110 protein-coding genes, 3 tRNA genes, 1 other RNA gene, 1 pseudogene and 1 riboswitch (2 of these 116 only partly in view) are annotated in these 110,685 nt (G+C 75.1%); of the genes and pseudogenes, 68 read left to right on the top strand and 47 right to left on the bottom strand.

The genetic code is table 11. The annotated features are described in order from the left end of the window. The 3 genes in view from B9L22_RS06995 to B9L22_RS06985 are tightly spaced (each overlapping or abutting the next) and all read right to left on the bottom strand, a layout consistent with a single transcriptional unit that may run on beyond the window. A protein-coding gene (locus tag B9L22_RS06995; RefSeq protein WP_086150191.1) for a carbohydrate-binding domain-containing protein crosses the window boundary here: on the bottom strand, positions 1 to 1,332 show its 5' portion. 759 nt of this gene lie to the left of the window's left edge; only the first 1,332 of its 2,091 coding nucleotides appear in the window; the start codon lies at positions 1,330 to 1,332; its stop codon lies beyond the left edge, outside the window. Beyond that, a complete protein-coding gene (locus B9L22_RS06990) occupies positions 1,332 to 2,228 on the bottom strand; it encodes a polyphosphate polymerase domain-containing protein (RefSeq protein ID WP_086149814.1) in 897 nt (298 codons plus the stop codon). Before B9L22_RS06990 ends, B9L22_RS06995 begins: the two co-directional genes overlap by 1 nt. Further along, positions 2,225 to 2,908, bottom strand: a complete 684-nt coding sequence (locus tag B9L22_RS06985) for a DUF4956 domain-containing protein (RefSeq protein ID WP_198947244.1) — start codon at positions 2,906 to 2,908, stop codon at positions 2,225 to 2,227. Before B9L22_RS06985 ends, B9L22_RS06990 begins: the two co-directional genes overlap by 4 nt. Positions 2,909 to 3,131: 223 nt before the next feature. Here B9L22_RS06985 and B9L22_RS06980 point away from each other — a divergent pair, with 223 nt between their 5' ends. The 3 genes from B9L22_RS06980 to B9L22_RS06970 all read left to right on the top strand — a co-directional run bounded on the left by B9L22_RS06980 (position 3,132) and on the right by B9L22_RS06970 (position 5,293). After that, complete coding sequence (locus B9L22_RS06980; RefSeq protein ID WP_086149812.1) at positions 3,132 to 3,971, top strand: siderophore-interacting protein; 840 nt, start codon at positions 3,132 to 3,134, stop codon at positions 3,969 to 3,971. Between the two features lie 8 nt (positions 3,972 to 3,979). Further along, positions 3,980 to 5,002 (top strand): iron-siderophore ABC transporter substrate-binding protein, encoded by a 1,023-nt coding sequence (locus B9L22_RS06975; RefSeq protein ID WP_086149811.1) that lies wholly within the window; start codon positions 3,980 to 3,982, stop codon positions 5,000 to 5,002. 201 nt (positions 5,003 to 5,203) lie between these two features. Next, a tRNA-Ser gene (locus B9L22_RS06970) sits at positions 5,204 to 5,293 on the top strand. A 46-nt stretch (positions 5,294 to 5,339) separates the two neighbouring features. On the opposite strand, the gene B9L22_RS06965 is transcribed toward B9L22_RS06970, so the two are convergent. From B9L22_RS06965 to B9L22_RS06955, 3 genes are all read right to left on the bottom strand, one after another. Further along, positions 5,340 to 5,570 (bottom strand): hypothetical protein, encoded by a 231-nt coding sequence (locus B9L22_RS06965; RefSeq protein WP_086149810.1) that lies wholly within the window; start codon positions 5,568 to 5,570, stop codon positions 5,340 to 5,342. A 79-nt stretch (positions 5,571 to 5,649) separates the two neighbouring features. After that, positions 5,650 to 5,958 carry a DUF1778 domain-containing protein gene (locus tag B9L22_RS06960; RefSeq protein WP_086149809.1) on the bottom strand — a complete coding sequence of 103 codons (309 nt, stop codon included), beginning with the start codon at positions 5,956 to 5,958 and terminating at the stop codon, positions 5,650 to 5,652. 79 nt (positions 5,959 to 6,037) lie between these two features. Continuing rightward, positions 6,038 to 6,550, bottom strand: coding sequence for a GNAT family N-acetyltransferase (locus B9L22_RS06955; RefSeq protein ID WP_086149808.1), 513 nt, complete (start codon positions 6,548 to 6,550; stop codon positions 6,038 to 6,040). A 299-nt stretch (positions 6,551 to 6,849) separates the two neighbouring features. Between B9L22_RS06955 and B9L22_RS06950 the strand changes: the two genes are divergently transcribed. Continuing rightward, complete coding sequence (locus B9L22_RS06950; RefSeq protein WP_086149807.1) at positions 6,850 to 7,515, top strand: Type 1 glutamine amidotransferase-like domain-containing protein; 666 nt, start codon at positions 6,850 to 6,852, stop codon at positions 7,513 to 7,515. Between the two features lie 74 nt (positions 7,516 to 7,589). Here B9L22_RS06950 and B9L22_RS06945 read toward each other — a convergent pair whose 3' ends face one another. Together B9L22_RS06945 and B9L22_RS06940 are read right to left on the bottom strand one after the other, a co-directional pair. Then, positions 7,590 to 9,260, bottom strand: a complete 1,671-nt coding sequence (locus B9L22_RS06945; RefSeq protein ID WP_086149806.1) for a DHA2 family efflux MFS transporter permease subunit — start codon at positions 9,258 to 9,260, stop codon at positions 7,590 to 7,592. Between the two features lie 82 nt (positions 9,261 to 9,342). Further along, on the bottom strand, positions 9,343 to 9,933 hold the full coding sequence (locus tag B9L22_RS06940) for a TetR/AcrR family transcriptional regulator (protein WP_086149805.1): 591 nt from the start codon (positions 9,931 to 9,933) through the stop codon (positions 9,343 to 9,345). Between the two features lie 21 nt (positions 9,934 to 9,954). On the opposite strand from B9L22_RS06940, the gene B9L22_RS06935 reads away from it, so the two are divergent. Then, entirely contained in the window at positions 9,955 to 11,199 is a 1,245-nt protein-coding gene (locus B9L22_RS06935; protein ID WP_086149804.1) for an MFS transporter, read from the top strand. Between the two features lie 97 nt (positions 11,200 to 11,296). Here B9L22_RS06935 and B9L22_RS06925 read toward each other — a convergent pair whose 3' ends face one another. Continuing rightward, a complete protein-coding gene (locus B9L22_RS06925; RefSeq protein ID WP_158097163.1) occupies positions 11,297 to 12,775 on the bottom strand; it encodes a DNA polymerase IV in 1,479 nt (492 codons plus the stop codon). 216 nt (positions 12,776 to 12,991) lie between these two features. On the opposite strand from B9L22_RS06925, the gene B9L22_RS06920 reads away from it, so the two are divergent. Further along, positions 12,992 to 14,659, top strand: coding sequence for a glycosyl hydrolase family 18 protein (locus B9L22_RS06920; protein ID WP_158097162.1), 1,668 nt, complete (start codon positions 12,992 to 12,994; stop codon positions 14,657 to 14,659). A gap of 142 nt (positions 14,660 to 14,801) precedes the next feature. On the opposite strand, the gene B9L22_RS06915 is transcribed toward B9L22_RS06920, so the two are convergent. From B9L22_RS06915 to B9L22_RS06905, 3 genes are read right to left on the bottom strand one after another with little or no spacing between them, the layout of a single operon-like run. After that, positions 14,802 to 15,497 (bottom strand): phosphatase PAP2 family protein, encoded by a 696-nt coding sequence (locus B9L22_RS06915; protein ID WP_076404469.1) that lies wholly within the window; start codon positions 15,495 to 15,497, stop codon positions 14,802 to 14,804. Beyond that, positions 15,497 to 16,195, bottom strand: a complete 699-nt coding sequence (locus B9L22_RS06910; protein WP_086149801.1) for a phosphatase PAP2 family protein — start codon at positions 16,193 to 16,195, stop codon at positions 15,497 to 15,499. Before B9L22_RS06910 ends, B9L22_RS06915 begins: the two co-directional genes overlap by 1 nt. Positions 16,196 to 16,250: 55 nt before the next feature. Beyond that, complete coding sequence (locus B9L22_RS06905; protein WP_086149800.1) at positions 16,251 to 16,646, bottom strand: RidA family protein; 396 nt, start codon at positions 16,644 to 16,646, stop codon at positions 16,251 to 16,253. A 161-nt stretch (positions 16,647 to 16,807) separates the two neighbouring features. Between B9L22_RS06905 and B9L22_RS06900 the strand changes: the two genes are divergently transcribed. After that, positions 16,808 to 17,305: an NUDIX domain-containing protein gene (locus tag B9L22_RS06900; protein ID WP_086149799.1), complete on the top strand. Its 498-nt coding sequence runs from the start codon at positions 16,808 to 16,810 to the stop codon at positions 17,303 to 17,305. 44 nt (positions 17,306 to 17,349) lie between these two features. On the opposite strand, the gene B9L22_RS20620 is transcribed toward B9L22_RS06900, so the two are convergent. From B9L22_RS20620 to B9L22_RS06880, 5 genes are all read right to left on the bottom strand, one after another. Next, positions 17,350 to 17,478, bottom strand: a complete 129-nt coding sequence (locus B9L22_RS20620; protein ID WP_255179672.1) for a hypothetical protein — start codon at positions 17,476 to 17,478, stop codon at positions 17,350 to 17,352. 191 nt (positions 17,479 to 17,669) lie between these two features. Beyond that, entirely contained in the window at positions 17,670 to 18,902 is a 1,233-nt protein-coding gene (locus B9L22_RS06895; RefSeq protein WP_086149798.1) for an acetyl-CoA C-acyltransferase, read from the bottom strand. Positions 18,903 to 19,017: 115 nt separating this feature from the next. After that, positions 19,018 to 20,259 carry an acyl-CoA dehydrogenase family protein gene (locus B9L22_RS06890; protein ID WP_043652250.1) on the bottom strand — a complete coding sequence of 414 codons (1,242 nt, stop codon included), beginning with the start codon at positions 20,257 to 20,259 and terminating at the stop codon, positions 19,018 to 19,020. 164 nt (positions 20,260 to 20,423) lie between these two features. Then, a complete protein-coding gene (gene pnuC, locus B9L22_RS06885; protein WP_086149797.1) occupies positions 20,424 to 21,134 on the bottom strand; it encodes a nicotinamide riboside transporter PnuC in 711 nt (236 codons plus the stop codon). Positions 21,135 to 21,283: 149 nt separating this feature from the next. Continuing rightward, positions 21,284 to 21,409: riboswitch (FMN riboswitch) on the bottom strand. Between the two features lie 106 nt (positions 21,410 to 21,515). Beyond that, positions 21,516 to 22,274, bottom strand: coding sequence for a TetR/AcrR family transcriptional regulator (locus B9L22_RS06880; protein ID WP_086149796.1), 759 nt, complete (start codon positions 22,272 to 22,274; stop codon positions 21,516 to 21,518). Between the two features lie 84 nt (positions 22,275 to 22,358). Here B9L22_RS06880 and B9L22_RS06875 point away from each other — a divergent pair, with 84 nt between their 5' ends. From B9L22_RS06875 to B9L22_RS06865, 3 genes are all read left to right on the top strand, one after another. Continuing rightward, on the top strand, positions 22,359 to 22,820 hold the full coding sequence (locus tag B9L22_RS06875; protein ID WP_086149795.1) for an MOSC domain-containing protein: 462 nt from the start codon (positions 22,359 to 22,361) through the stop codon (positions 22,818 to 22,820). A 191-nt stretch (positions 22,821 to 23,011) separates the two neighbouring features. Next, positions 23,012 to 24,580: a 3' terminal RNA ribose 2'-O-methyltransferase Hen1 gene (locus B9L22_RS06870; protein WP_086150189.1), complete on the top strand. Its 1,569-nt coding sequence runs from the start codon at positions 23,012 to 23,014 to the stop codon at positions 24,578 to 24,580. Beyond that, positions 24,577 to 27,309, top strand: coding sequence for a polynucleotide kinase-phosphatase (locus B9L22_RS06865; RefSeq protein ID WP_086149794.1), 2,733 nt, complete (start codon positions 24,577 to 24,579; stop codon positions 27,307 to 27,309). Before B9L22_RS06870 ends, B9L22_RS06865 begins: the two co-directional genes overlap by 4 nt. Before the next feature lie 43 nt (positions 27,310 to 27,352). Here the strand turns inward: B9L22_RS06865 and B9L22_RS20200 are convergent, their stop codons facing one another. From B9L22_RS20200 to B9L22_RS06850, 3 genes are all read right to left on the bottom strand, one after another. Continuing rightward, a complete protein-coding gene (locus B9L22_RS20200; protein ID WP_086149793.1) occupies positions 27,353 to 27,613 on the bottom strand; it encodes a hypothetical protein in 261 nt (86 codons plus the stop codon). A gap of 237 nt (positions 27,614 to 27,850) precedes the next feature. After that, entirely contained in the window at positions 27,851 to 28,138 is a 288-nt protein-coding gene (locus tag B9L22_RS06855) for a hypothetical protein (protein ID WP_232322700.1), read from the bottom strand. After that, complete coding sequence (locus B9L22_RS06850; RefSeq protein ID WP_086149792.1) at positions 28,135 to 28,770, bottom strand: TetR/AcrR family transcriptional regulator; 636 nt, start codon at positions 28,768 to 28,770, stop codon at positions 28,135 to 28,137. The genes B9L22_RS06855 and B9L22_RS06850 overlap by 4 nt, the downstream gene beginning before the upstream one ends. A gap of 142 nt (positions 28,771 to 28,912) precedes the next feature. Between B9L22_RS06850 and B9L22_RS06845 the strand changes: the two genes are divergently transcribed. Further along, positions 28,913 to 30,760, top strand: a complete 1,848-nt coding sequence (locus B9L22_RS06845) for an ABC transporter ATP-binding protein (protein ID WP_233139834.1) — start codon at positions 28,913 to 28,915, stop codon at positions 30,758 to 30,760. 102 nt (positions 30,761 to 30,862) lie between these two features. Continuing rightward, positions 30,863 to 31,462 (top strand): dihydrofolate reductase family protein, encoded by a 600-nt coding sequence (locus B9L22_RS06840; protein WP_086149790.1) that lies wholly within the window; start codon positions 30,863 to 30,865, stop codon positions 31,460 to 31,462. 36 nt (positions 31,463 to 31,498) lie between these two features. Here B9L22_RS06840 and B9L22_RS19950 read toward each other — a convergent pair whose 3' ends face one another. Beyond that, a complete protein-coding gene (locus B9L22_RS19950) occupies positions 31,499 to 31,699 on the bottom strand; it encodes a DUF2510 domain-containing protein (RefSeq protein ID WP_021482786.1) in 201 nt (66 codons plus the stop codon). Between the two features lie 136 nt (positions 31,700 to 31,835). Here B9L22_RS19950 and B9L22_RS06830 point away from each other — a divergent pair, with 136 nt between their 5' ends. Further along, positions 31,836 to 32,132: a hypothetical protein gene (locus tag B9L22_RS06830; RefSeq protein ID WP_086149788.1), complete on the top strand. Its 297-nt coding sequence runs from the start codon at positions 31,836 to 31,838 to the stop codon at positions 32,130 to 32,132. 31 nt (positions 32,133 to 32,163) lie between these two features. Here the strand turns inward: B9L22_RS06830 and B9L22_RS06825 are convergent, their stop codons facing one another. Beyond that, entirely contained in the window at positions 32,164 to 33,057 is an 894-nt protein-coding gene (locus tag B9L22_RS06825) for an LLM class flavin-dependent oxidoreductase (RefSeq protein ID WP_086149787.1), read from the bottom strand. A 23-nt stretch (positions 33,058 to 33,080) separates the two neighbouring features. Between B9L22_RS06825 and B9L22_RS06820 the strand changes: the two genes are divergently transcribed. The 3 genes from B9L22_RS06820 to B9L22_RS06810 all read left to right on the top strand — a co-directional run bounded on the left by B9L22_RS06820 (position 33,081) and on the right by B9L22_RS06810 (position 35,894). Beyond that, the gene (locus tag B9L22_RS06820; protein WP_086149786.1) at positions 33,081 to 33,380 is read left to right on the top strand and encodes a Dabb family protein; all 300 of its coding nucleotides are present in this window, start codon (positions 33,081 to 33,083) and stop codon (positions 33,378 to 33,380) included. A 156-nt stretch (positions 33,381 to 33,536) separates the two neighbouring features. After that, complete coding sequence (locus B9L22_RS06815) at positions 33,537 to 34,460, top strand: LLM class F420-dependent oxidoreductase (protein ID WP_086150188.1); 924 nt, start codon at positions 33,537 to 33,539, stop codon at positions 34,458 to 34,460. Between the two features lie 99 nt (positions 34,461 to 34,559). Continuing rightward, the gene (locus B9L22_RS06810) at positions 34,560 to 35,894 is read left to right on the top strand and encodes a uracil-xanthine permease family protein (protein WP_043652277.1); all 1,335 of its coding nucleotides are present in this window, start codon (positions 34,560 to 34,562) and stop codon (positions 35,892 to 35,894) included. A 78-nt stretch (positions 35,895 to 35,972) separates the two neighbouring features. Here B9L22_RS06810 and B9L22_RS06805 read toward each other — a convergent pair whose 3' ends face one another. The 3 genes from B9L22_RS06805 to B9L22_RS06795 are packed head-to-tail and all read right to left on the bottom strand — an operon-like array spanning position 35,973 to position 37,604. Next, positions 35,973 to 36,581 carry an N-acetyltransferase gene (locus B9L22_RS06805; protein ID WP_061268979.1) on the bottom strand — a complete coding sequence of 203 codons (609 nt, stop codon included), beginning with the start codon at positions 36,579 to 36,581 and terminating at the stop codon, positions 35,973 to 35,975. Positions 36,582 to 36,631: 50 nt separating this feature from the next. Next, entirely contained in the window at positions 36,632 to 37,282 is a 651-nt protein-coding gene (locus B9L22_RS06800) for a LytR C-terminal domain-containing protein (RefSeq protein WP_043652283.1), read from the bottom strand. Between the two features lie 25 nt (positions 37,283 to 37,307). Further along, the gene (locus tag B9L22_RS06795) at positions 37,308 to 37,604 is read right to left on the bottom strand and encodes a type II toxin-antitoxin system VapB family antitoxin (RefSeq protein ID WP_021480409.1); all 297 of its coding nucleotides are present in this window, start codon (positions 37,602 to 37,604) and stop codon (positions 37,308 to 37,310) included. A gap of 229 nt (positions 37,605 to 37,833) precedes the next feature. Here B9L22_RS06795 and B9L22_RS20195 point away from each other — a divergent pair, with 229 nt between their 5' ends. The 8 genes from B9L22_RS20195 to B9L22_RS06760 all read left to right on the top strand — a co-directional run bounded on the left by B9L22_RS20195 (position 37,834) and on the right by B9L22_RS06760 (position 46,376). After that, the gene (locus B9L22_RS20195; RefSeq protein WP_194216094.1) at positions 37,834 to 37,971 is read left to right on the top strand and encodes a hypothetical protein; all 138 of its coding nucleotides are present in this window, start codon (positions 37,834 to 37,836) and stop codon (positions 37,969 to 37,971) included. Beyond that, positions 37,968 to 38,057 (top strand): potassium-transporting ATPase subunit F, encoded by a 90-nt coding sequence (locus B9L22_RS19620; RefSeq protein ID WP_021480408.1) that lies wholly within the window; start codon positions 37,968 to 37,970, stop codon positions 38,055 to 38,057. Before B9L22_RS20195 ends, B9L22_RS19620 begins: the two co-directional genes overlap by 4 nt. Next, positions 38,057 to 39,730 carry a potassium-transporting ATPase subunit KdpA gene (gene kdpA / locus B9L22_RS06785; RefSeq protein WP_086149784.1) on the top strand — a complete coding sequence of 558 codons (1,674 nt, stop codon included), beginning with the start codon at positions 38,057 to 38,059 and terminating at the stop codon, positions 39,728 to 39,730. Before B9L22_RS19620 ends, kdpA begins: the two co-directional genes overlap by 1 nt. Positions 39,731 to 39,733: 3 nt before the next feature. Continuing rightward, the gene (gene kdpB / locus B9L22_RS06780) at positions 39,734 to 41,887 is read left to right on the top strand and encodes a potassium-transporting ATPase subunit KdpB (protein WP_086149783.1); all 2,154 of its coding nucleotides are present in this window, start codon (positions 39,734 to 39,736) and stop codon (positions 41,885 to 41,887) included. A gap of 24 nt (positions 41,888 to 41,911) precedes the next feature. After that, positions 41,912 to 42,526 (top strand): potassium-transporting ATPase subunit KdpC, encoded by a 615-nt coding sequence (kdpC, locus tag B9L22_RS06775; protein ID WP_086149782.1) that lies wholly within the window; start codon positions 41,912 to 41,914, stop codon positions 42,524 to 42,526. A 2-nt stretch (positions 42,527 to 42,528) separates the two neighbouring features. Continuing rightward, entirely contained in the window at positions 42,529 to 45,042 is a 2,514-nt protein-coding gene (locus tag B9L22_RS06770; RefSeq protein ID WP_086149781.1) for an ATP-binding protein, read from the top strand. Further along, a complete protein-coding gene (locus B9L22_RS06765; protein WP_086149780.1) occupies positions 45,039 to 45,749 on the top strand; it encodes a response regulator in 711 nt (236 codons plus the stop codon). The genes B9L22_RS06770 and B9L22_RS06765 overlap by 4 nt, the downstream gene beginning before the upstream one ends. A gap of 132 nt (positions 45,750 to 45,881) precedes the next feature. Continuing rightward, positions 45,882 to 46,376: a hypothetical protein gene (locus B9L22_RS06760; protein WP_086149779.1), complete on the top strand. Its 495-nt coding sequence runs from the start codon at positions 45,882 to 45,884 to the stop codon at positions 46,374 to 46,376. A 27-nt stretch (positions 46,377 to 46,403) separates the two neighbouring features. Here B9L22_RS06760 and B9L22_RS06755 read toward each other — a convergent pair whose 3' ends face one another. The 5 genes from B9L22_RS06755 to B9L22_RS06735 form a co-directional block, all read right to left on the bottom strand. After that, complete coding sequence (locus B9L22_RS06755) at positions 46,404 to 47,231, bottom strand: hypothetical protein (RefSeq protein ID WP_086149778.1); 828 nt, start codon at positions 47,229 to 47,231, stop codon at positions 46,404 to 46,406. A 64-nt stretch (positions 47,232 to 47,295) separates the two neighbouring features. After that, positions 47,296 to 48,960: an ABC transporter permease gene (locus B9L22_RS06750; protein WP_143317139.1), complete on the bottom strand. Its 1,665-nt coding sequence runs from the start codon at positions 48,958 to 48,960 to the stop codon at positions 47,296 to 47,298. After that, a complete protein-coding gene (locus B9L22_RS06745) occupies positions 48,957 to 49,892 on the bottom strand; it encodes an ABC transporter ATP-binding protein (protein WP_086149777.1) in 936 nt (311 codons plus the stop codon). Before B9L22_RS06745 ends, B9L22_RS06750 begins: the two co-directional genes overlap by 4 nt. Further along, positions 49,889 to 50,587: a TetR/AcrR family transcriptional regulator gene (locus B9L22_RS06740; protein WP_086149776.1), complete on the bottom strand. Its 699-nt coding sequence runs from the start codon at positions 50,585 to 50,587 to the stop codon at positions 49,889 to 49,891. Before B9L22_RS06740 ends, B9L22_RS06745 begins: the two co-directional genes overlap by 4 nt. Positions 50,588 to 50,878: 291 nt before the next feature. Continuing rightward, a tRNA-Ser gene (locus B9L22_RS06735) sits at positions 50,879 to 50,964 on the bottom strand. Between the two features lie 166 nt (positions 50,965 to 51,130). Here B9L22_RS06735 and ffs point away from each other — a divergent pair. The 7 genes from ffs to B9L22_RS06700 all read left to right on the top strand — a co-directional run bounded on the left by ffs (position 51,131) and on the right by B9L22_RS06700 (position 59,171). After that, positions 51,131 to 51,227, top strand: an RNA gene (ffs, locus tag B9L22_RS06730) — signal recognition particle sRNA small type. 473 nt (positions 51,228 to 51,700) lie between these two features. After that, positions 51,701 to 52,603 (top strand): MetQ/NlpA family ABC transporter substrate-binding protein, encoded by a 903-nt coding sequence (locus B9L22_RS06725; RefSeq protein ID WP_086149775.1) that lies wholly within the window; start codon positions 51,701 to 51,703, stop codon positions 52,601 to 52,603. 172 nt (positions 52,604 to 52,775) lie between these two features. Further along, positions 52,776 to 53,984 (top strand): methionine ABC transporter ATP-binding protein, encoded by a 1,209-nt coding sequence (locus B9L22_RS06720; RefSeq protein ID WP_082774752.1) that lies wholly within the window; start codon positions 52,776 to 52,778, stop codon positions 53,982 to 53,984. After that, positions 53,984 to 54,646: a methionine ABC transporter permease gene (locus B9L22_RS06715; RefSeq protein WP_021483094.1), complete on the top strand. Its 663-nt coding sequence runs from the start codon at positions 53,984 to 53,986 to the stop codon at positions 54,644 to 54,646. The genes B9L22_RS06720 and B9L22_RS06715 overlap by 1 nt, the downstream gene beginning before the upstream one ends. 78 nt (positions 54,647 to 54,724) lie before the next feature. Beyond that, a complete protein-coding gene (locus B9L22_RS06710) occupies positions 54,725 to 57,868 on the top strand; it encodes a DNA polymerase III subunit gamma and tau (protein ID WP_086150185.1) in 3,144 nt (1,047 codons plus the stop codon). Between the two features lie 118 nt (positions 57,869 to 57,986). Further along, a complete protein-coding gene (gene recR, locus B9L22_RS06705; protein WP_021483478.1) occupies positions 57,987 to 58,586 on the top strand; it encodes a recombination mediator RecR in 600 nt (199 codons plus the stop codon). A gap of 15 nt (positions 58,587 to 58,601) precedes the next feature. Next, positions 58,602 to 59,171 (top strand): DUF5063 domain-containing protein, encoded by a 570-nt coding sequence (locus tag B9L22_RS06700; protein WP_043659926.1) that lies wholly within the window; start codon positions 58,602 to 58,604, stop codon positions 59,169 to 59,171. 33 nt (positions 59,172 to 59,204) lie between these two features. Here the strand turns inward: B9L22_RS06700 and B9L22_RS06695 are convergent, their stop codons facing one another. Then, a complete protein-coding gene (locus B9L22_RS06695) occupies positions 59,205 to 59,789 on the bottom strand; it encodes an SRPBCC family protein (RefSeq protein WP_086149774.1) in 585 nt (194 codons plus the stop codon). Between the two features lie 202 nt (positions 59,790 to 59,991). Here B9L22_RS06695 and B9L22_RS06690 point away from each other — a divergent pair, with 202 nt between their 5' ends. The 8 genes from B9L22_RS06690 (at position 59,992) to B9L22_RS06655 (ending at position 67,557) form a co-directional block, all read left to right on the top strand. Then, positions 59,992 to 60,807, top strand: a complete 816-nt coding sequence (locus tag B9L22_RS06690; protein ID WP_170982126.1) for a TSUP family transporter — start codon at positions 59,992 to 59,994, stop codon at positions 60,805 to 60,807. A gap of 94 nt (positions 60,808 to 60,901) precedes the next feature. Continuing rightward, entirely contained in the window at positions 60,902 to 61,432 is a 531-nt protein-coding gene (locus B9L22_RS06685) for a histidine kinase (protein ID WP_086149773.1), read from the top strand. Between the two features lie 73 nt (positions 61,433 to 61,505). After that, the gene (locus B9L22_RS06680) at positions 61,506 to 62,348 is read left to right on the top strand and encodes a DUF4097 family beta strand repeat-containing protein (RefSeq protein WP_086149772.1); all 843 of its coding nucleotides are present in this window, start codon (positions 61,506 to 61,508) and stop codon (positions 62,346 to 62,348) included. A 32-nt stretch (positions 62,349 to 62,380) separates the two neighbouring features. After that, positions 62,381 to 63,217 (top strand): ABC transporter ATP-binding protein, encoded by an 837-nt coding sequence (locus tag B9L22_RS06675; protein ID WP_086149771.1) that lies wholly within the window; start codon positions 62,381 to 62,383, stop codon positions 63,215 to 63,217. Beyond that, positions 63,214 to 63,978, top strand: a complete 765-nt coding sequence (locus tag B9L22_RS06670) for an ABC transporter permease (RefSeq protein WP_086149770.1) — start codon at positions 63,214 to 63,216, stop codon at positions 63,976 to 63,978. The genes B9L22_RS06675 and B9L22_RS06670 overlap by 4 nt, the downstream gene beginning before the upstream one ends. A 166-nt stretch (positions 63,979 to 64,144) precedes the next feature. Beyond that, a complete protein-coding gene (locus B9L22_RS06665) occupies positions 64,145 to 64,939 on the top strand; it encodes a formate/nitrite transporter family protein (RefSeq protein ID WP_086149769.1) in 795 nt (264 codons plus the stop codon). 138 nt (positions 64,940 to 65,077) lie between these two features. Then, on the top strand, positions 65,078 to 66,415 hold the full coding sequence (locus B9L22_RS06660) for an aspartate kinase (protein ID WP_086150183.1): 1,338 nt from the start codon (positions 65,078 to 65,080) through the stop codon (positions 66,413 to 66,415). Positions 66,416 to 66,438: 23 nt separating this feature from the next. Further along, a complete protein-coding gene (locus tag B9L22_RS06655; protein ID WP_086149768.1) occupies positions 66,439 to 67,557 on the top strand; it encodes an aspartate-semialdehyde dehydrogenase in 1,119 nt (372 codons plus the stop codon). A 98-nt stretch (positions 67,558 to 67,655) separates the two neighbouring features. On the opposite strand, the gene B9L22_RS06650 is transcribed toward B9L22_RS06655, so the two are convergent. Next, the gene (locus B9L22_RS06650) at positions 67,656 to 68,063 is read right to left on the bottom strand and encodes a VOC family protein (RefSeq protein ID WP_085387301.1); all 408 of its coding nucleotides are present in this window, start codon (positions 68,061 to 68,063) and stop codon (positions 67,656 to 67,658) included. Between the two features lie 125 nt (positions 68,064 to 68,188). Further along, entirely contained in the window at positions 68,189 to 68,881 is a 693-nt protein-coding gene (locus B9L22_RS06645) for a hypothetical protein (RefSeq protein WP_086149767.1), read from the bottom strand. A gap of 190 nt (positions 68,882 to 69,071) precedes the next feature. Between B9L22_RS06645 and B9L22_RS06640 the strand changes: the two genes are divergently transcribed. The 6 genes from B9L22_RS06640 (at position 69,072) to B9L22_RS06615 (ending at position 74,097) form a co-directional block, all read left to right on the top strand. Next, the gene (locus B9L22_RS06640) at positions 69,072 to 69,491 is read left to right on the top strand and encodes a GntR family transcriptional regulator (protein WP_086149766.1); all 420 of its coding nucleotides are present in this window, start codon (positions 69,072 to 69,074) and stop codon (positions 69,489 to 69,491) included. Positions 69,492 to 69,496: 5 nt separating this feature from the next. After that, positions 69,497 to 70,480: an ATP-binding cassette domain-containing protein gene (locus tag B9L22_RS06635; RefSeq protein ID WP_086149765.1), complete on the top strand. Its 984-nt coding sequence runs from the start codon at positions 69,497 to 69,499 to the stop codon at positions 70,478 to 70,480. Beyond that, positions 70,477 to 71,268: a hypothetical protein gene (locus B9L22_RS06630; RefSeq protein ID WP_043654391.1), complete on the top strand. Its 792-nt coding sequence runs from the start codon at positions 70,477 to 70,479 to the stop codon at positions 71,266 to 71,268. The genes B9L22_RS06635 and B9L22_RS06630 overlap by 4 nt, the downstream gene beginning before the upstream one ends. Positions 71,269 to 71,356: 88 nt before the next feature. Then, positions 71,357 to 72,439, top strand: a complete 1,083-nt coding sequence (locus tag B9L22_RS06625; RefSeq protein WP_086150182.1) for an ABC transporter ATP-binding protein — start codon at positions 71,357 to 71,359, stop codon at positions 72,437 to 72,439. Next, positions 72,436 to 73,245, top strand: a complete 810-nt coding sequence (locus tag B9L22_RS06620) for an ABC transporter permease (RefSeq protein WP_086149764.1) — start codon at positions 72,436 to 72,438, stop codon at positions 73,243 to 73,245. The genes B9L22_RS06625 and B9L22_RS06620 overlap by 4 nt, the downstream gene beginning before the upstream one ends. Before the next feature lie 117 nt (positions 73,246 to 73,362). Beyond that, entirely contained in the window at positions 73,363 to 74,097 is a 735-nt protein-coding gene (locus tag B9L22_RS06615; protein WP_086149763.1) for a glutamine amidotransferase, read from the top strand. An 88-nt stretch (positions 74,098 to 74,185) separates the two neighbouring features. On the opposite strand, the gene B9L22_RS06610 is transcribed toward B9L22_RS06615, so the two are convergent. Then, the gene (locus tag B9L22_RS06610; RefSeq protein WP_086149762.1) at positions 74,186 to 75,115 is read right to left on the bottom strand and encodes a sulfite exporter TauE/SafE family protein; all 930 of its coding nucleotides are present in this window, start codon (positions 75,113 to 75,115) and stop codon (positions 74,186 to 74,188) included. A gap of 120 nt (positions 75,116 to 75,235) precedes the next feature. Then, positions 75,236 to 75,694 (bottom strand): Rrf2 family transcriptional regulator, encoded by a 459-nt coding sequence (locus B9L22_RS06605; protein ID WP_034652034.1) that lies wholly within the window; start codon positions 75,692 to 75,694, stop codon positions 75,236 to 75,238. A gap of 79 nt (positions 75,695 to 75,773) precedes the next feature. Between B9L22_RS06605 and B9L22_RS06600 the strand changes: the two genes are divergently transcribed. Further along, on the top strand, positions 75,774 to 76,598 hold the full coding sequence (locus B9L22_RS06600) for an alpha/beta fold hydrolase (RefSeq protein ID WP_086149761.1): 825 nt from the start codon (positions 75,774 to 75,776) through the stop codon (positions 76,596 to 76,598). Further along, positions 76,598 to 78,166, top strand: coding sequence for a PP2C family protein-serine/threonine phosphatase (locus B9L22_RS06595; RefSeq protein ID WP_086149760.1), 1,569 nt, complete (start codon positions 76,598 to 76,600; stop codon positions 78,164 to 78,166). The genes B9L22_RS06600 and B9L22_RS06595 overlap by 1 nt, the downstream gene beginning before the upstream one ends. Here B9L22_RS06595 and B9L22_RS06590 read toward each other — a convergent pair. Further along, positions 78,140 to 78,637, bottom strand: coding sequence for an NUDIX domain-containing protein (locus B9L22_RS06590; RefSeq protein ID WP_086149759.1), 498 nt, complete (start codon positions 78,635 to 78,637; stop codon positions 78,140 to 78,142). The genes B9L22_RS06595 and B9L22_RS06590 overlap by 27 nt on opposite strands. Positions 78,638 to 79,023: 386 nt before the next feature. On the opposite strand from B9L22_RS06590, the gene B9L22_RS06585 reads away from it, so the two are divergent. The 6 genes from B9L22_RS06585 (at position 79,024) to B9L22_RS06560 (ending at position 86,765) form a co-directional block, all read left to right on the top strand. Further along, positions 79,024 to 80,106 carry a 3-deoxy-7-phosphoheptulonate synthase gene (locus B9L22_RS06585; protein WP_034652063.1) on the top strand — a complete coding sequence of 361 codons (1,083 nt, stop codon included), beginning with the start codon at positions 79,024 to 79,026 and terminating at the stop codon, positions 80,104 to 80,106. 163 nt (positions 80,107 to 80,269) lie between these two features. Then, positions 80,270 to 80,842: an ECF RNA polymerase sigma factor SigK gene (gene sigK, locus B9L22_RS06580; protein ID WP_085951324.1), complete on the top strand. Its 573-nt coding sequence runs from the start codon at positions 80,270 to 80,272 to the stop codon at positions 80,840 to 80,842. Continuing rightward, a complete protein-coding gene (locus tag B9L22_RS06575; protein WP_086149758.1) occupies positions 80,835 to 81,602 on the top strand; it encodes an anti-sigma factor domain-containing protein in 768 nt (255 codons plus the stop codon). The genes sigK and B9L22_RS06575 overlap by 8 nt, the downstream gene beginning before the upstream one ends. A 133-nt stretch (positions 81,603 to 81,735) precedes the next feature. Further along, positions 81,736 to 82,437 carry a fasciclin domain-containing protein gene (locus B9L22_RS06570; protein ID WP_086149757.1) on the top strand — a complete coding sequence of 234 codons (702 nt, stop codon included), beginning with the start codon at positions 81,736 to 81,738 and terminating at the stop codon, positions 82,435 to 82,437. A 155-nt stretch (positions 82,438 to 82,592) separates the two neighbouring features. Further along, the gene (locus tag B9L22_RS06565) at positions 82,593 to 84,596 is read left to right on the top strand and encodes a cytochrome c biogenesis protein DipZ (RefSeq protein WP_143317137.1); all 2,004 of its coding nucleotides are present in this window, start codon (positions 82,593 to 82,595) and stop codon (positions 84,594 to 84,596) included. A 183-nt stretch (positions 84,597 to 84,779) separates the two neighbouring features. After that, positions 84,780 to 86,765 (top strand): LamG-like jellyroll fold domain-containing protein, encoded by a 1,986-nt coding sequence (locus tag B9L22_RS06560; protein WP_086149756.1) that lies wholly within the window; start codon positions 84,780 to 84,782, stop codon positions 86,763 to 86,765. Positions 86,766 to 86,823: 58 nt separating this feature from the next. On the opposite strand, the gene B9L22_RS06555 is transcribed toward B9L22_RS06560, so the two are convergent. Beyond that, positions 86,824 to 88,308 (bottom strand): DUF4232 domain-containing protein, encoded by a 1,485-nt coding sequence (locus B9L22_RS06555; protein WP_143317135.1) that lies wholly within the window; start codon positions 88,306 to 88,308, stop codon positions 86,824 to 86,826. A gap of 214 nt (positions 88,309 to 88,522) precedes the next feature. On the opposite strand from B9L22_RS06555, the gene B9L22_RS06550 reads away from it, so the two are divergent. After that, entirely contained in the window at positions 88,523 to 89,263 is a 741-nt protein-coding gene (locus tag B9L22_RS06550; RefSeq protein WP_081600369.1) for a DUF2625 family protein, read from the top strand. Positions 89,264 to 89,281: 18 nt separating this feature from the next. Here B9L22_RS06550 and sigJ read toward each other — a convergent pair whose 3' ends face one another. After that, a complete protein-coding gene (gene sigJ, locus B9L22_RS06545; RefSeq protein ID WP_086149754.1) occupies positions 89,282 to 90,217 on the bottom strand; it encodes an RNA polymerase sigma factor SigJ in 936 nt (311 codons plus the stop codon). Continuing rightward, positions 90,214 to 90,969 (bottom strand): SDR family oxidoreductase, encoded by a 756-nt coding sequence (locus B9L22_RS06540; RefSeq protein WP_198947242.1) that lies wholly within the window; start codon positions 90,967 to 90,969, stop codon positions 90,214 to 90,216. Before B9L22_RS06540 ends, sigJ begins: the two co-directional genes overlap by 4 nt. 107 nt (positions 90,970 to 91,076) lie before the next feature. On the opposite strand from B9L22_RS06540, the gene B9L22_RS06535 reads away from it, so the two are divergent. The 4 genes and pseudogenes from B9L22_RS06535 to B9L22_RS06520 all read left to right on the top strand — a co-directional run bounded on the left by B9L22_RS06535 (position 91,077) and on the right by B9L22_RS06520 (position 95,578). Next, positions 91,077 to 91,805 carry a GntR family transcriptional regulator gene (locus tag B9L22_RS06535; protein ID WP_158097161.1) on the top strand — a complete coding sequence of 243 codons (729 nt, stop codon included), beginning with the start codon at positions 91,077 to 91,079 and terminating at the stop codon, positions 91,803 to 91,805. 29 nt (positions 91,806 to 91,834) lie between these two features. Continuing rightward, positions 91,835 to 93,349 (top strand): annotated as a pseudogene (locus tag B9L22_RS06530) (MmgE/PrpD family protein); the annotation flags it as partial. Positions 93,350 to 93,447: 98 nt separating this feature from the next. Then, positions 93,448 to 94,365, top strand: a complete 918-nt coding sequence (prpB, locus tag B9L22_RS06525) for a methylisocitrate lyase (protein WP_085387314.1) — start codon at positions 93,448 to 93,450, stop codon at positions 94,363 to 94,365. Between the two features lie 79 nt (positions 94,366 to 94,444). Continuing rightward, a complete protein-coding gene (locus B9L22_RS06520) occupies positions 94,445 to 95,578 on the top strand; it encodes a bifunctional 2-methylcitrate synthase/citrate synthase (RefSeq protein ID WP_086149750.1) in 1,134 nt (377 codons plus the stop codon). Positions 95,579 to 95,710: 132 nt separating this feature from the next. Here B9L22_RS06520 and B9L22_RS06515 read toward each other — a convergent pair whose 3' ends face one another. From B9L22_RS06515 to B9L22_RS06500, 4 genes are all read right to left on the bottom strand, one after another. After that, a complete protein-coding gene (locus tag B9L22_RS06515) occupies positions 95,711 to 96,946 on the bottom strand; it encodes an NAD(P)/FAD-dependent oxidoreductase (RefSeq protein WP_086149749.1) in 1,236 nt (411 codons plus the stop codon). 131 nt (positions 96,947 to 97,077) lie between these two features. After that, positions 97,078 to 97,154 (bottom strand) — tRNA-Pro (locus B9L22_RS06510). A 227-nt stretch (positions 97,155 to 97,381) separates the two neighbouring features. Continuing rightward, positions 97,382 to 98,329 (bottom strand): metallophosphoesterase, encoded by a 948-nt coding sequence (locus B9L22_RS06505; protein ID WP_086150180.1) that lies wholly within the window; start codon positions 98,327 to 98,329, stop codon positions 97,382 to 97,384. Continuing rightward, on the bottom strand, positions 98,326 to 100,683 hold the full coding sequence (locus B9L22_RS06500; protein WP_143317132.1) for a transglycosylase domain-containing protein: 2,358 nt from the start codon (positions 100,681 to 100,683) through the stop codon (positions 98,326 to 98,328). Before B9L22_RS06500 ends, B9L22_RS06505 begins: the two co-directional genes overlap by 4 nt. A 138-nt stretch (positions 100,684 to 100,821) precedes the next feature. On the opposite strand from B9L22_RS06500, the gene B9L22_RS20190 reads away from it, so the two are divergent. Beyond that, on the top strand, positions 100,822 to 100,986 hold the full coding sequence (locus B9L22_RS20190) for a hypothetical protein (protein WP_021481786.1): 165 nt from the start codon (positions 100,822 to 100,824) through the stop codon (positions 100,984 to 100,986). Next, entirely contained in the window at positions 100,986 to 101,474 is a 489-nt protein-coding gene (locus tag B9L22_RS06490) for a RidA family protein (protein ID WP_021481785.1), read from the top strand. Before B9L22_RS20190 ends, B9L22_RS06490 begins: the two co-directional genes overlap by 1 nt. Before the next feature lie 108 nt (positions 101,475 to 101,582). On the opposite strand, the gene B9L22_RS06485 is transcribed toward B9L22_RS06490, so the two are convergent. Then, on the bottom strand, positions 101,583 to 102,260 hold the full coding sequence (locus tag B9L22_RS06485; protein ID WP_021481784.1) for a Crp/Fnr family transcriptional regulator: 678 nt from the start codon (positions 102,258 to 102,260) through the stop codon (positions 101,583 to 101,585). Positions 102,261 to 102,358: 98 nt separating this feature from the next. Here B9L22_RS06485 and nth point away from each other — a divergent pair, with 98 nt between their 5' ends. Beyond that, the gene (gene nth / locus B9L22_RS06480) at positions 102,359 to 103,084 is read left to right on the top strand and encodes an endonuclease III (protein WP_043654712.1); all 726 of its coding nucleotides are present in this window, start codon (positions 102,359 to 102,361) and stop codon (positions 103,082 to 103,084) included. 33 nt (positions 103,085 to 103,117) lie between these two features. Here the strand turns inward: nth and B9L22_RS06475 are convergent, their stop codons facing one another. Together B9L22_RS06475 and B9L22_RS06470 are read right to left on the bottom strand one after the other, a co-directional pair. Beyond that, positions 103,118 to 104,062 (bottom strand): alpha/beta fold hydrolase, encoded by a 945-nt coding sequence (locus tag B9L22_RS06475; RefSeq protein WP_086149747.1) that lies wholly within the window; start codon positions 104,060 to 104,062, stop codon positions 103,118 to 103,120. Beyond that, the gene (locus tag B9L22_RS06470) at positions 104,059 to 104,841 is read right to left on the bottom strand and encodes a response regulator transcription factor (protein WP_021483710.1); all 783 of its coding nucleotides are present in this window, start codon (positions 104,839 to 104,841) and stop codon (positions 104,059 to 104,061) included. The genes B9L22_RS06475 and B9L22_RS06470 overlap by 4 nt, the downstream gene beginning before the upstream one ends. Before the next feature lie 358 nt (positions 104,842 to 105,199). On the opposite strand from B9L22_RS06470, the gene B9L22_RS06465 reads away from it, so the two are divergent. From B9L22_RS06465 to B9L22_RS06455, 3 genes are read left to right on the top strand one after another with little or no spacing between them, the layout of a single operon-like run. Continuing rightward, positions 105,200 to 105,934 (top strand): hypothetical protein, encoded by a 735-nt coding sequence (locus tag B9L22_RS06465; RefSeq protein ID WP_043654716.1) that lies wholly within the window; start codon positions 105,200 to 105,202, stop codon positions 105,932 to 105,934. Further along, positions 105,931 to 106,419 (top strand): thioredoxin family protein, encoded by a 489-nt coding sequence (locus tag B9L22_RS06460; protein ID WP_086149746.1) that lies wholly within the window; start codon positions 105,931 to 105,933, stop codon positions 106,417 to 106,419. Before B9L22_RS06465 ends, B9L22_RS06460 begins: the two co-directional genes overlap by 4 nt. Positions 106,420 to 106,455: 36 nt before the next feature. Beyond that, positions 106,456 to 106,935, top strand: a complete 480-nt coding sequence (locus B9L22_RS06455) for a DUF4395 domain-containing protein (RefSeq protein WP_255376886.1) — start codon at positions 106,456 to 106,458, stop codon at positions 106,933 to 106,935. A 51-nt stretch (positions 106,936 to 106,986) separates the two neighbouring features. On the opposite strand, the gene B9L22_RS06450 is transcribed toward B9L22_RS06455, so the two are convergent. Continuing rightward, on the bottom strand, positions 106,987 to 107,382 hold the full coding sequence (locus B9L22_RS06450; RefSeq protein ID WP_233139832.1) for a DsrE family protein: 396 nt from the start codon (positions 107,380 to 107,382) through the stop codon (positions 106,987 to 106,989). A 254-nt stretch (positions 107,383 to 107,636) separates the two neighbouring features. Here B9L22_RS06450 and B9L22_RS06445 point away from each other — a divergent pair, with 254 nt between their 5' ends. The 4 genes from B9L22_RS06445 to B9L22_RS06430 all read left to right on the top strand — a co-directional run. Beyond that, positions 107,637 to 108,233 carry an FABP family protein gene (locus B9L22_RS06445; protein WP_043654723.1) on the top strand — a complete coding sequence of 199 codons (597 nt, stop codon included), beginning with the start codon at positions 107,637 to 107,639 and terminating at the stop codon, positions 108,231 to 108,233. A 64-nt stretch (positions 108,234 to 108,297) separates the two neighbouring features. Next, complete coding sequence (locus B9L22_RS06440) at positions 108,298 to 109,440, top strand: folate-binding protein YgfZ (protein WP_233139831.1); 1,143 nt, start codon at positions 108,298 to 108,300, stop codon at positions 109,438 to 109,440. Continuing rightward, positions 109,437 to 110,579: an aromatic acid exporter family protein gene (locus B9L22_RS06435; protein WP_086149744.1), complete on the top strand. Its 1,143-nt coding sequence runs from the start codon at positions 109,437 to 109,439 to the stop codon at positions 110,577 to 110,579. Before B9L22_RS06440 ends, B9L22_RS06435 begins: the two co-directional genes overlap by 4 nt. 64 nt (positions 110,580 to 110,643) lie before the next feature. Further along, on the top strand, positions 110,644 to 110,685 hold the start of the coding sequence (locus tag B9L22_RS06430) for a type II toxin-antitoxin system prevent-host-death family antitoxin (protein WP_061267982.1). It continues 291 nt past the right edge of the window; the window shows 42 of its 333 coding nt (coding positions 1-42); its start codon is at positions 110,644 to 110,646; its stop codon lies off the right edge, out of view.

Raw genomic sequence — 110,685 nt, 5'->3', positions numbered from 1 at the left:
CGAGCCGCCTGCTGCCGTGTCGCCTGTCGCCGTGTCGCCCGCCGCCGAGCCGCCCGCCGCCGCGTCGCCCTCGACGGTGCCCGTCGTCGACCCGACCGTCGCGTTGAGACCGTCGTCGCTCGCCGTCACGTGGACGTCACCACCGGAGATCGTGAGGGTCGCGCCCTCGATGCCCTCGACGGACGTCGTGACGGTGAGGTCGCCGCCGGAGACGGTGACGTCGCCGTCGGCGTGCACGCCGTCGTCGCCGGACGTCAGCTCGACGGTCCCGCCCGAGACGGACACGGCGCCGTCCGAGTGCAGCGCGTCGTCGGCGGCGTCGACGGTGACCGTCGCGTCGTCGCCGACCACGACGCCCACGTCGCCCTTGAGGCCCTTCGCGGAGGCGTCCTCGCTCACGTCGGCGCCCGCACCGCCGGCCGCGGTGACGGTCAGGGTGCCGCCGGAGACGACGGCGTCCGTCACCGCCTGCACGCCGTCGTCGCCCGACGTGACGGTGACGTCCCCGCCGCGCACGTCGACGAAGCCGAGGGTGTCGTCGCCGTCCTCGGTGGACTTCAGCCCGTCCTGCGCGGCGGTGACGTCGAGCGTCCCGCCCGTGACGACGAGGTAGTCCTTGCCGCGCAGGCCGTCGTCGCCCGCGTCGACGGTCAGGTCGCCGCCCGCCACGACGAGGCCGTCCTTCGAGACGATGCCGTCGTTCGCGTGCGACGTCACGGTGAGCGCGCCGTCGCCGCCGATCACGAGGTCGGCCGTCGAGAACAGCGCGCCGTCGGGCTCGCCGTCGGCGTCCAGCTCGGAGGGCTCCTCGGCGTCGGTGAGGCTGTTCGTCGAGCCGTCGGCGAGGACCACCGCGACCTTCTCCGCGTCCTGCACGTTCACGGCGGCGTTGGTCGGGGAGGTGATGTCGGCGTCGTCGAGCACGAGCTGGACGAGACCGTCCTCGGCGGTGTCGACGACGACCTGCCCCTCCAGGGTGCCGCTCAGCACGTACGTGCCGGGGGCGGTCACGGTGACGGTCGCGCCGTCGACGGTCGCGCCGTCGCCGTTCACGGTGGCGGTGCCGCCGTCGAGCGCGACGGTCGTCGCCGACGCCTCGTCGACCGCGAGGTCGGCGTCGTCCACCGTCACCTCGGCGTTGTCGGCGCGCGCCTCCTCGGGGGTGAGGCCGGCGACGGCGTCGGACGCTGTGGTCGCGCCGTCGCTCGCGGTCGTGCTCGCGCTCGCGGACGTGTCGTTCGTCGCGGCGTCGCTGCCCAGGACCGAGCAGCCGGCGAGGACGGCGGCCGCCGCGGCCGCGGTGAGGTACGTGAGGGGTCGTCGGATGCGCATCACAGGCTCCTGTCGTCGTGCCCGGGGGTGCGGGCGGGGTGTCGGGCGAGGTGGTGGTCGGGAGTCCGGTCGGACGTCGTGCCGCCCGGGGAGAGGGTGAGGTGGCGGCGGATCACGCGCCGCCAGGGGCCGTCGGGCAGGTCGGGGCGCAGCAGCGCCAGCCCGGTGCCGTACTTCGAGATCCGCTCGGGGCGGTGCCCGTGCTGCCACAGCAGCCGGTCGAGGTCCGACGGCGTCGAGCCGCCCTTCGTCTCGACGACCGCCAGGTGGGTGACGGGCCAGGAGAGGGGCCGGGCGCCGTCGGGCCGGTCGAGCTCCCACGTGAGCCCGGTGTCGACGGTGGCGCGCGCGGCGCCGTCGGGCCGGGGGAGAAGGAGCGTCGTGCGGCGGTACCGCGACACGAGGCCGGGTGCCAGCGCGTGCTCCGGCACGCCGTCGATGCCCTCGGCGGCGAGCGTCCGGTGGACGAACTCCTGCCCGCCGTCGAGCGCCGTCGGGCAGTCGTGGGCGACGCGCTGCTTGAGCGTCGTGCCGCGCGCGGCACGCGTCTTGACCTCGAGGAAGCTCGTCCCGGAGTCGAGGTACGTGCGGGTGCGGACCTTGAACCGCCGACGGCGGCGCGTCGCCGTGAGGCGGAACGACGCGAGGTCGGGCGTGTCGAAGTACACCGACTCGTAGGCCGCGCTGCGTGCGCCGTCGATCTCCAGGACGCGCGCGGCGGTCGTGCGGGCGAGGGCGTCGAGCACGGCGACCGCGTCGTCCACCGGCAGGACGTACTTGCGGTCGACCCGGGCCAGGAGCGCGGCCGTCCCGACGAGCTCGTCGAGGTCCACCCCGGCGAGCGGCTGCAGGGCGGCGCGCACGCGGTCGTCGGCCGGGAGGGTCTGCGGGCTCATGCGCGCGCCCCCGTCCGGGCGGGGAGACCGTCCGGGGCCGTGGCGGCCACGCGGAGCGGCGCGGCGTCGGCTGCGAGCGGGGGGACGCCGTCGGGCAGGACGGCGGGACGGGCGGGGCGCGCGCCCCGGCGCGGCGTACGCGGCGCGGTCCAGCGGACGTCGACCCAGGTCGTGTCGTTGACGAGGTCGAGGCGCTGCACGCTCACCCCGCGGACCTCGGCGCCGAGCAGCTCCTCCAGGTAGCGCGTGAGCTCGGCGGGGTCGGCGAGGGCGCGGTCGACGACGACGGTCTGGCTCTGCGCGCGGCGCAGGACGCGCGGGTGGTCGACGACGGCCATCACCCCGACGACGAGCGCCATGCCCGTGAGGGACAGCCAGCCGGTGGCCGCGCCGAGCCCGCCGAGGAGGCCCAGCGCGAGGGCCGCGAAGTAGTAGGCGACCTCGGTCTGCGAGAGCTCGGTCGAGCGGAGGCGGATGATCGACAGGACGCCGAAGAGCCCGAGCCCCAGCCCGGCGCCGACGCTGCTCGTCGCGAGCGTCGCCGCGACCGCGAGCACCCCCACGTTGACGCCGAGGTACGCGACGACGAGGTCGCGGCGCCGGTGCCGGGGGAAGTAGAGGCCGAACGCGAGGACGGTGACCGCGACGAGGTCGACGAGGTACAGGACGGGCTGGGACACGAGGCCTCCGGGTGCCGGGGCGCTGGGCGCCGTGGTCGAGGACGTCCCCATTCCGCCGGGCGAGCCTGTGCGGTCGCTGTGGAGGGCACAGGGTGCGTGTATGAGTTCCCTCGGACCCCTCGACCGCGCGACTCGCGCTGCTCCGCAGGGCGGTGACCGGCGTCACGACCCCGTGCCCAGGCGGTGATGTTAGCCTCACCTAAGTCACCGACGAGAGGTTGTCATGTCGACCACCACCGCGCCCGCCCCGCGGCGCGCCCGCCCCCAGACGGTCCTCGAGGTCCTCGAGACCGCGTGGCTCTCCCCGCACCTCGTGCGCGTCGTCGCCGGGGGCGACGGGTTCGCCGCGTTCACGACGAACGAGCACACCGACAAGTACGTCAAGATCTACTTCGCCAAGCCCGAGCTCGGCCTCGAGCCGCCCTATGACGTCGCGGCGCTGCGCGACACGCTCGCGCCCGAGGACGTGCCCGTCACCCGCACGTACACCGTGCGCTGGGTCGACGAGGCGGCGCAGCGGCTCGCGATCGACTTCGTCGTGCACGGCGACGAGGGCCTCGCCGGGCCGTGGGCCGCGCGCGCGAAGCCCGGCGACCGCCTCGTCCTCTCCGGCCCCGGCGGCGGGTACCTGCCCGACCCGGCCGCCGACTGGCACCTGCTCGCCGGCGACGACTCCGCGCTCCCCGCGATCGCCGCCGCGCTCGAGGCCATGCCGCGCGACGCCGTCGGGCACGCCGTGCTCGAGGTCGGGACCGAGGCGGACCGCCTGCCGCTCGAGGCGCCCGACGGCGTCGAGGTCACCTGGGTGCTGCGCGGCGACGCGCCCGCCGGGACGACGACGCTCCTGCCCGACGCCGCCGCCGACCTCCCGTGGCGCGAGGGCCGCGTCCACGTCTTCGCGCACGGCGAGCGCGGGGCCATGAAGGCCCTGCGGCGCGTCTTCACCGAGCGCGGCGTGCCGCGCTCCGACCTGTCGCTCTCCGGCTACTGGGCCTACGGCCGCGCGGAGGACCGCTTCCAGGCGGAGAAGCGCGAGCCCGTCGGCCAGATCTTCGAGGACTGAGGAGTCCCATGCATCGCACCAGCACCACCCGCCCCCGCCGCGCGCTCGCGGCCGTGTCCGCGCTCGCCGTCCTCGCGCTCGCCGCGTGCTCGTCCGGCGACGGCTCCGGCGACCCCACGCCGTCCGGCAGCACCACCGCCGACGGCGCCGCGGACACCTTCCCGGTGACCATCCCCACCGCGTTCGGCGACGTCGAGATCCCCGAGGAGCCGGAGCGCGTCGTCGCGCTCGGGTGGGGCGACGCCGAGACCGCCCTCGCGCTCGGCGTCCAGCCCGTAGGCGCGAGCGACTGGCTCGCGTTCGGCGGCGACGGCGTCGGCCCCTGGCTCGCCGACGCGTACGACGAGTCGCCCGAGATCATCGGCACCCTCGAGCCGTCGTACGAGCAGATCGCCGTGCTCGACCCCGACGTCATCCTCGACGTGAAGTCGTCCGGCGACCCCGAGCGGTACCAGCGGCTCTCCGAGATCGCCCCGACCGTCGCGATCCCCGAGGGCGGCGAGGCCTACCTCACGCCCATGGAGGACCAGGTCGGCATGATCGCCGCCGCCCTCGGGCGCAGCGAGGCCGGCGACGAGCTGCTCGCCGAGGTCGACGACGCGTTCGCCGCCGCGCGCGACGAGCACCCCGAGTTCGCGGGCAAGACCGCCGTCATCGGGTCCTACTGGGCCGAGGGCTTCGGCGCCTACGTCTCGACCTCCAGCCGCGGCGAGTTCATGCAGGGCCTCGGGTTCGACACCAAGCCCGAGATCGACGAGGCCGCCGGCGAGGAGTTCTCCGCCACCCTCGGCACCGAGAACGTCGACCTGCTCGACGCCGACCTCACCGTCATCCAGCCCATCGGCTTCACCGCCGCCGACGTCGAGGCCCTCCCGATCTTCCAGACCGTGCCGTCCGTCGCCGACGGCCGCTACGTCGTGTTCGACGACAAGGACCTCTCCAACGCCTTCTCGCTCGGCACGCCCACGGCCGTGATCTACGCGATCGACAACGTCACCCCGCTGTTCGCCGAGGCGCTCGCCGGGAAGTGACGCCCGTGCCTGGCGGCGGGGTGCGCGACGCCGGCGCGGTCCGGCGGCGGGTGTTGCCCGACGGCGCGGGGCGGGCCGGGTGGTCCGGCTCGCGCGGGCGTCAAGCGGGGTGTGCGTGACCCGGCGCAGGACCGGCTGACCGGCCGATTCGGTGTCCGGGGGTATGACCAGGTATCCTTCCTGGGCCGGGTATCCCGGCGAGGTAGCGTGTCCGAGCGGCCTAAGGAGCACGCCTCGAAAGCGTGTGTGGGTGAAAGTCCACCGTGGGTTCAAATCCCACCGCTACCGCCACCCGAAGGGCCCCACCCGCAGAATCATGCGGATGTGGGGCCCTTCGTCATGTGGGGGTCACCGGAAACTCACCTGTTTCGTGCTCGGTGGACGTCGACCCCGCCGCCGAGATCAGCTGGTCGATGACGACCCGCAGGTCCGGGGCGACGTGGGTGCGCTTCACGTAGTGCCGGACGGTCGTGCCCTCGTCGGTGTAACTGAGCGCGGCTTCGTCGCGGTGGTCGGCCAGGCGGGTGGGAGCCTGCGCTCTGTTCGCACTTGCTGCGTGAACCCCCACCCGCCGACCGGATCCGTGGACGACGAAAGGCGGCCCCAGATCAGGTTGGGGGCCGCCCTTCGCGTCGTGACGGCGCCGCTCAGTGCGTCGCGAGCTTCTGTGTGCCGTGCTGCGGCGCGTCGCGCCGCACCGCCGCGATGAGCGCCGCGAGCTCGGGCACGACCCGGGGCTCTTCACCGAGGGCGGCTTCGACCTGGTCGATTTCTTGCGGCGTGAGGTGGATGACGCGGTCGCGGAGCAGGACGTCGCGAGCGTGTTCCATCGCGGCGCCCAGGACGAACGCGGACACGTCCTGTTGCTGCATGGCGGCGGCCTCGCGGATGGTGGTCAGCGCTTCCGGGGACAGGCGCATGTTCAGGCGCTCTGACCGCACGTTTGCGGCAGGCATGGTGGCTCCTCGTGTCACGCGTCGGGTGACGTGGCGGTCTCGTGGCGTACATCCACTGTACGCACGTGGTACGTACGGATCAACTCGGATCGGCCGCAGCGAACGTGGCGCGAAGGTCCTTAGTGGTGAGAAACAGGCTGAGGTCGTGATCGAGGAAGCGGCGGAATCCGTGCTTCAGGTAGAAGCAGGCTGCGTCCTCGTGGAGGGCATGTACGACGACGATCTCGAACCCGATGGCGGTTGCGGCGTCGACGAGCTTCTGCAGGGCGTCGAAGAGGAGCACGCGGCCCACGCCGTTCCCTTGGTAATCGACGTCCACCGCGAGCCGCGCGAGGAGCATTGCCGGCGCAGGGTAGCGGCGTGCGCGGCCGATCGCGGACGAGGCGTCGGCGGCCGACAGCTCGAACGTCCGCATCGAGTAGTACCCCGCGATGCGTCCCGCCTGCTCGTCGAGGAGCAGCGTCGTGCGGACGTTGTCCCGTCGCTCACTCTGCCCCGCGAACCGAGCGAGCCAGTCGTCGAGCTCCGGCTCGCCACAGGCGAACGGATGGAGCTTGAGGGCTTCGGGGCTGAACGGTCGCGCGATGAGCATCCTGACGAGTGCCTTCCGTACACCTGAGCGAGAATTCCGGCCACTCTACGGGGCGCCGGCCACACGCGAAGGGGGTGCCACGCAATACCGAGGCTGCGTCGTCGTACCCGTCCGGCCCCGTCCTTCGGAGAGGCGGCGAGGCGCTGCGCGGATCACCAGCAGGACAGCGCGCCGGGTGGTCGCACGCGCCCCGGGGCGGCTCCTTTCGCGAGTCGTCCAAGGTGGCGCCCGCCGCTGGCGATGAGTTCCCCTCTGCGCAGCGGTCTGCCGTGCAGACCGTCGGAGCTGAGGAGGACGCGATGAAGCTGTTGCTCACGTCAGGGGGAGTCACGAACCCGACGATCGAGGGGGCGCTCGTCGGACTGCTGGGCCGGCCGATCGGTGAGTGCTCGGCGCAGTGCATCCCGACGGCGTTGTACGGCCACCCGTGGGTGGGGCCGGGGAAGAACGCCCGGGACTTCATCACGGGGGAGTCGGACCACATGGCGGGGCTCGGGTGGGGGTCGGTCGGCGTGCTGGAGCTGACGGCGCTGCCGAGCATCCCCGCAGAGCGCTGGGTGCCGCTCGTCCGGGAGACGAACGTGCTGCTGGCCGCGGGCGGTGACGCGGGCTACCTGGCGTACTGGATGCGACGGTCGGGGTTCGCGGACCTCGTGCCGTCGCTCACCGAGACGGTCTACGTCGGGATGAGCGGCGGCAGCATGGCCCTGACGCCGCGCATCGGCGAGGAGTTCGTGGGGTGGGAGCCGCCCGACGGCGAGGACGCGACGCCGCTGGGGCTCGTCGACTTCTCGATGTTCCCCCACCTGGACCACCCGGACCTGCCTGACAACACGGAGGCCGCGGCGCGGCGCTGGGCAGCCGCCCTGGGCGGGCGGGCGTACGCGGTCGACGACGAGACCGCCTTCGTGGTCGACGGCGCGGTCGAGGTCGTGTCCGAGGGCATCTGGCACCGCCTGGCGTGACCCCGAGCCGGCTCGACCCGGCCCCGGGCTCGACCCCGCGCCGAGATCGACCCGCTCCGCCGTCGGGCCGACCCTCACGCCGAACGGTGCGACGCCCGCACGACGGCCGTCGCGGACGCGATGCCGAGCACGAGGAACGCCCCGGCGACGAGCAGCGATCCGCGGGTCGCGTCGGCGAACCCGGACGCGAGCGCGTCGACGACCTCGGGTTCCTGCGGCCCGAGCTCGCCGTGCGTGCCCTCCGCGCGCAGCTTCGCGATGACGTCGCCGGCGGAGCCGCTCGTCGCGTCGGCGAGGCGCGTGACCTCGGCGTCGGGCAGGCCCTCGCCGTCGAGGGCCGCGGGCACGGCGCTCGCGAGCAGGACGGCGAGCGCGGTCCCGACGAGCGCGGTCCCGAGCGCGGAGCCGACCTGCCGCGCCGTCGACTGCGTGGCGGAGCCCTGGCCGGACTCCTCGGCGGGGACCTGCACGAGGGTGGTGCTGGTGAGCTGCGCGGAGGCGAGGCCGAGCCCGACGCCGTAGACCACGAGCAGGGCCGCGAGCAGCCACGGGGAGACGGTCGCGGTGACCGTGAGCGCGACGGCGGCGACCCCGACGATCTCGAGCGCGAGGCCGATGACCACGACGAGCGGGGCGCCGACGGCGGCGGCGAGGTGACGTGCCGACGCGCCGGAGAGGAACGCGCCGAGCGCCATCGCCGCGAGCACGAGCCCGGCGCCCATGGTGGACAGCGCGAGCACGTTCACGAGGAAGAGCGGCAGGACGAAGATGATGCCGAACTCGCCGACGGCGACGGTCGTCGCGGTGACGTTGCCCCACCGGAACGTCGGGATGCGGAAGAGCGTGAGGTCGAGCAGCGCGGACCGCCGCACCCGCGCGCGGTGCCGCTCCCACACGACGAAGAGCACGAGCAGGAGCAGCCCGGCCGCGAGGAACACGGGGGTCGGCGAGACGGGCGCGGACGCCGGCCAGGTCGCGCCGAGCAGCTCGACGTCGCCCTTCGGGCTCCACCAGCCGAACGTCTGGCCCTCGATGAGCCCGAACACGAGGCCGCCGAACCCGAGCGCGGACAGCAGGAGCCCGACGAGGTCGAGCCCGGGGGCGAACGCGTGCGCCCGGGTCTCGGGCACCCAGAGGTAGGCACCGACCACGACGAGCGCGCCGACGGGGACGTTCACGAGGAAGATCCACGGCCACGTGAACGACGTCGTGATCCACCCGCCCGCGAGCGGGCCGACCGCGGCGGCGCCCGAGATGACGGCGCCCCACACCCCGAACGCCGCGGCCCGGTCCTTGCCGCGGAACGTCGCGTTCACGGTCGACAGGGTCGAGGGCAGGATCGCGGCCGCGCCGAGGCCCTGGGCGAGCCGCCCGACGATGAGCGAGCCGCCGTCGTCGGCCGCGGCGGCGAGCAGCGACCCGGCGAGGAAGACGACGACGCCCACCACGAGGAGCCGCCGTCGCCCGAGCCGGTCCCCGAGACGGCCCGACGAGAGCAGCAGCGCCGCCAGCACGACGGCGTACGAGGCGCTGATCCACTGCGCCTCGCTCAGCCCGAGGTTCAGGTCGGCGACGATGTCCGGGACGGCGACGGCGACGATCGTCCCGTCGATGACGACCATCGACAGCGCGACCGCCAGGACGACGAGCGCGCGCCACCGGTTGGCGTGGGCCCGCGGGTCGACGGCGGGTTCGTCGTCCTCGGGCGGTTCGGTCTGCGGCGCGTTCCCCTGCACGGACTCCACGGGGCCTCCCTCGTGTCGTGACGCGGCCCTGCGTCCAGGATCGCCGCGCACGCGGGGGAGCGCATCAGCAGCGCCGTGCAGGTCAGGCGCGGTGGCGCGCGACCGTCCCGGCTGCGAGGGCGCGCCACGGGAGGGGCGTCGGGCCGTGGTCGCCCGCGACGGCGCGGCGCGTGCGGGAGGCGAGCGCGGCGTCGTAGAGCGCGAGGAGCTCGGCCGCGAGGGCGTCGGGGTCGGCGGCGCCGGTCGCGGCGGCGAGGTCGCGCAGCCGGTCGACGAGCAGCCGGGTGTCGGCGGCGAGCCACCGGTACGCGGGGTGCTCGGGGTCGGTGACCTCGACCGCGGCGGCGAGGAACGCGCAGCCGCGGGTGCTCGTCGCGGTGGGGAAGCCGTCGAGCGCGTCGAAGACGGCGAGCGCCCGCGCGTCCGCGTCGTCCCCGCAGTGCTCCAGCGCCGCGTCCCAGGCGGCCCGCCAGCGCTCGTGCCGCCGCTCCAGGTAGGCCGCGACGAGGTGGTCCTTGCCCGCGAAGTGCGCGTACAGGGTCGCGGGGGAGACCTCGGCGCGGCGGAGCACGGCGTCGACGCCGGTCGCCGCGATCCCGTGCTCGACGAACAGCGCCTCCGCGGCGTCGAGCAGGCGGTCGCGGGCCGGTCGGCGTGCGTCGGTCCGGGGCATGGGGCTAGCGTAACGATCACTATGCTGAAACGATCGTTACACCCCGCCGCGCCCGCCCCGGGCCGTCTGGTCGCCGCGGGCACCGGCCTCGTCGCGGTGACGTACGGCGTCGTCCGCTACGGGTACGGCCTCCAGCTCCCGACGCTCACGACGGAGCTCGGCCTCTCGTCCGCCGCCGCGGGCGCGATCGCCGCCGGCAGCTTCGCCGCGTACTGCGCCGCCGCGCTCGGGGCGCAGCGCGCGATGGCGCGACGCTCCCCGCGCGCGGTCGTCTGGGCCGCCGCGGCGCTCGCCGCGGCGGGGGCGGTCCTGGTCGGGCTGTCGTGGTCGTCCGCGAGCCTCGCGACGGGCGTCCTTGTCGCGGGCAGCGCCGCCGGTGCGGCGTCGCCCGGGCTCGTCGCCGCGGTCGGCGCGACGGTCGACGGCCGCCGGGCCGGGCGCATGCAGGCCGTCGTGAACTCCGGGACGGGCGTCGGCGTGGCGCTCGTGGGGGCGGCGACGCTCGTCGCGCCGGACGTCTGGCGGCCCGTGTGGTGCGCCGCCGCGGTCGGGGCGGTGGTCACGGCGGCGGTCGTCGACCGGAGCGCGCGCTGGCCCGCGGCCCCCGAGTCGCCGCCCGCGTCCCGCGGCGCGGGCGAGCGGTCGCTCGCACGCGCCGGAGTCGCGGCCGCGGTGGCCGGGATCGGCAGCGCCGCAGTCTGGACGTTCGGGCGCGACCTCGTCACCGTGACCGGTGGCCTCCCCGGCCGCACGACGGCGGCCCTCTGGTGCCTCCTCGGCGCGGCGGCGGTCCTCGGCGCCCTCAGCGGCGACGCCGTCCGCGTGCTCGGCCTGCGCGGCGCCTGGGTCGTGACGGCCGTCGCGACGGCGGTCGGCACCGCCGCCCTGGCGCTCGCCCCGGGCAGCGTGCCCGTCGTGGCGGTGGCGGGCGCTCTCTTCGGCGGCGCCTACACCGCCCTGAGCGGCGTGCTCATCGCGTGGGGCACAGCGCTGCGCCCGCACGCCGCCGGGCGTGCGACCGCCGTGCTCTTCGTCGCGCTCACGGCCGGGCAGGCGGTCGGCGCGCTCGCGACGGGCGGGCTGAGCGACGTCGTCGGGCCGCAGGCCGCGTTCTGGGTGGGCGCGGCGCTCCTCCTCGTCGCGGCGGGGATCGTCCCGCGCGTGCCCGACGGCGCGAGGCCCGGTCGGGAGCGTGCCGACGGCCCGCCGTCGGCAGGACCGGGACGGTGGGCGCGCGCACGGACGGCGCGCGCACGGACGAGATGAGCCCGGTCGGGACGAGCGCGGTCGGGACGAGCACGGATGGGGCGAGCCCGGGCGGGACGGGTGCGGGCGGTGCGAGCGCGGGCGGGGCGGCTCGCCGCTACGCGTCGTCGTCGGCGGGCGAGGCGCGCACGGGCTCGCCGTCCGGGCCGAGCGGCTCGACGAGGGCGAGCTCCTCCGCCTCCGGGTCGACCCAGCGCTGGTAGCCCGGGCCGGTCCGCGCCGTCTCGAAGCGGACGGCGACGCGGCCGTCGTCGCCGACGCGCACGACCCACCCGCGCCCGTCGGCCGGGGTCGAGACGTCGAGGCCGGGGGCGAGGAGGGCGGCCGTCGTCCGGACGGGGCCTGTCGCGGCCGCGCCGGGTGCCTCTGCATCCACCGACTCTGCACCGACCGCCTCGGCGCCTATCGCCTCATCGACCGCCGCCTCAGCGCCCACCACCTCCGCGGCGATCGGGACAGAGGGGTCCTCCGGCGCGTCCGCGCCGAGCGGCAGCATGAGCTGCGCGTGCTCGGACAGCGCGTGGAACGCGACCCCGAGCAGGCGGACCGGCTCGGTGACGTCCGCGAGGCGGAGCGCGCGGTGGGCCGCGTCGCGGAGGGCGCCCTCGTCGGTCGTCGGGCGGGACAGCGTGACCGAGCGGGTGAGGGTCGTGAACGACGCGAGGCGCACCTTGACCACGACGGTGCGTGCCGCGACGGCGTGCCGCTCGAGGCGGGCCAGCGCGGCGTCGACCACCGGGTCGAGCGCCGCGGCGATCGCGGACCGGCCGTGGAGGTCGGTGTCGAACGTGTGCTCCGCGCCCGCGGACTTGCGCTCCCGCACCGTGGAGACCGGGCGGTCGTCCCAGCCGCGCGCGATCCGGTAGAGGTTGGTGCCGCCCGCCTCGCCCGCGACGAGGAGCAGCGTGTCGAGCGGCTGGCGACGCAGGTCGGCGACGGTGCGCACCCCGAGCTCGTCGAGCCGCGCGGCCGACACCGGGCCGACGCCCCACAGCGCCCGCACGGGCAGGTCGAGCAGGAACGGGTCCTCGTCGTCGGCCCCCACGACCCGGACGCCGCCCGGCTTCGCGGCCTCCGAGGCGAGCTTCGCGACGAGCTTGGACCGCCCGAGCCCGAGCGAGACGGGCAGGCCGCTCAGCTCCCGCGCCCGCTCGCGGATGCCGGTGGCGAGCGCCTCGAGGTCGGTCTCCGGCCCGACGGCCGCGGCGACGTCGGCGAACGCCTCGTCGATGCTCACGGGCTCGACGAGGTCCGTCACCTCGCGCAGCGCCGCCATGATCCGTGCCGAGTAGGCCGAGTACGCGGCGAACCGCGGCACGACGACGACGGTCGACGGCGGGCACAGCCGCCGCGCCTGCTCCATCGGCATCGCCGAGCGGGCGCCGTACTGCCGGGCCTCGTACGACGCCGTCGCGACGACGCTGCGCGGCCCCACGCCGCCGACGAGCACCGGGCGCCCGCGCAGGGACGGCCGCTGGTGCTGCTCGACGGCGGCGAAGAACGCGTCGGCGTCGAGGTGCGCGATCGTCGGGCGGGCGCGCAGCACGGGGGCGTGCGGCGCACGGTCGAAGCTCACCGCCCTACTCTGCGCCCTGCCACCGACAGCGGTAACGGTTTCGTTCGGACCCTGGCGTTTCGGGGATGTGCGCGGGTATCTTGCAGGAGACCGAACAAATCCCGGGATCCCCAGCCCGGGCCGAAGAGCAACGAGGCCTTCATGACCGATCGATCGACACCCAGCGCGGCTGCCCCCGGCCGCTCGTTCGCCAGGACCTCGCCACGACGCTCGCGCGTGGTCACGGCCTCCGCCGTCGTCGGGGCGCTCGCCCTCACGGCCGCCACCTTCGCGTCGCCCGCCGCGGCGGCGCCCCAGCCCACGGCCAAGCCGGCGGCCTCCGTCGCCGGGCCGTCGGACATCAACGGGTTCCGCAGCGTCGGCTACGTCATGGCCGACTCGCGCGTCACCCGCGACTTCCACGTGGCCGACCTCGTGCGCACCGGAGCGATCGAGGACCTCACCCACATCAACTACGCGTTCGGCAACGTCACGACCGACCTGGTGTGCGACATCGCCGACGTCCCCGGCGAGGGCGACCCCCTCAACGACTTCGTCGCGGAGGTGCCCGCCGCGGACTCCGTCGACGGCAAGGCCGACAAGCCGGGCCAGAAGCTGGCCGGCAACTTCAACCAGCTCAAGAAGCTCAAGGCCGTCAGCCCGGAGACGAAGATCCTCGTCTCCCTCGGCGGCTGGACCTGGTCGGACAACTTCTCCGAGGCGGCGTCCACCGCCGAGGGTCGTACGCGGCTCGTCGACTCGTGCCTCGACCTCTACATCGACGGCAACCTACCGGTCGTCGACGGCAAGGGCGGCCCCGGCGTCGCGGCCGGCATCTTCGACGGCATCGACATCGACTGGGAGTGGCCGGTCACCGGTGGCGAGACGGCGAACGTCCGCCCGGAGGACAAGGAGAACTTCCTGCTCCTCATGGAGGAGTTCCGTGCCGAGCTCGACGCGCGCGGCGCGACGACGGGCCAGGACTACCTGCTGACGGCGTTCGCGCCCGCGGGCGGCTGGAACGCCGGCCAGGGCGGCTGGCTCGACCCGCGCCTGTTCGCGGTCGTGGACTTCCTCAACGTCCAGGGCTACGACTTCCACGGCGGCTGGGTCCCGAACAAGACGGGCCACCAGGGCAACCTGCACCCCGACGGCGCGGAGAACTGGGGCCTCGGCCTCGACGGCGCGCTCGGCATGTACGTGAAGGCGGGCGCGGACCCGTCGCAGATCAACGCGGGCCTCGCGGCCTACGGCCACGGCTGGTACGGCGTCAAGGACGGCACGAAGGGCTGGCAGCCCGCCGCCGGGTACGTCGGCACCAAGACGTACGCCGAGCTGCGCTCGTTCGGCGGGAAGAAGTTCTTCGACCCGAAGATCGGCGCGAGCTGGCTGTACAACGGCGACCAGTGGTGGAGCTACGACGACCCGGCGTCCGTGACGGCGAAGGCCGAGTTCGTCGCGACGCAGGGTTACGGCGGCGCGATGTGGTGGGACCTCTCCGGCGACTACCGCAACGAGCTCGGCGACGCCCTGGGCTCGACGCTGCGCGCCGCGACCCCGGGTCCCGGCGTGGCCGAGGAGTGCGCGGTGCCCTGGTACGGCACGGGCGTCTACACCGGTGGTGAGGTCGTCTCGCACGAGGGTACGGAGTACAAGGCCCAGTGGTGGACCCGCAACCAGGAGCCGGGCGCCAGCAACGCCTGGAAGAAGATCGGCCCCTGCGGCACCGCGCCCGAGGTCGAGGCGGCGGTCTGCGCCCCGGCCTGGTCGCGCGAGGCCGTCTACACCGGCGGGCAGACCGTGTCCCGCGCCGGCGTGAACTACAGGGCCCAGTGGTGGACGAAGGGCGAGCTCCCCGGTTCCGTGACGTGGGGCTCGTGGGACCCGGTGGGTCTGTGCGCCTGATCTGACGGCTGGTCCGGGTGCCGCGCGCGCCCGGACCGCCCCCGCACGACGACGGCGGGCCCGGTCTTCGGACCGGGCCCGCCGTCGTCGTGGTGGGGGAGAGCGGCGCCGACGGGCGCCGGGAGCGCGTCCCCCGGGGGTCTCAGCGCTTCGCGCGCAGGTCGCGGCGCAGGTAGTGCCACGCGAGGACGCAGCACACGATGCCGTTGAGGAGCCCCACGACGACGTCCGCCGGTCCGTGGGCGCCGCGGTAGAGCCGCGAGAGACCCACGCCGAGCGGCACGAGGCAGCACAGCACCGTCACGACGACGCGCAGGACCGGGTTCGTGATGCGCTGCGCGAGCAGGGCGAGGGTCAGGTAGAACGCCGCCGACGCGCCCGTGTGCCCCGAGGGAAAGCTGGACGTCGGGGGCGCCTCGTCGAGCCGCGAGACGTCGGGCCGCTCGCGCCCCACGACGATCGACGACGTGAGGAAGATCAGCGCCTGGAGCGCGACGGCGAGCGCGGGCACGAGGGCGAACCACCACTGCCGGGTGCGCCACCACACGAGCGCGACGGTGAGCAGCGTGCCGCCGATGATGAACTCGGTCGTACCGATGAGGGAGAGCACGTCGGTGACGGTGTCCCAGAACGGCGTCCGCCGTTGCTCGAACCACCGGTTGACCGCGACCTCGCCCGGCAGGTCGCCGAGCGGCCCGGTGACGAGGAAGCCCGTCGCGACGATGACCACCCACAGCACCGCTCCCGGGAGGAACGCCCGCAGGCCGACGTCGCGCAGCACCTCCTTCGCCGTGGGGCGGGTCGTGTCCAGCTCGTAGCGGTGCACGAAGGGTTGCATCAGACCTCGTTCCTGGGAGTGTCACCGGAGGGACGGCCGGACCGCGCGGCGGTCCAGCCGTGGTAGCCGACGGCGGACGCCCCCGCGACCGCGCCGCCGAGGAGGATCCCGCCGACGACGTCGGAGGGGTAGTGCGCGCCGAGCAGCACGCGGTCGGCCGCGGTGACGAGGGCGAGCGCCGTCGCACCGCCGACCACGGCGACGCGGCCTCGCCGCCCGAGCAGCGGCCAGACGAGCACGCTGAGCGTCACCCCGACGGCCGCCGCGTTCATCGCGTGCCCGGAGGGGAAGCTCGCGCCCGGCACGGTCGACACGGCGTCCTCGAGGACGGGCCGTGCGCGGCCGACGACCTCCTTCGCGCCGAGGCCGAGAGCCCACGCGCCCCAGATCGTCCCGGCCGCCCAGGCCGCGCGCGACCCGAGCCCGTGGCGCCGCCACGCCCAGACGCACACGCCCATCGCGGCGAGGTTCATCCACCGCGCGGCGAGCGCCTCCTGCCCCACGAGGAGCACGCGCTCGAGCGCGGGGCGCTCGCCGGCGAACCGCGTCGCCGCGGCGACCGCGGCGCGGTCCGCGTCGACGACGACCCCCGACTCCGCGCGCACGAGCCACGCGAGCGCGAGCACGGGAAGCGACGCCGCGACCCCGTACGCCGCCGCCCGCCAGAGGGCGCGGTACGGGGTCCGGTCGGCTGGCACCCCCGGACAGTAGCGGCACCCCCGCGTCGTCGCGCGCGGGAGCCGGTGCCCCGCGTCAGGCGGGGAGCGCCGCGACCGCCTCGATCTCGACGAGCGCGCCCGGCCGTGCGATCCCGACCCGCAGGACGGTCACGGCGGCGGGGTGCTGGCCCCAGACCTCTCCGACGGCGGCGAAGCCCTCCATGAGGTCGGCCTCGGGGTCGAGGTAGACGGCGAGCCGCGCGACGTCCTCCGGCCCGGCGCCTGCCTCGGCCAGCACGGCGAGGACGTTGCGCAGCGCCTGCGCCGTCTGGGCCGCGATGCCGCCCTCGACGATCGCGCCCGCGGCGTCCGTGCCGTTCTGACCGCCGACGTAGAGCGTGCGGCCGGTCTCGACGATGGTCCCCTGCGAGAACGCGGGGTTGCGGTGCAGCCCGGGCGGGTTGAGGTGCGTGACGCTCTGCGTGGCCATGGTCGTCCCCTTCTGCGGTCCCGGTCCTGGTGCTGCCGACGCTACGCCGTGCCCCCGACAGACCCCCGGCAGGCCCCCGGACACGACCCCGAGACGCCCCCGGCGGGTGGTCCGCGCGGCTCCGACGGGCCGGTCCGGCGTCGGCTGTGTAGGAAGGAGGGGTGAAGCAGTCAGCAGGGCTCGTGCTCTACCGGTTCCGTGACGACGCCGTCGAGGTGCTCCTCGGGCACATGGGAGGCCCGCTGTGGGCGCGCAAGGACGCGGGCGGGTGGACGATCCCCAAGGGCGAGGTGGAGCCGGGGGAGGACGAGCACGCGGCGGCGCTGCGCGAGTTCGCCGAGGAGCTCGGCGTCCCGGCTCCCGCCGGCGCGGCGCCGGACCTCGACCTCGGCACGGTGCGCCAGCGCGCGGGCAAGCTCGTCGCGGCGTGGGCGCGGGAGGCGGACCTCGACGTCACGACGATCGCGAGCAACACGTTCGCGCTGGAGTGGCCGCCGCGCTCGGGGCGCATGCAGGAGTTCCCGGAGCTGGACCGGGCCGGCTGGTTCGCGCTCGCGCGCGCCCGCGGGCTCGTGGTCGCGGGCCAGGTCCCGCTGCTCGACCGGCTGGAGGAGCAGCTCGCGCGCGAGCCGGCGCAGAGCACGACGACCGAAGGATGACGAGAGCCCGGGACCGCGGTCCCGGGCTCGTCGAGCGGGAGGCGTCAGCCGAGCAGGTAGGGCGCCGCGGCGAAGCCTGCGGCGAGCCCGACGAGCGCGACGGCGACGGCGGACAGGTGCGAGCGGCGCGCACGGCTCGCGGTACGGCGGGCTGCGTCGGTCACGGTGGTCATGACGGTCCTCTCGTGGGGGGCGGTTCCAGGGAGAGGGACCACGTCAGACGCGATCCATGACGCGAAACCCGGCCGTCGTGGCGCGATCTGCGTCACACCGCGGCGGCCGAAACGCGCCAACCCTGGTGCAGCATCGTGCACCAGGGTTGGTCGGCTCGCGCGGCGGAGCCCCGACGGGCCCGTCCGGAGGGTCAGACGCGCAGCACGAGCGCGTCCCCCTGACCGCCGCCGCCGCACAGCGCCGCGGCACCGACGCCGCCCCCGCGGCGACGGAGCGCGAGCGCGAGGTGCAGCGCGAGCCGAGCGCCCGACGCGCCGACCGGGTGGCCGAGCGCGATGGCGCCGCCGTCGGCGTTGACGACGTCCGCGTCGATGCCGAGGTCCGCGACGGACTGGAGCGCGACGGCGGCGAACGCCTCGTTGATCTCCACGAGGTCGAGGTCCGCCGCGGCGATCCCCTCGCGCTTCACGGCGGCCTCGATGGCCCGCGCCGGCTGGGAGTGCAGCGAGTTGTCGGGTCCCGCGACCTGCCCCGCCGCACCGATCTCGGCGAGCCACGGCAGGCCGTTGCGCTTCGCGAAGGCGCGGCTCGCGACGACGACCGCCGCCGCGCCGTCGGACAGGGGCGAGCTCGACCCGGCGGTGATGGTCCCGTCCCGCACGAAGGCCGGGCGCAGGCGCTCCAGGGCCTCGAGCGTCGTGTCGGCACGCACGCCCTCGTCGTGCTCGACGACGACCGGCTCGCCCCGCCGCTGCGGCACCTCGACGGGGGCGATCTCCTCGGCGAGGCGCCCGGCGTCGCGCGCCGCGGCGGCCCGCTGGTGCGAGCGCAGCGCGAACGCGTCCTGCTCCGGGCGGCCGATGCCGCGCGTCGTGCAGCCGCGGTCCGTGAGCTCGCCCATGACCTCGCCGCTGAACGGGTCGTTCAGGCCGTCGTGCGTGAGCGAGTCGGCCATCGTGACGTCCCCGAACGCGAACCCGGAGCGCGACCCGACGACGAGGTGCGGCGCGTTCGTCATGGACTCCTGGCCACCCGCGACGACGACGCTCGCCTCGCCCGTGCGGACCAGCCGGGCCGCGTCGATGATCGCGGTGAGGCCCGAGAGGCACAGCTTGTTGATCGTCACGGTGGGCACGTCCCAGCCGAGGCCCGCGAGGATCGCGGCCTGGCGCGCGGGGCCCTGCTTGGCGCCCGCCTGCACGACCTGCCCGACGATCACCGTGTCGACCTGCTCCGGCGCGACGCCCGCGGCCGCGAGCGCGCCGCGGATCGCGTGCGCGCCGAGCTCGGCCGCCGAGAGCGAGGCGAGCGCGCCGCGGAAGCGCGCGAACGGGGTGCGCGCGCCGTGCAGGAGGACCGGGGTGACCTCGTCCTCGGGGGTGACGGCGGCGGCGTCGGGCAGGGGGCTGGCGTCGGTGCTCATGGGACTCCGATCCGGGGAGGGCGAGGAGACGGGGCGAACAGGAAGGAGCCCCGGCGCCGCGAGGAGGGGCGAGCGGCGCCGGGGAGCAGGGGGAGGGCGTGCGCCCTCGGGACCGTCAGACGAACGCGGAGACGCCCGTGATGTCGCGCCCGACGATGAGCGCCTGGACCGACTCGGTGCCCTCGTACGTGTGCAGGGCCTCGATGTCGGCGAAGTGCCGCGCGACGCGGTTCTGGAGCAGGATCCCGTTGCCGCCGAGCAGGTCGCGCGCGCTCGCCGCGACCTCGCGCGCCCCGCGGGTGCACGTGTACTTCGCGAGCGACGCCTGCGGGCCGGTGAGCGTCCCCGCCTCGTCGAGCCGCGTCATCTGCGCGACGAGGAGCTGGAGCTGCGTGATCGTCGAGAGCATCCGGGTGAGGCGCTCCTGCACCATCTGGTTCGCGGCGAGCGGGCGCCCGAACTGGACGCGCTGCTTCGCGTACGCGACCGCGGCCTCGTAGCACGCGACCGCGTGCCCGACGGCGGCCCACGCCACCCCGAGGCGCGTCGCGAAGAGCACGCGCGAGGTGTCCTTGAACGACCGCGCGCCCGGCAAGGCGTTCTCGGCGGGGACGAACACGTCGTCGAGCACGACGTGCGCCTGCCAGATCGCGCGGAGCGAGACCTTGCCGGTGATGGTCGTGCCCGTGTAGCCCGGGGTGTCCTGCGGCACGACGAACCCGTGGACCTGACCATCGCCGTCGTCGCCGACGAGGCGCGCCCACACGACCGTGACGTGGCCCGACGACCCGTTGCCGATCCACTTCTTCTCGCCGTTCAGCACGTAGCCCTCGACGCCGTCGCGCGTCTCCTTGCGCGCCGTCGTCTCGAGCGAGACGGAGTCCGAGCCGTGGGTGGGCTCGGTGAGCGCGAACGCGCCGAGGATCTCCCCGCGCGCCATGGGCTCGGCGTACTTCGCCCGCTGCTCGTCGGAGCCGAGCATCTGGATGCTGCGCAGCGCGAGACCGCCCTGGACGCCGCAGATCGTCGCGACGGAGCCGTCGCCGCGCGACATCTCCATGGCGGCGAGGCCGGCGGCGAGCTGGCTCACGTGCGGACGACCGTCGACGTCGACGCCGTCGCGCAGCAGGTCGAGCTCGCCCATGCGCTTGACGAGGTCGAACGGGACCTCGGCGCGCTCCCAGTAGTCGTCGATGACGGGCAGCACCTCGTCCTGGACGAACTGCCGGACGCGCTGCAGGTGGGCGCGGTCCTCCTCGGTCGCGTCGGCGAACGCGCCGGCGTAGTCGAGGTCGAGCGGGGTCGCGAGGTCGTAGGTGGGCTCGGTGACGCCGGGCATGATCGGGGTGGTGGGCATCGGTGCTCCCCTGGGAGGGCGGCTGCGGTCGGTCGACCGTCCTCGACGCGCTTGCCCGGGGTGCGGGCCCGGCGTCGGCGGCGGTCCCTCCCATAGTGCAGCGATACCCCGTCTCAGTCAATCGAGACGGGGTATCGGGGTGGGTGGGCCGGGTGACCGGCGGGTCAGGCGGGGGCGCCCGCCGCCGCGGCGTCCGCCTCGGCAGCGGCGGCCGCGCGGCGGTTGACGCGCCACCACACGAAGAACCCGACGAGCGTGAACGCGCCGTAGAACACGTACATGAACGCGGACGCGTAGAAGCCGGCCGAGATCAGCAGGGGCACGCCCACGACGTCCACGGCGACCCAGATGAGCCAGAACTCGACCCAGCCCTTCGCCATGCCGTACGTCGCGAGCAGCGAGCCCATGAATATCCACGCGTCGGCCCAGACGGGCTCGTACGACTCGAGCGCGCGGAACACCGGGGTCAGCAGCGCCGTGCCGCCGACGAGCGCGACGACGAGGAACACGCGCTGGCGCCACGACGCCCAGCGCGGCACGACGGCGACGCCGTGGCTGTCCGCGTCGGCGTCACCGAGCCGCGCCTGGGTCCTGCGCCACTGCACCCACCCGTAGACCGACACGACGACGAACATGGCCTGGCGACCGGCCTGGCCGAGCAGGTTGACGGGGTTGGGCGTCGCGAACACCGCGCCGAGGAACACCGTGAGCAGCAGCAGGTTGCCGACGATGCCCACCGGCCACGCCCACACCTTGCGCCGCATGCCGCCCAGCGCCGACGCCAGGCCGAATCCGTTGCCCACGATCTCGCGCCACAGCAGGTGCTGGTCGCCGATCGTCAGCTGCGCGTCGAACAGCGCGTGGATCAGGTCCATCGGATGTCCTCGTCCTCCCGGGCACGGGCGCTCCGGGGTGAGGGCGGGCGGCGGGGCCGGGCCACGAGGGCCCGACGGCGTCGCTCACCACGGCGAGACCGTGCCCCGTCGCGCGGGCTCGCGAGAGCCCGGCCGAGGACGGCCGCGCCGCACGTGCTTCCTCCCATCCGGACTGTCACCGTCGGTCCTGGAGTTCCACCAGGTCAACCGCGCGTGGGCGCGGGTCGCGGACTGTCACCGCCGGCTCGGAATTGCACCGACCCCGGAGCACGTTCGTGCGTACTGCGTTCTGCAACCGCCGATGCTACTCGCGCATTCCCCGGGCACGGGACTCGTCCCGCACCGTCCCACGGACTGGAACACGGGGCGGGGCGGGAGGGGTCAGGCCAGGGCGTCGCGGACGGCGCGCGCGACGTCGTCCGCGACGCCCTGCGCGTCCGCGTCGGCGTCCACCACGGTCACGACGACGCGGCGCGCCGCGGGCACGCCGTCCCCGTTGCGCTCCTGGGCGGCGGCGTCGGGCGCGGCGTACCGGCCGACGGCGGCGCGCCGCAGGTCCGCGAACGCCTCCTCGAGCTGGGGGCGCAGGTCCTGCTCGGGGGAGCGCAGCCACCGGCGCAGGAGCGCGTTGTGCACGGCGACGACGGACGCCGCGAACGCGATCGACGCCGTCGAGCGGCGCTCGTCCGGCGGGAGCGCGTCGCGCAGGTACGCGGTGAACGCGCGCTCGTAGCGGTGGGTCGTCACGAGCTCGCGGTCGCGCAGCGCCGGCACCTGCTGGAGGAGCTGCCAGCGGGCCAGGGACGTCTCACGCTGCCCGACGTGGTGGTCGAACACCAGCCGCGCCGCGCGGCACACCTCGAGGTACGGGTCGACCGTCGGGTCGGGCGTGAGGTGCCCCTCGGCGTCGGGCACGGGCCGCGTCGCGGCGAGCATGACGACGACCTCGTCGAGCAGGAGCTCGTGGTCCGCGAAGACCACGTCCTCCTTGGACCCGTAGCGGCGGAAGAAGGTGGCGCGGCTGACCTGGGCGGCGTCGGCGATCTCCTCGACGGTCGTCTGCTCGTACCCCTTGCGGGTGAAGAGCTCGATCGCTGCGTCGACGGCCTGGGCATGGGTGCGGCTACGGACGTCGGTCATGCACCGGACGGTACACCGGTACCCGGCGCTCGCCCGGCCCGGGGGCGGTGGCCCTGGGGTGGCGCCGGGTGCGAGGCTGGGGCCATGCCGGACCAGCCTCGCGTGCACGCGATCCACGTCGCGAAGGCCCGTCGGCTGCCGACGCGGGTCGTCGCGTCGGTCGAGGCCGAGGAGGGCAAGGGCCTCGTCGGCGACCGGTACCACGGGTCGAAGCACCGGCACGTGACGATCCAGACGCTCACCGACCTGGCCGCCGCCTCGGCGGACCTCGGGCAGGAGATCGATCCCGGCCTCACCCGTCGCAACGTCGCGCTCACCCACGGCGACCTGCCCACGAAGCCGGGCTCGTTCCTGCGGATCGGGGACGTCGAGCTCCAGGTGCTGCGGATCGCCGCGCCGTGCCGCCTGCTCGACGACTGGATCGCACCCGGCGCGATGCGCGCGATGCACGCGCGGGGCGGCGTCGTGTGCCGTCTGCTGTCGTCCGGCACGGTCCGGGCGGGCGACGTCGTGGTGTGGGACGCGGCGGCCGCCGGCGGGGCCTGAGCCCCGGGGCGGCCTCCGGCCCGACGGTGGCCGGGCGCGTGCCGTCGGCAGCGGCGCCCGTGCTTCGACGGTAGACCCGTGGCGGCGCCCGCGTCGACGGCTGGGGCGGGTGAGACGACCTCCGTCCACAGCTCCGACGGTCGTCCACAAACCCGGTGCCGTGGGCCCCGCCGGGTGGCACCATGGCGGCCATGCTCGTGACCCTCGCCGCGACGGCGTCCCCCGGGACGCTCGACGACGCCACCGACCTCGGCTTCCTGCTGCACAAGCACCCGGACCGGGCGCAGGTGTTCGACCTGCCCGTCGGCCGCGCGCACGTCTTCTACCCCGAGGCGACGGCGCAGCGGTGCGAGGCCGCGCTCCTGCTCGAGGTCGACCCGGTGGGGATCGTGCGGAACAAGCGGTTCGGCGGCGGCGACGCGTTCGCGCTCGCGCAGTACGTGAACGACCGCCCGTACGCCGCGTCGTCGATGGTCGCGGTCGCGCTCGGCAAGGTGTTCGCGACGGCGATGAGCGGCCGGTGCGACGCACGACCGGCGCTCGCGGACGCCCCGATCCCGCTCGACGTGCACGTGCCGTCCCTCCCGTGCCGCGGCGGTGCGGACCTCGCACGCCGGCTGTTCGAGCCGCTGGGCTGGAGCGTCACGGCGACGGCGGAGCCGCTCGACCCGACGGTGCCGACGTGGGGCGCGTCGCGCTACGTTGACCTGCGCCTGCGCGGCACCCGCCGGCTCGCGGACGCGCTCGCGCAGCTCTACGTGCTGCTGCCCGTGCTCGACGACGCGAAGCACTACTGGGTCTCGACCGACGAGGTGGACAAGCTCGTGCGCGCGGGCGGCGGCTGGCTCGCGGACCACCCGGAGCGTGCGCAGATCCTGCGCCGCTACCTCGCGCACCAGCGTCGCTACGTGGAGGACGCCACCGCGCGTCTCGCCGCGCTCGACGGGGACGTCCCCGAGGAGGACGCCGCACCCGCTGCCGGTATGCCGGTCGGCGCCCCGTCGTCCGACGTCGGCCCGCAGGGCGCCATGACGGGGACCGGCGCCGTCACGGCGGGCGACGCCGACGGCACGCCCGAGCCGCCGCTCGCGCGGCAGCGGGCCGACGCGGTGCTCGCGGCCCTGCACGACGCCGGGGCACGGACCGTCGTCGACCTCGGGTGCGGCGAGGGCGCGCTCCTGCGTCGCCTCGCCGCGGACCGGACCTTCACGCGCGTGCTCGGGACCGACGTGTCGGCGCGCGAGCTCGAGCGGGCGGCGGTGCGCCTGCGCCTGCACGAGGCGAGCGACGCCGAGCGGGAGCGGGTGCGGCTCGTGCAGTCGTCGCTCACGTACGTGGACGACCGGGTGGCGGGGTTCGACGCCGCGGTGCTCATGGAGGTCGTCGAGCACGTCGACCCGTCGCGCCTCGACGCGCTCACGGCCGCGGTGCTGGGCCACGCCCGGCCGCGGACCGTCGTCGTGACGACGCCGAACGCCGAGTACAACGTCCACTACCCGAACCTGCTGGACGGCCCCGGCGGCGGGCGCGTGCGCCACCCCGACCACCGCTTCGAGTGGACGCGGGCGGAGCTGCGCGCGTGGGCGGCCGCGGCGGGGGAGCGCTACGGGTACGCGGTCGAGCTGCGCGACGTCGGCCCGCTCGCCCCCGACGTCGGGGCGCCCACCCAGATGGCGGTGCTGACCCTCGTCGGGGACGCGGCGTCGCCCGAGACCCCGGCGGCCCCGGCCCCGGCACGGACCACGGAGGAGGCCCGATGACCGGGCAGGCGACCGAGAGCGCGAGCCCGACCACGGGCGCGACGCCGACCGCGACCTCGACCTCGACCCCGAGCACGACGCGCGAGCTGCGCGTGCCCGCGTCGAGCCTCGTGGTGCTCGTCGGCGTGTCCGGCTCGGGGAAGTCGACCTTTGCGCGCGAGCACTTCGGGCCGTACGAGACGGTGTCGTCGGACGTGTGCCGCGGGCTCGTGTCGAACGACGAGAACGACCAGGCGGCCACGCGCGCGGCGTTCGAGGTCCTGGAGACCATCGTGTCCAAGCGGCTGGAGGCGAACCTGCTCACGGTCGTCGACGCGACGAACGTGCAGCGCGAGGCCCGCGGGTCTCTCGTCGCGCTCGCCCGCGCGCACGACGTCCTGCCCGTCGCGATCGTCCTCGACGTGCCGGAGAAGGTGGCGGTGGAGCGGAACGCGGCGCGACCGGACCGCGGGTTCGGCGCGCACGTCGTCAAGCGCCAGCGCGCGGCGCTGCGGTCGTCGCTGAAGACCCTCCAGCGCGAGGGCTTCCGCACCGTGCACGTGCTGCGCGGCGAGGACGAGGTGGCGGCGGCCCAGGTCGTGCGCACGCCCCTGCTCACCGACCGTCGCGACGAGCACGGTCCGTTCGACGCGATCGGCGACGTGCACGGCTGCCTCGACGAGCTGGTGGCGCTGCTCGGGGTGCTGGGCTACGCCGTCGTGCGCGACGACGCCGGCCGGCCGGTCGACGCCGTGCACCCCGAGGGCCGGCGCGCGATCTTCCTCGGCGACCTCGTCGACCGCGGGCCCGACTCCCCGGGCGTGCTGCGGCTCGCGATGGGCATGGTCCGCGCGGGGCACGCGCTCGCGGTGCCGGGCAACCACGAGCACAAGCTCGTGCGCGCGCTCGGCGGGCGCGACGTGAAGGTCTCCCACGGCCTCGAGACGACGCTCGCCCAGCTCGCCGCGGAGCCCGAGCAGTTCCGGCGCGAGGTCGAGGCGTTCTGCCGTGACCTCGTGTCCCACCTCGTGCTCGACGACGGTCGCCTCGTGGTCGCGCACGCCGGGCTCAAGGAGTCCTACCAGGGCCGCGCGTCGGGCCGCGTGCGCAGCTTCGCGCTGTACGGCGACACGACCGGCGAGACGGACGAGTTCGGCCTGCCCGTGCGCTACCCGTGGGCCGACGACTACCGCGGACGCACCATGGTCCTCTACGGGCACACGCCCACGCCCGAGGCCGAGTGGGTCAACAACACGATGTGCCTCGACACCGGGTGCGTCTTCGGCGGGAAGCTGTCCGCGCTGCGCTACCCCGAGAAGGAGGTCGTGCAGGTGCCCGCCGCGCGCGAGTACTACGCGCCCGCGCGCCCCTTCCTGCCCGATGGCGCGACCGGTCCCGGGTCGTCCGCGCGCGCGGACGACTTGCTGAGCGTCACGGACGTGCTCGGGCGCCGCGGCGTCGAGACGGCGACGCACGGGCGCGTGACCGTGGGCGAGGAGCAGGCGGCGGGGGCGCTCGAGGTGATGAGCCGGTTCGCCGTCGACCCGCGCCTGCTGCTCCACCTGCCGCCGACGATGAGCCCGGTCGCGACCTCGACGCTGCCCGGCCTGCTCGAGCACCCCGACGGGGCGTTCGCCGCGTACGCGCGCGACGGCGTCGACCGCGTGGTGTGCGAGGAGAAGCACATGGGGTCGCGCGCCGTCCTGCTCGTCGCGCGCGACTCGGGGCCGGGCGGCTCCCGCGTCGTCGCGGAGCGGTTCGGCATCGAGGCGCCCGGCGCCGTCCACACCCGCACCGGGCGGTCGTTCCTCGACGGCCCGACGACGGAGCTCCTCCTCGCGCGGGTCGCCGCGGCCCTCGACGCGGCCGGGACGTGGGACGCGCTCGGTGCCGACTGGGTCCTGCTCGACGCCGAGGTCCTGCCGTGGTCGCTCAAGGCCGACCAGCTCCTGCGCGACCAGTACGCGAGCGTCGGCGCGGCCGCGCGCGCCGTCATGCCCGCGGCGCTCGCGGCTCTCGCCGCGGCGGAGGCGCGGGGCGTCGACGTGGGCGAGCTGCGCCGTCGGACGGCGCGGCGCGCGACCGACGCCGAGCTCTTCGTGGAGGCGTACCGGCGCTACCGCTGGGACACGGGCGCGGTCGGCGACGGTGGGGGCGGCGGCGCCGACCCGCTGCACGGCGTCCAGGTCGCCCCGTTCCAGGTGCTCGCGAGCGGGACGGCCGGGCGACCGGGCTCGCCGGAGGTCACCGGAGCGACGTACGCCGACCGTGACCACCTGTGGCACCTCGGCGTCGCTGACGCGCTCGTCGCCGCGGACCCGGCGCTGTTCCGGGCGACGCGGCGCGTGGTCGTGGACCTCGCCGACGAGGCGTCGCGCGCCGAGGGCACGGCGTGGTGGGAGGACCTGACGGCGGCCGGGGGAGAGGGCATGGTCGTCAAGCCGCTCGCCAACCTCGTGCGGCGGCAGGGGGCGCCGGGCAAGGGCGGCGGACTCGTCCAGCCCGGCCTCAAGGTCCGCGGTCGTGAGTACCTGCGCATCATCTACGGCCCCGAGTACACCGAGGAGCGCAACCTCGAGCGCCTCCGCGAGCGGTCGCTGGGGCGCAAGCGCTCGCTCGCGCTGCGGGAGTACGCGCTCGGCCTGGAGGCGCTGGACCGGGTCGCGCGCGGCGAGCCGACGTGGCGCGTCCACGAACCGGTGTTCGCGGTGCTGGCGCTGGAGTCGGAGCCGGTCGACCCGCGGCTCTGAGGCGCCTCGGCCGCGCTGCGGGCGTCGTGGGGGCAGGGGTGCGTCAGCCGCCGAGGAACGCCTTCATCGCGAGGGTCGAGAAGAGCACCGCGCCGGCGGCGACGGCCAGCGCGACGACCCAGCCGTTCGCCCGCTCGACCGGGGGGACGGCGGGCCGACGCGCGGGGGCCGCGCCCCGCCGTCGGGCCCGGGACGCGCGGCGCGCGGTGAAGCGCAGGCCGCGCGCTGCCGCGCGGGCGGACGGCTGCTCGGGTGCGCCGTCGTGGGTGGGGAACGCGGTGTCCCGGGCGGGGGTGGGGGTCACGGTGCGCCTCCGGAGGTTGGCCGGCGCCGCTGACCGGCGCCGTACGGCCAGTCTTCCCCGCGGCGCACCCCGGGCGCGTCGCCCGTCCGGTGGATCCTGCGGCCTACCGGGGTGCGACCTCCGGATGACGAGCGCGTGGTCCTCGTGGCCCGCGAGGTGCACGCCCTCGCACCGCCGACCGCACGGCCGACCCCACGGCCGACCGCGCGACGGCCCGCACGAGCGACCGCCCGGCGGTCAGCGCGGGGCGTTCTCCTGGTACCGGGGCCGGCCGCCCCGGGCGGCGCGCTGCAGGTAGCGGACCTCGCGCAGCGCGACGGCCGCCGCGACCACCAGCGGGACCCACGCCCACACCCGGCCGCGCAGCACCAGCACGAGGCACACGACCGCGACGACGATCCCGCCGAGCACGGTCGCGACGCTCGCCCAGCGCACGCCGCTCCGGACGTCGTCGGCCCGCTGCCACCAGCGGCGCAGCCGCTCGCCGAGGCCGGGGCGGGGTGCCGGCCCCGGGCTGACGCTCATGCGCGGGCCTCGCGCGTGAGGGCGACGCCCTCGATGCTGCGGACGGCCATGCGGAGCGCGTCGGCGCGCGAGATCTCGCCGTCGTCGGCCATGGACCACGCGTTGAAGAGCATCCACCACAGGGTGCGGACGATCCACGCCACGCTGAGCTGGTCGTCGACGACGCCGGCCTCCTGCCCGCGGCGCAGCAGCTCCCGCACCGGCTCCTCGGCCTGCTCGGACTCGGCCCAGAACGCGGACTCGGCGTCGGCGAGCTCGGTGAACAGCACCATGTACCAGGGGCCGAGGTCGAAGTACTCGAAGGCGAGGCGGCGCAGCGCCGCGGCCGGGGGCCCGTCGTCGAGCCGCGCGGCGGCGATCGCCGCGCGCGTGCGCTCGACGGTCTCGGCACCGATCGCCTCGACGAGGTCGGCACGCTCGGGGAAGTAGCGGTGCAGGGTCGTGCGGCCCACCTGGGCAGCCTGCGCGACGTCGCCGAGCGACGCGGACTTGTCCGTGCTGAGCACCGAGACGGCCGCGTCGAGGATCGCGCGGCGGGTCCGGGTGCGGGTGCCGCTCGTGGGCGGCGCGTCGGGAGTCGCTCCGGAGGGCGTGGCCGCGGGGGTGCTCCGCGCGCTCGTTCGTGCCGTCACGCGGCCCACGATAGCCCGCGCCGTGAAGGAACGCCGCTTGTCACGGATGGAACACTAGTGTTCCACTAGGGGCGTCGAGCGCTCCGGCGCGCGACCGCCCGCGCCGCGTCAACGACGGTTGACACGAGAGAGGATGTCAACCATGGTTGACGACATGTCCCCGACCGCTACCACGCCCGAGGCCCCGCCCGCTCCTCGCGACGCCACCCCGCGGGGCCCGTTCCTCCCGCGCCTCGCGGTGCTGTGGCAGTTCGTCCGCCCGCACCGCCGGACCCTGCTGCTCGGCCTCGTGCTCGGTCTCGGGACGACGGCCGCCACCCTCGCGACGCCGATGGTCACCAAGTGGGTGCTCGACACGCTCGGCACGGGGGAGTCGCTGACCCCGGCCGTGCTCACGCTCGTCGGGCTGCTCGTCGTCGGGCTCGTGCTCGGGCTGTGGCAGTGGGTCCTGCTCGGCACGCTCGCCGAGCGCGTGGTGCTCGACGCGCGGTCGTCCATGGTGCGGCGCTTCTTCCGCGCGCGGATCGGCGCGCTCACCGGCCGCCCGACGGGCGAGCTCGTCACGCGCGTCACATCGGACACGGTGCTGCTGCGCGAGGCGGCGTCGTCGAGCCTGGTCAACCTCGTGAACCTGGCGGTGTCCCTCGTCGGGACGGTCGTCCTCATGGGCGTGCTCGACCTCGTCCTGCTCGGCACGACGCTCGGGGCGATCGTCGTCATCGGCGTCCTCGTGGGCGCCCTCATGCCCCGCATCGCGAAGGCGCAGGAGAAGGCGCAGGAGTCGCTCGGCAGCCTGGGCGGCACGCTCGAGGGCGGGCTGCGCGCGATCCGCACCATCAAGGCGAGCCGCGCGGAGGGCCGCCAGATCGACCGCGTGCTCGACGACGCGCAGGACTCCGCGCGCCACAGCGTGCGGGCCGTGCGGACCGAGGCGGTCGCCTGGAGCATCGCCGGGGGCGGCATCCAGCTCGCGATCATCGTCATCCTCGCGCTCGGCGCCTGGCGCGTGGACCAGGGGCTGCTGGCCGTGTCGAGCCTCGTCGCGTTCCTGCTCTACGCGTTCCAGATCGTCGAGCCCGTCACGGGCCTGACCATGAACGTCACCCAGCTCCAGGCCGGCATCGCGGCCGCGGGGCGGATCCGCGAGGTCCAGGCCATCGAGCCGGAGGAGGACGACGACCCTGCCGCGCGTCGTCCGGCCGGGGCGGGCGCGGCGTCGGGCACGGCGGCCCCGCACGACGCGCCGCGGCTGTCGCTGCGCGGCGTCACCGCGCGCTACCTGCCGGGCGGCGAGCCCGTGGTGCGCGACCTCGACCTCGACGTGCCCCCGCGCGGGCAGGTCGCGATCGTCGGCCCGTCCGGGGCGGGCAAGACCACGACCTTCTCGCTCCTGCTGCGCTTCCTCCAGCCCGAGTCGGGGCGGATCCTCCTCGATGGCGTGCCCTACGACGACCTCACGTTCGACGACGTGCGGCGCCGCTTCGCGTACGTCGAGCAGGAGACCCCCGTCGTGCCGGGCACCATCCGCGAGAACCTGCGCCTCTCGGACCCCGCCGCGACCGAGGAGGCGATGTGGGCGGCGCTCGCGCAGGTGCGGCTCGACGCCAAGGTGCGCTCGCTGCCCGACGGCCTCGACACGTCGCTCGTCGGGACGACCGTCTCGGGCGGCGAGCGCCAGCGCGTCGCCCTCGCGCGCGCCGTCCTGCACGCGCCCGACGTGCTGCTCCTCGACGAGGCCACCGCCCAGGTCGACGGGCTCACCGAGGCGGCCGTGCACGCCGTCATCGAGGACCTGGCCCGCGACCGCGCCGTCGTGACCATCGCGCACCGCCTGTCCACGGTCATCGACGCCGACGTCATCCTCGTCATGGAGGACGGCCGCGTCCGCGCGCGCGGCACGCACCCCCAGCTCCTCGCGACCGACGAGCTCTACCGCGAGCTCGTCGCCGCCCTCCGCATCGCCACCGAGGAGGCCCCCGCACCGCGCTGACCCGGTGCGGCGATGAGTTCCGCGCCCGCCCGCGGTCGGACGTGTCGTCAGGACGGACGACGGCGGTCGCGGCGCACGCGGACCGCGGAGGGTGAGGGCGGCATGGGGAACGTGACGTGCGACGTGGCGGTGTCGGTGGACGGGTACTCCTCGCGCCCCGACCAGACGCTGGAGCACCCGTTCGGCGCGGGCGTGGACCTGCACCGGTGGATGGTCGAGACCGCCGACGAGAACGCGGCCGAGATCGCGGCGATCGTCGACGCGGGGGCGTTCGTCATGGGCAGGAACATGTTCACGCCCGGGCGAGGGGAGTGGGACCCGGACTGGCAGGGCTGGTGGGGCCCGGAGCCGCCGTACCACGCGCCGGTGTTCGTGCTCACGCACCACCCGCGCGAGCCGCTCGTCCTCGAGGGCGGGACGACGTTCTTCTTCGTCACCGACGGCGTCGGGTCAGCCGTCGCGCAGGCGCGGGAGGCCGCGGGGGACCGGGACGTCGCGATCGCGGGCGGGGCCGCGACCATCAACCAGGTGATCGCGGCGGGGCTGCTCGACGAGCTCCGGCTGCACGTCGTGCCCCAGGTCCTCGGCCACGGCGACCGCGTGCTCGACGGCGTCCCGCCCCTCGCGCTCGAGACCGTCACCGTGCGGGCGGCGTCCCAGGTGACCCACGTGACCTACCGCGTGCGGGGGCCGCTCGGTTGACGCGTCTCCCGGCGGGCGGCTCTCCCGGCAGGGGACTCAGCCGAGCACGGCGAGGAGGAGCGGCGCCGCGACGACCAGCACGACCACCGATCCGAGCACGACGACCCGCCGCCACGGCCCGACGTCGTCGCGCGCCCGGCGCTCGCGCGTCCGGTCGGTCCACGCCGCGCCGTCGTACCAGCGCTCGCTCCCCGAGCCCGGTGCGTCCGCGTACCACCCCGCCGGTGCCTTGCGCACGTCGCCTCCTCGCGTCCCGGTCCGGTGAGCCCTCGCACGACATGTGTCGCGGGCCCTCTGTCTCTGACACGCAGCGACGCCCCGAGAGGTTCCACCCGAGCGGGAGGACGTGCCGGAGGTGCGGCACACTGTGCGCGTGGAGAACACCCCCGAGGCGCCGCCCAGCGGCCCAGAGCTCGACCCCGTCGGGGCGTGGGGCCTCGTGGTCAGCCTCGTGCTGGGCGGGGTCGCCGCCGTGCTGTCGCTCGTCGGCTACCTGGTCGACCTGCCGCCGTGGCTCGTGGGCGTCTGCCTGGGTGCCGCGGTCCTCGGGGGGATCGCCGCCGCCGTCTTCTCCGCACGCCTGGCGCGCCTCGAGCAGAGGTCGGCCGGGCGTGTGCTGTGGGAGACGATGACCGCCCCGGTCCGGTTCGTGCTCGACGTCCTGTTCTAGCCCGTCACCCCGAGGCGTGACGGCGCGCGCCCTACAGCCCGGCGACCTGCGCGGCGCCGTCGGTCGCGATCTGCTCGAACACGCGCTCGTCGGCCGCGAACTGGCTTCCCGGGATGGGCCGGTGGACGACGATCTCCGTGATGCCGGCCTCCGCGTACCCGTGCGCCGTCTCGACGAACGCGTCGACCGACTCCAGCGCGGGGTCGGGAGTGAAGCCCGTGAGCAGGATGCGCTCCACCGACCCCGGGTCGCGACCGGCGTCGCGGCACGCCGCGTCGAGCCGCTCCACCTGGTCGCGGACGGCGGCCCGCGACTGCGCCGGGGTCGCGTCGTCCCCGAGGCGGCCGTCGCCCGTCGTCACCCACGCCTGCCCGTAGCGCGCGGCCAGCCGCAGCCCGCGCGGGCCGGTCGCGGCGATGGCGAACGGCACCCGGGGCGACTGGACCGGCCCGGGGATGGTCCGCGCCTCGTGGGCCCGGTAGTGACCCTCGTCGTGCGTGACGGTGGGCTCGGTGAGCAGGCGGTCGAGCAGGATCGTGAAGTCGCGCAGCCGGTCGGCGCGCTCCCGGGCCGACCACGGCTCGCCGCCGAGGACCGTCGCGTCGAAGCCCGTCGTCCCCGCGCCCAGGCCGACGGTCACGCGCCCGCCCGACAGGTCGTCGAGCGTCATGACGTCCTTCGCGAACGTCACCGGCTCGCGGAAGTTCGGCGACGACACGAGCGTGCCCAGCCGCACCCGCTCGGTGACGCCCGCCGCGGCGGCGAGCGTCGGGACCGCGCCGAACCAGGGGCCGTCGCGGAACGACCGCCACGACAGGTGGTCGTACGTGTAGGCGGCGTGGAACCCGAGGTCGTCGGCGGACCGCCACACGTCCCGGCCCTCGCCCCACGGGTAGATCGGCAGGATCACGGTGCTCACGCGCATGGTCGCCAGCCTAGGGTGGGGGAGTGATCCAGCACACCGTCGCCTTCCGCCTCGTCCACCCCACCGGCAGCGCGGAGGAGGCCGAGTTCCTCGGCACCGCCCGCGCGACGCTCACCGGGGTCCCGGGCGTCCGGGACTTCACCGTCTCGCGCCAGGTGAGCCCGAAGAGCCCGCTGACGTTCCAGTTCTCCATGGTGTTCGACGACGACGCCGCGTACGCCGCGTACGACGCCCACCCGGACCACCGCCGCTTCGTCGCCGAGCGGTGGGTCCCCGAGGTCGCGGAGTTCCAGGAGCTCGACCTCGTCCCTCTGGCGGACTGAGCGCACCGCCTCCGTCGTGGTCGGCGAGATAGGACGGCCGGGCGCGAGGTAGAGCTCCGCGCGTCCTCTTTCGCGACCGCACGTCCTACCTCGCGGAGCGGGTGTCTTGCGGGCGGGGGCGGGCGCGCGGTGTGGCAGGGTGACGGCATGACCCAGATCGACCTGCGCATCTTCACCGAGCCCCAGCAGGGCGCGTCGTACGACGACCTCCTCGCTGTCGCGAAGGCCACCGAGGACCTCGGTTTCGACGCCTTCTTCCGCTCCGACCACTATCTCGTCATGGGCGACGGCGACGGGCTGCCCGGCCCGACCGACGCCTGGACGACGCTCGCCGGCCTCGCCCGCGAGACGAGCCGCATCCGGCTCGGCACGCTCGTGTCGTCGGCGACGTTCCGCCACCCCGGCGTGCTCGCGATCCAGGTCGCGCAGGTCGACCAGATGTCGGGCGGCCGCGTGGAGCTCGGCCTCGGCGCGGGCTGGTACGCCCGCGAGCACGAGGCGTACGGCATCCCGTTCCCGGAGAAGCGGTTCGGGATCCTCGAGGAGCAGCTCGCGGTGGTCACCGGGCTGTGGGAGACGCCGGTCGGCGAGACGTTCTCGTTCAGCGGCGAGCACTACACGCTCACGGACTCCCCGGCCCTGCCGAAGCCCGCGCAGGAGCGCGTCCCCGTGATCGTCGGCGGCCACGGGCCCCGGCGCACCCCGGCGCTCGCGGCCCGGTACGCCAGCGAGTTCAACGCGGCGTTCCCCGATCCGGGCGTCCTGCCCGACCGGTTCGAGAACGTGCGCGCCGCCTGCCTCGACGCCGACCGCGACCCCGACTCGCTCGTGTACTCGGCGGCGTTCGTCGTCGCGGTGGGCAAGGACGAGGCGGAGTTCCGCCGTCGGGCCGACGCGATCGGGCGCGAGCCCGACGAGGTCCGCCGCAACGGTCTGGCCGGCACGGTCGGCGAGGTCGCGGACAAGATCGCGGCCGCCGCGGAGCAGGGCGCGACGCGCTTCTACCTCCAGGTGCTCGACCTGCACGACCTCGACCACCTGGAGCTCGTCGCGAGCGAGGTCGTGCCGCAGCTGCCGTGACGCCCGCGCCCACGGGTCGCCCCGGAAACACCGCCGTGACGTCGGACCACTACCCTGCACCGGGGGTTTTTTCACACGGGCTTCACGGACGGGAGAGACATGAGCGCCATCGGGTGGCGGTTGCACGGTGACGGGAAGACGGTCCGACCGGGGGACGTCGTCGACCCGGACGAGCGTCTGACCTGGCCGCGGACCATCGGGATCGGGATGCAGCACGTCGTCGCCATGTTCGGCGCGACGTTCCTCGTGCCGCTCCTCACGGGCTTCTCGCCCGCGACGACGCTGTTCTTCTCGGCGATCGGCACGGTCGGGTTCCTGCTCATCACGCGGAACCGCCTCCCGAGCTACCTCGGGTCGAGCTTCGCGTTCATCGCGCCGATCGGTGCGGCGACCGCGTCCCAGGGCCAGTCGGTCGCGGTCGGCGGGATCCTCGTCACGGGCCTCGTGCTCGCGGCCGTCGGCCTCCTGGTCCACGTCGCGGGCGCGCGGTGGATCGACGTCGTCATGCCGCCGATCGTCACGGGCACGATCGTCGCGCTCATCGGGCTCAACCTCGCCCCGGCGGCGTGGGGCAACTTCCAGCAGGCGCCGGTCACGGCCGTCGTCACGCTCGCCGCGATCATCCTCGTGAGCGTCCTGTTCAAGGGGATCCTCGGTCGGCTGTCGATCCTCGTCGGCGTGGTCGTCGGCTACGTCGTGGCCGTGATCCAGGGCGAGGTGTCGTTCGACGAGGTGCGGAAGGCTGCCTGGGTCGGGCTCCCGGAGTTCGTCACGCCGACGTTCGACGTCGCCGTGCTCGGCCTGTTCGTCCCGGTCGTGCTCGTGCTCATCGCGGAGAACGTCGGGCACGTGAAGTCGGTCGCCGCGATGACGGGCAAGAACCTCGACGACCTCACCGGTCGCGCGCTCTTCGCCGACGGCCTCGCGACGACGTTCGCGGGGGTCGGCGGCGGTTCGGGCACGACGACGTACGCCGAGAACATCGGGGTCATGGCCGCCACGCGCGTGTACTCGACCGCGGCGTACTGGGTCGCGGCGGCGACCGCGCTGGTGCTCTCCCTGTCGCCGAAGTTCGGCGCGCTCATCGCGACGATCCCGGTCGGCGTCCTGGGCGGTGCCGCGACGATGCTCTACGGCATGATCGGCATCCTCGGTGCGCGCATCTGGGTGCAGAACAAGGTCGACTTCTCCGACCCGGTCAACCTCACGACCGCGGCCGTGCCGCTCGTCGTCGGCATCGCCAACTTCACGTGGGCCGTGGGCGACCTGACGTTCGAGGGGATCGCGCTGGGCACCGCCGCGGCGCTCGTGATCTACCACGTGATGCGGAACCTCTCGCGGTGGCGCGGCACGACGCAGGAGCCTGCGAGCCCGGCGTCGGCCCCCGGGGGCGACGAGCCCGCCGTCCACGAGACGGTCGAGGACGCCCGCTGACGCGACGCGCGGGAGCGGCCTCCTCGGAGGCTTCACGGAGACGACGGCCCGGCAGGCGCGAGCCCGCCGGGCCGTCGGCTAGAGGCGCAGGCCCAGGACGAGACCCTCGGCGACGTCGAGCCGGGTGAAGCCGAGGTGCTCGTAGAAGCCGATCGCGGACGCGTTGTCCTCCGCCACGCCGAGGTGCACCCCGGGCGACCCGGCGGCGCGCAGCGCGTCGAAGAGCACCTCCATGAGGCGGCGGCCGTTGCCGCCGCCCTGGGCCGACGGCAGCAGGTCGACGTGCAGGTGCGACGGGTAGTCGCCGAGCACGGACGGGTCCGTGCGGTGCGGGCGGTGGATCTGCTCGACGAGCGCCTCGTCGCGCGAGCCCGCGGGGAAGCTCCCGAGGGGGTAGCGCTCCCGGAGCGGCGGCCACCACTCGCGCTCGCACCGGTCCTCGAACGCGGCGGTGTCGCGGGCGCCGAGCACGTAGCCGGCGGCGACGCCGTCGGCCTCGACGACGGACGCCAGGCCCGGCTCGAGCGCGAGGTACGCGCCGAGGTAGACCTCGCCGAGCAGGCGCTGGTCGGCGTAGAGCCCGCTCGCGTCGGCGCCGGACGCACCGGTCCGCAGGCAGATCTCGTACAGGCGGTCGACCTCGGCGGGGTCGGTGGTCCGGGCGGGCCGGAGGGGCAGGGTGCTCATGGGTACCGTTCGGCGGTCAGGGTGCCCGGCGGGAGCCGGGCCGGGACGTGCTAGCCCTCGGCGGGCGGCACGGGCAGCGGGCGGGGCGTGATCTCCTCGATCGGGACGCACCCCGCACGGCTCTCGAGCGGGACGTCGCCGGACAGGCCGACGAGCTCCGGGTCCACGATGTTCTCGAAGTCGGCGCCCACGTAGAGGTCGACCGTCGCGTCCTCGCGCGCGTCGAGCACGAGGCCCGGGTTCTCGTAGTGCGCGGCGAGGGTGTACGCCTGCGCGACGCCCGCGGCACCGAAGTGGATCTGCGTGCGCGACACGACGTCGGACTTCCCGTCGCCGTCGAGGTCGGGGGCGTTGCCCGTCGAGAGCACCGCGAACCCGCGCGACGTGAGGATGTCCTGGTTGAGCCGGCCCAGCGGGTCGTCCTTGCCGGACGCGTTGTAGACGTTGACCTGGATGTCGCCGGTGGCGACGGGCAGGGTGCCGTCCGCGAGGCAGGGGACCTTGACGTCCGCGAGGTCGTCGACGGCCTCGGGGGAGGACAGCTCCCGGTCGAACGGCGCCTCGATCGCGCCGGTGTACACGGCGAGGGCGCCGATCCCGACGACGGCGAGCGCCGCGATAAGCAGCCCGAACACGACGGCCTGGCGCTCGTGCATGCGCCGGCGGCGGACGGCGCGCGCGGTGTCGGGGCGGAGTGTCACGCCAGCAACCTACCGGACCGGCCGCTCATCGCAGCGTCAGCACGCGCGCGTGCAGGATCGCCCGCTGCTGCAGCGCGGCGCGGACGGCGCGGTGCAGGCCGTCCTCCAGGTAGAGGACGCCGTCGAACTCGACCACGTGCGCGAAGAGGTCGCCGAAGAACGTGGAGTCCTCGGCGAGGAGCGCGTCGAGGTCGAGCGTGCGCTTGGTGGTGACGAGCTCGTCGAGGCGCACCTGACGCGGGGGCACCTCCGCCCAGTCGCGGGCGGTGACCCGGCCGTGGTCCGGGTAGGGGCGCCCGTCGCCGACGGCCTTGAAGATCATGCGGGACATCCTAGGTGCCCGACGGCGCGCACCGCCCCCGATGGCGGGGCGTCGGTCACGCACTCGTCACGAACTCCCCACGGGAACCGACGGGCTCGTCCGCGACCGGCCGGACCGACGGCCGGGCGTCAGGAGATCGTTAGCGTCGCGCCCCCGCCCGTATGGGTCCCGTGAGGACGGGCTCCGCCGCGCCGGAGCGGGTGTTCGATCGTCGTCGGCGCCCCGTCCGGTGGGTGCCCGGCCCCCCGACCGGGGGCCGTCGGTCTCGACCTGGAGACGTCTCGTGCTCGACATCGTCTACGTGCTCGGCGTGATCGCCGTGTTCGTGCTGGTCGCCGGAATCGGGAAGGCGGTGGAGAAGCTGTGATCGTGCTCGAGCTCCTCGCCGTGGCTCTCGGTGCGGCGGCGATCGTGTATCTCGTGGTGGCGCTCGTGAGACCGGAGCGCTTCTGATGACCTGGATCTTCGCGCTCCTCGCGCTCGGGACCGTCGCCCTGGTCCTCGCGGCGCTCTACCGCCCGCTGGGCGACCACATGGCGCGGGTCTACTCCTCGCCGAAGGACTGGCGGGTCGAGCGGGGCCTGTACCGCGTCCTGGGCGTCGACCCCCGCTCCGAGCAGACGTGGCCCGCCTACCTGCGCAGCATCCTCGCGTTCTCGGCCGTGGGCCTCGTGCTGCTCTACGTGCTGCAGCGCACGCAGCAGTGGCTCCCGTACTCGCTCGGGCTGCCCGCGCCGTCGGAGCACCTCGCCTTCAACACGGCCGCGTCGTTCGTGGGCAACACGAACTGGCAGTCGTACTCGCCCGAGCAGACGCTCGGCTACACCGTGCAGCTCGCCGGGCTCGCGGTGCAGAACTTCGTGTCCGCGGCGGTCGGCATGGCGGTCGCCGTCGCGCTCGTGCGGGGCTTCGCGTACCGCCGGGTCGGCACGATCGGCAACTTCTGGGTGGACCTCGTGCGCGGGTGCCTGCGCATCCTGCTCCCGATCTCCCTCGTCGGCGCGGTCGTGCTGCTGGTCGGCGGCGTCGTGCAGAACTTCGACGGCTTCACGCAGGTCACGACGCTCGCGGGCGGCACCCAGAGCGTGCCGGGCGGGCCGGTGGCCTCGCAGGAGGTCATCAAGCTGCTCGGCACCAACGGCGGCGGGTTCTTCAACGTGAACTCGGCGCACCCGTTCGAGAACCCGTCGGCGTGGACGAACGTCGTCGAGGTCCTGCTCATGCTCGCCATCCCGTTCTCCCTGCCGCGCACGTTCGGCCGGATGGTCGGTGACGACCGCCAGGGCTACGCGATCCTCGCGACGATGGGCGTGCTCTTCGTGGCGTCGTTCGTCGCGCTCACCGCGCTGGAGTCCGCCGGGAACGGCACCGCGCCGCAGCTCGCCGGGGGTGCGATGGAGGGCAAGGAGGCGCGATTCGGGATCATCGGCTCGACCCTCTTCGCCACGACGAGCACCACGACGTCGACCGGCGCGGTCAACTCGATGCACGACTCCTACACGGCGCTGGGCGGGATGCTCCCGCTGCTCAACATGATGCTCGGTGAGGTCGCCCCGGGCGGCGTCGGCTCCGGGCTCTACGGGATGCTCGTGCTCGCCGTCATCGCGGTCTTCATCGCGGGCCTGCTGGTCGGACGCACGCCGGAGTACCTGGGCAAGAAGATCGGGCCGCGCGAGATCAAGCTCGCGAGCCTCTACATCCTCGTGACGCCGACGCTCGTGCTCGCCGGCACGGCCCTGAGCTTCGCGATCCCGCCCGTGCGCGAGAGCGTCGAGACGGTGTCGATCTGGAACCCCGGCGTGCACGGCACGACCGAGGTGCTGTACGCGTTCACGTCCGCGGCCAACAACAACGGGTCGGCGTTCGCCGGGCTCACCGCGAACACCCCGTGGCTCAACACCGCGCTCGGCGTCGCGATCCTGCTCGGCCGGTTCGTGCCGATCGTCCTCGTCCTCGCGCTCGCGGGCTCGCTCGCGCAGCAGGACAAGGTGCCCGCGACCGTCGGCACGCTGCCGACCCACCGCCCCCAGTTCGTGGGGCTCCTGATCGGCGTGGTCCTCCTCCTCACCGCGCTCACGTACTTCCCCGTTCTCGCGCTGGGTCCCCTGGCTGAAGGGCTGCTGTAACCCATGTCCACGCTCACCCACCCCTCCCCGCGCGCCGTGCACCAGCCGGCCGCGACCACCGGCGGCCTCTTCACCTGGTCGCAGGTGAGCCAGGCGCTGCCCGGCGCGTTCCGCAAGCTCGACCCGCGCCAGATGTGGCGCAACCCCGTGATGTTCCTCGTCTGGGTCGGGGCCGCGCTCACCACCGTCATCGCGGTCGTCGAGCCGTTCCTCGGCGGCCCGGAGGAGTCGGGCGGCACGCCCGTCCCCGGGTCCTTCACCGCGGTCATCGCCGTGTTCCTGTGGCTCACGGTCCTCTTCGCCAACCTCGCGGAGTCGGTCGCGGAGGGCCGCGGCAAGGCCCAGGCCGACTCGCTGCGCCGGACCCGCACCGCGACCGTCGCGCACCGCGTCGCCGCGTACGACGAGACGGGCGACCCCGGCGCCCTGCGCGCCCGCGCGGTCGAGGTGTCCTCGGCCGACCTGCGGCTGGGGGACGTCGTCGTCGCCGAGGCGGGGGAGCTGGTCCCCGGCGACGGCGAGATCGTCTGGGGCATCGCGTCGGTCGACGAGTCCGCGATCACGGGGGAGTCCGCGCCGGTGATCCGCGAGTCGGGCGGCGACCGGTCCGCCGTCACCGGCGGCACGCGCGTCCTGTCGGACCGCATCGTCGTGCGCGTCACCTCGATGCCGGGCGAGACGTTCGTCGACCGGATGATCGCGCTCGTCGAGGGCGCGAGCCGGCAGCGCACGCCGAACGAGATCGCGCTGAGCATCCTCCTCGCGTCGCTGTCGATCGTGTTCGTCGTGGTCGCCCTCACGCTCAACCCCGTCGCGTCGTACGCGGCGAGCCCCGTGAGCGTCGCCGTCCTCGTCGCGCTCCTGGTCTGCCTCATCCCGACGACGATCGGCGCGCTGCTCTCGGCGATCGGCATCGCGGGGATGGACCGCCTCGTGCAGCGCAACGTGCTCGCGATGTCCGGCCGCGCCGTCGAGGCGGCGGGCGACGTCACGACCCTCCTGCTCGACAAGACGGGCACCATCACCTACGGCAACCGGCAGGCCGCGCGGTTCGTCGCGCTGCGCGACGTCGACGAGCGTGAGCTCGTCCGCGCCGCCGCGCTGTCGTCCCTCGCGGACCCGACGCCGGAGGGCACGTCGATCGTCGAGCTCGCGCGCCGCGGGGGCCTCGACGTCGGGCCGACCGCGCCGGGCGAGATCGTGCCGTTCACGGCGCAGACCCGGATGTCGGGGCTCGACGAGCCGGACGGCACCCAGATCCGCAAGGGCGCCGGCTCCGCCGTGACGGCGTGGGTCGAGCAGGGCGGCGAGCGGGCGGCGTCGAGCGTGCTCGCGGAGCTCGACGACGTCGTGGAGGAGGTCGCGCAGTCGGGCGGCACGCCGCTCGTCGTCGCGGTGCGGACGCCGGACGGCGCGAGCCGCGTGCTTGGCGTCGTCCACCTCAAGGACGTCGTCAAGGAGGGCATCGCGGACCGCTTCGCCGAGCTGCGGTCGATGGGTATCCGCACGGTGATGATCACGGGCGACAACCCGCTCACCGCCGCCGCGATCGCGCAGGAGGCGGGCGTCGACGACTTCCTCGCCGAGGCCACGCCCGAGGACAAGCTCGTGCTCATCCGCGCCGAGCAGGAGGGCGGCAACCTCGTCGCGATGACGGGCGACGGCACGAACGACGCGCCCGCCCTGGCGCAGGCCGACGTGGGCGTCGCGATGAACTCCGGCACGTCGGCCGCGAAGGAGGCCGGCAACATGGTCGACCTCGACTCCGACCCGACGAAGCTCATCGACGTCGTGCGCATCGGCAAGCAGCTCCTCATCACGCGCGGGGCGCTCACCACGTTCTCGATCGCCAACGACGTCGCGAAGTACTTCGCGATCATCCCCGCGATGTTCATGGGGGTGTTCCCCGGCCTCGAGGTGCTCAACGTCATGGGCCTCAGCTCGCCGTCGTCGGCGGTGCTGTCGGCGATCGTCTTCAACGCGATCGTCATCGTGCTGCTCATCCCGCTCGCGCTGCGCGGCGTGCGGTACCGGCCCGCCGACGCCTCGACGATCCTCGGGCGGAACCTGCTCGTCTACGGCGTCGGCGGCCTCGTGGCCCCGTTCGTCGGCATCTGGCTCATCGACCTCGTCGTGCGCCTCCTCCCCGGCTACTGACCGCACGACGACCAGGAGAACCCAATGAACACCACGGCACGCAGCACCGGGCGGGTCGTCTGGGTCGCGACCCGGGCGATGCTCGTCCTCACCCTCCTCCTCGGCGTCGGGTACACGCTCGTCGTCACCGGCGTCGGGCAGCTCGTCCTGCCCGCCCGCGCCGACGGCTCGCTCGTGCACGACGGCGCGGGCCGGGTCGTCGGGTCGGCCCTGCTCGGGCAGGCGTTCACCGACGCCGACGGCGACCCGCTGCCCGAGTACTTCCAGCCCCGGCCGTCGGCCGCGGGCGACGGGTACGACGCCGCGGCGTCGTCGGGCTCGAACCTCGGCCCCGAGAACGCGGACCTCGTCGCCGCGATCACGGAGCGGCGCGCCCAGGTCGCCGAGCTCGAGGGCATCGACCCGGCTGACGTCCCCGTGGACGCGCTCACGGCCTCGGGCTCCGGCCTCGACCCCCACATCAGCCCGGCCTACGCCGCCGTCCAGGTCGACCGCGTCGCAGCGGCGCGCGGTCTGACCGCCGCGCAGGTCGAAGAGCTCGTCGCGCGGCACACTGGGGGGCGTGCGCTGGGGTACCTCGGCGAGCCGACGGTGAACGTGCTCGAGCTCAACGTCGCCCTGGACCGGATCGGAGGCTGAGCATGGCGCGCGGACGGCTGCGGGTCCTCCTCGGCGCGGCGCCCGGCGTCGGGAAGACCTACGCCATGCTCGAGGAGGGCCGCCGTCTGCGCGACGAGGGCCGGGACGTCGTGGTCGCGGTCGTGGAGACCCACGGCCGCGCCGCGACGGCGGCCATGGCGGAGGGCCTCGAGGTGGTGCCGCGCGTCCGCGTCACCCACCGGGGCGTCGAGCTCACGGACCTCGACCTGGACGCCGTCCTCGCGCGGCGGCCGGACGTCGCGCTCGTCGACGAGCTCGCGCACACGAACGCGCCGGGCCTCGCCCACGAGAAGCGCTGGCAGGACGTCGACCGGCTGCTCGACGCCGGGATCGACGTCATCTCGACCGTCAACATCCAGCACATCGAGTCGCTCAACGACGTGGTCGAGAAGATCACGGGCGCCGTGCAGCGCGAGACGATCCCCGACGCCGTCCTGCGCGGCGCCGACCAGATCGAGGTCGTCGACCTCGCGCCCCAGGCGCTGCGCGACCGCCTCGCGGGCGGGTACGTGTACCCGGCCGAGCGCGTCGACGCGGCGCTGTCGAACTACTTCCGCCTCGGCAACCTCACCGCGCTGCGCGAGCTCGCGCTGCTCTGGCTCGCCGACGAGGTGGACGCGGCGCTCCAGCTGTACCGGACCGAGCACGGGATCGACAGCACCTGGGAGGCGCGCGAGCGCGTCGTCGTGACGCTCACGGGCGGCCCGGAGGGGGAGACGCTCGTGCGGCGCGGCGCCCGCATCGCCGCGCGGTCTGCGGGCGGCCAGCTCCTCGCGGTGCACGTCACGACGCAGGACGGCCTGCGCGACGCGGCCCCCGGCGCGCTCGCGCATCAGCGCGCGCTCGTCGAGCAGCTCGGCGGGACGTACCACCAGGTCGTGGGCGACGACGTCCCCACCGCGCTCGTCGAGTTCGCCAAGGGCGTCAACGCCACGCAGCTCGTGATCGGGGTCTCGCGCCGGGGCCGGCTCGCGTCGGCCCTCAGCGGCCCCGGCATCGGGGCGACGGTCACGCGCGAGGCGGGCAACATCGACGTCCACATCGTCAACCACGCCGCCGCCGGGGGAGGGGCGCGCCTGCCCCGCTCGGGCGGCGCGCTCACCCTGCGCCGCCGTGTCGCCGGGTTCGTCCTCGCGCTCGTCGGCGGACCGCTGCTCACCTGGCTCCTCGTCACGGCGCGCGACGAGGACACGCTCGTGACGGACGTCCTGGCGTACCAGCTTCTCGTCGTCGTCGTCGCGCTCGTCGGGGGCGTCTGGCCCGCGGTCTACGCCGCGGTCCTGTCGGGCGTCACGCTCGACTACTTCTTCGTCGAGCCCCTGCACACGATCACCGTGGGCGAGCGGTTCCACCTCGTGGCCCTCGTCCTGTACGTCGTCATCGCCGTGCTCGTGAGCGTCGTCGTCGACCGCGCGGCGCGCACGACCCGGGCGGCCCGGCGCGCGGCCGCGGAGTCCGAGGTGCTCGCCACGGTCGCGGGCAGCGTCCTGCGCGGGCAGGACGCCGTGCAGGCCCTCGTGAGCCGGGCGCGCGAGGCGTTCGGCATGGCGGGGGCGCGGCTCGTCGTCTCCGGGACGGAGCTCGCGGCCGACGGCGACCCGGGGCCGGGAGCGCCCAGCACGACGGTGCGCGTGGACGACCGCGCCGACCTCGAGCTGTTCGGGCCGGACCTCGCCGCGTCCGAGCGGCGCCTGCTCAACGTCATCGCCGTCCAGCTCGAGGCGGCGCTCGAGCACAGCGACCTCGCCGAGGTCGCGAGCGAGATGGACCAGCTCGCCGAGTCCGACCGCGTGCGCAGCGCGCTGCTGTCGGCGCTGAGCCACGACCTGCGCCGTCCGCTGAGCGCCGCGACCGCCGCCGTGAGCGGCCTGCGCTCGACGCGCGGCGCGCTCAGCCCCGCCGACCGGGACGAGCTGCTCGCGACCGCCGACGAGAGCCTTGGCGCGCTCGGCACGCTCATCACCGACCTGCTCGACGTGAGCCGGCTGGAGGCGGGCGTCCTCGGGGTGTCGCGCACCGAGGTCGAGCCGGCCGACGTCGTGCTGCCCGCGCTCGACGAGCTCGGTCTGGGACCCGCCCAGGTGGAGCTCGACCTGGAGCTCGACGTCCCCGCGGTCGTCGCCGACCCGGTGCTGCTCCAGCGCGTGCTGGTCAACCTGCTCGCCAACGCGACGCGGCACTCGCCGCCGGACGAGCGCGTGCGGATCTCGACGAGCGCCTTCGGGGGGTCGGTCGAGATCCGCGTCGTCGACCACGGCCCGGGCATCCCGCCCGAGCGGCGCGAGGACGTGTTCGTGCCGTTCCAACGCCTCGGCGACACCGACAACACCACAGGTCTCGGGCTCGGCCTCGCGCTGTCGAAGGGGTTCGTCGAGGGCATGGGCGGGACGCTCACCCCCGAGGACACCCCCGGCGGAGGGCTCACCATGGTCGTGGCCCTGCCCGCCGCGGGCCCGACGCCCGACCCCGACGCACCGGAGACCAGCGCGCCATGAAGATCCTCATCGCCGACGACGACCCGCAGATCTTGCGCGCCCTGCGCATCACCCTCACCGCGCAGGGCTACGAGATCATCACGGCGACCTCGGGCTCGCAGGCGATCGCGCGCGCGATCGACCACCGGCCCGACGTCCTCATGCTCGACCTCGGCATGCCCGAGCTCGACGGCCTCGACGTGATCCACGCCGTCCGGGGCTGGTCGGACGCCCCGATCCTCGTGGTGTCCGGGCGCACGGGCGCCGCCGACAAGGTCGAGGCCCTCGACGCGGGCGCCGACGACTACGTCACGAAGCCGTTCTCCATCGAGGAGCTGCTCGCGCGCATCCGCGCGCTCACGCGTCGCGTCGCGCACGAGGACTCCGCCCCGGTCGTCGTGCTGGGCGACGTGACGGTCGACCTGTCGGCCCACAGCGTCGTGCGCGTGCGCGACCGCCAGACCGAGCAGGTGCGGCTCACCCCGACGGAGTGGCAGGTGCTGGAGCGGCTCGTCCGCAACCCGGGCAAGCTCGTCACGCGGCAGACGCTGCTCACCGAGATCTGGGGCTCCCAGCACGTGAGCGACACCGGGTACCTGCGCCTGTACGTCGCGCAGCTCCGCAAGAAGCTCGAGCCGGAGCCGGCGGCCCCGCGCTACCTGCTCACCGAGGCGGGCATGGGCTACCGCTTCGAGCCGGACCCGGGCTCCCCGACCGCGGCGTCCTGACGACGGCCGGCGAGCAGCCTCCCCGCGGGCGGACGGCCCCGCGCGTCGGGAGGTCGTGAGGATCCGGGCGCGGGCCGTGTGCGTTCCGTCAGGCCCGGTCCCCGCCCCCGCTGCGCGCGGTAGACCGGAGTCATGACCCTCGTGCACACCGCGTTCTCCGCCCGGCTCGCCGCGCTGCGCGGCGCTCCCTCGTCGGCCTGGCCGGGCGGCACCGTCCTCGCCCCGCACGACGTGCTCGTCGACGGGACGAGCCTCGCCGCCTGCGCCCGGCTGCGCGCGACCCCGACCGTCCACGTACCTGCGAGCGCCGACCCGGGTCGCGTCGGGCGGCTGTGGGAGGCGTCGCCGCGGTGCGTCGTGCTCGCCGGGGTGGAGGACGTCGTCCCGCGCCTCGGCGGCCACCACCGGCAGGTGTGGCTCGACGCCGACCTCGACGCGTGCGGCGCGGTGGTCGAGGAGGCCCGGCTCGTCGGCCGCGTCTCGGCGGCGCCCCTGCGCCGCTTCACCGTGCACCCCGCCCCCGGTCGCGCCGGGGGCGTCGCGCGGCTCCCCGAGGACCTGCGGCGTGGTGACGTCGTCGCGGTCCCGTGCCCCGGCGTCGTGCAGGAGCGCGAGCTCCGGCGCTGACCGTACCCGCGGGCCGTGACGGGACCGCTACGGCGTGGCCGGGCCCGCGGCGTCGTCGACGAGGCGCGCCAGCTCGCGCACGACCGCACCCGGCAGGGCCGGGGGGAACAGCAGCGCACGCTGCCGCTCGCCCGCCCGCCAGCCGTCGCACGCGAGCGCCGCGAGCACGAGGGACGACGGCGCGCCCTCCTCCCGCCACGCGCGGAGCACGTCCGCGTGGACGGTGTGCTGCCCCTCGGGCACGTCGTCGCGCGCGACCCCGCCGAGGGCGTAGAGGCGCAGGAGCGCCGCGGCCTTGCGCGAGTCGTCGAGCGCCGCGACCGACGCCGCGACCGCGGCGCGCGACGGGTCGAGCCGCAGCGGCGAGAGGTCGTCGAACCCGGACTGCACGACCTCGATCGCGACGTCGTCGACCAGCGTCTCCGCGTCCCCGAACATCGACCGCAGGGTCGACTCGCTGCGGTCGCACCGCCGCGCGACCGCGGCGAAGGTGACGTTCTCGACCCCCTCCTCGAGCGCGACCCGCAGCACCGCGTCCACGAGCGGGCGCTCGTCGTCGCGGAACGGGTCCTCGTCGAGCTCGACGTCGCGGAACACGACGGCGCCCGCGGGCGGCCGGACGTCGGCGTACCGGGAGAGGTCGTCGACCAGCTCGTCCCACTCCGTCTCGGTGAACCGGTACGCGTCCTGGTACAGGCCCAGCCACGTGCCCTCGAGCGCGAGGGCCGCGACCCAGGTGCGCGGCTCGCGGGCTCCCGCACCCTCGGTCGGCTCCCGCGTGGGGATCGCGTCGACCCACTCGTGCAGGGTGGCCCTGGCCGAGCGCGTCGCGTCGCTCCGGTCGGGCGTGGACATGACCGTCACCTCCGTGGTCGGAAAAGGTGGATCGAGCCTAGCCGGAGCCCACGACGGCCACGCGTCAGGGGCGCGGGACGTCGCGACGGCGGAAGCCCGCGAGGCCCAGCGCGACGAGCACGACGGCGAGGAGCATGAGCCACACGAAGGGCCACGGCTCGGCGTCGGCCCCGGGGAGCTGGGGCACGTGCCAGAAGGGCGAGAGCCCGCTCGCCCACGACGGGAGGTCGAGCAGGGCGCCGAACATCGTCACGACGAACGAGTAGGCGAGGAGCGCCCACGCGAGCGCCGCGAGGCCCGGGCGCGACCCGAACGCCGCCACCGCGACCCCCGCGACGACCGCGACCGCGGGCAGGTACGCGAACGACGCGGCGAGGTGGTCGCCGAGGCCGAACGCGTCCTCCCCGACGCTCAGCGCGCCGAGCCACAGCCCGACGGCGCTCACGGCGAGCAGCACGCACGTCCCGACCAGGGTCACGACGAGCTGGCCCGCGAGCCACCGCACGCGCCCGACCCCGGTCGCGAGCACCGGCTCGAGCCGCCCCGCGGTCTCCTCGCCCCGCGCACGCTGGGCCGAGGCGACGGCGAAACCACCCACGCCGAGCCCGAGGAAGAGGGCCATGACGGCGACGAACCCGGCCACGAGGTCGGACGCGTCGCCGATCATCTGGGCGACCTCGGGGTTGGCCGCGACCATGTCGCCCACCGAGTCGACGAACGTCCCGCACGCGAGCGCCGTGACGCCGACCCCGATCGCCCACGCGAGCACGGACGCGCGCTGCTGGCGCCACGCGAGGGCGAGCGGGCTCGCGAGCCACCGGGCGGCGTCGGGCCGGCCCGCGCGGGGCGGCACGAGCCCGGCGCCGAGGTCGCGCCGGGCGGCGAGCGCCGCGCCCAGGGCGAGGAGCAGTACCACGAGCGCGACGGACAGGCCGAGGGGCCACCAGCGTAGGTCGACGAACGCCCGGATCTGCTGCGCCCAGCCGATGGGGGAGAGCCACGAGACCCAGCTCCCGTGCTCCTCCTGCACGTCGCCGACGGCGCGGAGCAGGAACGCGACGCCGAGCACGGCGAGCGCGAGCCCGCTCGCGCCGCGCGCGTGCTCGGTGACCTGGCTCGTCACGACGGCGACGGCCGCGAACACGAGGCCCGTGACCCCGACGGCGGCGCCGAGTGCGAGGGAGTCCACGGCGTCGAGACCGGTCGCGACGAGCACCACGCCGGTCGCGAGGGCGATGGCCGCGTTCGCGACGACCGCCGCGACGAACGCCGCGGTCGCGGGCGCGTGCCGCCCCACGACCCCCGCCCGGACGAGCTCGGCCCGGCCGGTCTCCTCCTCGGCGCGCGTGTGCCGCACGACGAGGAAGATGCTCATGATCGCGACCGCGACCATGACGGTGAGCGCCATCTCGTTGGCGATCATCGCGCCGAGCGTGTAGTCCTCGACGCCGTACTGCGGCCCGGACAGCATGATCCCGGCCGGGCTCGAGACGAGCGCCGCGCGCGCCTGGCGGTCGGCCGCCGTCGGGTAGAGCGTGTCGAGGGCGACAGCCGCGTACCCGAAGAGGAGCGCGACCGACGCCGTCCACACGGGGATGCGGACCCGGTCGCGGCGCAGGACGAAGCGCAGCAGGGTGAGCCAGCCCGTCGCCGCGCGGCCCGGGCCGGGGGGCTCGGGAGCGACGGCGGCGCCTCGTCCGCGGGGCGGGGCCGCGGTGGGGGCGCTCACAGCGCACCGGCCCCGTCGAGCTGGGCGAGCTCGTCGCCGTAGTGGCGCAGGAACAGCTCCTCGAGCGACGGCGGGGTGACCGTGACGGACCGCAGCCCGAGGTCGGTGAGCGCGCGCAGCACGGGCTGCACGTGGTCGTTGTCGACGTCGAACCGGGCTCGCGTCCCGTCGGCGCCGGGCTCGACGAGGAGGTCGTGCACGCCTTCCAGCGCGTCGAGGGCGGCGGGGTCGCGGTCGGTCACCGCGGTGACCGACGACCGCGTGAGGTGCCGCAGCTCGGCGAGCGTGCCGGACTGGACCGTGCGGCCGGCGCGGATGATCGTCACGGTGTCGCACAGCTTCTCGACCTCCGCGAGGATGTGGCTCGAGAGCAGCACCGACCGGCCCTCCGCCGTGACCTCGCGCACGCACTGCGTGAACACCGACTCCATGAGGGGGTCGAGGCCCGACGTCGGCTCGTCGAGCACGAGCAGCTCGACGTCGGACGCGAACGCCGCGACGAGCGCGACCTTCTGCCGGTTCCCCTTGGAGTACGTGCGCGCCTTCTTCGACGGGTCGAGCTCGAAGCGTTCGAGCAGGAGCGCCTTGCGGCGCGGGTCGACGCGCCCGCGCAGCCGGGTGAGCAGGTCGATCGCCTCGCCGCCGGTGAGGTTCGGCCACAGGCTCACGTCGCCCGGCACGTACGCGAGGCGGCGGTGCAGGTCGACGGCGTCGCGCCACGGGTCCCCGCCGAGCAGCCGGGTGGTCCCCGAGTCGGCGCGCAGCAGCCCGAGCAGCACCCGGATCGTGGTCGACTTGCCGGCGCCGTTGGGCCCGAGGAACCCGGCGACCTCGCCCGTGCGGACGGTCAGGTCGAGGCCGTCGAGCGCCTGCACGTGGCCGAACGCCTTGCGCAGGTCGTGCACCTCGACGGCGGGGGTCGTGCTCGTCATCGCGTCTCCTCCTGGTGGGTGGTGTGCCGGACGTACGCGTCGAGCAGCGTCGGCTCGACGAAGAGCCCCTCGGTGAAGACCTCGAGCGCGGGCAGCATCACGCGCTCGACGTACTCGCGGAGGTCGGCCTCGGGGTCGCGCGGCTCGGTCCGCTCGCGCAGCGCGCCGTCGACGAGGAGCGAACCGAGGGAGAGCGAGACGAGGTACCGCGCGCGGGCGGGCTCGTCGCGGCTCGGGCGGATCACCCCGGCGGCGACGCCGTCCTCCATGTACTCGAGCGTGACCTGCGTGAGGTGCTCGACGAACGACCGTGCGAGGTCGCCGCCCGCCTGGAGGCTGCGCAGCGTGTACTCGAACACGGGCGCGTAGTCCTCGATCCCGGCGAGCTGCGTGAACAGCGCCATGGGCCCGGCCGCCGGGTCCTGCGGCGAGATCGCGTCGGTCTTCGCGGCGCGGACGGCGTCGAACACGTACGCGTCGCAGGCCCTGCGCAGCCCGTCCTTGGATCCGAAGTGGTGCACGACGAGCGCCGCGCTCACGCCCGCGTCCGCCGCGATGGTGCGCAGCGGCGCGCCGAACCCGTCGCGCGCGAACCGCGAGATCGCGGCGTCCCGGATGCGGGCACGGGTCGTGAGGTCGTCGGTGCCCGACGGCGCGGGCGCCCGACCGGTCCGCGGAGGCTGCTCTGAACGCATGTTCAATAGACTAAACACGCGTTCAACGCCTGTCCAGGGGTCCAGGGTGCTCCCAGGGTGGGTGGATGTGGCGAAGATCCGGGACTCCGGGGCTCTCCACCCCTGCCGTTCCGGGCCGGACACCCGTAGGCTGGGGGGAGCCGTCGGCGGCACCGCCGGCGCCACGTCCCGGCGCGTCGGACCGTCGGGACGTCGAGAGGCCCGTCGCACCTGTGCGACGGGCCTTTTCGGTGTGCGCCCGCACCACGACGACGAAGGGCCCGCCGCGAGTGCGGCGGGCCCTTCGGTCTGCGGAGGATGGGGGATTCGAACCCCCGAGGGCTGTTAACCCAACACGCTTTCCAAGCGTGCGCCATAGGCCACTAGGCGAATCCTCCTGGCGACGGTCGGCGACGCACGGATGCGCACCGACCGCAGCGCAACGAGGATACCGGACGGCGGCGCCCCGGCCGAATCGCCTCCGGGGAGCCTGCGATCAGGCACGCGGCGGGGCGCGTGGTGGAGCGGGTTTCGAGCGCGGCGCCGACCTGGGCTAGGGTGGGTGCAGACCCCTCGTGCGGCATCATCTCGCCGAACTCCCCCAGGGCCGGAAGGCAGCAAGGGTAGGTGAGCTCTGGTGGGTGTGCGAGGGGTCCTTTGCGTCCCCGGACCGCCCGCTCCGCCGTCGGGCCGAGTTGCCTCCACCCTGCGGCATTCGCCCCTTTTCGCCCGGTCCGGACGCTCTCGTTCCCGACATGCGACCACTTTCCGGTCCACATCGTGGACTTTCGCGGCCGGAGATTGGCGTGCGGGCCGTCGTCGTGCCCATGATGTCGGCATGACCCGTCAGCACGTCGTGACCACGACCCCGCGCGCAGCAGCCTGCGCCGGCTCGTCGTGCTGTCGCCGCGTGCGCACCGGGCGAATGTGCGGCTGCTGACGCCGTCGTGACCCGCAGGGAGACCTGCGCCGCACCCGCCGCGTCGTCCTCGACGACGACCCGCCCCCGCTCGCCGCGTGGCTGATGGCCCGCCGGAAGCACCCCGAACCCCACCGCCTCGCAGGGACCCCCTGCACCCCCGGCCGTGCCGGTCGCCACCCGTGACCGCGCCGCCGTCATCGGAAGGAACCCCCATGTCGTTCTCCACCACCCGCAAGCGCCTGACCTGGACCGCGATCGCCGCGACGGCCGCCCTGACCCTCACCGCGTGCGGTGGCGGCGACTCCTCGGGCGGCGCCTCCGGCGAGAGCGGCGACGAGGGCCCGATCCGCGTCGGCGTCGTCGGCGCGTCCGACGACAAGTGGGCCGTCTTCCAGGAGCAGGCGGAGGCCGAGGGCATCGACGTCGAGCTCGTCGACCTCCAGGACTACACGCAGGCGAACCCCGCGCTGTCCCAGGGCGAGCTCGACGTGAACCAGTTCCAGCACCTGCAGTTCCTCGCGGGCTACAACGTGGACGCGAACGACGACCTGCAGCCCATCGGCGCGACCGCCGTCTACCCGCTCGGCCTGTACTCGACGAAGCACACGTCGCTCGAGCAGATCCCCGACGGCGGCCAGGTTGCCGTGCCCAACGACCCGACGAACCTCGCCCGCGCGCTCCTCGTGCTGCAGGAGGCCGGCCTCGTCGAGCTCAAGGACGGCGGGAGCTCCATCTCGACGGAGGCCGACGTGCTGCCCAGCTCGAAGGTGACCGTCACGCCCGTCGACGCCGCGCAGACCCCGATCCAGCTCCAGTCGGTCGACGCGTCGATCATCAACAACGACTTCGTCGAGGACGCGGGCCTCTCGCCCGACGAGGCCCTCTTCCAGGACGACCCCGACTCGGACGCCGCCAAGCCCTACATCAACGTGTGGGTCGCGCGCGCCGAGGACAAGGACGACGAGACGCTGCTCAAGCTCGCCGAGATCTCGCACTCGCCGGAGGTCGTCGAGGCCGAGAAGAAGGCGTCGGGCGGCACCGCGGTCATCAAGGAGAACTCCCCGGCGGAGCTCCAGGAGATCCTCGCGGGCATCGAGGACGACATCCGGGGCTGACCCCGGCACGTCCCGGGCGACGGGAGGGCGGGCGCGCACGACGGCGCCCGCCCTCGCGCGCCGTCGTGCCGGGGAGAGACGATGGCAGGCGGACGGCTCGCCTGACGGCGGGCGCCCGACCGCGCCAGGCGGCCCGGCCCTGCGGCCCGGCCTCCGACGAGAGGATTCCGACGTGACCGACGTCCCCCGCGACCCGGGTGGTGACGAGCAGCCCGCGATCGAGCTGCGCCACGTGAGCAAGACCTTCGGCGAGGGCGACGGTGCCGTGCACGCGGTCGACGACGTCTCGCTGTCCATCCGCCGCGGCGAGATCTTCGGCGTCATCGGCTACTCCGGCGCCGGGAAGTCGACGCTCGTGCGGCTCGTCAACGCGCTGGAGACGGTGACGAGCGGCGAGGTCGTCGTCGACGGGCAGGTCATCACGGGCCTGTCCGAGCGCCGCGTGCGCGAGGTGCGCTCGCGCATCGGGATGGTGTTCCAGCAGTTCAACCTGCTCTCGTCGCGCACCGTCGCGGGGAACGTGGCCTACCCGCTCAAGGTGGCGGGCTGGTCGCGCGAGAAGCGCGCGGCCCGCGTCGCCGAGCTCCTCGCGTTCGTCGGGCTCGCCGACAAGGCGAAGGCGTACCCGCGCCAGCTCTCGGGCGGGCAGAAGCAGCGCGTCGGGATCGCCCGCGCGCTCGCGGCGCAGCCCACGATCCTCCTCGCCGACGAGGCGACCTCCGCGCTCGACCCCGAGACGACCCGCGAGGTCCTCGCGCTCCTGCGGCGCGTCAACGCCGAGCTCGGCATCACCATCGTCGTCATCACGCACGAGATGGAGGTCGTGCGCTCGACGTGCCACCGCGTCGCCGTGATGGAGCACGGGCGGGTCGTCGAGACGGGCGACGTGTACGACGTCTTCTCCGCGCCCCGCGCCGACGCCGCGCAGCGGTTCGTCGGCACCGCGCTGCACGACCGGCCGTCGCGCGAGACGCTCGCCCGCCTGCGAGAGCGCCACCCGGGCCGCCTCGTGACGGTCGGCGTGCGCGAGGGCGCGAGCACCGGGACGGACCTGTTCCGCCTGCTGCGCGAGCACGACGTCGACGGGTCCGTCGTCTACGGCGGCATCTCCGAGGTGGGGGAGCGGCCGTTCGGGTCGCTCACCGTCGAGCTCGACGCGCCCGAGGACCGCATCGCGCCGTTCCTCCTCGCGCTGGGCGAGCGCGCCGACGTCGTCGACCTCGGGACGGCGGAGCACCCGCTCGACGACCCGCGCGTCGCGCGCCTCGCCGCGGCTCCGGCCGACGAGGACGCCCCCGACCCGACCGACGACGACCCGGGCGACCCGTACGGCCTCGCCCGCGACACCCTCTTCCGCCACGGCAACCTCGGAGGCCGCTGATGAACCGCGACTGGTCCCAGCTGTGGCCGATCCTCGTCGAGTCGTTCGGCCAGACGCTCCAGATGGTGTCGGTCGCCCTGCTCACGGGCGGCGTCGCGGGCCTCGCGCTCGGCATCGCGCTCTACGTGACGCGGCGCGGCAACCTGCTCGCCAACCGGTGGGTGTTCGGCGTGCTCAACGTGCTCGTCAACATCGTGCGGCCGATCCCGTTCATCATCTTCGTCACGCTGCTCGGGCCGGTGACGCTCCAGGTGGTCGGGACGACGCTCGGCACGGAGGCGTTCATCTTCCCGCTGTCGGTGATGACGGCGTTCGGCACGAGCCGCATCGTCGAGCAGAACCTCGTGGGCATCGACCCGGGCGTGATCGAGGCGGCGCGCGCCATGGGCGCGTCGTCGTGGCGCATCATCACGACGGTGCTCGTGCCCGAGGCGCTCGCGCCGCTCATCCTCGGCTACACGTTCCTCTTCATCGCGGTGCTCGACATGTCGGCGATCGCCGGGATCATCGGCGGCGGCGGGCTGGGGAACTTCGCGATCGTCTACGGCTACCAGCGCTACAACTGGGGCGTCGTGGTCGTGACGGTGCTCGTCATCATCGCGATCGTGCAGGTCGCGCAGCTGCTGGGCAACTGGCTCGCGCGCAAGGCGCTGCACCGCTGACGCGGCCGGGCCGGGACCGGCGGGACCGACGGCGGAGCGACCTCGTGCGTGTGGGTCGCGACGTCTAGAGTGACCGGGGTGAGCACCGCCCTGTACCGCCGCTACCGGCCCGAGACCTTCGCCGAGGTGATCGGTCAGGACCACGTGACCGCACCGCTCATGCAGGCGTTGCGCAGCGGTCGGGTGAACCACGCCTACCTGTTCTCCGGGCCCCGGGGGTGCGGCAAGACGACGAGCGCGCGCATCCTCGCGCGCACGCTCAACTGCGAGCGCAACACTCCCGAGAGCCCGCTCGACACGCCGTGCGGGCAGTGCCCGTCGTGCGTCGAGCTCGCGCGCGGCGGCCCGGGCAGCCTCGACGTGGTCGAGATCGACGCGGCGTCGCACAACGGCGTGGACGACGCGCGCGAGCTGCGCGAGCGCGCCGCGTTCGCTCCCGCGCGCGACCGGTACAAGATCTTCATCCTCGACGAGGCGCACATGGTGACGCCGCAGGGCTTCAACGCCCTGCTCAAGCTCGTCGAGGAGCCGCCGGAGCACGTGAAGTTCGTGTTCGCGACGACGGAGCCGGACAAGGTCATCGGCACCATCCGCTCGCGCACGCACCACTACCCCTTCCGCCTCGTCCCGCCGGACGTGCTCGGCCCCTACCTCGAGGAGCTGTGCGCGGCCGAGGGCGTGTCGATCGGCAGCGGCGTGGTCCCGCTCGTCACGCGCGCGGGCGGCGGCTCGGTCCGTGACTCGTTGTCCGTCATGGACCAGCTCATCGCGGGTGCCGAGGACGGCGCCGTCGAGTACGAGCGCGCGGTCGCGCTCCTCGGCTTCACGCACGCGACCCTGCTCGACGACGTCGTGGACGCGCTCGCCGCGCGCGACGGCGCGAGCATCTTCCGGGTCGTGGACCACGTCATCGCGACGGGGCACGAGCCGCGGCGCTTCGTCGAGGACGTGCTCGAGCGCCTGCGCGACCTCATCGTCATCGCGGTATCGGGCGACGAGGCGCAGGCCGTCCTGCGCGACCAGCCCGCCGACCAGCTCGAGCGCATGCGCACGCAGGCGCAGCACCTCGGGGTGGCCGAGCTGTCCCGGGCCGCCGACCTCGTCAACGCTGCGCTCACCGAGATGACGGGCGCGACGTCGCCCCGCCTGCACCTCGAGCTCCTCATGGCCCGCCTGCTCCTGCCCGGGGCGGACGACGGCGCGGCCGGGTTCGCGGCGCGCCTCGACCGGCTCGAGCGCGGGGGCCTGGGCAACGTCGTGGTCCCCCCGGCCGCGGGGACGCCCGCCCCGGGCGACGGTGCCGCTGCCGCCCCGGCCGCGGTTCCGGCCGGCGCGCCCTCCTCGGGCCTCACCGGTGCCGCTGCCGTCCGCGCGGCGCTCCGGCCCGCGCGACCGGGCCAGCCCGCCGCGGCGCCCGCGAGCGCGCCGGCCGCACAGGACCCGACGCCGGTCGGGCACGTCGCGGCTCCCGCCGCGCCGGAGCAGGAGCGCCCGTCCGGCGACGTCTCCGCGTCGCCTGCTGCCGCGTCGCCCGCGGCCGACGGTGCGGGGTCGTCGGCGGCCGACAGCGCCGGGACGGCCGTCGGGTCGTCCGCTCCCACGGACTCGTCCGCGCCGGGCGAGGAGACCGCGCCTGCCGAGGCGTCCGGACCCGAGCGGACCGGTCCCGTGTCCGGTGCGGCGAGCGCCCCGCCCCGCACCGCGTCCGACGCGACGTCGGGCGCCGTGTCCGGCACGACGTCCGCAGCGGAGTCCGAGGCCCCGGACGACCGCGCCCGCGAGACCGCTGCCTCTGCTGCCTCGGCGAATGCTCCCTCCCACGCCCCCGAGGCACGGCACCCCGATGCGTCGCGCCCGGAGACGTCGCGCCCGGAGGCGTCACGCGAGGACGCGCCGCGCGAGGAGACCCCGCGGCCGTCGACGCCGCGCGAGGCGGCTCCCCGGCAGGAGGCGGCCGCGTCGTCTGCTCCGGCGGCGGGTGGCGCCAGCCCTGCCCTGACGACGGAGGAGCTGCGGCGGCGCTGGCCGGAGGTCCTCGAGAACCTGCGTGCGAGCCCCGTGACGTGGTCGCTGGTGAGCGCCAACGCGCAGGTCGCGGAGCTCGGCGCCGACGTGCTCTACCTCGCCTTCCCGTCGCCCGGGCTGGCCCGCACGTTCTCGTCGTCTAGGCACACGAGCGCGGTCCAGGACGTCGTCTACCAGACGCTCGGGCTCCAGGTCCGCGTCGAGCCGCGCCTCGACGAGGGCGGCCCGGCGGGCGGCGGCTCGGCGCCGTCGTCCGGCCCGGCGCCGGTGTCGCCCGCGCCGTCCGCCGGCCCCGCGCCGTCGGGCCCCGCGTCGCCCGTCGCCACGTCGTCCGGCCCGGCGGCGAGCGCCCCGACGGCAGCGGCTCCCGCCGCGTCCGGCCCCGCGGGGTCCGCCTCGGCGAGCGCCGGGGCTGCCGCCCTCCACGGCTCGGGCGGCGCGCAGGCAGGAGTTCCGGTCGCGACCGTCGCGGCACCGAGCGCGCCCGGCGCCGCCCGCTCCGCGAGCACCTCCCGCCCGGCGGACGAGGCCGCGGAGGCGCACGAGACCCCGCGCGCCGCCGTCGCGCTCCAGGAGCGACCGAGCACCGAGGCCGCACCCGCCGCGCCGTCGGCCGGCTCGACCGTGGTCGACGCCGCCGACGAGGCCTGGCTCGCCGGGGCGTCGGTCCCGGCGTCCGCGCCGGCGCCCGCACCGCGCGTGGACAGCGCGGACGAGGCGTGGCTCGCGGGGCTGCCCCCGGAGCCGCCCGCCGACCTCGACGACGGCCCCGAGCCGGAGCCCGTGCTCGAACCGGCCCCGCCGACCACCCCGACCCCCACGCAGGCCCCCGCCCGCACCGTGCCGTCCGCCGCCACTGCGCCGACGCCGCCCGGACGGCCGGGCGCGGCGTCGCCCGCGGCCCCGCCGCCGGGGGCGCCCGCCCGCGCGGCGGCCCCCGCCGCACCGGCGTCCGCAGGCACGTCGGCCGCACCGTTGCGCGGCGTCTCCGCCGCTCGCGCGGCGATCGCGGCGGCCCGGGTCCCGCGGCCCGCCGAGGAACCCGCCCGGCGGGGCGAACCGTCCACGGCCGATCCCATGGACGACCTCCCGTCCGCGGACGACCCCGACATCGTCTCGACGGGCCTTGTCGGGACCGCGCTCGTGGTGAGCCTGCTCGACGGCAAGATCATCGAGGAGATCCAGGACCAGGGCTGACCCCCCCGGTTGACAGGGGCCTGGTGGCCGGGGGAGATCTTCGACCCGGCGACGATCGGCGGCCGCGACGGCGGCGGGCCGGGTCCGCCGTGTGGGCCGTGCCCCGTAGGCTGGGGGCGTGTACGAAGGCGCTGTCCAGGACCTGATCGACGAGCTCGGCCGACTCCCCGGCGTAGGGCCCAAGAGCGCGCAGCGCATCGCGTTCCACCTGCTCGCCGCCGACGCGGTGGACGTGCGCCGGCTCGCCGACGCGCTCACCGAGGTGAAGGCGCGCGTCCGCTTCTGCGAGACGTGCGGCAACGTCGCGGAGTCGGAGCAGTGCCGCATCTGCGCGGACCCGCGCCGCTCGCCCGAGGTGATCTGCGTCGTCGAGGAGCCCAAGGACGTCGTCGCGATCGAGCGCACGCGCGAGTTCCGCGGCCGGTACCACGTGCTTGGCGGCGCCATCAACCCGATCGAGAACGTCGGGCCGGGCGACCTGCGGATCGCGGAGCTCATGAGCCGGCTCGCGGACGGTCAGGTGACCGAGGTGATCCTCGCGACCGACCCGAACGTCGAGGGCGAGGCCACCGCGACCTACCTCGCGCGCATGCTCGGCCCCATGGGCCTGCGCGTGACCCGCCTCGCGTCGGGGCTCCCGGTCGGTGGAGACTTGGAGTACGCGGACGAGGTGACGCTCGGCCGGGCGTTCGAGGGCCGCCGCCTCGTCGGCGGCTGACGGGAGGTGACGAGCATGGGGGAGATCCACAACGACCCCGACCTGCGGGAGATCGCCGAGGGCATGGCGGAGCAGGCCCGCGCCTACCTCACCACGACGACGCAGGTCGCGTCCGGCGCGGCCCCCGGCGCGGTGCTGCCGCTCCTGCTCCTCGCGCTGTCCGACGCGCTCGCCGCAGGCGCCCGCCTGGGGGCCGTGGGCGACGTCGTGCCGGTCGAGCGCTTCGAGCCCGACGCCGGCCGCGACACGGACGTGGACCCGCTGCGGACGGCGCTCGCGCGGCTCTTCGACGGGTTCGACGACTACGCCGAGATCACCGACCCGCTCGTCGGCGCCGAGGTCGGTGCGGCGTCGCTCTCGGGCGACCTCGCGTGCGTGGCCGAGTGCCTCGCGAAGGGCCTGCAGCACTACGACGGCGGCCGCGAGCTCGAGGGCCTGTGGTGGTGGCAGTTCTCCTACGTCTCGCTGTGGGGGGAGCGCGCCGCGAGCGCGCTGCGCGTCCTGCAGCTCGCGCTCGCGCACCTGCGTCTCGACGTCGAGGACGACGTCGCGACCGAGGCGGAGTACGACGCCCTCCAGTCCTGAGCCGTCGGTCCCGGCGCCGCGGGCGTCCCGCGGTCAGACGGCGCCGGCCGCCCGGCCGTAGTGGTCCGCCAGCCCGGCGAGGTACGGCTCCCACGGCACGGTGGCGGCGTCGCGCCCCTCGCGCACGGCGACGAGCCGGTCGAGGTAGTACTCCCACCCGGGCCCCACGTTCCGCGCGTCGTCGCCGGGGCCGAGGAGGTGCCGGAAGGTCAGCGTCGTGACACCGTCCTGCTCGGTGAGCTCGAAGGACAGGTGCCACGTCTGGTCGCCCGAGGACGTCACCCCGGCGAAGCGGTGCGGCGGTTCGCACCGGGTGATGCGGTACTCCTCGGGATCGGGGTCGTCGCTCTCGGCCGTCATGAAGAACTCGACGCGGCCGGTCGCGGGGTCGCCCTCCCAGTAGCCGATCCACCGCGCGAGCCGGTCCGGCTCCGTGAGGCTCGCCCACACGTCGTCGGCCGGCGCGCGGAACGTCCGCGTGACGACGAGCTCGTCGCCCGCAGGGCCGCGCTCCACCGTCCCGCCGGGTGTCGGCAGACCGGGTGTCGGCAGACCGGGTGTCGGCAGGCCGGGTACCGGCGGGACGGGCGCTGCCGAAGGGGTCGTCGGGTCGCTCATGCGCTCTCCTCGTGCCGGGTCGTGCCGCGGACGGCGAACGCGGCGACAGGGTCGAGCGCGTCCACACGCCAAGCGTCACCGCACGGTGACGCGAAGGCAAGGGCCACGGCATCCTCCTCCCGCGGCCGAGGTCGCGGCCCGGGTCGCGAACCGGCCGTGGACCCGGCCCGGGCGCGCCCCGTGGGCGTGGTACCACTGGGGGGTGCTTCCCGCCCTCTCCCTCCCGGTCTCCGGCGGGCTCGAGATCGACGGCGTGACCGTCCTCCTGCTCGTCCTCGCCGCGCTCACGGCGGGGTGGATCGACGCCGTCGTGGGCGGGGGCGGCCTCGTCCAGCTCCCGGCGCTCCTCCTGGTCCCCGGCATCAGCCCCGTGCAGGCGCTCGCGACGAACAAGCTCGCGAGCATCATGGGGACGTCGGTGAGCGCCGCGACGTACTACCGGCGCGTCGGGCCGGACCTGCGCACCGCGGGGCCCATGGCGCTCGCGGCGCTCGTGGGCGCCGTCGGGGGAGCGGCGCTCGCGTCGCGCATCCCGGCCGACCTGTTCAAGCCGATCATCCTCGTGGTGCTCGTCGGCGTCGCGGCCTACACGATCGCGAAGCCGAAGCTCGGGCACACGACGAACCTGCGCTGGGAGGGCAACGGCCACCGCTGGGCCGCGGCCGGGATCGGCCTCGTCATCGGCACCTACGACGGCCTGCTCGGCCCGGGCACGGGGACGTTCTTCGTCATCGCGCTCGTGAGCATCCTCGGGTACGCGTTCCTGCCGGCGTCGGCGCTCGCGAAGATCGCGAACTTCGCGACGAACGCCGGCGCGCTGATCTTCTTCGTGCCGTACGGCGCGGTGCTGTGGGGGCTGGGCCTCGTCATGGGCGCAGCCAACCTGCTGGGGGCGTACGTGGGCGCCCGGATGGCGGTCGCCAAGGGCAGCGCGTTCGTGCGCGTGGTGTTCGTGGTCGTCGTCGGCGCGCTCATCGTCAAGCTCGGGTACGACGTCGTCCGCGACCTCACGGCCTGAGATCCCGGCGCATCGAGGCCGGTGTCACCCGTGGTGTCATCGTGTTGTCACTAGGGGGTTGCGGTGACACCACGCGTGGTGCCATGATGGCGTCATGGACCTCACCCCGTACGTCGACGACCTCCAGGACCGCCTCGCCGCTGCTGCGGACGCCGCCGGTGACGACAGCCGTCGGCTCGCCGAGCGCCTGACCGCTCCGCTGGACGCGGCCGTGCGCCTCGTCCTCCTCGACGCGCTCTCCGCCGCGGCGGGGGAGATCTCCGCGGAGCTCGCCCCCGGGTCGGTGGACGTGCGGCTGCGCGGCGGTGCCCCCGAGTTCGTGGTCGCCGTCCCCGCCGTCGCGCCCGCCCCGCCCGAGGCGCTCGTCCCGGCGAGCACCCCGGCCGCGCCGGCCGGCCCCGCGCCGGCCGACGTCGAGGCGGGGGCCACGACCCGCACGACCCTGCGCCTGCCCGACCACCTCAAGACGCAGGCCGAGACCGCCGCCGCGCGCGACGGCGTCTCCGTCAACACGTGGCTCGTGCGCGCGGTCGCCGCGGCGCTCGAGCAGTCCACCGGACGCCCTGCCGCGCAGGCCCGCCCGCAGCAGCGCGGCTCCGCCCGCGTCACCGGCTGGGTGCGCTGACCCCCTCGGTCCCCGCCCCCGCCTCCTCCGACCGCACCTGACACCACCACGACACCACTCCTGGAGCTTCGTCATGCCCACTTTCCCCGCCCCTCAGCCCCTGCCCGTCGTCGTCGACGTGCCGTTCGCCCAGCTGCACGTGGTCGCCGGGGACCGCGACGACGTCGTCGTCACGGTCCTGCCGACCGACCCCGCGAAGTCCGGCAGCGTCCGCGCCGCCGAGGCGGTCCGGGTCGACGGCGACGGCAGCGCCCTGACGATCTCCTACCCCGGGTCGTGGAAGCAGTACGTGCTGCCGTTCGCGTCCGGCACCGCCGACATCACCGTCGAGCTGCCCGCGGGCTCCGACGTGCGCGGCAAGGCGGGCTCGCTCTACGCCGAGGGCAGCCTCGGCACCGTCGAGATGGCGCTCTCCGCCGGGGACGCCCGCGTCGAGGACGTCGACCGGCTCGACGTCAAGGCCTCGGCGGGCTCGGTGGCGGCGCGCCGCGTGCGGGGCTCGCTGGACGCCCGCGTCAGCGCCGGGTCGGTCCGCGTCGAGGAGGTCCGCGGCGAGGGCACCATCAAGGCGACCAACGGCACGACGACGGTCGGCGCCGTCACCGGCTCGCTCGCCGTGCACGGCGCGCACGGCGACATCGCGGTGGCGCGCGTGAGCGGCACGCTCACGGCCAAGTCCGCGCACGCCGGCATCCGGGTCGAGCGTCTGGACTCCGGGAGCGTCACCCTCGCGACGTCGTACGGCTCGATCGAGGTGGGCGTGCCCGAGGGCACCGCCGCGTTCCTCGACGCGAGCTCCGAGCACGGCAGCGTGCGCAACCACCTCACGCCCACGGAAGGCCCCGTCGAGGACGAGGCCACCGCGGAGATCCACGCCAGCACCGGCTTCGGCGACGTCGTCGTCCGCCGGCCCTGAACCCACCAGAACCCAGGATCGGAGATCCGCAGATGTCTGCTGACCAGACCCTCGCCCCGGCCGTCCGGGTACGAGGCATCGAGAAGTCGTACGGCGACCTGCGCGTGCTGCGCGGTGTCGACCTCGAGGTGGCGCGCGGGAGCATCGTCGCGCTGCTCGGGTCCAACGGTGCGGGCAAGACGACGCTCGTGCGGATCCTGTCCACCCTGCTCGCGCCGGACGCGGGGACCGCGACCGTCGACGGGCACGACGTCGTCGCCCAGCCCGGGCAGGTGCGCGAGTCCATCTCGCTGACGGGGCAGTTCGCCGCGGTCGACGAGGTGCTCACCGGGCGGGAGAACCTCGTCCTCGTCGCCCGCCTGCGGCACCTGGCCGACCCGGGCCGCGTCGCGGACGACCTGCTCGCCCGGTTCGCCCTGACCGACGCCGGGGCCCGCCGCGCCGGGACCTACTCGGGCGGGATGCGGCGTCGGCTGGACATCGCGATGAGCCTCGTCGGCGACCCGTCCGTCATCTTCCTCGACGAGCCGACGACGGGCCTCGACCCGCAGGCCCGCAACGAGGTCTGGGCCACGGTGCGCGAGCTGGCCCGGGGCGGCACCACGGTGCTGCTCACCACCCAGTACCTCGACGAGGCCGAGCAGCTCGCCGACCGGATCGCGATCCTGCACCGGGGGACGATCATCCAGAACGGCACCCTGGCCGAGCTCAAGGCCCTGCTGCCCCCGGCGACCGTCGAGTACGTCGAGAAGCAGCCCTCCCTCGAGGACGTGTTCCTCGCGCTCGTCGGCGACGCCGGCGACAGCGCCCCCACCGCGGACCGGACGAGCGTCGACGGCGCCCGCTCGGCAGGAGAGGAAGCCCGATGACCACCCACGCCCTGGCCGACACCCGAGCCCTCACGGGCCGCTCGCTGCGCCACGTGCTGCGCAGCCCCGACACGATCATCACGACCGCCGTGACCCCGATCGCGCTCATGCTCCTGTTCGTCTACGTGCTCGGGGGCGCGATCGACACGGGCAGCGGCGAGTCCTACGTGAACTACCTGTTGCCCGGCATCCTGCTCATCACCGTCGCGTCGGGGGTCGCGTACACGTCCTACCGGCTGTTCCTGGACCTCCAGGGCGGCATCGTCGAGCGCTTCCGGTCGATGCCCGTCGCCCGGTCCAGCGTCCTGTGGGCGCACGTGCTCACGTCGGTCGTGGCGAACCTCGTCTCCGTCACGCTCGTCGTCGGGGTCGCGCTCCTCCTGGGGTTCCGCACGAGCGCGTCGGTGGGATCGTGGCTGGCCGTGCTCGGCATCCTCGTCCTGTTCGTCCTCGCGCTGACCTGGCTCGCGGTCGTCGCCGGGCTCTCGGCCAAGACGGTCGACGGCGCGTCCGCCTTCAGCTACCCGCTGATCTTCCTGCCGTTCGTCAGCTCGGCGTTCGTCCCGACGGACAGCATGCCGGGGCCGGTCGCGTGGTTCGCCGAGAACCAGCCCGTCACCGCGATCGTCGACACCCTGCGATCCCTCTTCGCCGGCCAGCCCGTCGGGAGCGACATCTGGGTCGCGCTCGCGTGGCTCGTCGGCATCCTCGTCCTCGCCTACGCGTGGGCGACGGCGCTCTACCGGCGCCGCGTCGGCTGACGACCGCCGGGTACCGACGCCCGAGGGGCCGCGAGCGGGAGACCGCGCGCGGCCCCTCGGGCGTTCCCGCACCGTCCGGCCGGAGCCGGCGGGCGGACCTTCGGCCCCGCGCCGTCGCGACCACCGGCCCTGTCCGAGAGGCCGCCCGGCGGCGAGGATCGAGGGCGTGCAGACCCTCGCCCAGGCGGTGACCACCCAGTCGGAGGCGGCCCGGGAGAAGGTGCTTCTCGCCAGACACCCCGGGCGCTACCTCGTCGCGGCGATGCTCGCGGGCGCGTACATCGGCGTCGGCGTCGTGCTCATGGTCGCGACGGCGGGCCCGTTCCTCGCCGCCGGGGCGCCGGGCGAGCGGCTCGTCGCCGGCGGCGTGTTCGCCGCGGCGCTCACCCTCGTCGTCTTCGCCGGGGCCGAGCTCGCCACGTCCGCGATGATGGTCCTCACCCAGGGCGTCGCGACGCGCGCCGTCCGGGTGCGCGACGCCGTCGTCACGCTGGGCCTGTGCCTCGTCGGCAACCTGGCCGGGTCGATGCTCTTCGCCTGGGCCGTCACGCAGGCGGGGGTCCTGCGCTCCAATGCGGCCGCGGGCGAGATGGTCGCCTCGATGCTGCGGGCCAAGGCGCACGAGACCGGGGGAGAGCTGTTCTTCCGCGGCGTGCTCTGCAACGTCCTCGTGTGCGCCGCGATCTGGGCCTGCGGGCGCCTGCGCTCGGAGGCGGGCAAGGCGGTGATCCTGTTCTGGGGGATCCTCGCGTTCATCGCGTCCGGGTTCGAGCACGTCGTCGCCAACATGACGACGTTCTCCCTCGGGCTCTTCGGCGACCTCGGCCCGACGACGTGGGCCGGCTTCGGCCGCAACCTCACCTGGGTGGGTCTCGGCAACCTCGTCGGCGGGGCCGTCGTCGTCGGGCTGGCGTACGTCGTCGTGGCCGGTCCGCGGGCGCGCGTGCTGCCGGAGGTGTGACCCCGGCGTCGGTCGTCACGGTCCGCAGGGCGGGACGGGCTTGGCCGGGGCGTGGGACGCGTGCCTATCATCGACCGACCCACAAGCACCCGGCGGGCCGTTGAGAGAGACGGAGGCCGGCGACAGATGGAGCAGCACGTGGCACTTGTCGTGCAGAAGTACGGCGGTTCGTCCGTCTCGGACGCCGAGAGCATCAAGCGGGTGGCCAAGCGCATCGCCGAGGCGAAGCGGGCCGGGAACGACGTCGTCGTCGTGGTCTCGGCGATGGGCGACACGACCGACGAGCTCATCGACCTCGCCCAGCAGGTCAGCCCTCTCCCTCCGCAGCGCGAGATGGACATCCTCCTCACCGCGGGCGAGCGCATCTCGATGTCGCTGCTCGCGATGGCGATCACGAGCCTCGGCGTGAAGGCGAAGTCGTTCACCGGGCAGCAGGCCGGTCTCATCACCGACGCGGTGCACGGCAAGGCGCGCATCGTCGACGTCGTCCCGACGCGCGTGCGCGAGACCCTCGACCGCGGCCAGGTCGCGATCGTCGCGGGGTTCCAGGGCGTGACGCAGTCGACGAACGACGTGACGACGCTCGGCCGCGGCGGGTCGGACACGACCGCCGTCGCGCTCGCGGCCGGTCTCGACGCCGACGTGTGCGAGATCTACACCGACGTGGACGGCGTGTTCACGGCCGACCCGCGCATCGTGCCGTCCGCGCGCAAGATCGACCGCATCACCTACGAGGAGATGCTCGAGATGGCGGCGAGCGGCGCGAAGGTCCTCGCGCTGCGCTGCGTCGAGTACGGCCGCCGGTACGGCGTCCCCATCCACGTGCGCTCGTCCTTCAGCGGCAAGGACGGCACGTTCGTCAGCGCGGACGCGTACACCGCGCGCCCCGGCGCGAGCGCCGCCTCCCCGGCCGGCACCGCCGGCAGCACCGCAGACCTTCCCGAGGAGACCGTCATGGAAGACCCGATCATCTCCGGCGTCGCGCACGACCGCAGCGAGGCCAAGATCACCGTCGTCGGCGTGCCTGACGTCCCGGGCACGGCCGCCCGGATCTTCGAGGTCGTCGCGGGCTCGGGCGTGAACATCGACATGATCGTGCAGAACGTGTCGGCAGCCCGAACGGGCCTCACCGACATCTCGTTCTCCCTCCCCGAGGGCGACGGCCCGGCCGCGATGTCCGCCCTCTCGGCGCTGCAGGCCGAGATCGGGTTCGACTCGCTCCAGTTCGACGACCAGATCGGCAAGCTCTCGCTCGTCGGCGCCGGCATGAAGTCGCACCCCGGCGTCTCCGCGAAGCTCTTCGGCGCGCTGCGCGACGCGGGCATCAACATCGAGATGATCTCCACCTCGGAGATCCGCATCTCCGTCGTCACGCGCGAGGACTCGCTCGACGACGCGGTGCGTGCCGTGCACTCCGCCTTCGAGCTCGACGCCGCCGACGGCGAGGCCGTCGTCTACGCCGGCACCGGCCGCTGACCCGACGCAGGAGAGGACCCACCATGAGCACCCAGAGCACCCCCGGTCTGCACCTCGCCGTCGTCGGCGCGACCGGCCAGGTCGGCGCGGTCATGCGCCGCCTCCTCGAGGAGCGCGACCTGCCCGTCGCGAGCATCCGCTACTTCGCGTCGGCGCGCTCCGCCGGGTCGACGCTCCCGTGGCGCGGGACCGACGTCGTCGTGGAGGACGTCGCCGCGACCCCGACCGAGGACCTGCGCGGGATCGACGTCGCGCTCTTCTCCGCGGGCGGCGCGACGTCGAAGGCGCAGGCCGAGCGGTTCGCCGCCGCGGGCGCCGTCGTCATCGACAACTCCTCCGCGTGGCGCATGGACCCCGACGTCCCGCTCGTCGTCTCGGAGGTGAACCCGGGCGCGCTGCGCGAGGCGCGCAAGGGCATCATCGCCAACCCCAACTGCACGACGATGGCCGCGATGCCCGTCCTCAAGCCGCTCGCGGACGAGGCTGGGCTGGAGCGCCTGGTCGTCGCGACGTACCAGGCCGTCTCCGGGGCTGGGCTCGCCGGTGCGGAGGAGCTGCGCGCCCAGGCCGTCGCGGGCGCGGCGGCCGAGGGCACGGGCGCCGGGCTCGTCGGGCTCGTGCACGACGGCGGCGCGGTCGCCTTCCCCGAGCCCACCGTCTTCCCGCGCAACGTCGCGTTCAACGTCGTCCCGCTCGCCGGGTCGATCGTCGACGACGGGCAGGAGGAGACGGACGAGGAGAAGAAGCTCCGCAACGAGTCCCGCAAGATCCTCGGGCTGCCCGAGCTCGCCGTCGCGGGCACGTGCGTGCGCGTCCCCGTGTTCACCGGGCACTCGCTCGCGATCCACGCCGAGTTCGGCGCCGCGATCACGCCCGACCGGGCGCGCGAGATCCTCGCCGCCGCCCCCGGCGTCGCGCTCGCGGACGTCCCGAACCCGCTGGAGGCGGCCGGCAAGGACCCGTCGTTCGTCGGTCGCGTCCGCACCGACCAGTCGGTGCCGGGCGGACGCGGCCTCGTGCTGTTCGTCTCGAACGACAACCTCCGCAAGGGCGCCGCGCTCAACGCGGTCCAGCTCGCCGAGCTCGTCGCGCAGGACCTCGACGGCGTCCGCGCCGCGTTCGCCCCCGCCCTCGCGAGGTAGAGCCCCGGTCCGCGAGGTAGAGCCCCGGTCGCGCGAGGTAGAGCCCTGGTCGTGACCAGGGCTCTACCTCGCGAGCCGGGGGTGTCAGCGGGGTGCGCTCAGCCCTCGACGAGCCGGGCCATGTCGTCGCCGTCCGCGAGGCCCACGATGTTGCCGGCCGGGTCGGTGAACCAGGCGCCGTCGCCGCCCTCCATGAAGCCGCGCGCGATCCCCTTCTCGTCCTGGTCGAACCCTTCGTAGCGCTCGAACGTCACGCCCTTCGCGGTGAGCTCGTCGACGACCTGGTCCACGTCGTCGACGGTGAGGTGCATGACCGTGAAGGCGGCCGGCCGATGGTCCTCCTTCGGGTAGACGAACACGTCCGAGCCGCCGCCGAGGTGGAGCACCAGACCGTTCCCGCCGTCGAGTGCCGTGACGGGGAGCCCGAGGGTGTCCCCGTAGAACGCGCGCGCTGCGTCGAGGTCGTCCGCCGAGAAGCTGGAGAACCCGCGCCTGATGGTGACCATCGTTGCCTCACTCCTTCGGGACCGCCGGCGGCCGGAGGGCGGGGCCCGCCGCGGACGCCGGATCCTCCCAGCGTCCCACCGCCGGCCCGCCGTGGGTACCGCCCCGGGCGGGTGAAGGGAGCGGGTCAGGGCGAGCGTGCGGGCGCGGGGCGGGTCCCGAGCGTCGGTGCGAGCACCCACAGCGCCGTGGCGGCGAGCACGTGCCAGACGGCGTGCCCCGGGAGCGCGAGGCCGAGCGCGCCGTCGGCGTCGCACAGCGGCCAGCCCGGGCGGGTCAGGGTCCCCGCGGTGCCGCCGACGGCGAGCAGCACGAGCGCGGCGACCGTGCGGCGTCGGACGGCGGGCCGTCGCCACGCGCGCGCGGCGCTCGCGGCCACGGCGACGCCCGCCGCGACCACCTGGGCGGCGGTAGACGCCGAGACCGAGACCGCCGCGAGCACGACCCCGAGCAGGGTCGGCGCGAGCCACCACCACGTCCGCAGGCGACGCCCGGTGAGGTCCGCGACGGCGTCGGCGCCGACGAGCGCGAGGGCCCCGAGCAGCGGCGGGTCGTGCGCGACGGGGTTCCACGAGGGCGACGGGCCGTGCTGCACCACGGAGCCCACCCCGATGAGGACGACGAGCACCCCGAAGGTCACGCGGAGGCGCGACGCCGCACCCACGGCGTCGGTCACGCCCGGGGCCGGGTGCGTCCCGGTTCCGGACCGCCGCGCCGCCACCACGACAGCCGCGCCGGCCAGGACGAACGCGAGGCTCGTCCACGTGCTCAGCGGCTCGGCCCAGGGCGTCCCGCCCGCGAGCTCGCACGCTCCGCCCACCCCGCCTCCTCCGCCTGGCAGCCCGCCGGACCGGCGCGACCGGCACCGGCCCTGGCATCGACGTCCCCATCGTTCCGCCCGGCGCCGGTCGCCGCGCGTCCGGACGAGGGGTTGCGCCCGGTGGTCCATCTGTGGTTCATTACTCAAGTAATGAACCGCAGAACGCGCGAGGCGGGAGAGGATGGGCCCCATGTTCGACGGACCTGAACCCATCTACCTCCAGATCGCGCAGATGATCCGTGCGCAGGTGCTCGCGGGGGAGCTCGCGGAGGAGGAGCAGGTCATGTCCACGACGCAGTTCGCGACGACGTTCCGGATCAACCCGGCGACGGCGGCCAAGGCGTTCGCCGGCCTCGTCGACGAGGGCGTCCTCTACAAGCGGCGCGGGCTCGGCATGTTCGTCGCACCCGGCGCGCGCGAGCGGCTGCTCGCCGAGCACCGCGCGCGGTTCTTCGAGGAGGTCCTCGACCCCGCGCTGGCGCAGGCGGACCTCCTGGACATCCCGGCCGCCGAGATCGTCGAGCACGTCCTCGGCCGCCCGCGGCCCGCCGGTCCCGGGACCGGCGACGCACCCCGTACCGGCCCCGCCACCGACCCCACCCCGAGGTGAGACCCGTGACCGCCCGGCCCACCAGCCACCCCACCGACCACCCCGCCCCGACCGCGCCCTTCGGCGCCGAGGTGCGCGACGTCGTCGTGCGGTACTCCCGCGGCGACGACCCCGCGCTCGACGGCGCGACCCTGACGATCCGGCCCGGCGTCATCACCGGCCTCCTGGGCCGCAACGGCGCCGGCAAGACGACGCTCGCCGCCCTGCTGGCCGCGTTCCGGCGCCCGACGTCGGGCACGGTCCGCGTCGGCCCGGACGGCGAGCTCGAGGACCCGTTCGAGAACGTCTGGGCGACGATGCACACCCAGCTCGTGCGCGAGAGCGGCGACGTGGGGGAGTCCGACAAGGCGCGCGACACGCTCGAGTACTACGCCGACGTGCGCCCGCACTGGGACGCCGACCTCGCCGGGCGCCTCCTCGACACGTTCGAGGTGGACGTCCGCAAGAAGCCCAACGAGCTCTCGCGCGGCAAGCGCTCGGCGCTCGGGGCGGTCGTCGGGCTCGCCGCCCGCGCGCCCCTGACGATCTTCGACGAGGTCTACCTCGGCATGGACGCCCCGAGCCGCTACGCGTTCTACGACGCGCTCGTCGCGGACTACGCCGAGCACCCGCGCACGATCCTGCTCTCGAGCCACCTGATCGCCGAGGTCGAGCGGCTCTTCGAGGACGTCGTGATCATCGACCGCGGGCGGGTCCTGCTCGCCGAGAACGCCGACGACGTCCGCGCGCGCGGCGTCAGCCTCACCGGGCCGGCGGACGTGGTCGAGCGCCACACCGCGGGCCGGGAGGTGCTCGCCCGGCAGCGGCTGGGGAGCACGGCCCAGGTCACCCTCTTCGGCACGTTCGCCCCCGACGAGCGGGCCGCGGCCGCCGCGGCCGGGCTCGAGGTCGGGTCGGTGCCCGTCCAGGACCTGTTCGTCCACCTCACGCGCACCGACCGCACCGAGGACGGCGCGCTCGCCCGCACCCGCACGCAGGAGGCACGATGACCGCCACGACCCCGCGCTCCGCGGAGCGCCGCGCGCTCGAGAAGGCCGCCCACCGGCGCGGCGTCCGCGCCGTCGCCTGGTACTTCATCGGCGGCACCTGGTACGTCGGCGTGTGGTTCTGGCTCATCGCGCTCGCCATCGGGGCCCTCGTCCTGTGGATCATGCTGCGCAACGACGACGTGAGCATCGAGGGCGTGGGCGGCGTCGCGGGCTCCGCGAAGTTCTTCCTCTTCGTCATGGGCATCCTCCTGCCGCTCATGACGATCGCGCTGCACGTCGCTGCCGGCGGCACGCGGCGGTCGTACACGCACGGCCTGTGGATCGGCGCCGCCGTCTCCGGGCTCACGTTCGGGATCGCGACCGCGCTCGTGCGGTGGGCGGAGTGGGCGCTGTTCCGCCAGGCCGGCTGGCCGACGGAGCAGGACCTCACGCAGCTCTACGCGGACGGGTCCGAGGTCGGGCTCATGATCCTCGTCGAGGGCACGTTCTGCGTCGTCTACTACCTCGCGGGCATGGTCGTCGCCGCGGGCTTCTACGGCTTCGGGTTCCTGCGCGGCGTGCTGCTCGTCGTCGCGTCGCTCGCGACCGTCGTGGTGAGCGAGGTGTTCCTGCGCTCCGGGTTCTTCGGCCACGCGCTCTCGCGCGTCGTCGGTCTCGACGGCACCCCCGTCTGGCTCGCCGTGCTCGGCGGGCTCGTCGGGGTCGTGCTCGCCGCACTGCTCCTGCGCGTCGTCCTGCGGGGCGTCGCGATCCGTCCGGTCGAGTTCGCGGGCACCGCGAGCGCCTGACCGGCAGCACCCTCCCGACCGCACTCCCACCCTTCCGGGCGGCGCACGGCGCCGTCCGTGGGTGCCGCACACCCTCCTGGAGGTCACCATGAGCACCGCAGCACCGCCCCCCGGCGGCACGACGGCGACGTCGCCCGCCCCGCCCGCCGGCCGCACGGCCGGGCCCGCCCCGGTCGTCGAGATCCGGAACCTGCGCAAGACCTACCCGGGGCCGCAGGGTTCCGGCACGCGCACCGTCGCGGTCGAGGACGTGAGCCTCACCGTCCGGCCGGGCGAGATCTTCGGCATCCTCGGGCCCAACGGGGCCGGCAAGACGACGACCGTCGAGTGCCTCGCCGGGCTGCGCCAGGCCGACGGCGGCACGGTGCGCGTGCTCGGCGTCGACCCGCAGGCCGACCCCGCCGCGGTGCGCGACGTCGTCGGCGTCCAGCTCCAGGAGGCCGCGCTCAACGAGAAGATCACGGTCGAGGAGGCGATGCGGCTCTTCGCGTCGTTCTACGCGTCGCCCGGCGACGTGGAGGAGCTCCTCGACCTGCTCGACCTCGCCGCGCACCGGCGCGTCGCGTTCGCCAAGCTCTCGGGCGGGCAGAAGCAGCGCTTGTCGATCGCGCTCGCGCTCGTGGGGAACCCGCGCGTCGCGATCCTCGACGAGCTGACCACCGGGCTGGACCCGGCGGCCCGCCGCGCGACGTGGGAGCTCGTCGAGCGCGTGCGCGACCGCGGTGTGACGATCCTGCTCGTCACGCACTTCATGGACGAGGCGGAGCGCCTGTGCGACCGGCTCGTCATCATCGACCGCGGCCGGGTCGTCGCGCAGGGCACGCCCGCGGAGCTCGTGGACTCCGTCGACGCGTCGCGGACCGTGCGCCTGCGCGTGCCGTCCGCGGACCACGACCTCGCGCTGCACACGATCGCGGGGCTCGCGGACGTCGAGCGCGTCGAGGCGTCGCCGACCGGCGGGCGCGAGATCGAGGTCACGGGCTCCCGGCGGGTGCTGCCCGCCGTCGTGCTCGCGCTCGCCGAGCACGAGGTCGTGCCCGACGACGTCCGGACCGTCTCCCGCACGCTCGAGGACGTCTTCGTGGCCGTGACCGGCCGCACCTACGACCCGGACGCGACCGACGCCTCGGACGCGACCGACGCCCGGCCGACCCGAGGGGAGTCCCGATGACCGCCACGACCCTGACCCCGCCCGCCGCGCCCGTCCGCCGCAGCAGCGGCTGGCGCGGGTTCGGCGTCCTGCTCGCCACGGAGGCGCGGCTCTGGCTGCGCGACCCGGGGACGGTGTTCTTCGCCCTCGTGTTCCCGACCGTCCTGCTCGTCGGGGTCGGGTTCGCCATCCCCGGGATGCGCGTGCCGATCGAGGACGCACCCCCGCCGTGGGGCGGGCTCACGCCCGTCGCGCTCTACGCTCCCGTGGTGCTCGCCGCCGCGATCGCGACCCCGGCCCTGACGACCATGCCGGTCTACTTCGCCACGTTCCGCGAGAAGGGCCTGCTGCGGCGGCTGTCGACGACGCCCATGCGCCCGCAGGGGATCGTCGTCGCGCACCTCGTCATCAACCTCGTGGCCGTCGTGGTCGCGTCGGCCGTCGCGCTCGTCGTCGGGCAGCTCGTGTTCGGCCTGCCGGCGCCGCAGAACGCGGCGACGGTCGTGCTCGCGTTCGTCCTCGGCGTCGCGTCGATGTACGCGCTCGGCACCCTCGTCGCGGCGCGCGCACCCAAGGCGAGCACGGCGTCCGCGATCGGGACGCTCATCTACTTCCCGCTCCTGTTCCTCTCCGGGCTGTGGACACCGGGGCCGATGATGCCGGAGGCCGTCGCGCAGGTCGGCAGGTTCACGCCGCTCGGCGCCGCGTCGCAGGCGATGACGGCGGGGTGGTTCGAGGAGGGCTTCCCCACCGTGCAGGTGGTCGTCATGGTCGTGTGGACGGCCGTGCTCCTGCCGCTCGGCATCCGGCTGTTCCGCTGGAGCTGAGGCGGGACGGACCGCGGGGCCGGGCCTCGGCCCCGTCCGGGCCGCAGCTCTGTCTGGCCCGGGCCGCGGCCCGGCGCCCGCGGGCGTGGCCGCCGGAGCGCCCCTAGCCTGACCGGCATGAAGCCCTTCCTGCTGCTGGCGTCCCGGGCGGAGGACCCGGCCGCGGACGGCGAGCACGCGGCGGTGCTGCGTCACTCCGGCCTCGCGCCGCACGAGCTGCACCGCGTGCGGATGGAGGCGGGCCCGCTGCCGGCGATCGACCTCGACGCGTACTCGGGGGTGATCGTCGGCGGCAGCCCGTTCGACTCGTCGCGGCCCGAGGCGGAGAAGTCGGCGACGCAGCGCCGGGTCGAGCGCGAGCTCGCGCCGCTCCTGGACGAGATCGTCGAGCGCGACGTCCCGTTCCTCGGGGCGTGCTACGGCGTCGGGACGCTCGGCCTGCACGAGGGCGCGGTGCTGGACGACACGTACGCCGAGCCGATCTCGCCCGCGACGATCCGGCTCACCCCGGAGGGCCGGGCCGACCCGCTGCTCGCGGGCCTGCCCGACGCGTTCGAGGCGTACGTGGGCCACAAGGAGGCGGTGCGGGAGCTGCCGCCGCACGCGGTGCTGCTCGCGACGTCGGACGCGTGCCCGGTGCAGATGTTCCGCGTCAAGGAGAACCTCTACGCGACGCAGTTCCACCCGGAGCTCGACCTCGAGGGGATCCTCACGCGCATCGGCGTCTACCGGGACTACGGCTACTTCCCGCCCGAGGCCGCGGGCGACGTCGAGGCGGCCGTCCGGCGCGGCGACGTCCGGGAACCCCACCGGATCCTCGCCACCTTCGTCCACCGCTACGCAACCGACTGAGATCGAGCCGGTCCTCGCAGGTCGAGCAGGTGGTCGTGGTCCGTCCTGCCGCCAGGACGGACCACGACCACCTGCTCGGCGGAGCGGGTCAGCGGGTGGCCGGGGCCGGGTGGGGGGTGTCGGCGGGTGCCGGGTCGGCCGCTGCCTCCGCCGCTACGGCGCGGCGGTGCGCCCGCACCGACCAGACGACGGCGGCGGCCCAGACGACCGCGACGAGCGCCAGCACGACGCCCTGGACCGCGCCGCTCGCGTCGACCCAGTCGGAGCGCAGCAGCGTGCGGACGTTGGTGAGCACGATGACGCCGCCCACGGCCGAGCCGAGGATCCGGGGCGGGAGCATCCGCACGAGCCAGGCCGCGATCGGCGCGGCGACGAGCCCACCGAGGAGGAGCGCCACGACCCACGTCAGGTCGATCCCCTGCGAGCCGAGCGACAGGAGGAACCCGAGCGACGCGGCGACCGCGACGAGGAACTCGCTCGTGTCGATGGACCCGATGACCTTGCGGGGCTCGATCCGGCCCGACGCGAGCAGGGCGGGCGTGCCCACCGGGCCCCAGCCGCCGCCGCCCGTGGCGTCGACGAAGCCGGCCACGAGACCGAGCGGCGCGAGGAATCGCTTGCGCAGCGGCAGCCCGAGGCGACCCGTCGGCAGCCCGGCGAACGTGAAGCGCGAGAGCACGTAGAGGCCGAGCGCGAGGAGCAGCAGCGACATGACGGGGGCGGCGACCTCGGTCGACAGGTTCGCGAGGAACGTCGCGCCCGCGAACGCCCCGAGCGCGCCCGGCACGCCGATGCGCAGCACGACCTTCCAGTCGACGTTCCCGAACCGCCAGTGCGCCGCGCCGGACGCGAGCGTCGTCCCGATCTCCGCGAGGTGGATCGTCGCCGACGCCGCCGCGGGGTTCGTCCCGATCGCGAGCAGGAGCGTCGTGGACGTCACGCCGTACGCCATGCCGAGGCTGCCGTCGACGAGCTGGGCGCCGAGGCCCACGAGGGCCAGCAGGACGAGGGTCCGCACCGGGGCCTCCTTGCTCGGGCCGTCGGGAGGATCCCGACGTGTCCTGACAAGGTTGACCGGGCGGGTCCACTATGTGAAGCGCCGCCCGCATCGTGGGCCAGTGTTAACGGCAGCCTCCCGTCAGGGGTTCTCCCACGCGTCGGCGCGGGCGGCGAGCGCGTGCACGTCGTCGGGCAGGTCGCGGCGCACGACGTCGTCGATCGTCACGCGGTCCAGCACGTCGCGGACGCTCGCGCGCAGGGCGATCCACACCTCGAGCAGGCCCGCCGCGGAGCCGTCGTACTCCAGGCTCGGGGGGCGCTCGTCGCGGACCGTGACGAGCGGGCCGTCCACCGCGCGGAAGACGTCGGCGAGCGTCACCTCGGACGCCGGGCGCGCGAGGCGGTGGCCGCCGGAGCGCCCGCGGACGCTCGCGACGATCCCGGCCCGGCGCAGGTCGCCGAGGATCCGTTCGAGGAAGCTCACCGGGAGGCCCTGACCTGTCGCGAGGTCCTCCGCCCGCACCGGGTCGCCGTGCGGCGACGCCGCGAGCTCGGCGCACGCCCGCACCGCATAGTCCGCCTTCGCCGAGACACGCATGAGGACATTGTGCCGTGCGCGGGTCTCACCCCGGGGCGCCGCTGCCCCTCGCGACCCCTTCCCCCCTACGCTGTGACGCGTGGACGTGCACGAGCGCAACAACGTGCGGGTCATGGGGGCGCAGGACGGCCCGACGATGGTCTTCGCGCACGGTTTCGGCTGCGACCAGTCGATGTGGCGCTTCGTCGCGCCCGCGTTCGCGACGGACCACCGGGTCGTGCTGTTCGACCACTCGGGCTGCGGGGCGTCGCACCCGACCGCGCACGACGCCGTCCGGCACGCCGACCTCGCGGGCTACGCCGCGGACGTGGTGGAGATCGTGGAGGCGGTGGGGCAGGGGGACGAGCACGGGGACGGGCGCGAGCCCGTGGTGCTCGTCGGCCACTCGGTGAGCGCCGTGATCGCGCTGCTCGCGGCGGCCGACCGCCCGGACCTGTTCGACCGGCTGGTGCTCGTGGGCCCGAGCCCGCGGTACGTCGACGACGACGGCTACCGGGGCGGGTTCACCGCCGAGGAGATCGACGAGCTCCTGGAGACGATGGACGCGAACTACCTCGGCTGGACGCAGGTCATGGCGCCCGTGATCGCCGGGAACCCGGACCGCCCGGCGCTCGGTGACGAGCTGGCCGCGGTGTTCCGGCGCAACGACCCGGCGGTCGCCCGGCAGTTCGCGCGCGCGACGTTCCTCGGCGACAACCGGGCGGACCTGGCGCGCGTGCACACGCGGAGCCTCGTGGTGCAGAGCCGGGAGGACGTCATCGCGCCGCCCGAGGTGGGCCGCTACGTGCACGAGCACCTGCCGGGCAGCGACCTCGTCGTCATCGACTCGGTGGGGCACTGCCCGAACCTCTCGCACCCGGACCTCCTCGTGCGCGCGATGCGCGACTGGCTGGGCGCCGCCTGATGGCGATGTCCCGGGCCGAGCGCTGGGCGCTCGCCCCCGTCGCGCTGCTCCTCCTCGACACCGAGGCGCGCGTCCTCGACGCCAACGACGAGTTCCTGCGGACGATCGAGGTCCCGGACGTCGAGGCGGTCGCGGGCCGCCGGCTGGCGGACCTGCTCACGGTGGGCGGGCGCATCTTCTGGGAGACGCACGTCGGTCCGCGCCTGCACATCGAGGGCCGCGTGGACGAGGTCGCGGTCGAGCTCCGCACGCCCGGGGGCCGCGAGCCCGTGCTGCTCACGGCGATCGAGCGCGAGGCGCGCGGCGAGCGGCTGATCGAGGTCGCGATGCTCGGCGCGCGCGAGCGGTCGCGCTTCGAGCACGAGCTCGTCGAGGCGCGCCGCGCGGCGGAGGAGGCGGAGCGCCGGGTGCGGCTTCTGCACGGCGTCGCGGCCGACCTCGCGAGCGTCGCCGGTCTCGACGGCGTCGCGTGGGTCCTGCTCCGCGCGGCCGTGACGATGCTGGGCGCGGGCGACGCCGCGCTGTGGACGGCGCAGGAGCGCGGCCCGCTGCGGCGGTGGGGCGGCGCCGTCGGCGTCCTGGCGCCGTCGATCGACGAGCTCGCCGAGGCGACCGTGCGGGACGACGGGACGGTCGTCGTGCCGCTGCGGACCGCGGGCGCGCTGCTCGGCGTGCTCGCGCTCGAACCACGTCGCGCCGCGGGCTCCGACCCCGTCGACCTGGGCACCGCCGCCGCCGCGGGCCAGCTCGCCGCGCTCGCGCTCTCGCGCGCGCGGGTCCACGAGCAGAGCGTCTCGGTCGCGAGCGAGCTCCAGGGCGCGATGCTCTCGGACGGGATCGTCGCCGACCCGCAGGTCGAGGTCTCGGCGTGCTACCGCCCGGGCGTCCACGACCTCCAGGTCGGCGGCGACTGGTACGACACCTTCCGGGTCGCGCCCGACGTCGTCGCGCTCAGCGTGGGGGACGTCGTCGGGCGCGGGCTCAAGGCGGCGACGTCGATGGGGCAGCTGCGCACCGCCGTCCGGGCCGCGTCCGACACGGGGCTGCCGCCGGAGGAGGTGGTCGAGCGCGTCGACCGCTTCGTCGACCGGACGGGCACGGGCTTCATGGCGAGCCTCGTGTACGGGGAGCTCGACCTGCGCGCCGGGGTGCTGCGCTACACGTGCGCGGGCCACCTGCCGCCCCTGCTCGTGCGCGCGGGCGGCTCCGCGGCGTACCTGTGGGAGGCGCGGTCGACGCCGCTGGGCGTGCGGGGCACGACGCCGCGCGTCGCCAAGGCCGTGCGGCTCGCCCCGGGCGACCTGCTGCTGCTCTTCACGGACGGCGTGGTCGAGCGCCGCGACCGGCCGCTCGCGCTCGCGCTCGACGAGCTCGCGGACGTCGTCACGCGCGCCCTCGACGTCGGCCTGCGCGACGACCGGCTGCTGGAGGCCGTCGTCTCGCGCGCTCCGGAGGACGACGACGCGTGCCTGCTCGCGGTGCGCTGGCTCGGCCCCGCCACGGACGGGAGGGCGCCGGTGCCCGACGCGCCGGCCGCCGCGTCAGCGGACGAAGAACGGGGCGGCTGAGGGATCGGCGAGCCGCGCGAGGGCGTGGCCGAGGCGCTCGGTCGACGAGCGCGCGACGTCGTCGGGCAGGGCGTCCGGGGCGAACCACGCGACGGCGAGGGACTCGTCGTCCGCGACGTGCGCCGCCGCGGCGGCCTCCGGCGACACCGGGCGGCACAGGAACGCCAGGTCGAGGTACTGCGACCGGTCGCCGTTCGGGTACTCCATCGGCTCCGTGACCGTCACGGCGACGAGCGCGTCCACCACGACCTCGACGCCCGTCTCTTCCAGCACCTCGCGCGCGAGACCGACCGCCGGGTCCTCGCCCGGCTCGAGGATCCCGCTGATCACGGCCCACTGGCCGGAGTCGGCGCGCTGCCCGAGCAGCACGCGGCCGACGTCGTCCACGACGACGCCCGACACCCCCGGCATCCACAGCAGGTCGGTCCCGACACGGGAGCGGAGGGCGGCGACGAAGTCGGGGATCGGCATGCCCCGAGCGTAGGCGCTCCCCGACCGGCCCGTGAGACGGGCCGTCCGCCCCTCGGAGCCGCTGTGCTACGGTCGGCTCGTGACTTCTCAGTGGTATTGGCGCTTTACGCAGGCTCCCGGTGGGGCCGTGCGGGCGTCAGCCTGACCACAGATCACCACCCGGAGCCAGCACAGGGCCTTGGACGCGGACCGCGTCCGGGCCCTTCGTCGTGAGACGGGCCGCTCCGGGACCACGGGCGGCAGCAGGCCGGTGGAGCGCCGCTGGGCATCCCGACTCACGGCGTTCCCAGACCCCGCCGCACAGACCAGGAGCCCCCGTGACCAGCACCACCACCACCTCGCCCGAGACCGCGACGACCGACGGCGCGACGAGTACCGTCGACCCCGTGGACAGCCCCGAGCTCCAGGCCCGCACCAGCGACCTGCGGGTCCGCGCGCTCGACGCCCTCCCCGCCCCGCGCGCCATGCTCGCCGACCTGCCCCTCGGCGCGACGCGCAGCGACCTCGTGACGACGTCGCGCCGCGAGGTCCGTGACGTCCTCGCGGGCGACGACGACCGTCTCCTCGTCATCGTCGGCCCCTGCTCGGTGCACGACCCCGAGGCCGCGCTCGAGTACGCGGGGCGCCTGGCCGCCGTCGCGCACGAGCTCGCGGACGACCTCATGGTCGTCATGCGCGTCTACTTCGAGAAGCCGCGCACGACCGTGGGCTGGAAGGGCCTCATCAACGACCCGCACCTCGACGGGTCGCACGACGTGCACCACGGCCTGCGCCTCGCGCGCGAGGTGCTGCTCGGCGTCCTCGACGCCGGCGTCCCGGCCGCGTGCGAGTTCCTCGAGCCGACGAGCCCGCAGTACATCGCGGACGCGGTGTCGTGGGGCGCGATCGGCGCGCGCAACGCCGAGTCGCAGGTGCACCGCCAGCTCGCCTCGGGCCTGTCCATGCCCGTCGGGTTCAAGAACGCGACCGACGGCGACGTGCAGATCGCGGTCGACGGCTGCATCACCGCGGCGAGCGAGCACACGTTCTTCGGCATGGACTCGCTCGGCCGGGCCGCCGCCGTGGAGACCGCGGGCAACCCCGACTGCCACGTCATCCTGCGCGGCGGGCGCTCGGGCCCCAACTACGGGGCCGACGACGTCGCGGCGGCGCTCGCGGTCGCACGCACCTCGGGCCGCGGCGGGGTCACGGAGCACGGGCTCGTCGTCGACGCGTCGCACGGCAACTCCGGCAAGAGCCACGTGCGCCAGGCGGAGGTCGTGCGCGAGGTCTCCGCGCGGCTCGCCGAGGGCGAGCAGGGCATCACGGGCCTCATGATGGAGAGCTTCCTCGTGGCGGGTGCGCAGAAGCCCGCGCCGAGCGGCCTCGTCTACGGGCAGTCCGTCACGGACGCGTGCATCGACTGGGACACGACGGCCGACCTCCTGCAGGAGCTCGCGGCGGCGGTCCGCGCCCGGCGCGCGCTCTGAGCGGTGCCCGCGGGGCGAGGACCCATCCGTCCGCGCGTCGGCGCCGAACCCAGGGTGTCCCGGACGGACCGGGACGGCGCTGGCGACGGGAGGTCGGGTGCCGAGAGCCGTGGTCGACGCGCCGCAGCGCGTGCGGGAGGCGCCCGTGCTGCACACTGACCGGGTGCCACCTCCCGTGACGACGAACCCGGCGGTCGACGCCGCCCTCGCGGCGTGCGCCGGCGGCGACCCCGCCGCGTTCGCGCCCGTCTACGACGCGCTCGCGCCGGTCGCGTACGGCACGTGCCTGGGGGTCCTGCGGGACCCGGACCACGCGGCGGAGGTCGTGCAGGAGGTGATGGTGGAGGTGTGGCAGACGGCGGCGCGCTACGACGCGACCCGCGGCTCGGCGCGGACCTGGGTCGCCACGCTCGCCCGGCGGCGCGCGGTGGACCGTGTGCGGGCCGAGCAGGCGCGCCGCGACCGCGACCAGCGCGACGTGGACGCCTCGACGGCCGCGGCACCGCGGGACGTGGTGGTGGAGGACGTCGAGCGACGTCTCGAGGGCGCGGCCGTGCGGCGGTGCCTGGACTCGCTCACGGCGACGCAGCGGGAGGCGGTCGTGCAGGCGTACTACGGCGGGCTCACCTACCGGGAGGTCGCGGAGCGGCTCGACGCCGCGCTGCCGACCGTGAAGTCCCGCATCCGGGACGGGCTCCTGCGGCTCCGCGACTGCCTGGGGGTGCGTCGTGGCTGACCCGACCACGCCCCGCGGCGACGGCGAGCACGACCGCCCGGACGTCCGCGACCTGCTCCCCGCCTACGCGCTCGACGCGGTGGACGACGTCGAGCGTCGCGCCGTCGAGCGCCTGCTCGCGGCCGATCCCGACGCGCGGCGCGCGCTCGACGAGTACCGCGACGTCGTGGCGGCGTTCGCGGTCGAGAGCGCCCCGCCGCCCGCGCTGCGCGACGCCGTCCTGGCCCGGGTGGCCGCGTCCGCGGACCCGGTCCCGTCCGCCGGGGAGAGCGCGGGGGGCGTCGTCGTCGACCTCGCGGCCGCGCGCCGCGCCCGCCGTCGGCGCTGGACCGGGCTCGCGGCGGCGGTAGCCGCGGTGGTCGCGGTGGCCGTCCCGACGACGGTCGCGGTCCGCGCGACGCAGGAGCAGTCCCGCCTGGAGGCGCGCGCGGACGCGATCGAGCGCATGCTCGCCGACCCCGACGCGACGATCCTGCACGGCGACGTGGCGGGCGGCGGGCAGGCGTCCGTCCTCGCGGCGGGCGACGACATGTACTTCCGCGCGTCCGACCTGCCGGACGCGGGCGACGACCGCGACTACCAGCTCTGGGTGGTCGAGCCCGACGGCGCCGTCGTCTCGGCGGGCGTCCTCGACGTCCAGGACGGCAGCACGTCCCGGCTCGTCCAGGGCGAGCCGGGCGTCGGCATGGCGGTGACGGTCGAGCCGGCGGGCGGCTCGGAGCAGCCCACGACGGACCCGGTGGTCGCGCTCGTCGGCTGAGCGCCGCGGCCCGGAGGGGTCGGGACGCGCGCGGGAAGACTCGTGCCGATCCCGACCCATCCACCCGGGCCAGCGCTCCGAACCCTCGGCATGAAGCCCCGCACCGGCGGGGCGACGACCCGAGGAGAGACCGATGAACGTTCGCACCCGCACGTCGTACGCCGTCGCCGGCATCGCCACGCTCGCCGTGCTCGGCCTGTCCGCGTGCAGCTCGGACTCGGACACGGGGTCCGACTCGACGACGACCGACTCCCAGTCCGACACCATGACGGACGACTCGACGTCCGACGACATGACCGACGACTCGACCGAGGGCTCGGACGACATGGCGGCCGACCCCGCCGCGAACCTCGTGGGCCCCGGCTGTGCCGCCTACGCGGAGCAGGTGCCCGAGGGCGCCGGGTCGATCACGGGCATGTCGACCGACCCCGTCGCCGTGGCGGCGTCGAACAACCCGCTGCTCACGACGCTCACCGCGGCCGTCTCGGGTGAGCTCAACCCGGACGTCAACCTCGTCGACACGCTCAACGGCGGCGAGTTCACCGTGTTCGCCCCCGTCGACGACGCGTTCGCGAAGATCGACGCCGCGACGCTCGAGTCGCTGAAGACGGACTCCGACACGCTGACGAAGATCCTCACGTACCACGTGGTGCCCGGCCAGCTCACGCCCGACCAGGTCGTCGGCGAGCACGAGACCGTCGAGGGCGGCACGGTCGAGGTGACCGGCTCGGGCGACGAGCTCATGGTCAACGACGCGGCCGTCGTGTGCGGTGGCGTGATGACGCAGAACGCGACCGTGTACCTCGTCGACTCGGTGCTCATGCCGACCATGTGACCCTCCCGGCGCGTCCAGAAGCGGGCGCGGTGGACCCGCGCGAGCGGGTCCCGACGGCCCCGACCGGACGGTCGGGGCCGTCGTCGTGCGCCCGGCGACGTGCGCTCGGCGCGTGGCGGACCCATCCGCGAGGGCCGCCGGTCCGAACCCCGGGCATGGAGACGCTCATCGTCATCGGCCTGCTCGGGGGACTCATCACGGGGATCTCGCCGTGCATCCTGCCCATGCTGCCCGTCATCTTCTTCGCGGGCGGCGTGCAGGGCGCGCGCACGGGGGAGGCGCCGTCGGGCACCGCGGAGACCGGGACGGGCGGCGTCTCCCCGGGGCTGTTCGCGGGCGTCCCGGACGCGGTCCGCGTCGGCGGTCGCCCGGCCGGGGCGCTGCGCGGCCGGGGTGGCCCGGTCGGCGCGCAGGAGACCGGGGCGCGCGAGGTCGCGGCGCGGCCGACGCGCGGCGGGACGCTCGCCCTCGACCTGTCGACGGGGGACCCGGCGGAGCCCGCTACCCCGGCCGACGGCGGGCCCGGGCGCCGCGCGTCGCGGCGGGCCGCGCGCCGCTCGTGGCGCCCCTACCTCGTCATCGCGGGCCTGGTCCTCAGCTTCAGTGTCTTCACGCTCCTCGGCTCCCTCCTGCTGACCGCGCTCGGGCTCCCGCAGGACCTGCTGCGCTGGGCGGGCATCGTCCTCCTCGTCGCGATCGGCGTGGGGATGATCGTGCCGCGCGTCGAGGAGGTCCTGGAGCGGCCGTTCCGGCGGGTCGCGGCGCTCGGGGCACGACGCGGCGCCGCCCGTCAGGACCGCGGGGCGTTCGTGCTCGGCCTCGGCCTCGGCGTGCTGTACGTGCCGTGCGCCGGGCCCGTCCTGGCGGCGATCACCGTGGCCGGAGCGACGGGGAACATCGGCCCGGGCACCGTCGCCCTCACGGTGTCGTTCGCGGTCGGGGCGGCGATCCCGCTCCTGGTCTTCGCGCTCGCGGGGCGCCGCGTCGCGGAGCGGGTCCGCGGGTTCCAGCGGCACACGCGCGGCATCCGCGTCACGGGCGGCGTCGTGATGATCGCGCTCGCGGGCGCGCTCGCGCTGAACCTCCCCGCCGCGCTCCAGCGCGCCCTGCCCGACTACACGGGCGCGCTCCAGCAGCGGGTCGACGAGAACGACGCCGTGCGCGAGGCGCTCGACCTCGGCGGGCTCGTCACCGACGAGAACCGCGAGCTGTCGAACTGCTCGAACGGCGCGCCCGTGCTGGAGGACTGCGGCACCGCCCCGGAGCTGCGCGGCATCGACACGTGGCTCAACACCCCGGGCGGCGAGGCGCTGACGCTCGAGGGGCTGCGCGGCAAGGTCGTGCTCGTCGACTTCTGGACCTACTCCTGCATCAACTGCCAGCGCGCGATCCCGCACGTCAACGCCTGGTACGACCGCTACCGCGACGTCGGCGCGGGGTTCGAGGTCATCGGGGTCCACACGCCCGAGTTCGCGTTCGAGCGCGAGACGCGCAACGTCGTCGCCGGCGCGCAGGACCTCGGCGTCACCTACCCCGTGGCCCAGGATAACGCCTACGCGACCTGGACCGCCTACCGGAACCGCTACTGGCCCGCGCAGTACCTCGTCGACGCCGACGGGACCGTGCGCCACATCCGCTTCGGGGAGGGTGGGTACGAGGACACCGAGCGCCTGGTGCGCGAGCTCCTCGAGGACGCGAACCCGGGCGTGGAGCTGCCCGAGCCCACCGCCGTCGGCGACACCACGCCGCAGGACGAGACGACGCCCGAGACCTACTTCTCCATCAAGCGCGTGGTCAACTACGCGGGCGAGCCGCGCTACGCCGCGGGGCAGCAGGACTTCACGCTCGCCGACGACCAGCGGCAGGACACGTTCTCGCTCGGCGGCACGTGGGACGTCGACTTCCAGGGCGCGACCGCGGTGTCCGACGACGCGCGCGTGCGCCTCGCGTACCGCTCGACCGACGTGTTCACGGTGCTCGGCGGCGAGGGCACCGTCACCGCCCGTGTCACGACGGACGGGCGGACCACGACCCGCGAGATCGACGTCTCCGGCAGCCCGACGCTCTACCCCGTCCTGGATGGCGACGGCCCGACGGAAGGGCTCGTCGAGCTCGACGTCCCGCCCGGTGTTCAGGTGTTCACCGCGACGTTCGGGTGATCGCGGGCCGGTCCGCGACCGGACGCCGGCGCCGCGCGCCGCGGTGTCGCAGGGCGGGTGTACATTTCCGGCATCTGCCGTGGGACGACCTGGTCGAGGACGACCGGAGCATGCGGCGAGCACCTCGCCGACGACGGCGAGCGGGTGATCGGGGGAGACGTGGGACGAACGACGCGGAGGACCATGGGCGCGCTGCTGGGCGCCGTGCTGGCCCTCTCCGGTCTGACGGCGGGCGCCGCCGCGGCGAGCGCAGGACCGCTGCCGGCCGGTGTGGTCGGCGAGGACGGCGCGCGCGTCGTCCTCGCGGGGGACGGCGCCGCGCGGACGGTGCTGCGGTCGGCGCTGCCGCGGTCGGCGTCCGGGTACGGGTTCACGGGCGGGCAGGCCGTCGGCGGGTGCGATTCCGGTCTCCTGTGCGCGGTCCTGGGCGAGACCCGCGTCGCGTGGGACTTCACGGACGCGATCGGCTCGGCGGTGCCCGCGGGCGCGACCGTCACCGGGGCGACGCTCCGGACGTCGGGCGTGCAGGGTGCGCAGTGCCGTACCGCGCCGGTCACGGCGCACGGGGTGGGCGCGGTGGTGCGGTCGAGCACGTGGGCGAACCACGCCTCGACGTGGGGCGCCGCCGTCGCCTCGGCCGCCTCGGCGGGGCGCTGCGACCGCTGGGGCGCGGTGTCCTGGGACGTCACCGCGCCCGTCGCGGAGGCGGTCGCGTCCGGCGGCCCCGTCGCGCTCGGCCTCTCCGGTGCACGGTCCGGGCTGGCGGTGCTCGGTGCGGGGACGGCGCTCGAGCTCGAGCTCGCGCCTGCCGCAGGGGCGACCGCGACCGCGCTCGGGACCGCGGACCCCGAGAGCGCGTGCGTGACGGGCGAGGGCCGCCCGGCCGTGCGGTCGAGCACGCCGACGCTCCGGGCGGAGCTCTCCGGCGAGGGGTCCGGGCCGCTCCTCGCTCGGTTCGCCCTGCAGGACGTCGCGACGGGCGCCGAGCTGTGGACGGCGGAGACGCCGCCGCAGTCCCCGGGGACGGTCGCGTCGGTGGTGGTGCCGTCGGGTCTGCTGCAACACGACGGCGTGTACTCGTGGGAGGCACGAGCGGCCACGGCGGACGGAGGGGCCTGGAGCGAGGCGAGCAGCTGCGAGTTCGTCGCCGACCTCGTGCGGCCCGAGCGGGAGCCCGTGATCACGCCCGTCGAGGGTGAGCCCGCGGTCTACCGGGAGGGTGCGACGTCCGGGGGTGTCGGCGTGCGCGGCGCGTTCGTGCTGTCCACCGACGAGCCCGGGGTCGTGGCGATCCGCTACTCGTTCGACTCGGACGCGCTCGACCGTTCGGCGGAGCCGGGCGAGCGGGTCGAGTTCACGCCGACGTCGAGCGGGAGCCACCGGATCTCCGCGCAGGCGGTCGACGCCGCCGGGGCGACGGGCCCGGTGCGCCTCTACCGGTTCTCCGTGGCGAGCGCGGCGCCGGTGCGCTGGGCGTTCTCCGAGGGCGCGGGGCCGGAGGCGCGAGACGCCTCGGGCAGCCGCTCGCTCACGCTCGCCCACGACGGCATGTGGGGTCGCGGTTACCTCGCGGACTTCGGCATGGACCCGTCGGACGGCGCGCTCGTCATCGCCGACGACGCGTCCGCCGCCTGGTCCGCGACTCCCGTGGCGCCGACGGGCGGGGCCTTCTCCGTCGGGGCGACCGTGCGGGCCGACGCGACCGGGGCGACGCGTGCCGCGGTGAGCCAGGCGGGTGACCGGGCGAGCGCGTTCTCCCTGGGCGTGCGGCACGACGCCGCGTGCGGGACGGCGTCCGGCACGTGCTGGGCGTTCTGGACGGCGGACGGCGACGCCGACGGCTCGGCGTCGACCGTCGCGCTCTCGGGCGTCGACGTGAAGCCCGGGGCGTGGGTGCGGCTGACGGGCGTGCGGGACGCCGCCGCGGGCGACCTGCGCCTCTACGTCTGCGAGATCGGCTCGGTGGACGACCCGGGCGCGGGCGAGACGACGCTCGCTGGGACTGCCGCGACCACGAGCCCGGGCTGGCCGTCGAGCGGTGCGCTCCAGGTGGGTCGGGCGCAGCGCGACGGCACGTGGACGGACCACTGGCGGGGCGCGGTCGACCGGCTTTCGGTCGTCGACGGCGTGCAGTCGGGGAGCCAGATGGCTCGGGAGTGCCTGAGCTGACGCTCCCGGGGTCCGTCGGCAGGCCGCCGACGGACCCCGCACCCCGCGTGCGTTCTCGTCACCCCGCCCACGCGGGCGCCCACGACCCGATCGTCGCGGTCCCGCCGCCGAGCAGGTCGAGGCCGTCCCCGACGCCGGGGATCCCTGCGAGCCCGACGACCGACTCGGGGTCTCCCGGGTGCGGGGCCACGAGCAGCGTCGTGACGAGCGGCGGGTCGTCCGCCGTCGACCCGCCCCGCCACGAGAGCGCGGCCCAGGCGGTGGCGCCCGGCGCGAGAGTGATCGGGGCGAGGCCGTCGTCGTCCGGCTCGAGGAGCACGTCCGTCTCCGAGCCGTCGTCGGCGACGAAGCGGACCGCGGGCGCGCCCGCGAGGACGCACTCCGCGGTGCCGTCGTTGCGGGCCGTGACGGTGAGGAACCGGCGCCCCGCCGCGGCGTCGAACCCGAGGGCCCCGAGCGTGAGGTCGCCGGGGGCGCACGCGCCCGCGGGGCGCGTCCCGGTCGTCGGTGCGGCGGCTCCCGCGACGAACCCGGAGCGCGTCGCGGACGCGCCGCCGTCGGTCGAGCCGTGGACCTGGTACGCGAGCACGGGTCCGGAGTAGGCCGCGCCGTCGAGCGTGCGCGCGACGACGGCCGCGTCGCCCGAGGTGATCACCGTGAGCAGGGGGTTCTGCGGGAACGTGTCGCGGACGGCGTCGTGCACGACCTGCGTCACCGCGGGTTCCGCGGCGACGTCGACCAGGAGCGTGAGCAGGGCGTCGTCGGGGACGGTGAGCCCGTCGCCGCCGTAGGTGCCGACGCCGGAGCCCTCGACGCCGAGGCTCGTCACCCCGCGGCCCTCGGCGCGCACGAGCGCGGCGGCCGGGACGAGGTCCCCGGCCGTGCCGACGTCGACCGACGCGGACCCCGGCGACAGGAACACGCGGCGCACGGGGTCGTGGGCGACGAGGCGCACGGCGTCGGCGACGGCGTCGGCCCCGAGGAGCTCAGGGCGTGGCTCCCCGGTGGCCGGGTCGACGCCGCGGTCGGTGTCCGCGCCGGGGCCGTGCGCGACGGCGAACGTCCCGCCGGCCGCGCCCGTGCCCTCGACGCGGAGCGACCAGGCACCACCGCCGGGCACGGCGGCGACGATCGCGCTCGCGTCGTCGGCGGTGCGCTGCGCCTCCTCGGGTGTCGGCAGCGGGCTGACCAGCGTGACGCGCGCGGACTCGCCCGCGGTCCCCAGGGCCTCCACGCCCGCGACGCCGGGCAGCGCCCGCAGCCGCGCCGCGACGGCCTCGCGGTCGCTCTCGGGGGAGGTCGGCGCAGGCGTCGCGCCGGGTGCGGGGGTCGTCGAGGCGACCGACGAGGTGGCCGGGGCGGGCTGCTCGGCCGCGGTGCGCAGCGCCGCCGGCCCGACGACGGCCGCCACCACCGCGAGGACGCCGCCCACGCCCGCGGCGGCCACCGCGACGAGGGGGCCGCGCCGTCGGGCCCGTGGCGGGGCCGTCCCGGCGCCGGGGTCGGTTGCGGGCTCGGGGGAGGGTGTGCCGTCGTCGTCCACGGCCGTGACCGTACCGGTCACCGCCACCGTGCGGGGTGGCGCGCCGACGTCCTCCCCAGGGTCCGCCCGGCGTCTTCACCGTGCCAGGGCCTACCCGGGGCGACGCGCGGGGGAACCGGTCTTTTCGGCGCATCGCCGGACGAGCCGGGCGCGTACCGGCCCCGCGCTTTTACCAGGACTCCTGCTGACGGGCAACATCTGGCATGATCCGGCCATGACAGTGCGGACGGCTGCGGAGCTCGCTGCGGTCGACGACCCGGCGTGGCCGACGCTCTCGCGCATGCTGGGTCGCGGCGGCGTCGAGGTCGTGCCCGCGCCGGCCTGGTCGCTCGAGGTCCTCTACCGGCTCCAGGTCACCGTCCGCTCGACCCTCGGCGCGCTCGCCCTGCACACCGGCGGGGTCCTCGTCGACGGCGGCTGGCTCCGGATCATCGGCGGGGGCGGGGCCGGGCTGCCGGACCTCGCGACCGTCAACGGCCTCGGCGAGCCGGGCGAGGACAGCGTCGCGCCGTCCGTCCTCGTCGTCGCGTACGACGTGCTCGGCGGCACGTTCGCGATCAACGGCGGCGGGCTCCCCGGCCCGCTCGGCAACGTCCACTACTTCGCGCCCGGCTCGCTCTCCTGGCTCGACCTCGGGTTCGGCCAGGCGGCGTTCCTCGAGTGGTCCGTGAGCGGCGGGACCGCCGAGTTCTACGCGCCCGTGCGCTGGCCCGGCTGGTACGACGAGATCGGCACCGTGCGCCTCGACGAGGGGCTGAGCGTCTACCCGCCCCTGTGGTCGGAGGAGGGGCGCGACGTCGCCCGGTCGTCGCGCACGCCCGTGCCGCTCGGCGAGCTCGTGGACTGGCACTTCGAGATGGCCGAGCGCATGGCCCCGGTCGACGACTACGTGCGCGACGCCGACGAGCACCTCGACGGCTACGGCGCCTGGCCTACGGACGGCTACCGGCCCTGAGCCCCGGTCACGCCCTGGTCATGCCGGGTCCGCGTCGAGGAGGTCGGCGCGCACCGTCCCCAGCTTGTCGGGGTTGCGCACGACGTCGATCGCGGCGACCCGCCCCCCGACGACCGTGAACGCGATCACCGTGAGCACGCCGGTCCCGTCGCGCAGGAGCAGCCCCGGTGCGCCGTTGACGTCGACCACGCGCACGGCCTCGGGCGGCCGGCGCAGGTAGCTGAGCAGCACGGGACCTGCCGTCCCCGCCCCGCGCACGGTGTGCCGCAGCGCGCGAACCTTGCCGCCGCCGTCGCCCCGCAGCACGACGTCCGGGTCGAGCACCGCGAGCAGGGCCGGCAGGTCGGCGTCCGAGCAGGCCGCGACGAACGCCTCGACGGCGCGCGCCTGCTCGGCGCGCGTCGTGGTCCCGCGCGGCCGCCCCGCCTCCACGTCCTTGCGGGCTCGCGCCGCGAGCTGGCGGACGGCGGCCGGCGAGCGCCCGACGACGTCGCCCACCTCGTCGAACGGCAGCCCGAACACGTCGTGGAGCACGAACGCGACGCGCTGCGCGGGGGAGAGGCGCTCGAGCACGACGAGGAGGGCCATGCTCACCTCCTCGTCGAGCGTCACGCGGTCGGCCGGGTCCGCCGCGTCGACGACGCCCGCGGCGACCGGCGAGGCGGCGCCGGGGGTCGTCACGACCGGCTCCGGCAGCCACGTCCCGACGTAGCGCTCGCGGCGCGCCCGCGCGCTCCCGAGCACGTCGAGCGCGAGCCGCCCGACCGTCGTCGTGAGCCAGGCCGCGAGGTTGCGGATCGAGCCCGCGTCCTGGGTGCGCAGCCGCAGCCACGCGTCCTGGACGCAGTCCTCGGCGTCGGACCAGGAGCCGGTCGTCGTGTACGCGAGCCGCAGGAGGCGCGGGCGCTCGGCCTCGAACGCGCGCGCGAGGTCGTCCGCGGCCGGGCCGGTCACCGGGCCGCCGCCCGCTCGGCGCGCTGCGCGGCGAGCCAGTCGCGGAACGTCGTGGTGCCGCGCACGTCGGGCTGCGGGTCGGTGAGGCCGCCGGCGCGCAGCGCGCGGCCGAGCGCGCCGGGGAGCGGCACCCGGACGGGGACGGCGCGCGAGCCGGTGGCGTCGCGCCAGGCGCGCGCCAGGTCGCGCAGGTCGACCACCTCGGGACCCGCGACGGTCGTGGTGCCGCCGAGCGGGTCGCGCACGGCCGCGTCGGCGACGGCGGCGCCGACCTCGGCGGCCGCGACCGGTTGGACCGGGGCGCGCAGCAGCGGCACGACGCCCCGGCGTGCCGCGGCCCCGAGCGTCGCGGCGACGAGCTCGTGGAACTGGGTCGCGGCGACGACCGTCCACGGCACGCCCCCGTCCGCGACCTCGCGCTCCTGCGCGACCTTGGCGGCGTAGTAGGCCATCGGCACATCGTGGCACCCGACCACCGACACGAGCACGTGGTGCCGCACCTCCGCGTCGCGCTCGGCGGCGAGCAGGCGCCGCGTGCCGTCGACGACCGCCGCGCGCACGTGCCGCAGCGACGTCGCGGTGTTGCTCGCGTCGACCACGACGTCGACGCCGTCGAGCGCCGCGGCGAGACCTGCGCCCGTCGTGAGGTCGACGGGGTGCTCCCGCGCGTGCCTGCTCAGCGCCCGCACCTCGTGGCCGCGCGCGGCCAGCCCCGCCACGACGTGCCGACCGACGGTTCCCGTCCCACCCACCACAGCGATCCTCATACCCGGACGACGACGCGGCGCCCCCCGATGTGACATCTCAGCCGCGGCGAGAGTTGTATACAAGTGCGCAGGACGTGTGGCACGATGGCCGGGTGACGACGACGCCCGAGCTGCGCACCGCCGTCGGGCCGTCCCCGGCGCCCGGCGACGCGGGCCTCGCACGCCGCCAGTCCGGTGCCCGCGCGGTCTACGACCTCCTGCGCGGCCGCATCATCGACGGCTCCCTCGCGCCCGACGCGCGGCTCACCGAGCCCGTGCTCTCCGCCGAGCTCGGCGTCTCGCGGACCCCGGTGCGCGAGGCGCTGCGGCTGCTCCAGGCCGAGGCGCTCGTCGTCGAGCTGCCCACCGGGGGAGTGCGCGTCGCGCCGCTCGACCTCGCCGACGCGCGGCGCGTCTACGACGTGCGCGCCCGCCTCGAAGGCCTCCTCGCCCGGGACGCGTGCGAGCGCGCCGCGCCCGACGACGTCGCGCGGCTCGCGCGCCTCGTGACGCTCATGGACGCGGTCCGCGACCACGAGGACGAGGTGCTGCGCATCGGCGCCCAGTTCCACGGCGAGATCGAGGCGCTCGCGGACAACCGCTGGGGCTCCGCGCTCCTGCGCCAGATCCGCGGCCACGTCGACCGGTACCGCGCGCTCGCCGCGCGCCGCCGCGTGGGCACCACCGACCACGTCGACGAGCACCGCGCCGTCGCCGACGCCGTCGCGAGCCGCGACGCCGCCGCCGCCGAGGCGGCGATGCGCGCACACATCGAGCGCAGCGCCGCCCTCGCGGAGCAGTCGCTGCGCGGCGCGGGGTCGGCGACCGACGACCTCCCCTGACCACCGCCCACCGCACGACGGAGACACCGATGCCGTACACCCACCACCTGCGCGTCTACCCCAGCGCGGAGCCGCTCGACCGCACCGACCAGCTCGCGTGGAAGCTCGCCGAGCTCGCGACCGACCCGGTCGAGGTCACGCCCGAGGTCGTCGACATGGTCGTCAACCGGGTCATCGACAACGCGGCCGTCGCCGCGGCCAGCCTCACGCGCGGCCCCGCCGTCGCGGCGCGCGGCCAGGCGCTCGCGCACCCGTACACCCCGGGGTCGACGGTGTTCGGCTGCGGCCTCGAGACCCGCACGAGCCCCGAGTGGGCGGCGTGGGCGAACGGCGTCGCGGTGCGCGAGCTCGACTTCCACGACACGTTCCTCGCCGCGGAGTACTCCCACCCGGGCGACAATATCCCGCCGATCCTCGCCGTCGCGCAGCACGCCGGGTCCGACGGCGCCGCCGTCGTCCGGGCGATCGCGACCGGCTACGAGATCCAGGTCGACCTCGTGCGCGCGATCAGCCTGCACCGGCACAAGATCGACCACGTCGCGCACCTCGGGCCGTCGGCCGCCGCGGGCATCGGGACGCTGCTCGGCCTCGACACCGAGACGGTGTTCCAGGCGATCGGGCAGGCCCTGCACACGACGACGGCCACTCGCCAGTCGCGCAAGGGCCAGATCTCCACGTGGAAGGCGCACGCCCCGGCGTTCGCGGGCAAGGTCGCGGTCGAGGCCGTCGACCGCGCGATGCGCGGCCAGACGTCGCCCGAGCCGATCTACGAGGGCGAGGACGGCGTCGTCGCGTGGCTGCTCGACGGCCCGGACGCGGCGTACGACGTCGTGCTCCCGGCCCCCGGCGAGCCGAAGACGGCGATCCTCGACACGTACACCAAGGAGCACTCCGCGGAGTACCAGTCGCAGGCGCTCATCGACCTCGCCCGCGCGCTGCACGACGAGCACCCGTGGCTCGCCGACCCCGAGAACGTCACGTCGATCGTCATCCACACGAGCCACCACACCCACTACGTCATCGGATCCGGCGCGAACGACCCGCAGAAGTACGACCCGACGGCGTCGCGCGAGACGCTCGACCACTCGATCCCCTACATCTTCGCGGTCGCGCTGCAGGACGGCGGCTGGCACCACGTCGACTCGTACGCCCCCGAGCGCGCGGGCCGCCCCGACACCGTCGCGCTGTGGGCCAAGGTCACGACGGCCGAGGACCCCGAGTGGACGCGCCGGTACCACTCGACCGACCCGGCCGAGAAGGCGTTCGGCGGGCGCGTGGAGATCGAGCTGGCCGACGGCGGCCGCCTCGTCCGCGAGATCGCGGTCGCCGACGCGCACCCGCTCGGTGCGCGGCCGTTCGGGCGCGAGCAGTACGTGCACAAGTTCCGCACGCTCGCCGCGGGCGTCCTCGAGGACGCCGAGATCGAACGCTTCCTCGACCTCGCGCAGCGGCTCCCGGAGCTCACGCCCGCGGAGGTGCGCGAGCTGACGATCGTCGGGCGGCCCGGTCTGCTCGACTCCGTGCCGACGCCGACCGGCCTGTTCGAGCTCGGTCGCGACGACGCCCTCGCGCACCCCGAGGTCGAGGGCGACGGGTTCACCATGCACGAGGCCGACGAGACCACCGAGGGAGAGGCGCGCTGATGCTGTACAGCCAGGTGACGCCGTCGGACAAGCGGCGCGCTTTCCGCGCGGCGCTGGACGCCGCGGCGACCACGGGGGAGCCGCTGCGGCTGCCGGGCGCGTTCAACCCGCTGTCCGCGCGCCTGATCCAGGACAAGGGCTTCGAGGGCGTGTACGTGTCGGGGGCCGTGCTGTCGGCCGACCTCGGCCTGCCCGACATCGGCCTCACGACCCTCACCGAGGTCGCGGGGCGCTCGCAGCAGATCGCGCGCGTCACGGACCTGCCCGCGCTCGTCGACGCCGACACCGGCTTCGGCGAGCCGATGAACGTCGCGCGCACCGTCCAGGCGCTCGAGGACGCGGGCGTCGCGGGCGCGCACGTCGAGGACCAGGTCAACCCCAAGCGGTGCGGCCACCTCGACGGCAAGGAGGTCGTCGGGCTCGACGAGGCGGCGAAGCGCGTGCGGGCGGCCGCCGACGCGCGCCGCGACCCCGGCTTCCTGATCATGGCGCGCACCGACGTCCGTGGCACGATCCCCGGCGACGCCGGGCTGCGCGCCGCGATCGACCGCGCCAAGGCGCTCGTCGACGCGGGCGCCGACGCGATCTTCCCCGAGGCGATGAAGGACCTGTCGGAGTTCGAGGCCGTCGCGTCGGCCGTGGACGTGCCCGTGCTCGCCAACATGACCGAGTTCGGCAAGTCCGAGCTCTTCACGCGCCGCCAGCTCGGCGACGCCGGCGTGCGGCTGATCATCTACCCCGTCACGCTCCTGCGGGTCGCGATGGGCGCCGCCGAGCGCGCGCTCGACGAGATCGCCGCGACCGGCACCCAGGCGGGGCAGGTGGAGGGCATGCAGACGCGCGCGCGCCTCTACGAGCTGCTCGACTACGCCGCCTACAACACCTTCGACGAGGGCATCTTCACCTACCGGCCCTGACGACCGGCCGGTGCCGCGCGCCCGTCGGCCGCGGCACCGGCATCTCCCCGCGACCCGTGCTGCACGAAGGAGTGACCGCATGACCACCACCGCACCGACCACCGACGCGCCCGAGATCCGCAGGGGCCTCGCGGGCGTCGTCGTCGACGTCACCGCGATCTCGAAGGTCAACCCCGAGACGAACTCGCTCCTGTACCGCGGCTACCCGGTGCAGGACCTCGCCGCGCGCCGCAGCTTCGAGGAGGTCGCGTACCTGCTGTGGCACGGCGAGCTGCCCACGCCGGAGCAGCTCGCCGAGCAGACCGCCGTCGAGCGGGCGCACCGCGCGCTGCCCGGCCACGTGCGCAACGCGATCCTCGAGCTCCCGACGACGTGCCACCCCATGGACGTCGTCCGCACCGCGATCTCCCAGCTCGGCGCGCACGACCCCGACGCCGAGGACTCCTCGCCCGAGGCCGAGCAGGCCAAGGCGGTCCGCCTGTGGGCCGTGCTGCCGGCCGCCGTCGCGCTCGACCAGCGTCGTCGCCGCGGCCTCCAGCTCGTCGAGCCGCGTGACGACCTCTCCTACGCCGAGAACTTCCTGTGGATGACGTTCGGCGAGGAGCCCGAGCCCGCCGTCGTGCGCGCGTTCGAGGTGTCGATGGTGCTGTACGCCGAGCACTCGTTCAACGCGTCCACGTTCACGGCGCGCGTCATCACGTCCACGCTGTCCGACCTGCACTCCGCCGTGACGGGCGCCGTCGGCGCGCTCAAGGGCCCGCTCCACGGCGGCGCGAACGAGGCCGTCATGGCGACGTTCGCCGAGATCGGCACCGCCGACCGCGCCGCCGCGTGGCTCGACGACGCGCTCGCCCACAAGCGCAAGATCATGGGCTTCGGGCACCGCGTCTACAAGCACGGCGACTCGCGCGTCCCCACCATGCGCGCGACGCTCGACGACCTCGTCGAGCACTACGGCCGCCCGGACCTCCTCGAGCTCTACACCGCGCTCGAGAGCGCGATGACCGAGCGCAAGAACATCCTGCCGAACCTCGACTACCCGGCCGGCCCGGCGTACCACCTCATGGGCTTCGACACCCCGATGTTCACGCCGCTGTTCGTCGCGTCGCGCGTGGTCGGCTGGACCGCGCACGTCATGGAGCAGCGCGCCGCCAACGTCCTCATCCGCCCGCTCAGCCAGTACGTCGGCCCGGAGCAGCGCGACCTCCCCTGACTCTGCCCCTGACTCCCGGCCCTGGCCCCCGCCCCTGCGCCGAACAGGTGGTCCTGGCGCGTCCCGTCCCCCGGACGGACCGGGACCACCTGCTCGGACCGCCAGGATCGCCTGGTCGGCCGACGGAGGGGGTCAGCCGACGAACGACTCCAGCTCGGCGCGGTCGGGCGGGCCGTCGCGGTGGATGAGGGCCTTGATCTCCTCCATGCGGTCCCAGACGTTGACGGCCATACCGGCCTCGACGCGGCCGTCCTGGAGCCAGAACGCGACGAGCTCGCGGTCCGGGACGGAGCCGGAGACCACGACCTCGTCGTAGGCGTCCGGGCCGGCGACGAAGCCGAGGTACTCCATGCCGACGTCGTACTGATCGGAGAAGAAGTACGGCAGCTCGGGGTAGGGGTCGGTCGCGCCGAGCATCGCGCGCGCGGCGTGCGGGCCCTGGTGGAGGGCGGTCGCCCAGTGCTCGACGCGCAGCGACCGCCCGTAGCGTGCCGAGGGCACGCTGGCGACGTCACCCGCGACGAAGACGTCCGGGTCGGTGGTCTGGAGGGTCGCCGACGCGACGACGCCACCCGTCGCGGAGTCGAGGGCGAGCCCGGCGTCCCGCGCGAGCTCGACGTTCGGGACCGCGCCCACGGCGACGAGCACGAGGTCCGCGTCGACGTGGGTGCCGTCGGCGAGGTCCACCCCCGTGGCCCGACGACCGTCGCCGGAGACGCCCGTGACCTGCGCGCGGCGGTGGAGGTGCACCCCGTGGTCGGCGTGGACCTGCCCGTACAGCTCACCCATCTCGGGCCCCAGCACGCGCTCGAGCGGGTGGGTCCCGAGCCCGATCACCGTGACGTCCAGGCCGAGCGTGCGGGCGGACGCCGCGACCTCCAGCCCGATCCAGCCGTCGCCGACGACCGCCAGCCGCCCGACGCCGTCGTCCCGGGCCGCGCGCAGCGCCGCGGCCAGGGCGTCGCTGTCGTCGAGCGTCCGCAGCTCGTGCACCCCGGCCTGGTCGCCGCCGGGCAGGGGGATCCGGCGCGGGTCCGAACCGGTCGCGAGCAGCAGCTTCTCGTACGACAGCGTGCGGCCGTCGTCGAGCGTCACGCGCCGCCCGGCGAGGTCGAGCGCGGTCGCCGCCGTCCCGGTGCGGAGCTCGACGTCGTGCGCGGCGTACCAGTCCGCTGCGAGCGGGAACACCGCGTCGCGCTCGGCCTCGCCGCGCAGGTAGTCCTTGGACAGCGGCGGCCGCTCGTACAGGCGGTGCGGCTCGCGCGCAATGACGGTGATCCCGCCGTCGTAGCCCTCCGCGCGCAGCGTCTCGACGGCCTTCGCCGCGGCGAGCCCTCCTCCGACGACGACGTGACGTCCAGCGCTCATGGCGACCTCCGCGGTGGTTCGGGACAGCGGACGGCCTCAGTCTCGCGCGAACCGGGGCGCACCGCCGGAGGAGCGACGGGCGGGAGAACGACGAGAGGCCCGGGATCCTCGCGGATCCCGGGCCTCTCGGCTGGTCGGGGTGACAGGATTTGAACCTGCGACCTCTTCGTCCCGAACGAAGCGCGCTACCAAGCTGCGCCACACCCCGGTTGCTGGCCCACGTGACGGTCGACGAGGAGACCTCGTCTTCCCCGCAGGAAGCCTGCCCAGAATAGCCGACGAAGTGCCGTGCCACGAAACCCGATCCCTGTCACCCCGCCGACACCCCCCCTGACCCCCCGACCCGCGCCCGTCGAGCACGGGGTCGGCGACCGAAAACCCGGGATCGCGGTCGCTGACCCCGTGCTCGGCGGAGCGGTGGTGAAGGGGGCGTCGTCAGCGCGACGTCAGGGTGAGCAGCGTGGCCTCCGGACGGCACGCGAACCGGACCGGCGCGTAGGGCGACGTGCCCGCGCCGGCGGAGACGTGCAGCCACGTCGAGTCCTCGCCACCCGCGGCGTCGGGGCGGGGGCCCGGCCAGCCGTGCAGGCCCTTGGCCCGCTTGCGGTCGATGTCGCAGTTCGTCACGAGCGCGCCGAACCCGGGCACGCAGAGCTGCCCGCCGTGGGTGTGGCCCGCGAGGACGAGCTCCGCGCCGTCGTCGTGCATCTGGTCCAGGACCCGCCGGTAGGGCGCGTGCGTGACCCCCAGCCGGAGCACGCCGCCCTCCGGCGGGGCGGCCGGAGCCTGCGACGCGGGCGCGGGGAAGACGTCGCGGTCGAGGTGCGGGTCGTCGACGCCCACGAGGTCGAGGCGGACGCCGCCGACGTCGAGGGCGTCACGACGGTTCGTGAGGTCGACCCACCCGGCGTCGCGCATCGCGCCGGCCATCTCGGCCGCGGGCAGGAGGCGGGCCTGCGACGCGAACGGCAGCCGCGCGTCGGGCAGGAGGTAGCGCGCCGGGTTCTTCGGGACGGGGGCGAAGTAGTCGTTCGAGCCCAGGACGAACGCGCCGGGCACCGCCAGGAGCGGGGCGAGGGCGTCGAGCAGCGGCTCGAGCGCGTCGACGTGCGCGAGGTTGTCCCCGGTGTCGACGACGAGGTCGGGCTCGAGCTCGGCGAGCGACCGCACCCACTCGATCTTGCGCCGCTGGGTCGGGACGAGGTGCAGGTCGGAGACGTGCAGCACCCGCAGTGGGCGCGACCCGGGCGGCAGGACCGGGACGGTCGCCTCACGGAGCGTGAAGAGCTTCGTCTCCACGTGCGCGTACGCGACGCCCGCCACACCGACGGCGGCCAGCGCCCCGAGCCCGCGCAGGACCCGGCGCGCCCCGTCGGCGCTCAGCCGTTCCCCCCGCCGCCGAGGCTCTCCAGCCACGCGCCGAGGTCGCTCTCGCGGCCCGCGCCGTTGCTGCGGTCCCCGCGGTCGCCGCGGCCGCCGTCGGCCTCGTTGTCCGGCTGGTCGTCGTCGGGCTGGTCACCGCCCGGCTGGTCGCCCCCGGGCTGCTGACCGCCCTGGTCGCCGCCGTCCTGGCCGCCCTCGGGCGTCGAGGGGGTGCGCGGCGGGGGCGTCGGGGCGTTCACCCGGCCCCAGTCCGGGTCGGCGAACCCCGGTGCGGGCTGGCCGGCGAGGATCTGGTTCATGTAGTCGCGCCACGTCGGGGCGGCGAGGCTCGACCCGTACCAGTAGGGGCGCGTCTTCCCGTTGATGGTGAAGCGGCCGTTCATCGGGACGTCGCTCTCGGCGTTGCCGATCCACACCGCGGTGACGACCTGCGGGGTGTACCCGATGAACCACGTGTGCGTGTTGTTGTTCGCCGTCCCTGTCTTGCCCGCTGCGGGGCGCCCGTCAGCGAGACCGTTGCCGCGGCCCGAGCCCTGCGTGATGACCTGCTGCAGCGCGTAGGTGACGGTGTTGGCGATGTTCGGGTCGATCGCTCCGGGCTGGCAGTCCGCGGTGGGTACGGGGAGCTCCTTGCCGTCACCAGCGACCACCTTGGTGATGGCGATCGGCTTGCAGTACGTGCCGCCCGAGGCGAACGTGGCGTACGCGGCCGCCATCTGGAGCGGCGACGAGTTTTGCGTGCCAAGGATCATCGACGCGTTGACGTTGACGTTGCCCTCGTCCTTGAGCATGGACGGCTGGAACCCGGCGGCCTTCGCGGTCTCCGCGATGCCGCAGAGGTCGAGCTGGCTCGCCATGGTGGTGTACGCGGTGTTCACCGAGTTGAACGTCGCCTTGAGGACCGACATGGAGCCCGAGCCGGGACCGTCCGAGTTGGCCGGGGTCCACTTCTCGTTGCCCAGGCGGGTGCAGCTCGCGCGGAAGTCGCGGTTGATCGTCCAGGTGCGCTTGTTGGCGCTGACCGTGTCGTAGAGCGAGTGGCCCTCCTTGAGCCACTCGGCGAGCACGAACGGCTTCCACGTCGAGCCGGGGGAGAACCCGTTCGACGAGCCGTGGGCCTGGTCGACGCTGTAGTTGACCGCGGTCGTGTTCGGCGCCGGGTCCTGCGTGTTGTCGTACGCCCGGTTCTGCGCCATCGCGAGGATCTTGCCCGTGCCGGGCTCGACGGTGACGATCGCGTCCTCGACCTGGCTCGGGTCGTCCGCCGGGACGGCGGCCGTCGCGTGCTGGTGAGCGGCCGCCTGCATGTTCGGGTCGAGCGTCGTGTAGATGTCGAGACCGCCACGGTAGAGCAGGGACTGCCGCTCCTCCTTGGTCTCGCCGAACACCGGGTCCGACATGATGATCTTCGTGACGTAGTCGCAGAAGAACGTGGCGCCGTTGTCGGCCGCCTGGCAGCCCGCCTCGAGCGGCTGGATCTGGAGCGTCTCGGCGATGGGCCTGGCGAGCCCGGCGTCGTACTCCTCCTTGGTGATGTAGCCCTGCTGGTACATCGTGTTGAGGACGACGTTGCGGCGGTTCTGAGCCTTCTCCGGGTCGGCCGTCGGGTCGTACGTGGACGGCGCCTTGGTGATCCCGGCGATCGTGGCCGCCTGGAGGTAGTTCAGGTCCTTCGCCGAGATGCCGAAGTAGTGCCGGGCCGCCGTCTCGACGCCGTACACGGAGCGCCCGAACTGCGCGATGTTGAGGTAGCCCTGGAGGATCTCCTCCTTGGTCATCTTCTTCTCGAGCGAGATGGCGAGCTTCGCCTCGCGGGCCTTGCGGCCGAGCGTGTCGGCCTTGGCCTCGTGCTGCGCCATGACGTCGTCGTCGCGCACGGCCTGCTCGATGAGGACGTTCTTCACGTACTGCTGCGTCAGGGTCGAGGCGCCCTGCGTCGAGCCGCCCGTGAGGTTGTTGACGAACGCGCGCGGGATGCCCTCGACGTCGACCCCGCCGTGCTCCCAGAAGCGCTTGTCCTCGATCGCGATGACCGCGTTCTTCATGGGCTCGGAGACCTGGTCCAGCGGGACGACGATGCGGTTCTCCGTGTAGAACGTCGCGAGCCGCGTCGTGCCGTCGTTCGCGTAGATGCGCGACTGCTCGGACAGCGGGCCCGGCTCGAGGTCGGCCGGCAGCTCGTCGAACACCTCGACGGCGGTGTCCGTCGCCGTGTTCGCCCCGGCGGCCAGCGGCACGAGGAGCCCGGCCGCGAGCACGCCGCCGACGCCGGAGACCAGCACGAACGCCAGGAAGAGGGCGACGAGCTGGTACGCGTTGATCTGCCGGCCGCGAGGACGCACAGGGGAAGCCATGGTGCCAACCCTACGGGAGCAACCCCGGGAGAGGCCCGGAAAGCCGCCTCTCCCGGGTGTGCGGGTTGTGTAAGCATCCCGGGACGGCGCGCCCGTCCGGCCGCGCCGCGTTCCGCGCCGTCCGACTACGCTCGCCCCATGGCAACCACGTGGGAGTACGCGACCATCCCCCTCATCATCCACAACACGAAGGCCGTCCTCGACCAGTGGGGCTCCGACGGCTGGGAGCTCGTCCAGGTCGTGACCGGCCCGGACGGCAACGGCCTCGTCGCCTACCTCAAGCGCCCCACCGGGGAGAAGTAGTGACGGGCGTCCCCGCCGGGACGGTCGCCGCGCGCCTCGCGGAGCTCGGGATCACCCTCCCGCGGGTGGCGGCGCCGGTCGCCGCCTACGTCCCCGCGGTGCGCTCCGGCCGGTACGTCCACACCTCGGGCCAGCTCCCGTTCGTCGACGGCGCGCTGCTCGCGACCGGCAAGGTGGGTGACGGCGAGGGCCTCGTCGCGCCCGCCGACGCCGCGGACCTCGCGCGTGTGTGCGCGCTCAACGCGCTCGCGGCCGTGCACGACGTCGTCGGGAACCTCGACGACGTCGTCCGGGTCGTCAAGGTGGTCGGGTTCGTGGCGAGCGACCCGTCGTTCACGGGCCAGCCCGGCGTCGTGAACGGTGCGAGCACCGTCCTCGGCGAGATCTTCGGCGAGGCCGGGGTGCACGCGCGCAGCGCCGTCGGCGTCGCGGTCCTGCCGCTCGACGCGCCGGTCGAGGTCGAGCTCGTCGTCGAGCTGGCGGACTAGCCCGCGACGCCCGCACGAGAACGGGGTCGGCGACCGGGTCCGTGAGGATCCGGTCGCCGACCCCGTTCTCGTCGGCATCTCGTGCGGCATCTCAGCCGGCGTGGCCGCTCAGCGCGCGCGGCGCTCCAGGCGGTCCATGTCGAGCAGGACGACGGCTCGGCCCTCGCGGCGCACCCAGCCGCGCGTCGCGAAGTCGGCGAGCGCCTTGTTCACGGTCTCGCGCGACGCGCCGACGAGCTGCGCGAGCTCCTCCTGCGTGAGGTCGTGCGCGACGCGGATGCCCTCGTCCGTCTCCTCGCCGAAGCGGGTCGACAGGTCGAGGAGCGCCTTGGCGACACGGCCCGGCACGTCGGAGAACACGAGGTCGGCCAGCGTCTCGTTCGTGCGGCGCAGGCGGCGCGCGAGGGCGTTGAGCAGGTGCTTGGCGACGCTCGGGTGCTTCTCGATCCACTCGACGAGCTGGTCGTGGCCGAGCTCGTAGATCACGGAGTCGGCGACGGAGCTCGCGGTGGCGGTGCGGGGGCCCGGGTCGAAGAGCGAGAGCTCGCCGAACATCTCGCCGGGGCCGAGGATCGACAGGAGGTTCTCGCGGCCGTCGTTGGAGCGGCGCCCCAGCTTGATCTTGCCGCTCGCGATCACGTAGAGGCGGTCGCCCGGCTCGCCCTCGCGGAACAGCACGTCTCCGCGCGACAGCTCGATCTGCTGCATCGACTCGAAGAGGGTGCGCGTCTCGTCCGCGTCCATCGTCGCGAACAGGGGGGCGGAGAGCACAACGTCGTCGTCCACGCGGGGTGTCCTATCGTCTCGTCCTCGGAAATGTTCCAGGACAAGTCTGCCCTACCGCTGCAACTCGGGTGTCAGGGGCGGCGGCTACGGTGGGTTTCGTGACCACCACCGAGCAGGCCCGCGCGCGGGCCCCGAAGCCCGAGTCGCACCTCGCGCTCGTGCGGCGCGCGCGCCGCACCAACCGTGAGCTCGCGGTCACCTACCCGGACGCGCACTGCGAGCTCGACTTCACCACGCCGCTCGAGCTGCTCGTCGCGACGGTCCTCTCGGCGCAGACGACGGACAAGCGCGTGAACCTCACGACGCCCGCGCTGTTCGCGCGCTACCCGGACGCCGCGGCCTATGCGGCGGCGGACCGCGCCGAGCTCGAGGAGATCCTGCGGCCCACGGGCTTCTTCCGGGCCAAGGCGCAGTCGGTCATCGGGATCGGCCAGGCGCTCGTCGAGCGGTTCGACGGCGAGGTGCCCGCCCGCCTGGAGGACCTCGTCACCTTGCCGGGCGTGGGGCGCAAGACGGCGAACGTCGTGCTCGGGAACGCGTTCGGCGTGCCGGGGCTCACCGTGGACACGCACTTCGGCCGCCTCGTGCGCCGCCTGGGGTGGACCACGGAGGAGGACCCGGTCAAGGTCGAGCAGGTCGTCGGCGGGCTCATCGAGAAGTCGGAGTGGACGATGCTCTCCCACCGGCTGATCTTCCACGGCCGGCGGGTGTGCTTCGCGCGCAAGCCGGCGTGCGGCGCGTGCACGATCGCGCGGTGGTGCCCGTCGTTCGGCGTCGGCGAGGTCGACCCGGTCAAGGCGGCCGCGCTCGTCAAGACGAGCTGAGCGCCTCGCGCGGACCGTCGGGCGAGGGGACGGTCAACCCGCGGGCCGCTGCGTCGTGGGGAGCCAGTCCAGGAGCAGGTCCGTCACGGTGCCCGGGGCCTCCTCGGGGAGGAAGTGCCCGGCGTCGTCCACGACCTCGAACCGGAAGTCCCGGGCGAGCGCGGCGCCGTCGGCGTCCGCGAGCTCGCGGCGCAGCAGCCCGTCGCGCGCCGCGTGCACCTGGAGGGCGGGGACCTCGACGGGGTGGCGGAGCGCGGCGAGGAAGCGGCGCCCGTCGGGCCGGGGGGTGGAGCGCACGGCCCAGCGCAGCGACTCCATCGCGGTGTGCGCCGCGAACGGGATGCGCATGACGGTGCGGTACGTGTCGACGACGTCGGGCGCGAAGGGCTGCGCGGCGCCCGTGGCGAGCACGTCGGCCACGAGGTCGCCGCGGACGAGCGCGCGCTCGGGCAGCGTCGGCACCTGGTAGAACGCGAGCTGGCGCTGCGCGGCGGGGGTGAGGAGCCGCCGGGCCGACGTGTGCAGGCGTGCGGGGTGCGGCGCGGAGAACGCGGCGACCCCGGCCGTCACGGCGGGCTGGAGCGCGGCCATCGCCCAGGCGAGGCTGCCGCCGGTGCCGTGGCCCACGACGACCGCGCGCCCCGACCCGAGCGAGCGGATCACGCCGGCGATGTCGCGCGTGCGTGTCGGGGCGTCGTAGCCGATCGGCGGCTTGTCGGACGCCCCGACGCCCCGCACGTCCATCGCGGCGACGCGGTAGCCCGCGGCGGCCAGCGGCTCGAGCTGGTGCCGCCACGCCCACCAGAACTGGGGGAACGAGTGGAGCAGCACGACGAGCGGCGGGCCGGGGTCCCGCACGCCGCGGTCCTCGGGACCGGCGAGCGCCACGTGGAAGCGGGCCCCGTTGGCCGGCACGAACTCGTGGCGCCAGGGGCCGTCGAGGAGGGCGGACGTGAAGTCGGAGGGGTCGGGCGTCACCCGGACGAACCTACCGGCGTCCCGGACCCGCTGTCGGCCGACGACCCGGAGCCGGCGTCGGCGGCGTCCGCTCCGGACGTCTCCGCGGCCGCCGCGGGGCGGCGGTCCTTCGGCGGGTCGAACCGGTAGCCGACGTTGCGCACCGTGCCGATGAGCTGCTCGTGCTCCGGCCCGAGCTTCGCGCGCAGACGGCGCACGTGGACGTCGACGGTGCGCGTGCCCCCGTAGTAGTCGTAGCCCCAGACCTCCTGGAGGAGCTGCGCGCGGGTGAACACGCGGCCCGGGTGCTGGACGAGGTACTTGAGGAGCTCGAACTCCTTGTACGTGAGGTCGATCGGGCGGCCGCGCAGCCGGGCGGTGTAGCCGCTCGCGTCGATCGCGAGCTCGCCCGCCGCGATCTCCTGCGGTCCGTCCTCGGCCGGACCCCGCGCGGAGCGCTCGATGACGAGCCGCAGCCGGGCCTCGACCTCGGCCGGTCCGGCGCCCTCCAGCAGGAGGTCGTCGGCACCCCACTCGGCGGTCACCACGGTGAGCCCGCCCTCGGTGAGCACGAGCACGAGCGGGACCGTCAGGCCCGTGGCGTGCAGGAGCCGGCACGTGGTGCGGGCGGCGACGAGGTCGCGGCGCGCGTCCAGCAGCACGACGTCGGAGTCCGGTGCGTCGACCAGCGCCGACGGCTCCATGGGCAGGACCCGGATGCGGTGCGAGAGCAGGCCGAGCGCGGGCAGCACCTCGACGGAACCGCCAGTGGCGGGGGTGAGGATGAGCAGGTCGGCCATCCGGCACCTCCTTCCGGGTCGCGGGGCGCGGGCGGCGCCCCCGGGCGTCGACGCGTGGCGACCGGGCGGGACGGACCTCTACGGGGCACGCCACGTCGTCGGCCACGTCCGCGGTCCGTGGACGGTTACCGTATCGCGTGCCGGCCGCGCGCACGGTGCGTGTCTCACATCGCGCGCGTCCGCTCTCCCCGGCCGGTGACAGCGCTGCCCGGCAGCGACGCCGCGGCCCGCCCGCGAGACCGCCGCCCGGCCGCCGCGAGGGAGCCGGTGAGCGGCCCGTGGCGAGTCTCTGCGACACTCTGAGGCGTGCTGCACGACCCGACGCCCTCCCGCGACCCCCGAACGGGGCGCTGACCGCGTGGACCTCTCGACCCGTGCCGTCGTGACGGCATGCCTGGCGGCGGTCGTGGCCGTCGCCGCGTTCTTCGGCCCGCTGCCGCTCACGATCGCGTCGGGCGCGCTGGCGCTGGGCGTCGCGATCGGCTGGCCGCGGCTGCTCGACATCCCCGTCCACGGCGGGACCCGGGTCGTCATCGCGATCGCCGGGCTCGGCGCCGTGGCCGCGACCGCCGCGACGCACGGGGAGCCCGCGCTGCGCCACCTGCCCGTCGTGCTCGCGCTCTCCGTCGTCCTCGCGTTCGTCGCCGAGCTCCTGCGGCGCGACGGCCGTCCGCGCCTGGTCGAGTCGCTCATCGGCACGGTGAGCGGGATCGTCGTGGCGACGTCGAGCGCGGGCTGGATCGCCGCGGGGCGCACCGACGCCGGCGAGTCCCTCGTCGTCACGACGGCGGTCGCGCTCGCCGTGGCGTCCGCGGTGTCCGCGCTGCCGCTCGGCGGCTGGCTCAACGCCGCGCTGACGCTCGGCCTCGCGGTGCTCGCGGGCGGCGCCGTCGGCTACGTCATGCCCGACCTCGAGCTGCTCGGCGGCGTCTGGGCGGGGGTCGTCGCGGGCCTGCTCGTCGCGTCGCTGCACGCGCTCTTCGACCAGCTCCCCGAGCTGCGCGGCCGTCTGGGCGCGTTCTCGGCGACCGCCCTGCCCGTCGCCGTCGGCGGGACCCTGATCTTCGTCGTCGGCCGGGTGATCGTCGGGTGACCCCGTCGCCGCTCGCCGTCGTGCTGCTCGTCGTGACCCTCGTCGCGACGGCCGCGCTCGGCGTGTGGTGGCAGCGCCGCCAGGGCGTCGTGCGGGCCGCGCGGGGGAGGGGGCCCGCGTCGCCCGCGGCCGACGTCGCCGGGCCCGCGCCCGTGGACTGGGCGGCGCACGGCGTCGCGCTCGCGGAGCGCCGCACGTTCGTCCAGTTCTCCGCCGAGCTCTGCGCGCCGTGTCGCGCCACCGCCCGGGTCCTGCGCGACGTGAGCGCCGCGCACCCGGACGTGACGCATCATGAGATGGACGTCGACGACCACCTCGACCTGGTGCGAGCATTCGGCATACTGCGCACGCCGACCGTCCTCGTGCTCGACGCGGAGGGCCGGGAGGTCGCCCGCGCGAGCGGGGGCATGAACCGCGCCCAGGCGCTCGCGGCGCTCGCCGTCGCGGACCCGGGCGCGCGGCCCGCGAGCGTGCCAGGCAGCTGACCGCCGTCTCCGACGGCCCGACCGGAGGAGACCCGAGTGAGCGACCAGGCAGGCCCGGAGGCCACCGTCACCGAGCCGGGCGGCGCGCCCGCCGGCATCGACCCGCGCGGGCCGCGCGCGGGGGCGGGCATGACGGCCGTCCTGCTCGCCGTGGTGATCCTGCTCTGGACGTCGCCCGCGGCGCTCGTGCTGCTCGCGGTCGTCGCGGCGAGCTTCCTGCTCGGCACCGTCCGCGGCGCGCAGGGCACGTGGCAGGCGGCCGTCTACCGGCTGGTCCTGCTCCCGCGCATCGGCCCGACGACGGAGCGCGAGGACCCGAGGCCGCCGCGGTTCGCGCAGGCGGTGGGCCTGGTGATCACCGGTGCCGGGGTCGTGCTCGGGCTGGTCGGCGTCGCGGGCGCCGTGCCGGCCGCGGCGGCGCTCGCGCTCGTGGCCGCCGTCCTCAACGCCGCGTTCGGCCTGTGCCTCGGGTGCGAGCTGTACCTGCTGCTGCGCCGGGTCGCGCCGGCCCGCTGACGGCCCGGCGCGCGCCCGCCCGGCAGGCGAGCGCCCGCGGGCGCGGCTCGCTCAGTAGACGAGCGCCTGAGCACCCTCGCGCAGCGCCTCCTCGACGAACACCGCCGCCCCCGCGATGCGCACGCCGGGCAGGACGTCGTCGGCGGTGATCCCGCGGCGCGCCGCGCACTGCGTGCAGACGGTCAGCGTGCCCGCGGCGAGGACCGCGTCGAGCAGGTCGGGCAGCGGCGCCGCGTGCTCGAGCTCGAGCTCCGCCGCGCGGCCCGGCACCCCGAACCACGCCGCCTCGCCGGTGAGCCACACGCTCACCTCGACGCCCGCTGCGACCGCGGCGGCGGCGACGGTGAAGGCCTGGTTCGCGGCCTCGGGCCGGTCGAGCCCGGAGGTCGTCTTGACGACGAGCGAGCGGGAGCGGGGGGCGGCAGCGGGGAGCGAGGAGTCGGTCACGCGGCCGAGCGTAGTCCCGCGGGTGACCACGGCCACGGCGTGCCGGTGCCGTCCGGCCGGTAGGATCGCCCGCATGAGCCCGCACACTCTCGAGCTGATCTTCCTCGGCCTGCTCCTCGCGGCGACGGTGACCATCACGTGGTTCGCCGGGTACGTCGTCTACAAGCTCTTCAAGGGCCAGCGCTGACGTCGCCGCGCGGGGCCCGTCCCCGCGCGGGCGCCGCGCGCCGCCCGACTCCGAGAGGTGGTCGCTGATGCCGTTCGAGTTCCCCGAAGGCCTCGCTCCCGAGGTGTACCCGCTCGCCTGGCTCGTCGGGAGCTGGCGCGGCGAGGGCGTCGTCAAGTACCCGGGCATCGAGGAGACGCCGTTCGTCCACGACGTCGTGTTCGACCACGACGGCGGCCCCTACCTGCGCTACGAGTCGACGCTGCGCGTCCTCGACGCAGCGGTCCCCGAGACGGTGCCCGCGGAGGGCGAGTGGCCGGAGCGTGACGAGGCCACCCTCGACGCCGCGGCCGCCGCGTCGCCCGTCTGGTCCACGGAGACCGGCTACTGGCGCGTGTCGACGGACCGGCCCGAGGGCCTGGAGGACGACCGCCACCCGCTCGAGGTCCTGGTCGCCGACCCGGCGGGCCGCGTGTCGGTCTACCTGGGCGCCGTCGGCAACGGCCGCGTGGACCTGGCGAGCGACCTCATCGCGCGCACGTCCACCGCGTCCGAGGTCACGGCCTCGAAGCGGCTCTACGGGTTCGTCGAGGGCCAGCTCCTGTGGGTGTGGGAATTGGCGGCCTTCGGTCAGCCGTTGCAGTCGTACGCGTCCGCGAAGCTGACCCGGCGCCCGTCGGCCTGACGCAGGCCACCGGGCGGCGCGAGGGCCCGCCCGGCCCGGACGCGTCGACGAAGGAGGACCACCCGTGACCACCGGTTACACCAGCCCGCTCCTGTCCCGCCACGGCGCCGTGCCCGCGACGGGCCCCGACGAGGGCGTCGCCTGGCACTACGGCGACCCCACCGGGGAGCAGCGCGCGCTGCGCACGGGCGGCGCCGTCGTCGACCAGTCGCACCTGGGCGTCGTCACGGTCACGGGCCCGGACCGGCTGAGCTGGCTGCACTCCATCACGTCCCAGGACCTCACGGACCTCGCGCCGCGCACCTCGACCGAGCTGCTCGTGCTCTCGCCGCAAGGCCACGTCGAGCACGCCGCGTCGGTCGTCGACGACGGCACCACGACCTGGCTCGTCACGGAGCGCTCGCACGCGGCCGACCTCGCCGCGTGGCTGGACCGCATGAAGTTCATGCTCCGCGTCGAGATCGCCGACGCCACGGACGAGTGGGCCGCGCTCGGCGAGCCGGTCGACGCCGAGGGCGCCGAGGACGAGCCCGTGACGTGGCGCGACCCCTGGCCGCGCGTCCTCGCGGGCGGCACGCGGTACGGCCCGCCCGAGGACGAGCACCCGGGCCGCGAGCGCCCGTGGCGGCTCGTGCTCGTCCCGCGCGCGGAGCTGGCCGACGCCGTCGCGGCGCGCGAGGCCGCCGGGTGGCGCCTCGTGGGCACGTGGGCGAGCGAGGCGGCGCGCGTCGAGGCCTGGCGCCCGCGTCTCGCGACCGAGGTCGACCACCGGTCGATCCCGCACGAGACCGACTGGCTGCGCACCGCCGTCCACCTGCACAAGGGCTGCTACCGCGGGCAGGAGACCATCGCGCGCGTGCACAACCTCGGGCGTCCGCCGCGGCGCGTCGTCATGCTGCACCTCGACGGGTCGGGGCACCTGCTACCCGCGCCGGGGGCCGAGGTCACGCTCGACGGCCGCGCCGTCGGGTCCGTCACGTCGGTCGCGCGCCACCACGAGCTCGGGCCGATCGCGCTCGCGGTCCTCAAGCGGAGCGCGCCGGTCGACGCCGAGCTCCTCGTCGACTGCGACGGCGGCGCGATCTCCGCGGCGCAGGAGGTCGTGGTGCCCGGCGAGGGCGTCTCCGTCGACCGTCCGGCCGCGCGCGGCCCCGTCGGGCGCGGCGTCACGCCGCGCGGCGAGGGCGCACCCACGAGCATGCTGTGACGTCGGGGCCGGCGGGCGGGCAGTCCCCGGGGGCGGTCCGCGTCGCCCGGACGGCGTGGCGCCGGCTCCTCCTGCGGGCCCGGGTCCGTCAGGGCGCGTCGCGCGTGCGCGTGGCGCTGTGGCCCATCCTCCAGGCGTCGGCGGCCGCCGGTCTCGCGTTCGGCATCGCCCGGTACGGGCTCGGGCACACGGCCCCCTTCTTCGCGCCGGTCTCCGCGTGGATCTGCCTCGGCTTCAGCCAGGACCGTCAGCTCCGCCGCGTGCTCGAGCTCGCGGTGGGCGTCGCGATCGGCGTCGGCCTGGGGGACCTCGTGGTCCACGCGATCGGGTCGGGCTGGTGGCAGGTCGCCGTCGTCCTCGCGGTCTCGGCCCTCGCCGCACGCTTCATCGACCGGGGCGCGATGCTCACGACGCAGGCGGGCGTGCAGGCCATCGTCATCGTCGGGCTCCCGGCCGCGCAGGCGGGCGGCCCGCTCGGGCGGTGGACGGACGCGCTCGTGGGCGGCGCCGTCGCGCTCGCCGTCGCGGCGCTCACCCCGGGCGACCCGCGGCGACGCCCCCGTCTCCTCGGGGCGGAGGCGACGTCGGAGCTCGCGGGCGTGCTCGACGTGCTCGCGCGCGGCCTGCGGGCGCGCGACCCCGGGGACCTCGACGCGGCGCTGGTCAAGGGCCGGGCGTCCGAGGGCGCGCTCGAGGAGTGGCAGTCGTCCGCGTCGTCCGCGCGCGAGCTCGCGCGCGTGAGCGCGGCCGGGCTGCGGCACCGGGACGAGCTGGGCGGGCTCGAGCGGCAGGCGGTGCTCGTCGACCGCGCGATGCGCAGCGTGCGCGTCCTGGCGCGGCGCGCACGGCCGGTCGCGAGCGGCCCGGACCACCACGAGCTCGACGCCGTGGCGGACCTCGTCGCCCGGTTCGGCGCCGGGGTGCACGTGCTCGCCGAGGCCGTCGGCGCGGGGCGCGACCCGGCGGTCGCGCGCGAGGTCCTCCTCGAGGTGGCCCGCAGCGCCGACCCCCACGCGCTCGGCGACGGCGACTGGCAGGTGCAGTCGCTCGTGATGCTCGTGCGGTCACCGATCGTCGACGCCCTGGAGGCGGCGGGCGCGACGCCCGAGCAGGCGCGCGACGCGCTCCCCGAGCTCTGAGAGCGTTCGCACCCAGGACGACCGACCCCTGCACAGCGGTACCGCGGGCCGGTACGGTCGGGGCATGGAGGTCCCTGTCAGCGCGCTGCGCGCCGAGCTCAAGTCG

It is taken from the genome of Cellulosimicrobium sp. KWT-B, from assembly GCF_002127155.1.
GTDB classification, from domain to species: domain Bacteria; phylum Actinomycetota; class Actinomycetes; order Actinomycetales; family Cellulomonadaceae; genus Cellulosimicrobium; species Cellulosimicrobium funkei.
Note: the sequence above shows the minus strand (reverse complement) of the source record. Positions and strands in the feature narration are given on the sequence as shown.

Coding starts and splice junctions, on each gene's coding strand:
- B9L22_RS06915 (WP_076404469.1), bottom strand. CDS start 15,497: ATGCAACCCTTCGTGCACCGCTACGAGCTGGACACGACCCGCCCCACG.
- B9L22_RS06960 (WP_086149809.1), bottom strand. CDS start 5,958: ATGCCTGCCGCAAACGTGCGGTCAGAGCGCCTGAACATGCGCCTGTCC.
- B9L22_RS06855 (WP_232322700.1), bottom strand. CDS start 28,138: ATGAGCGTCAGCCCGGGGCCGGCACCCCGCCCCGGCCTCGGCGAGCGG.
- B9L22_RS06680 (WP_086149772.1), top strand. CDS start 61,506: ATGCCCACTTTCCCCGCCCCTCAGCCCCTGCCCGTCGTCGTCGACGTG.
- B9L22_RS06670 (WP_086149770.1), top strand. CDS start 63,214: ATGACCACCCACGCCCTGGCCGACACCCGAGCCCTCACGGGCCGCTCG.
- B9L22_RS06650 (WP_085387301.1), bottom strand. CDS start 68,063: ATGGTCACCATCAGGCGCGGGTTCTCCAGCTTCTCGGCGGACGACCTC.
- B9L22_RS06740 (WP_086149776.1), bottom strand. CDS start 50,587: ATGCGTTCAGAGCAGCCTCCGCGGACCGGTCGGGCGCCCGCGCCGTCG.
- B9L22_RS06745 (WP_086149777.1), bottom strand. CDS start 49,892: ATGACGAGCACGACCCCCGCCGTCGAGGTGCACGACCTGCGCAAGGCG.
- B9L22_RS06810 (WP_043652277.1), top strand. CDS start 34,560: ATGAGCGCCATCGGGTGGCGGTTGCACGGTGACGGGAAGACGGTCCGA.
- B9L22_RS06895 (WP_086149798.1), bottom strand. CDS start 18,902: ATGAGCACCGACGCCAGCCCCCTGCCCGACGCCGCCGCCGTCACCCCC.
- B9L22_RS06990 (WP_086149814.1), bottom strand. CDS start 2,228: ATGAGCCCGCAGACCCTCCCGGCCGACGACCGCGTGCGCGCCGCCCTG.
- kdpC (WP_086149782.1), top strand. CDS start 41,912: ATGAACACCACGGCACGCAGCACCGGGCGGGTCGTCTGGGTCGCGACC.
- B9L22_RS06695 (WP_086149774.1), bottom strand. CDS start 59,789: ATGAGCGACCCGACGACCCCTTCGGCAGCGCCCGTCCCGCCGGTACCC.
- B9L22_RS06845 (WP_233139834.1), top strand. CDS start 28,913: ATGGTTGACGACATGTCCCCGACCGCTACCACGCCCGAGGCCCCGCCC.
- B9L22_RS06445 (WP_043654723.1), top strand. CDS start 107,637: ATGCCGTTCGAGTTCCCCGAAGGCCTCGCTCCCGAGGTGTACCCGCTC.
- B9L22_RS06760 (WP_086149779.1), top strand. CDS start 45,882: ATGACCCTCGTGCACACCGCGTTCTCCGCCCGGCTCGCCGCGCTGCGC.
- B9L22_RS06520 (WP_086149750.1), top strand. CDS start 94,445: ATGACCACCACCGCACCGACCACCGACGCGCCCGAGATCCGCAGGGGC.
- B9L22_RS06875 (WP_086149795.1), top strand. CDS start 22,359: ATGCCGGACCAGCCTCGCGTGCACGCGATCCACGTCGCGAAGGCCCGT.
- B9L22_RS06765 (WP_086149780.1), top strand. CDS start 45,039: ATGAAGATCCTCATCGCCGACGACGACCCGCAGATCTTGCGCGCCCTG.
- prpB (WP_085387314.1), top strand. CDS start 93,448: ATGCTGTACAGCCAGGTGACGCCGTCGGACAAGCGGCGCGCTTTCCGC.
- B9L22_RS06560 (WP_086149756.1), top strand. CDS start 84,780: ATGGGCGCGCTGCTGGGCGCCGTGCTGGCCCTCTCCGGTCTGACGGCG.
- B9L22_RS06640 (WP_086149766.1), top strand. CDS start 69,072: ATGTTCGACGGACCTGAACCCATCTACCTCCAGATCGCGCAGATGATC.
- B9L22_RS06975 (WP_086149811.1), top strand. CDS start 3,980: ATGCATCGCACCAGCACCACCCGCCCCCGCCGCGCGCTCGCGGCCGTG.
- B9L22_RS06905 (WP_086149800.1), bottom strand. CDS start 16,646: ATGGCCACGCAGAGCGTCACGCACCTCAACCCGCCCGGGCTGCACCGC.
- B9L22_RS06675 (WP_086149771.1), top strand. CDS start 62,381: ATGTCTGCTGACCAGACCCTCGCCCCGGCCGTCCGGGTACGAGGCATC.
- B9L22_RS06620 (WP_086149764.1), top strand. CDS start 72,436: ATGACCGCCACGACCCTGACCCCGCCCGCCGCGCCCGTCCGCCGCAGC.
- B9L22_RS06865 (WP_086149794.1), top strand. CDS start 24,577: ATGACCGGGCAGGCGACCGAGAGCGCGAGCCCGACCACGGGCGCGACG.
- pnuC (WP_086149797.1), bottom strand. CDS start 21,134: ATGGACCTGATCCACGCGCTGTTCGACGCGCAGCTGACGATCGGCGAC.
- B9L22_RS06755 (WP_086149778.1), bottom strand. CDS start 47,231: ATGTCCACGCCCGACCGGAGCGACGCGACGCGCTCGGCCAGGGCCACC.
- B9L22_RS06565 (WP_143317137.1), top strand. CDS start 82,593: ATGGAGACGCTCATCGTCATCGGCCTGCTCGGGGGACTCATCACGGGG.
- B9L22_RS06950 (WP_086149807.1), top strand. CDS start 6,850: ATGAAGCTGTTGCTCACGTCAGGGGGAGTCACGAACCCGACGATCGAG.
- B9L22_RS06515 (WP_086149749.1), bottom strand. CDS start 96,946: ATGAGCGCTGGACGTCACGTCGTCGTCGGAGGAGGGCTCGCCGCGGCG.
- B9L22_RS06615 (WP_086149763.1), top strand. CDS start 73,363: ATGAAGCCCTTCCTGCTGCTGGCGTCCCGGGCGGAGGACCCGGCCGCG.
- B9L22_RS06595 (WP_086149760.1), top strand. CDS start 76,598: ATGGCGATGTCCCGGGCCGAGCGCTGGGCGCTCGCCCCCGTCGCGCTG.
- B9L22_RS06725 (WP_086149775.1), top strand. CDS start 51,701: ATGTCGTTCTCCACCACCCGCAAGCGCCTGACCTGGACCGCGATCGCC.
- B9L22_RS06630 (WP_043654391.1), top strand. CDS start 70,477: ATGACCGCCACGACCCCGCGCTCCGCGGAGCGCCGCGCGCTCGAGAAG.
- B9L22_RS06500 (WP_143317132.1), bottom strand. CDS start 100,683: ATGGCTTCCCCTGTGCGTCCTCGCGGCCGGCAGATCAACGCGTACCAG.
- B9L22_RS06700 (WP_043659926.1), top strand. CDS start 58,602: ATGGGGGAGATCCACAACGACCCCGACCTGCGGGAGATCGCCGAGGGC.
- B9L22_RS06840 (WP_086149790.1), top strand. CDS start 30,863: ATGGGGAACGTGACGTGCGACGTGGCGGTGTCGGTGGACGGGTACTCC.
- B9L22_RS06570 (WP_086149757.1), top strand. CDS start 81,736: ATGAACGTTCGCACCCGCACGTCGTACGCCGTCGCCGGCATCGCCACG.
- B9L22_RS06805 (WP_061268979.1), bottom strand. CDS start 36,581: ATGAGCACCCTGCCCCTCCGGCCCGCCCGGACCACCGACCCCGCCGAG.
- B9L22_RS06550 (WP_081600369.1), top strand. CDS start 88,523: ATGACAGTGCGGACGGCTGCGGAGCTCGCTGCGGTCGACGACCCGGCG.
- kdpB (WP_086149783.1), top strand. CDS start 39,734: ATGTCCACGCTCACCCACCCCTCCCCGCGCGCCGTGCACCAGCCGGCC.
- kdpA (WP_086149784.1), top strand. CDS start 38,057: ATGACCTGGATCTTCGCGCTCCTCGCGCTCGGGACCGTCGCCCTGGTC.
- B9L22_RS06655 (WP_086149768.1), top strand. CDS start 66,439: ATGAGCACCCAGAGCACCCCCGGTCTGCACCTCGCCGTCGTCGGCGCG.
- B9L22_RS06890 (WP_043652250.1), bottom strand. CDS start 20,259: ATGCCCACCACCCCGATCATGCCCGGCGTCACCGAGCCCACCTACGAC.
- B9L22_RS06935 (WP_086149804.1), top strand. CDS start 9,955: ATGCTGAAACGATCGTTACACCCCGCCGCGCCCGCCCCGGGCCGTCTG.
- B9L22_RS06470 (WP_021483710.1), bottom strand. CDS start 104,841: ATGGCCGACCTGCTCATCCTCACCCCCGCCACTGGCGGTTCCGTCGAG.
- B9L22_RS06605 (WP_034652034.1), bottom strand. CDS start 75,694: ATGCGTGTCTCGGCGAAGGCGGACTATGCGGTGCGGGCGTGCGCCGAG.
- B9L22_RS06715 (WP_021483094.1), top strand. CDS start 53,984: ATGAACCGCGACTGGTCCCAGCTGTGGCCGATCCTCGTCGAGTCGTTC.
- B9L22_RS06980 (WP_086149812.1), top strand. CDS start 3,132: ATGTCGACCACCACCGCGCCCGCCCCGCGGCGCGCCCGCCCCCAGACG.
- B9L22_RS06685 (WP_086149773.1), top strand. CDS start 60,902: ATGGACCTCACCCCGTACGTCGACGACCTCCAGGACCGCCTCGCCGCT.
- B9L22_RS06770 (WP_086149781.1), top strand. CDS start 42,529: ATGGCGCGCGGACGGCTGCGGGTCCTCCTCGGCGCGGCGCCCGGCGTC.
- B9L22_RS06625 (WP_086150182.1), top strand. CDS start 71,357: ATGAGCACCGCAGCACCGCCCCCCGGCGGCACGACGGCGACGTCGCCC.
- B9L22_RS06795 (WP_021480409.1), bottom strand. CDS start 37,604: ATGATCTTCAAGGCCGTCGGCGACGGGCGCCCCTACCCGGACCACGGC.
- B9L22_RS06940 (WP_086149805.1), bottom strand. CDS start 9,933: ATGCCCCGGACCGACGCACGCCGACCGGCCCGCGACCGCCTGCTCGAC.
- B9L22_RS20620 (WP_255179672.1), bottom strand. CDS start 17,478: ATGACCACCGTGACCGACGCAGCCCGCCGTACCGCGAGCCGTGCGCGC.
- B9L22_RS06880 (WP_086149796.1), bottom strand. CDS start 22,274: ATGACCGACGTCCGTAGCCGCACCCATGCCCAGGCCGTCGACGCAGCG.
- B9L22_RS06590 (WP_086149759.1), bottom strand. CDS start 78,637: ATGCCGATCCCCGACTTCGTCGCCGCCCTCCGCTCCCGTGTCGGGACC.
- B9L22_RS06870 (WP_086150189.1), top strand. CDS start 23,012: ATGCTCGTGACCCTCGCCGCGACGGCGTCCCCCGGGACGCTCGACGAC.
- B9L22_RS06955 (WP_086149808.1), bottom strand. CDS start 6,550: ATGCTCATCGCGCGACCGTTCAGCCCCGAAGCCCTCAAGCTCCATCCG.
- B9L22_RS06825 (WP_086149787.1), bottom strand. CDS start 33,057: ATGCGCGTGAGCACCGTGATCCTGCCGATCTACCCGTGGGGCGAGGGC.
- B9L22_RS20190 (WP_021481786.1), top strand. CDS start 100,822: ATGGCAACCACGTGGGAGTACGCGACCATCCCCCTCATCATCCACAAC.